The sequence below is a fragment of the Nocardioides eburneiflavus genome (assembly GCF_004785795.1).
GTDB lineage: Bacteria > Actinomycetota > Actinomycetes > Propionibacteriales > Nocardioidaceae > Nocardioides > Nocardioides eburneiflavus.
The window spans coordinates 3508566-3623908 of sequence record NZ_SRRO01000001.1; the positions used below are offsets into that span (position 1 = coordinate 3508566).

At 70.2% G+C, this 115343-nt stretch carries 95 protein-coding genes and 1 other annotated feature (2 of these 96 cut by a window edge); of the genes, 50 read left to right on the plus strand and 45 right to left on the minus strand.

The window, feature by feature from the left end:
* A protein-coding gene (locus tag EXE59_RS16490; RefSeq protein ID WP_135839875.1) for an MFS transporter crosses the window boundary here: on the plus strand, positions 1-1030 show its 3' portion. 428 nt of this gene lie to the left of the window's left edge; only the last 1030 of its 1458 coding nucleotides appear in the window; its start codon lies off the left edge, out of view; it ends in the stop codon at positions 1028-1030.
* Between the two features lie 344 nt (positions 1031-1374).
* Here EXE59_RS16490 and EXE59_RS16500 read toward each other — a convergent pair whose 3' ends face one another.
* From EXE59_RS16500 to EXE59_RS16515, 5 genes are read right to left on the minus strand one after another with little or no spacing between them, the layout of a single operon-like run.
* A complete protein-coding gene (locus EXE59_RS16500; protein WP_210429043.1) occupies positions 1375-2349 on the minus strand; it encodes an SDR family oxidoreductase in 975 nt (324 codons plus the stop codon).
* Positions 2346-3056, minus strand: coding sequence for a DUF4386 family protein (locus EXE59_RS16505; RefSeq protein ID WP_135839876.1), 711 nt, complete (start codon positions 3054-3056; stop codon positions 2346-2348). Before EXE59_RS16505 ends, EXE59_RS16500 begins: the two co-directional genes overlap by 4 nt.
* A 43-nt stretch (positions 3057-3099) precedes the next feature.
* Entirely contained in the window at positions 3100-4041 is a 942-nt protein-coding gene (locus EXE59_RS16510) for an NAD-dependent epimerase/dehydratase family protein (protein ID WP_168218555.1), read from the minus strand.
* Positions 4038-4688: a hypothetical protein gene (locus EXE59_RS23850; protein WP_168218556.1), complete on the minus strand. Its 651-nt coding sequence runs from the start codon at positions 4686-4688 to the stop codon at positions 4038-4040. The genes EXE59_RS16510 and EXE59_RS23850 overlap by 4 nt, the downstream gene beginning before the upstream one ends.
* Positions 4685-5053 carry a hypothetical protein gene (locus tag EXE59_RS16515; protein ID WP_210429044.1) on the minus strand — a complete coding sequence of 123 codons (369 nt, stop codon included), beginning with the start codon at positions 5051-5053 and terminating at the stop codon, positions 4685-4687. The genes EXE59_RS23850 and EXE59_RS16515 overlap by 4 nt, the downstream gene beginning before the upstream one ends.
* A 132-nt stretch (positions 5054-5185) precedes the next feature.
* Between EXE59_RS16515 and EXE59_RS16520 the strand changes: the two genes are divergently transcribed.
* The gene (locus tag EXE59_RS16520; RefSeq protein ID WP_135839878.1) at positions 5186-8203 is read left to right on the plus strand and encodes an AfsR/SARP family transcriptional regulator; all 3018 of its coding nucleotides are present in this window, start codon (positions 5186-5188) and stop codon (positions 8201-8203) included.
* 133 nt (positions 8204-8336) lie between these two features.
* Positions 8337-8708, plus strand: coding sequence for a response regulator (locus tag EXE59_RS16525; RefSeq protein ID WP_246056842.1), 372 nt, complete (start codon positions 8337-8339; stop codon positions 8706-8708).
* Here the strand turns inward: EXE59_RS16525 and EXE59_RS23855 are convergent.
* The 3 genes from EXE59_RS23855 to EXE59_RS16540 form a co-directional block, all read right to left on the minus strand.
* Complete coding sequence (locus EXE59_RS23855; RefSeq protein WP_168218557.1) at positions 8642-10735, minus strand: sensor histidine kinase; 2094 nt, start codon at positions 10733-10735, stop codon at positions 8642-8644. The genes EXE59_RS16525 and EXE59_RS23855 overlap by 67 nt on opposite strands.
* 1 nt (position 10736) lies before the next feature.
* Positions 10737-12059 carry a sensor histidine kinase gene (locus EXE59_RS16535; protein WP_135839879.1) on the minus strand — a complete coding sequence of 441 codons (1323 nt, stop codon included), beginning with the start codon at positions 12057-12059 and terminating at the stop codon, positions 10737-10739.
* Positions 12060-12149: 90 nt separating this feature from the next.
* A complete protein-coding gene (locus EXE59_RS16540) occupies positions 12150-12812 on the minus strand; it encodes a response regulator transcription factor (RefSeq protein ID WP_135839880.1) in 663 nt (220 codons plus the stop codon).
* 136 nt (positions 12813-12948) lie between these two features.
* Here EXE59_RS16540 and EXE59_RS16545 point away from each other — a divergent pair, with 136 nt between their 5' ends.
* From EXE59_RS16545 to EXE59_RS16560, 4 genes are read left to right on the plus strand one after another with little or no spacing between them, the layout of a single operon-like run.
* Complete coding sequence (locus EXE59_RS16545; RefSeq protein WP_135839881.1) at positions 12949-15159, plus strand: MMPL family transporter; 2211 nt, start codon at positions 12949-12951, stop codon at positions 15157-15159.
* Positions 15156-16052 carry an ABC transporter ATP-binding protein gene (locus EXE59_RS16550; protein ID WP_135839882.1) on the plus strand — a complete coding sequence of 299 codons (897 nt, stop codon included), beginning with the start codon at positions 15156-15158 and terminating at the stop codon, positions 16050-16052. Before EXE59_RS16545 ends, EXE59_RS16550 begins: the two co-directional genes overlap by 4 nt.
* Complete coding sequence (locus EXE59_RS16555) at positions 16049-16852, plus strand: ABC transporter permease (protein ID WP_135839883.1); 804 nt, start codon at positions 16049-16051, stop codon at positions 16850-16852. Before EXE59_RS16550 ends, EXE59_RS16555 begins: the two co-directional genes overlap by 4 nt.
* Before the next feature lie 54 nt (positions 16853-16906).
* Positions 16907-17914, plus strand: a complete 1008-nt coding sequence (locus EXE59_RS16560; RefSeq protein WP_246056843.1) for an NAD(P)-dependent alcohol dehydrogenase — start codon at positions 16907-16909, stop codon at positions 17912-17914.
* A 265-nt stretch (positions 17915-18179) separates the two neighbouring features.
* Here EXE59_RS16560 and EXE59_RS16565 read toward each other — a convergent pair whose 3' ends face one another.
* The 7 genes from EXE59_RS16565 to EXE59_RS16595 all read right to left on the minus strand — a co-directional run bounded on the left by EXE59_RS16565 (position 18180) and on the right by EXE59_RS16595 (position 25987).
* Positions 18180-19403 (minus strand): tyrosine-type recombinase/integrase, encoded by a 1224-nt coding sequence (locus EXE59_RS16565; protein WP_135839884.1) that lies wholly within the window; start codon positions 19401-19403, stop codon positions 18180-18182.
* A gap of 31 nt (positions 19404-19434) precedes the next feature.
* On the minus strand, positions 19435-19593 hold the full coding sequence (locus tag EXE59_RS16570) for a helix-turn-helix transcriptional regulator (protein ID WP_210429045.1): 159 nt from the start codon (positions 19591-19593) through the stop codon (positions 19435-19437).
* Between the two features lie 508 nt (positions 19594-20101).
* Positions 20102-21342 (minus strand): IS3 family transposase gene (locus tag EXE59_RS16575; protein WP_135838094.1). Its coding sequence is split into 2 segments (ribosomal slippage): positions 20102-21060 and positions 21060-21342, totalling 1242 coding nucleotides; the frame shifts between segments, so codons are not numbered across the junction.
* Positions 20933-21061 (minus strand) — a sequence feature (AL1L pseudoknot). Its footprint overlaps the gene before it by 129 nt.
* A gap of 48 nt (positions 21343-21390) precedes the next feature.
* Complete coding sequence (locus EXE59_RS16580; protein WP_210429046.1) at positions 21391-22578, minus strand: restriction endonuclease; 1188 nt, start codon at positions 22576-22578, stop codon at positions 21391-21393.
* A 203-nt stretch (positions 22579-22781) separates the two neighbouring features.
* Complete coding sequence (locus EXE59_RS16585; protein WP_135839886.1) at positions 22782-25139, minus strand: hypothetical protein; 2358 nt, start codon at positions 25137-25139, stop codon at positions 22782-22784.
* Between the two features lie 282 nt (positions 25140-25421).
* On the minus strand, positions 25422-25625 hold the full coding sequence (locus EXE59_RS16590; protein WP_135839887.1) for a hypothetical protein: 204 nt from the start codon (positions 25623-25625) through the stop codon (positions 25422-25424).
* Positions 25626-25657: 32 nt separating this feature from the next.
* Complete coding sequence (locus tag EXE59_RS16595) at positions 25658-25987, minus strand: hypothetical protein (RefSeq protein WP_135839888.1); 330 nt, start codon at positions 25985-25987, stop codon at positions 25658-25660.
* A gap of 241 nt (positions 25988-26228) precedes the next feature.
* Here EXE59_RS16595 and EXE59_RS16600 point away from each other — a divergent pair, with 241 nt between their 5' ends.
* From EXE59_RS16600 to EXE59_RS16610, 3 genes are all read left to right on the plus strand, one after another.
* On the plus strand, positions 26229-26954 hold the full coding sequence (locus EXE59_RS16600; RefSeq protein ID WP_135839889.1) for a hypothetical protein: 726 nt from the start codon (positions 26229-26231) through the stop codon (positions 26952-26954).
* Between the two features lie 376 nt (positions 26955-27330).
* On the plus strand, positions 27331-27585 hold the full coding sequence (locus tag EXE59_RS16605) for a restriction endonuclease (RefSeq protein ID WP_135839890.1): 255 nt from the start codon (positions 27331-27333) through the stop codon (positions 27583-27585).
* Between the two features lie 443 nt (positions 27586-28028).
* Positions 28029-28520, plus strand: coding sequence for a hypothetical protein (locus tag EXE59_RS16610; protein ID WP_135839891.1), 492 nt, complete (start codon positions 28029-28031; stop codon positions 28518-28520).
* Positions 28521-28586: 66 nt separating this feature from the next.
* Here EXE59_RS16610 and EXE59_RS23860 read toward each other — a convergent pair whose 3' ends face one another.
* Complete coding sequence (locus EXE59_RS23860; RefSeq protein ID WP_168218558.1) at positions 28587-28748, minus strand: hypothetical protein; 162 nt, start codon at positions 28746-28748, stop codon at positions 28587-28589.
* Positions 28749-29014: 266 nt separating this feature from the next.
* Positions 29015-29545, minus strand: a complete 531-nt coding sequence (locus EXE59_RS16615) for a hypothetical protein (RefSeq protein WP_135839892.1) — start codon at positions 29543-29545, stop codon at positions 29015-29017.
* Between the two features lie 217 nt (positions 29546-29762).
* Between EXE59_RS16615 and EXE59_RS16620 the strand changes: the two genes are divergently transcribed.
* Both EXE59_RS16620 and EXE59_RS16625 read left to right on the plus strand, forming a co-directional pair.
* The gene (locus EXE59_RS16620) at positions 29763-30308 is read left to right on the plus strand and encodes a hypothetical protein (RefSeq protein WP_135839893.1); all 546 of its coding nucleotides are present in this window, start codon (positions 29763-29765) and stop codon (positions 30306-30308) included.
* 607 nt (positions 30309-30915) lie between these two features.
* Positions 30916-31125: a hypothetical protein gene (locus EXE59_RS16625; RefSeq protein ID WP_135839894.1), complete on the plus strand. Its 210-nt coding sequence runs from the start codon at positions 30916-30918 to the stop codon at positions 31123-31125.
* A gap of 67 nt (positions 31126-31192) precedes the next feature.
* Here EXE59_RS16625 and EXE59_RS16630 read toward each other — a convergent pair whose 3' ends face one another.
* From EXE59_RS16630 to EXE59_RS16640, 4 genes are all read right to left on the minus strand, one after another.
* Positions 31193-31540, minus strand: a complete 348-nt coding sequence (locus EXE59_RS16630) for a hypothetical protein (RefSeq protein ID WP_135839895.1) — start codon at positions 31538-31540, stop codon at positions 31193-31195.
* A gap of 28 nt (positions 31541-31568) precedes the next feature.
* Positions 31569-31745: a hypothetical protein gene (locus EXE59_RS23865; RefSeq protein WP_168218559.1), complete on the minus strand. Its 177-nt coding sequence runs from the start codon at positions 31743-31745 to the stop codon at positions 31569-31571.
* 2 nt (positions 31746-31747) lie between these two features.
* Positions 31748-32047, minus strand: a complete 300-nt coding sequence (locus EXE59_RS16635; protein ID WP_135839896.1) for a hypothetical protein — start codon at positions 32045-32047, stop codon at positions 31748-31750.
* A 704-nt stretch (positions 32048-32751) separates the two neighbouring features.
* The gene (locus EXE59_RS16640; RefSeq protein WP_135839897.1) at positions 32752-33087 is read right to left on the minus strand and encodes a hypothetical protein; all 336 of its coding nucleotides are present in this window, start codon (positions 33085-33087) and stop codon (positions 32752-32754) included.
* 323 nt (positions 33088-33410) lie between these two features.
* Here EXE59_RS16640 and EXE59_RS16645 point away from each other — a divergent pair, with 323 nt between their 5' ends.
* The 9 genes from EXE59_RS16645 to EXE59_RS16680 all read left to right on the plus strand — a co-directional run bounded on the left by EXE59_RS16645 (position 33411) and on the right by EXE59_RS16680 (position 45419).
* Positions 33411-34586, plus strand: coding sequence for an XRE family transcriptional regulator (locus EXE59_RS16645; protein ID WP_135839898.1), 1176 nt, complete (start codon positions 33411-33413; stop codon positions 34584-34586).
* A 2-nt stretch (positions 34587-34588) separates the two neighbouring features.
* Positions 34589-35086: a DUF4411 family protein gene (locus EXE59_RS16650; RefSeq protein WP_135839899.1), complete on the plus strand. Its 498-nt coding sequence runs from the start codon at positions 34589-34591 to the stop codon at positions 35084-35086.
* A gap of 279 nt (positions 35087-35365) precedes the next feature.
* Positions 35366-36307 carry a hypothetical protein gene (locus EXE59_RS16655; protein ID WP_135839900.1) on the plus strand — a complete coding sequence of 314 codons (942 nt, stop codon included), beginning with the start codon at positions 35366-35368 and terminating at the stop codon, positions 36305-36307.
* Positions 36304-36435, plus strand: a complete 132-nt coding sequence (locus tag EXE59_RS24875; protein ID WP_281280325.1) for a hypothetical protein — start codon at positions 36304-36306, stop codon at positions 36433-36435. The genes EXE59_RS16655 and EXE59_RS24875 overlap by 4 nt, the downstream gene beginning before the upstream one ends.
* A 399-nt stretch (positions 36436-36834) precedes the next feature.
* Positions 36835-38463, plus strand: a complete 1629-nt coding sequence (locus tag EXE59_RS16660) for an Eco57I restriction-modification methylase domain-containing protein (RefSeq protein ID WP_135839901.1) — start codon at positions 36835-36837, stop codon at positions 38461-38463.
* Between the two features lies 1 nt (position 38464).
* Positions 38465-39448 carry a hypothetical protein gene (locus EXE59_RS16665; protein ID WP_135839902.1) on the plus strand — a complete coding sequence of 328 codons (984 nt, stop codon included), beginning with the start codon at positions 38465-38467 and terminating at the stop codon, positions 39446-39448.
* Between the two features lie 918 nt (positions 39449-40366).
* Positions 40367-41608, plus strand: a complete 1242-nt coding sequence (locus EXE59_RS16670; protein ID WP_135839903.1) for an IS256 family transposase — start codon at positions 40367-40369, stop codon at positions 41606-41608.
* Between the two features lie 1207 nt (positions 41609-42815).
* Positions 42816-44501 carry a CorA family divalent cation transporter gene (locus tag EXE59_RS16675; protein ID WP_135839904.1) on the plus strand — a complete coding sequence of 562 codons (1686 nt, stop codon included), beginning with the start codon at positions 42816-42818 and terminating at the stop codon, positions 44499-44501.
* 135 nt (positions 44502-44636) lie between these two features.
* The gene (locus EXE59_RS16680; protein WP_135839905.1) at positions 44637-45419 is read left to right on the plus strand and encodes a restriction endonuclease; all 783 of its coding nucleotides are present in this window, start codon (positions 44637-44639) and stop codon (positions 45417-45419) included.
* A 273-nt stretch (positions 45420-45692) separates the two neighbouring features.
* Here the strand turns inward: EXE59_RS16680 and glnA are convergent, their stop codons facing one another.
* A complete protein-coding gene (gene glnA / locus EXE59_RS16685; protein WP_135839906.1) occupies positions 45693-47114 on the minus strand; it encodes a type I glutamate--ammonia ligase in 1422 nt (473 codons plus the stop codon).
* Between the two features lie 183 nt (positions 47115-47297).
* Between glnA and EXE59_RS16690 the strand changes: the two genes are divergently transcribed.
* Entirely contained in the window at positions 47298-47681 is a 384-nt protein-coding gene (locus tag EXE59_RS16690; RefSeq protein ID WP_135839907.1) for an RDD family protein, read from the plus strand.
* Between the two features lie 3 nt (positions 47682-47684).
* On the opposite strand, the gene EXE59_RS16695 is transcribed toward EXE59_RS16690, so the two are convergent.
* The 5 genes from EXE59_RS16695 to lipB form a co-directional block, all read right to left on the minus strand.
* Positions 47685-48392, minus strand: coding sequence for a DUF4191 domain-containing protein (locus EXE59_RS16695; RefSeq protein WP_135839908.1), 708 nt, complete (start codon positions 48390-48392; stop codon positions 47685-47687).
* Positions 48393-48466: 74 nt separating this feature from the next.
* Positions 48467-49408, minus strand: a complete 942-nt coding sequence (gene lipA / locus EXE59_RS16700) for a lipoyl synthase (protein ID WP_129453703.1) — start codon at positions 49406-49408, stop codon at positions 48467-48469.
* A gap of 54 nt (positions 49409-49462) precedes the next feature.
* Positions 49463-50443 (minus strand): hypothetical protein, encoded by a 981-nt coding sequence (locus EXE59_RS16705; protein WP_135839909.1) that lies wholly within the window; start codon positions 50441-50443, stop codon positions 49463-49465.
* Complete coding sequence (locus EXE59_RS16710; RefSeq protein WP_135839910.1) at positions 50440-51393, minus strand: ABC transporter ATP-binding protein; 954 nt, start codon at positions 51391-51393, stop codon at positions 50440-50442. The genes EXE59_RS16705 and EXE59_RS16710 overlap by 4 nt, the downstream gene beginning before the upstream one ends.
* An 89-nt stretch (positions 51394-51482) precedes the next feature.
* Complete coding sequence (gene lipB, locus EXE59_RS16715) at positions 51483-52235, minus strand: lipoyl(octanoyl) transferase LipB (RefSeq protein ID WP_135839911.1); 753 nt, start codon at positions 52233-52235, stop codon at positions 51483-51485.
* Between the two features lie 90 nt (positions 52236-52325).
* On the opposite strand from lipB, the gene EXE59_RS16720 reads away from it, so the two are divergent.
* The gene (locus tag EXE59_RS16720) at positions 52326-52913 is read left to right on the plus strand and encodes a hypothetical protein (RefSeq protein ID WP_135839912.1); all 588 of its coding nucleotides are present in this window, start codon (positions 52326-52328) and stop codon (positions 52911-52913) included.
* On the opposite strand, the gene EXE59_RS16725 is transcribed toward EXE59_RS16720, so the two are convergent.
* The 4 genes from EXE59_RS16725 to lpdA all read right to left on the minus strand — a co-directional run bounded on the left by EXE59_RS16725 (position 52859) and on the right by lpdA (position 61004).
* Positions 52859-53749 carry a TIGR01777 family oxidoreductase gene (locus tag EXE59_RS16725; RefSeq protein ID WP_135839913.1) on the minus strand — a complete coding sequence of 297 codons (891 nt, stop codon included), beginning with the start codon at positions 53747-53749 and terminating at the stop codon, positions 52859-52861. The genes EXE59_RS16720 and EXE59_RS16725 overlap by 55 nt on opposite strands.
* Positions 53750-53804: 55 nt before the next feature.
* Positions 53805-57314: an ATP-binding cassette domain-containing protein gene (locus EXE59_RS16730; protein WP_246056845.1), complete on the minus strand. Its 3510-nt coding sequence runs from the start codon at positions 57312-57314 to the stop codon at positions 53805-53807.
* Positions 57315-57686: 372 nt separating this feature from the next.
* A complete protein-coding gene (gene sucB, locus EXE59_RS16735; protein WP_135839915.1) occupies positions 57687-59597 on the minus strand; it encodes a 2-oxoglutarate dehydrogenase, E2 component, dihydrolipoamide succinyltransferase in 1911 nt (636 codons plus the stop codon).
* A gap of 30 nt (positions 59598-59627) precedes the next feature.
* Positions 59628-61004 (minus strand): dihydrolipoyl dehydrogenase, encoded by a 1377-nt coding sequence (lpdA, locus tag EXE59_RS16740; RefSeq protein WP_135839916.1) that lies wholly within the window; start codon positions 61002-61004, stop codon positions 59628-59630.
* A gap of 177 nt (positions 61005-61181) precedes the next feature.
* Between lpdA and EXE59_RS16745 the strand changes: the two genes are divergently transcribed.
* Entirely contained in the window at positions 61182-61541 is a 360-nt protein-coding gene (locus tag EXE59_RS16745; protein WP_135839917.1) for a hypothetical protein, read from the plus strand.
* A gap of 5 nt (positions 61542-61546) precedes the next feature.
* Here the strand turns inward: EXE59_RS16745 and EXE59_RS16750 are convergent, their stop codons facing one another.
* Positions 61547-63055, minus strand: coding sequence for a leucyl aminopeptidase (locus tag EXE59_RS16750; protein ID WP_135839918.1), 1509 nt, complete (start codon positions 63053-63055; stop codon positions 61547-61549).
* A gap of 66 nt (positions 63056-63121) precedes the next feature.
* Between EXE59_RS16750 and gcvT the strand changes: the two genes are divergently transcribed.
* The 5 genes from gcvT (at position 63122) to EXE59_RS16775 (ending at position 67162) form a co-directional block, all read left to right on the plus strand.
* A complete protein-coding gene (gene gcvT / locus EXE59_RS16755) occupies positions 63122-64237 on the plus strand; it encodes a glycine cleavage system aminomethyltransferase GcvT (protein ID WP_135839919.1) in 1116 nt (371 codons plus the stop codon).
* A 1-nt stretch (position 64238) separates the two neighbouring features.
* Positions 64239-64490 carry a hypothetical protein gene (locus EXE59_RS16760; RefSeq protein ID WP_135839920.1) on the plus strand — a complete coding sequence of 84 codons (252 nt, stop codon included), beginning with the start codon at positions 64239-64241 and terminating at the stop codon, positions 64488-64490.
* 54 nt (positions 64491-64544) lie between these two features.
* Positions 64545-65405 (plus strand): hypothetical protein, encoded by an 861-nt coding sequence (locus tag EXE59_RS16765; RefSeq protein WP_135839921.1) that lies wholly within the window; start codon positions 64545-64547, stop codon positions 65403-65405.
* A gap of 378 nt (positions 65406-65783) precedes the next feature.
* Positions 65784-66626 (plus strand): hypothetical protein, encoded by an 843-nt coding sequence (locus EXE59_RS16770; RefSeq protein WP_135839922.1) that lies wholly within the window; start codon positions 65784-65786, stop codon positions 66624-66626.
* An 89-nt stretch (positions 66627-66715) separates the two neighbouring features.
* Positions 66716-67162 carry a hypothetical protein gene (locus tag EXE59_RS16775; protein WP_135839923.1) on the plus strand — a complete coding sequence of 149 codons (447 nt, stop codon included), beginning with the start codon at positions 66716-66718 and terminating at the stop codon, positions 67160-67162.
* A gap of 581 nt (positions 67163-67743) precedes the next feature.
* Here EXE59_RS16775 and EXE59_RS16780 read toward each other — a convergent pair.
* A complete protein-coding gene (locus EXE59_RS16780; RefSeq protein ID WP_135839924.1) occupies positions 67744-69141 on the minus strand; it encodes an HNH endonuclease signature motif containing protein in 1398 nt (465 codons plus the stop codon).
* 172 nt (positions 69142-69313) lie between these two features.
* On the opposite strand from EXE59_RS16780, the gene EXE59_RS23870 reads away from it, so the two are divergent.
* Both EXE59_RS23870 and EXE59_RS16790 read left to right on the plus strand, forming a co-directional pair.
* On the plus strand, positions 69314-70081 hold the full coding sequence (locus EXE59_RS23870) for a class I SAM-dependent methyltransferase (RefSeq protein WP_168218560.1): 768 nt from the start codon (positions 69314-69316) through the stop codon (positions 70079-70081).
* Positions 70082-70090: 9 nt separating this feature from the next.
* On the plus strand, positions 70091-70900 hold the full coding sequence (locus tag EXE59_RS16790) for a thymidylate synthase (protein WP_135839926.1): 810 nt from the start codon (positions 70091-70093) through the stop codon (positions 70898-70900).
* Between the two features lie 8 nt (positions 70901-70908).
* Here the strand turns inward: EXE59_RS16790 and EXE59_RS24880 are convergent, their stop codons facing one another.
* The gene (locus EXE59_RS24880) at positions 70909-71043 is read right to left on the minus strand and encodes a hypothetical protein (RefSeq protein ID WP_281280326.1); all 135 of its coding nucleotides are present in this window, start codon (positions 71041-71043) and stop codon (positions 70909-70911) included.
* Positions 71044-71140: 97 nt separating this feature from the next.
* Between EXE59_RS24880 and EXE59_RS16795 the strand changes: the two genes are divergently transcribed.
* From EXE59_RS16795 to EXE59_RS16805, 3 genes are all read left to right on the plus strand, one after another.
* Positions 71141-71635 (plus strand): dihydrofolate reductase, encoded by a 495-nt coding sequence (locus EXE59_RS16795; RefSeq protein ID WP_135839927.1) that lies wholly within the window; start codon positions 71141-71143, stop codon positions 71633-71635.
* The gene (locus EXE59_RS16800) at positions 71632-71979 is read left to right on the plus strand and encodes a GntR family transcriptional regulator (protein ID WP_135839928.1); all 348 of its coding nucleotides are present in this window, start codon (positions 71632-71634) and stop codon (positions 71977-71979) included. The genes EXE59_RS16795 and EXE59_RS16800 overlap by 4 nt, the downstream gene beginning before the upstream one ends.
* Positions 71980-72193: 214 nt before the next feature.
* Positions 72194-72604, plus strand: a complete 411-nt coding sequence (locus EXE59_RS16805) for an NUDIX hydrolase (RefSeq protein ID WP_135839929.1) — start codon at positions 72194-72196, stop codon at positions 72602-72604.
* A gap of 55 nt (positions 72605-72659) precedes the next feature.
* Here the strand turns inward: EXE59_RS16805 and EXE59_RS16810 are convergent, their stop codons facing one another.
* Positions 72660-73460: a nucleotidyltransferase domain-containing protein gene (locus EXE59_RS16810; protein ID WP_168218561.1), complete on the minus strand. Its 801-nt coding sequence runs from the start codon at positions 73458-73460 to the stop codon at positions 72660-72662.
* A gap of 11 nt (positions 73461-73471) precedes the next feature.
* Positions 73472-73816: a TfoX/Sxy family protein gene (locus tag EXE59_RS16815; protein ID WP_135839931.1), complete on the minus strand. Its 345-nt coding sequence runs from the start codon at positions 73814-73816 to the stop codon at positions 73472-73474.
* Between the two features lie 84 nt (positions 73817-73900).
* On the opposite strand from EXE59_RS16815, the gene dapA reads away from it, so the two are divergent.
* The 3 genes from dapA to EXE59_RS16830 all read left to right on the plus strand — a co-directional run bounded on the left by dapA (position 73901) and on the right by EXE59_RS16830 (position 78388).
* A complete protein-coding gene (gene dapA, locus EXE59_RS16820; RefSeq protein WP_135839932.1) occupies positions 73901-74821 on the plus strand; it encodes a 4-hydroxy-tetrahydrodipicolinate synthase in 921 nt (306 codons plus the stop codon).
* 29 nt (positions 74822-74850) lie between these two features.
* A complete protein-coding gene (locus EXE59_RS16825) occupies positions 74851-76536 on the plus strand; it encodes a ribonuclease J (RefSeq protein ID WP_135839933.1) in 1686 nt (561 codons plus the stop codon).
* 67 nt (positions 76537-76603) lie between these two features.
* Positions 76604-78388 carry an ATP-binding protein gene (locus EXE59_RS16830; RefSeq protein ID WP_135839934.1) on the plus strand — a complete coding sequence of 595 codons (1785 nt, stop codon included), beginning with the start codon at positions 76604-76606 and terminating at the stop codon, positions 78386-78388.
* Here the strand turns inward: EXE59_RS16830 and cydD are convergent.
* Genes cydD through EXE59_RS16845 form a run of 3 tightly spaced genes read right to left on the minus strand, consistent with a single transcriptional unit; the run spans position 78348 to position 84219 of the window.
* Positions 78348-81707 (minus strand): thiol reductant ABC exporter subunit CydD, encoded by a 3360-nt coding sequence (gene cydD / locus EXE59_RS16835; protein WP_135839935.1) that lies wholly within the window; start codon positions 81705-81707, stop codon positions 78348-78350. The two genes, EXE59_RS16830 and cydD, sit on opposite strands and share 41 nt — an antisense overlap.
* The gene (gene cydB / locus EXE59_RS16840) at positions 81704-82723 is read right to left on the minus strand and encodes a cytochrome d ubiquinol oxidase subunit II (protein WP_135839936.1); all 1020 of its coding nucleotides are present in this window, start codon (positions 82721-82723) and stop codon (positions 81704-81706) included. Before cydB ends, cydD begins: the two co-directional genes overlap by 4 nt.
* 50 nt (positions 82724-82773) lie before the next feature.
* Positions 82774-84219, minus strand: a complete 1446-nt coding sequence (locus EXE59_RS16845; RefSeq protein ID WP_135839937.1) for a cytochrome ubiquinol oxidase subunit I — start codon at positions 84217-84219, stop codon at positions 82774-82776.
* Between the two features lie 111 nt (positions 84220-84330).
* Here EXE59_RS16845 and EXE59_RS16850 point away from each other — a divergent pair, with 111 nt between their 5' ends.
* Positions 84331-84693, plus strand: a complete 363-nt coding sequence (locus tag EXE59_RS16850) for a BlaI/MecI/CopY family transcriptional regulator (RefSeq protein ID WP_135839938.1) — start codon at positions 84331-84333, stop codon at positions 84691-84693.
* 20 nt (positions 84694-84713) lie between these two features.
* Entirely contained in the window at positions 84714-85583 is an 870-nt protein-coding gene (locus EXE59_RS16855) for a M56 family metallopeptidase (protein WP_135839939.1), read from the plus strand.
* A gap of 96 nt (positions 85584-85679) precedes the next feature.
* On the opposite strand, the gene EXE59_RS16860 is transcribed toward EXE59_RS16855, so the two are convergent.
* On the minus strand, positions 85680-88928 hold the full coding sequence (locus EXE59_RS16860) for a M4 family metallopeptidase (protein ID WP_168218562.1): 3249 nt from the start codon (positions 88926-88928) through the stop codon (positions 85680-85682).
* A gap of 219 nt (positions 88929-89147) precedes the next feature.
* Between EXE59_RS16860 and EXE59_RS16865 the strand changes: the two genes are divergently transcribed.
* From EXE59_RS16865 to EXE59_RS16875, 3 genes are read left to right on the plus strand one after another with little or no spacing between them, the layout of a single operon-like run.
* Positions 89148-91790, plus strand: a complete 2643-nt coding sequence (locus EXE59_RS16865) for an FtsK/SpoIIIE family DNA translocase (protein ID WP_210429047.1) — start codon at positions 89148-89150, stop codon at positions 91788-91790.
* Entirely contained in the window at positions 91790-93439 is a 1650-nt protein-coding gene (locus EXE59_RS16870; protein ID WP_135839942.1) for a helix-turn-helix domain-containing protein, read from the plus strand. Before EXE59_RS16865 ends, EXE59_RS16870 begins: the two co-directional genes overlap by 1 nt.
* Positions 93440-93458: 19 nt before the next feature.
* A complete protein-coding gene (locus tag EXE59_RS16875; protein ID WP_168218563.1) occupies positions 93459-94541 on the plus strand; it encodes a serine hydrolase domain-containing protein in 1083 nt (360 codons plus the stop codon).
* 87 nt (positions 94542-94628) lie between these two features.
* Here EXE59_RS16875 and EXE59_RS16880 read toward each other — a convergent pair whose 3' ends face one another.
* Both EXE59_RS16880 and EXE59_RS16885 read right to left on the minus strand, forming a co-directional pair.
* A complete protein-coding gene (locus EXE59_RS16880) occupies positions 94629-95822 on the minus strand; it encodes an HNH endonuclease signature motif containing protein (RefSeq protein WP_135839944.1) in 1194 nt (397 codons plus the stop codon).
* 51 nt (positions 95823-95873) lie between these two features.
* Entirely contained in the window at positions 95874-96920 is a 1047-nt protein-coding gene (locus EXE59_RS16885; protein ID WP_135839945.1) for an IS30 family transposase, read from the minus strand.
* Between the two features lie 452 nt (positions 96921-97372).
* Here EXE59_RS16885 and rimO point away from each other — a divergent pair, with 452 nt between their 5' ends.
* The 4 genes from rimO to EXE59_RS16905 all read left to right on the plus strand — a co-directional run bounded on the left by rimO (position 97373) and on the right by EXE59_RS16905 (position 105729).
* Positions 97373-98836, plus strand: coding sequence for a 30S ribosomal protein S12 methylthiotransferase RimO (gene rimO, locus EXE59_RS16890; RefSeq protein ID WP_210429215.1), 1464 nt, complete (start codon positions 97373-97375; stop codon positions 98834-98836).
* Positions 98833-99447, plus strand: a complete 615-nt coding sequence (pgsA, locus tag EXE59_RS16895; RefSeq protein ID WP_135839947.1) for a CDP-diacylglycerol--glycerol-3-phosphate 3-phosphatidyltransferase — start codon at positions 98833-98835, stop codon at positions 99445-99447. Before rimO ends, pgsA begins: the two co-directional genes overlap by 4 nt.
* A 196-nt stretch (positions 99448-99643) precedes the next feature.
* On the plus strand, positions 99644-102514 hold the full coding sequence (locus tag EXE59_RS24210) for a bifunctional metallophosphatase/5'-nucleotidase (protein WP_246057078.1): 2871 nt from the start codon (positions 99644-99646) through the stop codon (positions 102512-102514).
* A gap of 86 nt (positions 102515-102600) precedes the next feature.
* Positions 102601-105729: an ExeM/NucH family extracellular endonuclease gene (locus EXE59_RS16905; protein WP_135839948.1), complete on the plus strand. Its 3129-nt coding sequence runs from the start codon at positions 102601-102603 to the stop codon at positions 105727-105729.
* Positions 105730-105785: 56 nt separating this feature from the next.
* Here EXE59_RS16905 and EXE59_RS16910 read toward each other — a convergent pair whose 3' ends face one another.
* Positions 105786-107552 (minus strand): glycoside hydrolase family 15 protein, encoded by a 1767-nt coding sequence (locus tag EXE59_RS16910; protein WP_135839949.1) that lies wholly within the window; start codon positions 107550-107552, stop codon positions 105786-105788.
* An 18-nt stretch (positions 107553-107570) separates the two neighbouring features.
* On the opposite strand from EXE59_RS16910, the gene EXE59_RS16915 reads away from it, so the two are divergent.
* Together EXE59_RS16915 and EXE59_RS16920 are read left to right on the plus strand one after the other, a co-directional pair.
* Positions 107571-108083, plus strand: coding sequence for a CinA family protein (locus EXE59_RS16915; RefSeq protein ID WP_135839950.1), 513 nt, complete (start codon positions 107571-107573; stop codon positions 108081-108083).
* A 57-nt stretch (positions 108084-108140) separates the two neighbouring features.
* Complete coding sequence (locus EXE59_RS16920; RefSeq protein WP_135839951.1) at positions 108141-108452, plus strand: helix-turn-helix domain-containing protein; 312 nt, start codon at positions 108141-108143, stop codon at positions 108450-108452.
* Positions 108453-108461: 9 nt separating this feature from the next.
* On the opposite strand, the gene EXE59_RS16925 is transcribed toward EXE59_RS16920, so the two are convergent.
* Together EXE59_RS16925 and EXE59_RS16930 are read right to left on the minus strand one after the other, a co-directional pair.
* On the minus strand, positions 108462-109253 hold the full coding sequence (locus tag EXE59_RS16925; protein WP_135839952.1) for a DNA-formamidopyrimidine glycosylase family protein: 792 nt from the start codon (positions 109251-109253) through the stop codon (positions 108462-108464).
* Positions 109246-113790 carry an ATP-dependent helicase gene (locus EXE59_RS16930; protein WP_135839953.1) on the minus strand — a complete coding sequence of 1515 codons (4545 nt, stop codon included), beginning with the start codon at positions 113788-113790 and terminating at the stop codon, positions 109246-109248. Before EXE59_RS16930 ends, EXE59_RS16925 begins: the two co-directional genes overlap by 8 nt.
* Before the next feature lie 160 nt (positions 113791-113950).
* On the opposite strand from EXE59_RS16930, the gene EXE59_RS23875 reads away from it, so the two are divergent.
* Together EXE59_RS23875 and EXE59_RS16935 are read left to right on the plus strand one after the other, a co-directional pair.
* Positions 113951-114172 carry a hypothetical protein gene (locus tag EXE59_RS23875; protein WP_168218564.1) on the plus strand — a complete coding sequence of 74 codons (222 nt, stop codon included), beginning with the start codon at positions 113951-113953 and terminating at the stop codon, positions 114170-114172.
* A 313-nt stretch (positions 114173-114485) separates the two neighbouring features.
* Positions 114486-115343: the 5' portion of a carboxypeptidase-like regulatory domain-containing protein gene (locus tag EXE59_RS16935; protein WP_168218565.1), read on the plus strand. 204 nt of this gene lie beyond the right edge of the window; the window shows 858 of its 1062 coding nt (coding positions 1-858); the start codon lies at positions 114486-114488; the stop codon falls past the right edge of the window.

Sequence of the window (115343 nt, forward strand, 5' to 3'; positions counted from 1 at the left end):
GCTCGCTACATTCCCCGCCGAGCAGCGCGCCCGCGCGATGGGCGCCTGGGGCGCCGCCTCCACCCTCGGCGGAGCAACCGGGGTCGTCACGGGCGGCCTGCTCGCCGGCAACCTCGGCTGGCGCGCCGTGTTCCTCGTGACCGTCCCCGTCTCGCTCGCCGCTGTCGCGCTCGCGCGCCGCGTGCTCGCGCCTGACACAGCCACCGGCCGACGGTCCTTGGACTGGGTCGGTGCCGCCCTCGCGACTGGCGCGGTCATCATGCTCGTGCACGGTGCCGTGGACGCCAGAGACCACGCCTGGACGTCACCACGCGTCCTGGGTCTTCTCATCGCGTCCGTGGTCCTCGCGGCGGCGTTCGTCGTCGCGGAACGCCGGGTGGACGACCCGCTGGTGCCACTCGAGGTGTTCGGCTCCCGCATGACCCGCCGCGGCGTGGCCCTGGCTCTACTCGGCGGGTCGACCAGAGCATCCAGCTTCGTCCTCATCGCCTTGTACTTCCAGCAGGGTCTCGCCATGTCGCCCCAACAGGCAGGCATTGCGATGGTCCCCACCTCCCTGGCCGGGTTCGCGGTCTCACTCGGCGCCCTCCCGCGCGCGGTGAAGACCTTCGGGCCATTGCGCACCCTCGTGCTCGGCCTCGTCCTCCTCGCTGGCGGTCAGCTGTGGCTCGCGTACGCGCCGCAGGGCTCCGGGTACGTGCTCGCCGTACTCCCCGGCCTCCTGATGGTCGCGACCGGTGTCGCGCTCAGCTTCACCCCGACCACCATGGTGCTGGCTGCCGCGATGCCCCCGACCCACACCGGGCTCGCGTCCGGACTCGCGTCGGCGTCGATGCAGGTCGGCGGGGCTCTCGGCACCGCCGCGTTCATCGTCATCGGAGCCTCGGCCGGCCAACAGGCCACCGGCATCCTCGACGGCTCCGGGTTCACCGCAGCCTTCACCGCGGGCGCCGTCGTCGCGCTGACCACCGCCGCACTGGGATGGCGCACCTGGCGTGGCACGGCCCGTGACGAGACGGGTGCGCTGTGATGCGGGCCCGACACCTCCTTGCGGCGACGCTCCGCACCCGGCTGTTCATCGCACTCCCGCGCCCCGCCCCCGGTGGCCTCGGCCAGGCGGGCCGCCCCGAGTCACCAACCCAGAGTCATGTCGCGTCGCCTCCTCGAATTCTGCGTTCCCGCAGGTCAGAAGGGGCGTGGCGACGTCACGCCGGAAGTGGGTGGTCGTCCAGTAGTCGCTGACTAGGTGTCCGTGCGGGGGAATCTGGGGGAACGGCGGTCGTGCGGCGCACGGGCAATTCACGTCAGTCTGTCCTCCAACGCGGAGACCGCACTCTCCTCTTCATGAGTGAGGCCACGGTAAGGGCGCACGTGTCACGGACCCTGACGAACGTCGGGGTCAGCAATCGCGTGCAGGTCGCGATCCTCGTCCACGACGCTTCCCAAGGCCGTAGCAGTGAGTTCCGAGCCTGACTGGAGTGCCGTCGGTGGCAGGCGCACCAGCTCCTCGCACGTCTGCCAGAGGCGACGAGCCACGGCCCGGTCATGGCTCCGGGGCGAGGACTTCTTCGGTTTGCCGCGAGCGAAGAAGAGTCCCGTCGTCGTCTCGACGGAGGGGTCGGCGGCGAGAAGGACGGATGTGCGCGCACCTTGGTCGGGCCGTTGCATGAGCGGGTGGGCGAACGGGACCAGCAGCCGTTGGCTCCGACCCGGGTCTGACGCGCCGAAGCCGGTGCTGACGACCCCTGGGTGCAAGGCGTTGGCGGTCACACCAGTCCCTGCGGTGCGTCTCGCCAGCTCGTAGGTGAAGAGGACGTTGGCGAGCTTCGACTGGTTGTAGGCGCGGGCTCCGGAGTACCGGCGCTCGCCTTGGAGGTCGTCGAAGTCGATACGGCCGAGGGCCTGGGCGTTCGAGGCCACCGTGACCACCCGGGCTGGCGCGGTGGAGGTGAGACGCTCGATGAGCAGGTGGGTCAGCAGGAACGGCGCCAGCTGGTTCACGGCGAAGGTGCGCTCCAGCCCGTCGACGGTGGTGTGACGGGTGTTCCAGTAGCCGCCGACGTTGTTGACCAGGACGTCCAGGCGGGGCAGCGCTGCCAGCACGTCGGCTGCGACTCGACGAACCTCCGACTGGGACGAGAGGTCCGCGACAAAGGCGTGGACGTCCGTCCCACCAGCGGCACGGATCTCGCGGGCCGCGTTCGTCGTACGCCCGGCGCCGCGCCCGATGATGGACACGGAGGCCCCCATCTCGGCGAGGCGGAGCGCTGTGGCCTTCCCGATCCCGCCGCTGCCCCCGGTGATGAGGACGGACTTGCCCGTCATCGGCCCGCCCGCCGTGCTGGTCATGCCGACACTCGCTGGTCGTGATGGCGCACGGATGGGCGCTGGACGCCGTACGTGCGCACCAGCAGCCAGCTGACGAGGAGCAGCCAGGCACACCAGACGACGTACCCGGCGAAGTTGGTGAGGCTCGCTGCCGACACGACGGGAACAGCGACGCCGGTCGCGATGAGCGCCGCGGCGGTGTAGCCGGCAGCCGCGGCCCATCGGGGCAGGACCCTGCCACGCAGCGCGCGGACGACGAGGACCGTGAAGATCGCCGTCAGCGCGTAGCCGATCGTCTCTCCGAGGACCTTGCCGAGAAGGGTGTGCCACAGCTCGAAACGAGCCTCTGCGTCGTCTCGGGCGGCAGGGTCGAGCGCATCGCTGGCGATGCCCGGTACGAGTGTGACCCAGCGTTGCAGTCCGATGACCTGGACCGTGGCGGCGCCGATTCCGAGGATGGCGATCCATCGGCCCAACCGTCCGCCGGCGAGGCGATCGAGTGCGACACCGGCGGGCGCCATCAGCGCGGCGCTGACGACGAGGACGAAGAACCACGTGGTGACGGAGGTCTGGTTCTCGCGGAAGAGCGCCAGCACGTCGCTGGTGGGCTCCTCCAGGATCTGGGGGTACTCGAAGACGATGCCGAGGACGGTGAACCCGGCGATAGCCAGGAGCGACGCCAGGGCGAGGGACGCGGCGGCGACACGGGCTTGGGTGGTGGTGGTCATCAGGTGCTCCTTGCGGTGAAGGTGGGACGGGGTCGATCGGGGATCAGCCGGTGGGGGCGAGGGCGTCCTCGCGGTACCAGGCGAGGGTGGCGGCCAGGCCGTCGTGGAGGGGCGTCGCGCCGCCGAACCGCGCGCGGTACTTCGCGTCGTCGACCACCCACCTGTCGGTGAACTGGTAGAGCGTGTGCTGGTACTCGCGCATGATCGGCTTGACCAGACCGAAAGCAGCCAGGGTGAGCCGACCTGCGGTGAAGGTGCGGGGACGGTGCCCCGTCAACGCGAAGATGTGGTCGATGAGCGCGGTCGTGGTCTGCGCGGGTGCGACGGGCAGGTGCCAGATCTGGCCCGTGACGTCCGCGGCGGTGGCCAGGTTGACGAGTGCAGCGGCGACGTCGGGGGTGTAGGAGTAGCTGTGCAGCTGTCGTGGGTCGCCCATCACCTGCGCCGTGCGGCCGGCGAGGGCGGGCCCGAACACCGATTCGCCGAGCGCGGAGTGCGTCGTGCCGGGGCCGAAGTAGTCCGAGGCGCGACCGATGACGATCTCCGCGTGCCCCCTCGCGTGAGCCAGGAGGAGCTCCTCGGTCATCGTGGCGCGGGTGGCGGACTTGTCCGACGTGGGCGCCGGTGCCATGGTCTCGACGAGGTCTCGCCCGTGGGGCGGCCCGTAGGCGTAGAGGTTGTCCAGGACGACCAGGCGGGCCCCGGCAGACGCTGCCCCAGCCAGCACGCCGTGCTGGAGCGGGGGGAACTGTTCGCTCCACCGGTCGTAGCTCGGCGCGTTCAGGCAGAAGTAGACGACGTCGGCCCCGCTGCAGACGCGCTCGGTGAAGTTGGAGTCGCTGGCGTCACCTGCGACGACGCGAGCACCCGGAAGGTCACCTGTGCCGGTGCGGTTCACGGCGACCACGTCGTGCCCGTCACGGACGAGGTGCTCCACGACGTGGCGGCCCACCTGGCCGGTCCCGAACACGACCTGGCGGCTCATGACGCGCTCCCGACAAGACGTGCTGCGCTCCGACGGGCCGCGGAGTCGCGACGGGTGAGCACCAGCGGGAGGGGCAACGTCACGAGTGCGACCACGATGGCGCCGCTCGAGCCGAAGATGTAGAAGTGCTTGTCCACGGAGCTGCCGATGACCGCCTCGGACACGAGCCAGCCGAGTGCCCAGGCTCCTGAAAGGACGATCGGCCAGGTCAGTGCCACAGATCCGACGCGGCGGATCAGCAGCGCGCTCTGGGCGGCCCCGACGCACAGGCCCGTCACCGCGCCCAGCACGATCAGGGAGGTGGTGTCGGTCGCGTAGGTGGTGACGGCCGCTCCGAGCGCGGTCCCGGCCGCCAGTCCGACAGCGGTGCTCAGCACCCAGGGAACCGCGCCACGGCGAGAGAACCCCAAGGCCCATGCCTGGGCCAGGCCCAGGACGGCTCCGGTGAGGGCTCCCCCAGCGAGCGCCGTGGGGGTGGAGTCCAGCGGGCCGACGATCAGGAAGGCGAGGTAACCGCCGACGGGGTAGCCGAGGAAGGTCACGAGCCAGCGCCTGATCGTGCGCCGTGACGGGTGCGGGGCCGCGCGGCGAGAGTCAGGTCCGAGCGTGCCGCTCGCGGAATGGGGGGTGGCAGGTGTGGTGGTCATGGCGTCGTGTCCTCCGGGGTGGTGATGGCTGGGTCTCGGTCTGGGGCCTGCGAGGGAGGGCGCCCTGCGATCCAGGACGCCAGCAGGTTGTCGGGGTACTCGCTGAGGTGGTCGCGCACGAGTGCGTCGAGGCGGTCGGTCTCGCCACGCAGGTGGGCGCGGGCGAGGGCGACGAGCTGGCGGTCCCGGCTGGTGGTCGCGGTTGTCTCGGCCTTGTCGAGGAGCTCGGGTCGCCGGCTCAGCAGCGCCGCGGCCACCAGCAGACTCGGCGAGGTCGACGTCTCGGAGGTCCCGATGACCTGTGAGGCGGCGGTCGGGTCACCACCGATGAGGCGGTGCAGCAGGACGAGTGTCGGATCGGGCATGGGGGAACCTTGCGCCGCCCCGCTGACGACCGGCTGACGGGCGCAGGGGTGGGCCGTCAGCACAGACGTCAGCGCCGCACGACGTCTAGTCCTCGCGGCGCAGGAATGGGTTGAGGGGCCTACTGTCGAAGCATGCTGACAGTCGCCCTGCTGGGCGCGGTCGAGGTTCGCGACAATGGGTCGATCCTGACCGTCCCAGCAGGCCGGACCACCGAGCTGCTCGTCAGGCTGGCCCTGGCGCCAGGGGTCCGCGTGCGCACCGATGAGCTGCTGGAGGACTTGTGGGGCGGAGCGGCGGCGAGCCGAAACACCCTGCAGTCCAAGGTGTCGCAGCTGCGACGTGCCCTCGGCTCGGCGGACCTCGTCCGCGGCACCGGCGACGGCTACCTCCTTGCGGTCGAGCCGCACCAGGTGGACGTCGGGCGCGCCATCGCGCTCGCTGCCGAGGCGAGCGCCGCCCTCGAGCGCGGCGCATCCGCCGAGGCAGCGGCGAGGGCACTCGAGGGCCTGTCGCTCTTCCGCGGCGACGTCCTCATGGAGTGTGGTGACTGGGCAGCTCCGTACCGGGTCCAGCTGGAGGAGGTGCGACTGACTCTCGTCGAGGTCGCGATGACTTCGCGCACCGATCTCGGGGCTGGGGGAGAGCTCATCGGTGAGCTGGAGGCGCTCGTCACCCAGCATCCGTTGCGAGAACGGCTCTGGGCGTCACTGATCACCGCGCTCTACCGCTCAGGGCGGCAGGCGGAAGCGCTCACCGCCTACGCGCGGGTACGCACGCTCCTGGTCGAGGAGCTTGGCGTGGAGCCCGGGCCGGAGCTGCGAGACCTCGAGGCACAGGTGCTCCGCCAAGGAGCGCTCGTGTCGAATCCTCGTCCTCACGACGCGCTGGTCCGTCCCGGCAACCTTCCGGAGCGGGCTGCCGAGCTGATCGGCCGCGACGGCGACGTCGCGCAGGTGATGCAGTCCATGGACGACCACCGTCTGGTGACCCTGGTGGGCACCGCGGGCATCGGCAAGACCGCGTGTGCACTCGCAGCTGCTCAGCGTCGTCATCTTCCCGGGGGCGTGTGGCTCATCCGGCTGGAAAGCCTGGATGGCAGTGCTGATCTGAGGAATGTCGTCGCCGGCCACCTGCACGTGTCCGGAGGTGAGGCAGCCCTGCTGGAACGGCTCAGCGGCGCCCAGACCCTGCTGCTGCTCGACAACTGCGAGCACGTGGTCGAGGCCGTGGCAGGCCTGGTGACGTGGCTGCAGGCCACGGTTCCGTCCGTACGGTTCCTGCTGACGAGCCAGGTGCCACTTCGGGTGGACGGCGAGTCGGTGCACCACCTGGCTCCGCTCGAGCCGGCCGACGCCGTGACCCTGTTTGCCACGCGTGCCAAGGCGTTGCGGCCCCGCTTCGCCCTCGACGACCGCACTACCGATCTGGTGGGAGACATCTGCCGATCCCTCGACGGACTGCCCCTGGCGATCGAGCTGGCAGCGGGGCGCGCGCGGTCCATGTCGGTCCCTGACATCGCGCGGCGTCTGGACGACCGTTTCACCTTGCTGCGCGACCCCAGCAGCACGGACGCCGAACGTCGGCGGGCCCTCGCCGGCGCCATCGGATGGAGCTACGACCTGCTCTTCCCCGACGACCAGCGGGGGCTGTGGGCGCTGTCCTGCTTCGCTGGTGGTGCGACCTTGGACGCGATCGAACACGTCCTCCTCGCACTCGGCGTGCCCCCTGCCGCGACGGTGGACGTCATCACGCGTCTCGTCGACCGTTCCCTGGTCGAGGTGGACACCGCCGTCGGCGGCGACGTGCGCTACCGACTGCTCGACAGCATCGCCACCTTCGCCGGCGCTCGCCTCGAGGACAGCGGTGGAACCTTGCTCGCGCGGGCAGCCCACGCGGCCTGGTACGCCGACATGTCACGGTGGTGCCAGCAGCGCGTCCGGACCGCGGAGCAACCCATGTGCCTGCGCCTCGCTCGAGCCGAACGGGACAACCTCGACGCAGCCCTCGCGTGGTGCAACGGGCACGACCCGGCGCTGGGAGCCGAGATCGCCACCCGCATGGGATGGACGTGGGTGGTGATGGGCGAGGGCGCCGCCGGCGCAGCGCGGCTCCGCAAGGCGAACAGCGTCCAGGCCGAGCCCCGCCACCGTCTCGAGGCCCACCTGCTGGCCGGCTGGCTCGAGGCGTCGGCCGGTGACGTGACGCTCGCCGAGCAGGACCTCGCGGCGGCTCGTCGCCTCGCCGTCGAGCTCGCCGACGCGGGGGCCGAAGCTGATGTCGATCGGCACGAAGCGTTCCTCGCGCTGCAACAGGGTCGACCCGATCTCGCGGCAACCCTGGCGGATCGCAGCATCGAGGCCCATCAGCAGGCAGGGCAGCGCTGGGAGGAAGCGGCGAGCCGGGTGCTCGACGCCTATGCGGCCCTGATGCAGGGCGACACCTCGACGGCTGCGCGAGAGGCCGCAGGCGCTGCAGAGATCCTGACTCCGATCGACGACGCCTGGGGGTTGGTGCACGCCCAAGGCCTGCTGGCCGGGGTTGCCCAGGCGGAGGGCCGGCTCGAGGACGCGGTGCACTCGCTTCGCGAGGCCGCTGAGAAGTCGCGCCTGCTGGGGTTCCCGGGCCAGGCGGCCCTGCACCTGGCGAACCTGGGCGACGTCGAGCGCCACCTGGGGAATGACCGACGCGCTGCCCGTACCCTGCGTCGTGCGATCGGCCTGGCCCTGGCGGGTGGGGATGGCCGGCTGGCGGCAACCGCCCGACTTCGCCTGGCCCAGCTGCTACGAGCGGAGGGGGACGCGGTCGCGGCGATCGACCTGCTCGAGCGAAACGTCGAGTGGTACGCCCACGCGGGCGGCGGTGATGGAGCGTTGCTGAGCAGGTGCCTTCTCGCTGCGGAGACCCGCGACGAGCCGACGCTCGCCTCCGTCCTTGACCAGGCCCGGCGAATGCAGGACGTAGCTGTGCAGGTCCACGCTCTGGACGCACAGGCCCGCCACGCGGCCTTGGACGCCCGATCGATCCATGCCCACAGCCTTCTCGAGCAGGCGGACGCCGCTGCCGCCCGGGCTCCGACCGGGGTTCCCGAGCGCGAACGTCACGACAAGCGCCAAGCGTTGTTGCTCCTCGCCGCGGTGGGTGCTGGCTGAGGTGGGGATGGTCGAAGCGCTAGGGCCGGGAGTCGCCGAATGAGCGGTAGGGGCTGAGCACCGCACTCGTGCGGCTCACCCCCTCCTGCCCAGCAGCCGTACGCCATCAGACTCGAGGCGAGGAGGTGGTGGGGTGACTGTCGTGAGCGTGCTGATCGTCGACGACCAGGTGCCGTTCCTCCGCGCCATGAGCGCGGTGATCGAGGAGACCGACGGGTTCCGGGTCGTGGGGCGGGGCGCCTCGGGCGAGGAGGCGATCGGGGCGGCGGGCGCGTTGCTCCCCGACCTCGTGCTGATGGACGTGAACCTCCCGGGCATCGACGGGCTCGAGGCCACGAGGCGTCTACGGCTCTGCACCCCGGCTCCAGTGGTCCTGCTGCTCTCGACGTACGACGAGGACGCGGGCGCGCGCTTCATCGCTGAGTGCGGGGCGGCGGCCTACATCACCAAGTCAGCCTTCGGCCCTGACCGACTGCGGGAGGCCTGGACGGCAGCAACTGCCTGAGGTGAGCCCGGGAACCACACCTCGAGAGAGGTGAGTCCGGCCTCGCTCACCAAGGAAAGCGTCCCTCCGGCAGCCTCGACCCGATCACGGATCTGGCTGAGCGGCAGCTGGCCACCATCGCCGCCGCTCACAACCACGACCAGCGCGTCGTCGACGACTGAGAGGACGACGCGTACCGGGTCGCCCAGGTCGCGCGTCGCCTCCGCGACGCAGAAGTACGCGGCCGCCTCCACCCTGGAATCGAAGCGCCGGCCGTCAACGTGCTCGTCGACCACGAGACGGCGTGAGCCGCCGGACCTCGCGAAGAGGGACTGAAGGGCGGTGGGGAGCCCGGAACGAGCGAGCTGGGCGGGAAACACGCCGCGGGTGATCTCGCGCAGCGACTCCAGCGCTGCGTTAAGCGCACCGACCATCGGGTCGAGCGAGGGACCGAGGGCCGACACATCCGGATCCGTGCCCCGGCCGTCGACCACTGAGAGCTGTCGCAGGCGCTCGGGTAGCGGCTGCAGGTGGGGAAGGACCTGACCGGCGATGGCTCGCTCGAGACGGCTCCGCTCGGCATCACCGGCGTTAATCAGCCGACGGCGCGAGTCGCTCAGCTCGTGGGTGCGCACGCCCAGCTGATCCACCTGACCCGACAGCTCGACCGTGAGTCGCGCGTTGCGGAACGCCAGTCCTGCCTGGTCGGCCAGCTCCGCCAGCAGTTGGTGGTCACGGCGACGCAACGGGTGCCCGGTCGGCATCCTCACTGTGATGCTGCCGAGGCGTTCCCCGAGATATGTGACCGGCAGCTCCAGCCCGGGAGGTTCCCGGTCAGCCGGTGGGCCGGGCGGCCAGCTCGCCGTCCGGTCGGCGCCGGCGGCGACGTGCAGTACCACCGCTGTCTCGGTGGCATTGACCGCACGTGCCGCGGCCTCGGCCACCGACGGCAGCAGACTCGAGGGGTCGGGGCTGCTGCCGAGGCGCCGACTGAAGTCGGTGAGCGCTTCGTACGGCGCGGCCGCCGTGCCGAACGCCAGCCGGTCTGCGACACGGACGACCCAGCTCCGCAGCGGCTGGAAGGCCAGCGCCACGACGGCCGTGGCGAGCAGGGACGGCCAGAAGTCGTTGGTGGCGTCCATCGCGAGGCCGACGGTGACGACGACGAGCACGTAGCCGGCAGCGACGAGCACGGTGGCCAGGGCCAGGACGACGGCGCGGTTGACGATCAAGTCGATCTCCAGCAGCCGGTGGCGCAGCACCGCCACCGCGACGCACAGCGGTACGGCCACCTGCGCCACCCGCAGTGGAAGCGCCGCTGCCCATGTCCCCTCGACACCGGTCAGCCGCGGCACCGCCAGGATCACGCCCACACCGAGCGCGAGCAGCACGGCAGCCGAGGCGATCCACAGCAGTTGGCGGCGTACGTCGTCGCGCGAGCGTCGCAGCCGCACCACCAGAGAGACTGTCGAGGCGATGAGCCCGACCGCGACCAGCATCCATCCGAGTGTGAGAAGGGGCGCGGTGATGGCTCGGGTGCTGTCCCGCTGCCCGTAGACGAAGTCCCCGGGTGGAGTGGTCAAGGTTCCCAGCGTGTGCAGCGCGACCCCGGAGCCGGTGACCCACACGGCCCAGCGCCACCGGCGAGAGGGCAGGCGCCCATCCGGTGCGAGGAGGAACACCAGTACCAGCGCGGCGAAAGCGGGCCAGCCGAGGAGCGGCGCCGCCCACAACGCCAGGTGGCCCGAGGCGTCGCGGCCGGGGGCGTCGCTGCCGAGCGCCCAGATGCCGTAGGCGTCCGCGGCCAGGGTGAGGGACAGCAGGCTGGCCGCACACAGGAGCCAGCCGATGGGGTGTGCGGGATGGCGCCGGACGATGAGCGCACCCATCAGGGCACACCCCAGGCCGGCCAAAGGAGCCAGCGGCCACCCGTGCTCGGCCCACGTGGCTTCGTTCCACAGGGAGCGGTGCGCGGCGGTGAAGACGGTGTCCAGGACGGTCGCGACCGTCACGAGGCCCAGCACCGCCCAGGCGATCGCCGCGCGCACGTCAGGCCGCCCGACCGTCGAGCAAGGCAGTGATGGTGGTGCCCTTACCCGGTAGCGACGTCACTGTCAGCATTCCGCCGACCGCGTCCAACCGGTCACGCATGTTGGCCAGCCCCGCCCCGGCCCCCTGCCCGCCGGAGGGGGAGAAGCCTCCACCGTCGTCGATCACCACGAGCCGTGACAAGCCGGCGTCTTCGCTGAGACGCACCTCGAGCGTGCTGGCCCCGGAGTGCTTCGCCGCGTTCTGCACGGCCTCCATGCAGCAGAAGTACAGCGCTGCCTCGACCGTGGCCGGGAGCCGCCCCACACCGTCGGCGGCGATCGTGACCGGTATCGCGCTGGTGGTCACCGCGGCCCGCAGCGCCGCCACCAGGCCCTGCTCGGACAGCAGGCTCGGGTAGATCCCGCGCGAGAGCGAGGAAAGCGTCTCGATCGCGGCCGTGGCAGCGTCGACCTGCAGCCCGAGGAGCGCGGCAGCACGCACCGGCGACCTGCTCGAGACCGTCTGCGCCAGCCGCAGGTTGACCGTGAGTGCCACCAGGTGCTGCTGCGCTCCGTCGTGGAGGTCTCGCTCCAATCGCTGCCGTTCGGCGTCCTGGGTCTCGATGAGCCGGCGTCGCGATGCCTTCAGCTCCTCGGCCCGCTCCACCAGCTCGCTGCGCCTGGCCGCGAGGTCGGCCTGGACCCCCACGTGTCGCAGCACCAGCCCGGCTCGGTCCGCCAGAGCGGTGAACAGCCGCTCCTCGATCGGAGCGAGCAGGAGGCCAGGGCGCTCCTGGAGGCGAAGGACGCCCAGGGGCTCCCCGCCGTGCGTGACTGCCAGGGCGCGGAGCCTTGGCGCGGCAGCATCCCGGGCCCCCGGCAGGAGGGCGGGTGGTGTCTGGCTGGCCCCGGCGTCCACCGGCCAGGTGGCGGCCAGCGTCAGCCGGTCGGACACCGACACCCACACCTGGGCCCACTGGGCGCCGGTCCCCTCGGCGAGCAGCCGAGCCATCCGGGCCGGCAGGTCGTCGGTGGAGTCCCCCTCGGGCATGCCCTCGGAGAACCGACTGAGGACCTCGTACGGCGCCGCGGCCCGATCGCCGAGGAGTCGCGATGCCCACCGGTCGGCGACGGCTTGCATGTGGGCGAAGGACAACGCCACCGTCGCCGTGGCCAGGACGGACAGGGCGACGCTCGGCGAGTCGGTGCGGCCGATGATGGCCCCGCCTCCCCGGACGACCACCACGTAGACACCGGCCACGAAGACGGCCATGCCGATCCACACCAGCCCCCGGCGCAGGACGCGGCTGTGCAGCCGCCCCGTCGCGCGTCGGATCCTCATCCTGTGAGTGTGCGCCTCATGCGCGTGATGCGACAGGACACCGGCCGAACCCCTGGGGGTGGGGCTGCCCGCACCCCGCGCCGGCCGGGCTTAACCGCCCCGGGCCTCGACGTAGGCGAGGACGGCCATGACTCGGCGGTTGGTCTCCCGCTCGTCGACCAGCCCGAGCTTCTGGAAGACCGAGCCGATGTGCTTCTCCACGGCCCGATCGCTCATGAACAGCGTCTTGGCGATCGTCGCGTTGTTGCGCCCGGTTGCCATTACAGCCAGCACCTCCCGCTCGCGATCCGTCAGCCCGAGCAGCGGACCTTCACCTGCTCCGCGGGCCAGCAGCGCCTCGACGACCAGCGGGTCGAGGGCCGACCCGCCGCGGGCGACGGCGGTGAGGGCGCGGACGAGCTCGTCCAGGTCGCTGACCCGCTCCTTGAGCAGGTAGCCCATGCCGGCGACGCCTTCGGACAGCAGGGCGAAGGCGTAGTCCTCCTCCACGTACTGGGACAGGACCACGACCCCGGTGCCCGGGTGCTCGGAGCGGATCCGCTTGGCCGCCACGATGCCCTCGTCGGTGTGGGTCGGCGGCATCCGGATGTCGGTGAGCACGGCGTCGGGGGAGTGGGCGGCCACCGAGGCGTGCAACAGCTCAGGGTCGGCCACGACGTCAACAAGGTCTACGCCGTCGGCCTCGACCAGCAGTGCCGCGACGCCCTCGCGGACGAGGTAGTTGTCGTCGGCGAAGACGACCCGCAAGGCCATGCCTCCGACTCTAGTCGTGGTGGCGCCCCTCGATCGGGGTGCTGGCCCCTGCAGTCCTGCTGCCAGCCCCATCCTCACCGGCGAGCCGCGTCCCTAGCGTCGAGGTATCTCGATCTTTCGACCTGAGGAGCCCGACATGTTGGTCAATCTCGCTGACTGGTGCTTCAGGCACCGTCGCGTCGTCGTCATCACGTGGCTGGGCGCGCTGGTCGCGTCCTTCCTCCTCGCCGGTGCCCTGGGCGGCGAGTTCCGGCAGGACTACCTCCAACCCGGCTCGGAGTCGCGGGCGGCCGCCAAAGCACTGGAGAAGACCTTCCCGCAGCGCTCGGGTGACACCGTCCAGGTCGTGCTGCACGCCGAACAGGGAGTGACGTCGTCCCAGGTGCGCGACCGGGCCGAGGCGCTGTTCGCCGAGGTGGCCCGCCACGACGACGTCGTCGGCGTCGCCAGCCCGTTCGCACCGGGCGGCGCCGCCCAGATCTCCGACGACGGCACGACGGCGTACGCCGACGTCGCACTCGTCACGACCGTCAACGAGTACACGCCGGCGCGGGCTGCGGTCCTGGTCGATCCCATCCTCGAGGCAGCCGACGACGGCCTACAGGTGGAGGTCGGCGGCCCGGTGGCTGCCCTCTCGCAGACGGCACCCGTCGGCTCGGAGGTGGTCGGGCTGGTCGCGGCCGCCATCATCCTGCTCTTCACCTTCGGCTCCGCCGTGGCCATGGGACTACCGCTGGTGACCGCACTGTTCGGGCTCGGAGTCGCGATGGCACTCGGCGAAGTCCTGCGAAGGGTCGTCGACGTACCGGACTGGGCTCCCGCGACAGCGGCGATGGTCGGCGTCGGCGTGGGCATCGACTACGCCCTGCTCATCGTCACCCGCTACCGCACCAGTCTCGCGGCGGGCCAAGACCCGCAGCGCGCCACGTCCACCGCCATCGCGACCGCCGGCCGCGCGGTCCTGTTCGCCGGGACCACCGTCATCGTCTCGATGCTGGGCATCCTGCTGATGGGGCAGCCCGCGATGAACGGGTTCGCCTTCACCGTGGTCCTCGCCGTCCTGGTCACCGTCGCGGCGTCCCTGACCTTGCTGCCAGCCATGCTCGGCTTCACCGGTCACCGCATCGAACGCCTGCACGTCCCGTTCGTGAGCAAGCACGTCCGTCCCTACGACGCCTCCCAGTGGTTCCGGTGGAGCCGCTTCATCCAGCGCCGCCCCTGGCTTCCCGCGATCGGCGGACTGGCCGTGCTCCTCGCGCTGACTGCACCGTTCCTCGGCATCCGGTTCGGCTTCCCCGACGCCGCGAACGACGCGCCCACCTCCACCACCCGCCAAGCGTACGACCTCCTGGCAGAAGGGTTCGGACCCGGCTTCTCGGCACCCATGGTCCTCACCGTGCAAGGTGCACCCGGTGACCTCCACGTCGCTGCTGACCGGCTCGGAGCCTCGCTGGGCCAGGTCGACGGGGTGGCGCACGTCGCTCCCGCGATCGTGAACGAGACCGGGGACACCGCAGTGCTCACCGTCACCTCGACCACGTCACCCCAGGACGCCGCCACCGAGGAGCTCGTCGACCTGCTACGCGACGACGCCATCCCCACGGCGACGGCCGACACGGGTCTGACGGTCCACGTCGGCGGCATGATCGCCGCCAACGTCGACTCCACGCGGGGGACCGCCGACCGGCTGCCGTACTTCTTCGGCGGCGTGCTGCTGATGTCCTTCCTGCTGCTGATGATGGTGTTCCGCTCCGTCCTGGTCCCCCTGAAGGCCGTGCTCATGAACCTGCTGGCGACCGGCGCGGCGTTCGGTGTACTGGCCCTGGCCACCGGTGGCGGGCCGCTCGGAGACCTGGTCGGCATCCCCGAGGCGACTCCAGTCCCCATCCAGCTGCCGATCGGCATCTTCGCGATCCTGTTCGGCCTCTCCATGGACTACGAGGTGTTCCTGCTCTCGCGCATCAAGGAGGAGTACGACCGCACCGGCGACAACGCCCTCGCCGTCGCGGACGGCCTCACCAAGTCGGCCCGCGTCATCACGGCCAGCGCCGCTGTCATGGTGACCGTCTTCTTCTCCTTCGCGCTGGGCGAGTCCGTGCTCACGAAGATGTTCGGTCTGGGCCTGGGGGTCGCGGTCCTGATCGACGCGACCCTCGTCCGGATGGTGCTGGTGCCTGCGACGATGGAGCTGCTCGGCGACCGCAACTGGTGGCTGCCGACCTGGCTCGATCGCCTGTTGCCCCACATCGACGCAGAGGGCCGAGACGTCACAGACGACCAGAGCTCGACGCCCGACCAAGGGCTGGCGCCCGTTTCGGTGACTGTTGGCAGCGGTGCCCACTCATGATCACCGTCGACGGCGTCACCAAGAACTACCAGGACTTCACCGCGGTCGACGACGTCAGCTTCACCGCCCAGCCAGGCCGGGTCACGGGATTCCTCGGTCCCAACGGGGCCGGCAAGTCCACCACCATGCGGATCATGGTCGGGCTCACCCGCGCCACCGCCGGCACCGCCACGATCGGTGGCCGCCACTACGTCGACCTGCCCAACCCGGGCCTCGAGGTCGGTGTGCTGCTCGACGCCTCGGCCCAGCACGCCGGTCGCACCGGCCGCGAGATCCTGACCATCGCCCAGCTGTACATGGGCCTGCCGCGCGGCCGCGTCGAGGAGATGCTCGAGGTCGTCAGCCTCACTCCCAGCGAGGCGTCCAGGCGGGTCGGCAACTACTCCCTGGGGATGCGCCAGCGACTGGGCATCGCCGCCGCCCTCCTCGGCGATCCCCAGGTGCTGATCCTCGACGAGCCGGCCAACGGCCTGGACCCGGCGGGCATCCGCTGGATGCGTGACCTGCTCCGCGGCTACGCCGACCGAGGAGGCACCGTCCTGCTGTCCTCCCACCTGCTCCACGAGATCGAGGTCATCGCCGACGACATCGTGATGATCGGGAACGGCCGAGTCGTCTCCCAGGGCACCAAGACCGAGCTGCTGCACGCCGCCGGGACGGTCGTCCGGGGGGCCGACCCCGGCCTGCTCCGACATGCGCTCACCGAGCTCGGCATCACCACCACCACCTCCCCCGACGGCGCCCTGCACACCGACGCAGACCCCGCGCTGGTCGGAAAGGTGGCGCTGGAGGCCGGCGTCGCCCTGACCGAGCTGCGTGCCGAGGACGCCGGACTCGAGGACATGTTCCTCGAGCTCACCGCCACCTCCCAACGAGAAGGAGCAAGGACATGAGCGCCACCGCGACCGAGACCATCCGCCGGACGACCCCAGCGCGCCACCGGCAGTCGCTGGTCGCGGTGACGCAGGTCGAGCTCCGCAAGATGTTCAACACCCGCTCCGGTTTCTGGCTGATCGCCAGCATCGCCATCTCCGCTGTCCTGGCGACCGGCGGCGTCATCCTGTGGGCCGCGGACGACCGGCTGACCTACTCCACCTTCGCCACTGCCATCCGGTTCCCGGTGGTGGTCATCCTGCCGCTGATCGCGATCCTCTCGGTCACCAGCGAGTGGAGCCAACGCACCGGGCTGACGACGTTCACCCTGGTTCCGCACCGCAGCCGGATCATCGCGGCCAAAGCCGTCTCCTCGATCCTCATCGCGATCGCCGCCATGGTGCTCACCTTCGCCGTCGGCGCACTCGGCAACCTGACGAGCGCCGCTGTGACCGGCACCGCCCTGGTGTGGGACGTGACCGGGACCCAGTGCCTCTACTACGTCCTCGGCATGATCCTGAGCCTGCTGACCGGCTTCATGCTGGGTGTCCTCATCCGGTCGTCGACCGGGGCCATCGTGGCCTATTTCGTCCTCACCTTCGTGCTGCCGACCATCTTCGGCCTGCTCGCGGATAACCAGCAGTGGTTCCACGACCTGCGGCCGTGGGTCGACATCCAGTTCGCCCAGAGCGGACTCTTCGTCTTCGACGAGGCACTGACGGGCGAGCAGTGGGCCAACATCGCCGTCACCGGACTGAGCTGGCTGCTCATCCCCCTTGCGACCGGACTGGGACTCGTGATGCGGGCCGAGGTCAAGTAGGCCAGCCCCGGACGTACTCGACACCTCCCTCGATCCGCCAGGAAAGGCACCGCCATGACCCACACAGAAACCCCCACGACCACCACCACCATGCGGGCGATCGTCCAGGACACGTACGGGCCGGTCGAGGTGCTGCGCCTCGACCGCATCGACCGCCAGCGCATCGACGATGACGAGGTCCTCGTGCAGGTCCGGGCAGCCGGTCTCGACCGGGGAACCTGGCACATGATGACCGGGCAGCCCTACCTCCTCCGCGCTCTCGGCTTCGGGTTCCGTGCACCGAAGAACCGGGTGCCCGGCCTGGACGTCGCCGGCACGGTCGTCGGCATCGGTCCAGCGGTGACCAGGTTCTCGGTCGGTGACGAGGTGTTCGGGATCTCCCGCGGGTCCTTCGCGGAGTACGCCGCCGTGCGGGAGGACAAGCTCTCGCCCAAGCCGCCGAACCTGACGTTCGAGCAGGCGGCCGTTGTGCCGATCTCTGCCGGTACCGCACTACAGGCCCTCACCGACGCCGGCAATGTCCAGGCCGGCCAACGCGTCCTCGTCATCGGCGCCTCCGGCGGAGTCGGAAGCTACGCCGTGCAGCTGGCCAAGGCGTTCGGTGCCGAGGTGACCGGCGTGTGCGGCCCGGCGAAGCTGGAGTTCGTGACCTCCCTCGGCGCTGATCACGTCCTCGACCACACCTCACAGGACTTCGCGGACGGCACGCACGTCTACGACCTCATCCTCGACATCGCCGGCAACGCTGCGCTACGTCGCCTGCGGAGGGCTCTCGCACCGAGCGGGACGCTCGTGATCGTCGGCGGCGAGGATGGCGGGAGGTGGACCGGAGGGTTCGGCCGATCACTGCGAGCTCTGCTCCTCTCGCCCTTCGTGGGTCAGCGGCTGACGATGCTCGCCAGCAAGGAACGAGCCAGCGACCAGAAGAGGCTCACCATCCTCATCGAGGCCGGGAGGGTGGCGCCGCGCATCGACGCCAGCTACCCACTGGGACGCGTCCAAGAAGCGATGCGGTACCTGGAGGCCGGCCACGTGCGAGGCAAGGTCGTCATCACCATCTGAGGCCGCTCGGACCTCGCGGCCGCCGTGGCGAAGTCACACCCATGCTGGGCCGGGGTGACTATGTCGATCACCCGCGGAAGACGTCGAGCCCGGACGCTGCATGCCACATCTATGCCACAAGACAACTGAAAACGTCCCAAGACAACCGAACGTGTCTTGGGACGTTTTCGCACGTCAGGCGCCTATCGACAGGGAAAGCCGCAGGTCAGCGCTGAGCGTGACTCAGATGTCGTAGATTAGTAGGAGTCCAACGCTCCGTCGCAGGTCAGAGGCCCTTTTCACCTTCGACCGAGGACTCCTGTCCAAAATTTGTCCAAGAGGCGGCCTCAAAAGCACCGTCGATGGCAGCCTTCGTGCGCTCGTTCGCGGCGGGCATGAGATGGGCGTATGTCTCCAGCATGTAACCCATGTCGTCGTGCCCGATGTGCTCGGCTACGGCGTTGATGGGTTCGCCGGAGTCCAGGAGGACGGAGACGTAGAAGTGCCTCAGTTGGTGCATCGAGTTGCGGTGTCCGTCGGGCCCGCGGTCGGGGATGTCGAGGACCTTCCGGGCCGGGCGCCACGTGTGCTCGTTGAAGGTGTTCTTGTTGCAGGGGTTGTGCTCGCGGGTCGAGAGGAACAGGCGGGCCGCGTGCGGCTTGCCGCCCGTGTCCTTCCACGGGAGGGTCACGGTCTGGGGCGGGTACTTGGCCATGTGCCGGTTCATCTCGACCTTGACGGACTCGGGCAGGGGCACGTCGCGAGTCTTCTCGCGCTTCGGTGGGCCGAAGGCGAGTGAGCCGTCCTCCAGGATGAGCAGGACTTGGCGGCGAATGCGGACGGTGCCCTTCAGCCAGTCGACGTCGTCGGGTGACAGGCCAAAGCACTCGCCCTGCCGGAGACCGAGCCCGGCAGCCAGGACGACGGCGAGGCGATATCGCTCGTTGATGGTCTCCGCCATGCCGGTGACCCACTCGTGCTTCCAGGGCACGATGCGGGTCTTGACGATGGGCGCGGTGTGCAGCGTCCGCTTGGCGAGGGGGTTCTTGGCGATGAGGCCACCCTCGACAGCGGAGAGCATCACGGAGTTCATGACCGTCCAGATGCCGCGCTGGGTGGTCGGGGCCAGGTGGGCGATGCCCTCTAGCCAGTCGAGGACGGCGTCGTCGTCGATGCGGTCGAGAGTGAGGTGCTCGAAGTACGGGGTGACGTGGTTGCGCAGCCGGGCGGCGTTGGCGTGCCGGGTGTTGGCGGCGCCCTTCTTGGCCCGGCGCCGGACCCACTCGGCGGCGTAGTCGGCGAACACTACGCGGCCGCGCTTGGGGTCGATGTACGAACCACGGGCCATGTCGGCCTCAACGGTGGCGCGGAACTGGCTGGCGTGCGCCTTCTTCTCGAACGACTTGGACTTCTGCTTGCCGGACGGGTCGGTCCACATAACGACCCACGCGCTCTTGCCGAGGGTGCCGTCCTTCTTCTTCCGGCCCGGCTTCTTGTGTACGGATGCCACGGTGTGCTCCTGGGGAGGTAGGAGGGTGGTCTCAGGCCGCGCGCTGCGCGAGCCAGGAGCGGACGTCGTCGAGGTCGTAGCGCCAGCCGACGCCGACCTTGAAGCCGCGTGGTGCGGTGCCCTTCTCGCGCCACTTCTCAATGGTGCGGACAGGCACATTGAGGTACGAGGCGAGTTCTTCGGTGGACATGAGGGGGAGGGGCGAGCGCGAGCTCTTGCGTGGGTTCATGTTCGACAGGTGTGCGGGCGTCGGGAGAACTCTCCCCACGCCGACAGTGAATGACGATCGGGGCCGCCGCGCGACGCCTCCCCGACGCTGCGCAACGACCCCGATCAATCGAGCGGAGACCCGGCTCAATAGTGCGAGCGACGGCTCGACATCAGACAGGTGTGCGACTCTCACGACTTCTCTCTCCGTTTCGCCGACTTCTTTCTCGGCACGTACGCGGGCTTGATCGTGGACCCGAGGAACGGGTTGTCGCTGCTGGCGCGCCGACCGTCGGTAAAGATCGGGTGAGCCCCGCGGGTGACCGACCAAGGACGCCGACGGGGCTCCGCAGCGGTATCGAACTGCTCCGTGAGGCGCCGTGACTCATTAAGATCGGAGAAGTGAGGGAACAGCCCGCCGATTAGTTCGTGAGGTCCCGCGCGCACCTGTTTGAACCGCCCCGGAGTTTCCGGAGGCTGGGTTTGGTGGCTCAGCCGGTCGGCGTGAGCTGGTTTCTTGCAGCGTAGTGAAGTTCTTCGGCCTCGACCGGGGTCAGGTCGTCGATGGCCTCGTGCGGGCGCTCGTTGTTGAAGAAGTCGACCCAGTTGAGGGTCTCGAGCTCGACGTGCTCGACACCGCGCCAAGGTCCTTCGGGACGGATCAGCTCAGCCTTGTAGAGCCCGATCTGAGACTCGGCGAGCGCGTTATCGTAGGCATCGCCGACCGATCCGACAGAAGGGTCGACGCCCTCGTCAACGAGCCGTTCGGTGAACGCGAAACTGACGTACTGCGACCCGGCATCGGTGTGATGGACCAACCCCGACAGGTCGGTGATGCCGGCCTGCTGGCGAGTCCAGATCGCGTGCTCGAGAGTGTCGAGGACCAGGTCGGTCGTCATCCTCGTCGCTGCCCGCCAGCCCACGATGCGGCGGGAGAACACGTCGAAGATGAATGCGACGTAGACGGTGCCGGACCAGGTCGCGACGTAGGTGAAGTCAGCAACCCACAGCTGGTTCGGACGCGCAGCCCAGAACTGCCGGTCCACACGATCCAGGGGACGGTCGGCCGCGGGATCGGCGATGGTGGTGCGGACCTTCTTCAACCGTCGTGCGCCCTCCCAGCCCTGCTGGCGGTACAGCCGCTCGATCGTGCACCTGGCCACGTCGTGACCCTGCCGGCGTAGGTGGAGCCACATCTTGCGTGACCCGAACCGCGCCAGCAGCCGTTGCCGGCCCCTCTCGGCCGCGATCACCGCGACGATCTCGGCGTCACGCCGAGCACGTCGCGAGGGCCGTCTAACCCTGGCGTCGTAGTAGGTCGACGGGGCGATCTTGATCCCGTGCTCGGCGAGCACACGACAGATCGGCTCGATCCCGTAGTCGGCCCTGTGGGTGTCGATGAAGTCGATCAATACCTGTTGGGGCGGTCGAGCTCCGCCGCGAAGAAAGCCGAGGCGCTCTTCAAGATCTCGTTCGCCCGCCGCAGCTCGGCGTTCTCCCGCTTCAGCGCCTTGATCTCAGCCAGCTCCTCGCTGGTCTTCCCGGCCCGGACACCACCATCGATCTCGGCCTGCCTGACCCACTTGCGCACCGACTCGGTCGAGGTGATCCCGAGCTTCGCCGCGATCGACCTGATCGCAGCCGCCTCGTGCGGATAGTCCACACGCGACTCCAACACCATCCGCACCGCGCGCTCACGCAACTCGGGCGGGTACTTCGAGGGACGTGCCATGAGAGTGATCCTTCCAACGAATCAGCTCTCCGGACATCCCGGGGCGGTTCAGTTTGCAGGCTCGATGGATCCGTCCACGCCAAATTCGAGGCAAGCAATACCCGCTAGGTCGGCCCACTCAAGCGCTTGAGCGGTGTATCCCGCCAAGGAAAAGACCAGTGCCTTCTTCCCCTCCAACGAGGCGACCCCGGCGATCGCTTGAACTACAGGTCGCCCTGTAGCGATACCTTCCATCTTGACTTGCGCGATCGCTTCGGCCGAGACGACATCGACACCGCCGTCGGCGCCAGGAGGTGTGGGGATTGCGTCGGGGAACCCTAGGTAGCGCATGTACTCCGATGCGTACTGCTCCGCGTCAGCAAACGTCTTGATGAGTCGGCGTCGTGGTTCGGCCCTGTCGGTCCCGTGCCGAACGCCTTGTGGACTCGGCGCCATCCCAGCGAGGAGGCGTTCTGCGAACCCGCGTTTTGGATAGTCTCCGTCCTCGTTCACCCATGGCGAGGGGATTACGCCGGGGGGCAGACCGTGACGATGCGCCCTCTGAAGAAACGACATGGCTGCGTCCGAGTCAAGGAGATGCTCGCCTGAGATGTCTAGCGCCGTAAGAAGGAACCGGCAAACCGAGTCCGAGCAGACAGACTTGGCCAGCGACGGGTGGTAATCGCCCACTCGAAGCGGACCTACATCCGGGACACCATGAACTAGCCGATAGTCAAAGAAGAAGGTTCCGGAGCCGCTGCCGAGGGCGCCGACCTCCACGACCGCCCACATCTGTCTAGGCACACTTCTCAACTCATGCTGAAGGTGTAGTACCTCCCCGCTACGGAGGACGAACTCGAAGTCGACGTACGGCTCCACCCGTGGGGGACAGTAACCGCGTAGAAGGAGCAATCGGGTACCTGCTTCGACGTCCCGGTCTTCGGCTTCTTCGTCGTCCGGGTTCAACCGACCGGTCAGACCGTACCTATCGAGGCGGTCCATGTTGCGAACAGCCGCCTGCCGTGCGCGCAGGAGATCGTCACTTTCATCGTCGCGCACCTCGCGCACGGCTTGTGGAGCGTTCAACACGTAGTCTCCGACGTCAACGCCCGGAGTATGCCCCGCGAGGTAAGCAGACTGTAGTCCTGCTGAACTTAGCGCTCGCATTGCTGGGGTGTCCGGCCTCGGCACGGAGGGTCCTTCCCAAGGCGCGAAGAAATCTTCGTCTGGCTTCAGGCGGACGTAGGTGAGGCTCATTTCTATGTTTTCCCGTTTTAGACAGTCGACGGCGCGCCAAACCCTACGGGGGGATCAGTAGGTAAGGACGAGGTTTGAGCCAATCACCTCGCCCGGAATGCGGGCGATGGAAGTACGCAAGACAGCCGTGGGGAAACCGGTGCGCGCCAGGTCCTCAGACCCGTGCACCACCCCCGATATCTAGGTTGAGGCGCCGCGTCGCGTCATGACAGACGGCACGACAGGACGTCCGAATCCTGCCAACCCTGCGAGGCGCGTGCCGCGGAAAGGTCGTGCGTCTCGCGGTACTGAGCCTTCGTCCAGCCAGCCGCCTTGGCCCGGTGGGCGTCATTGGCGCGTGCAAGTCTCGCGGGGTCAGCGGACGGGTCGGCGTAGAACGCCGCATCTCGCAGCAACGCTGCAAGGCTGTCGACGTTGATCTGTAACTCCTCCGCCATCTGTAGACGCGAGTAGCCCTGCTTGCGCAGGGCCAATGCCTTGGCAGCCCGAGCAAGCCGACTCGCTCTGGCTTCCGCGTTGGACATGGCCGACGTTTGTGCACGGAGTTGTGAGGTCTCGCTCGGGGAGGCGGCTGGCTGCCTAGGCGTCGTTTTCCTGATCATCTGCGGCGAGTACTGCCACGACGGCGCCCCCTCCGGCAGCCACTTCCCGAAGACATCGGGTAGCCGGGCGAGGTCTGCCTCCACTATTTCCACGAGTGGGATGCCCTTTACGAAAGCGAGTCGAGTCTTTGTCTCCATCTTGGTCGCGTAGGCAGGGTTCTCCGGGAGCCCCCAAAGTTCTACGAGGGTGCCGTCGTCTAACCGCCAGTCCGCGCGCAATCGAGTTCGAGGGTTGTGGACTGGGTGGCGTGGGTAGAGGGGCTCTCGTGTGTGCGAGATCTTGTGCATGTGCAGAAAGTCGTCGACAACCTTCTCCCGCAGCGAGAAGCAGACGTGCCCGTCACGAGCGGGGAGGATGGTGCCTCGCGCCATCCGGACGCCGTCGTCGGCGAGCCCTGCTTCGACAAGGAGGAGCGTCCACGGATGCTCGCCGCGTCGAATTGCGGTCCGGCACAGGAGGAGCCAGTCTACGGCGTCCGCGTCCACGGGACTGCCCGGATCAATGTGTAGAGCGTTCAGTTGCGTTTCCAGCAGCGGTTCGCCAGCAAACTCTAGGTCGCCGATCACCCTAAGTGCCTCCGCCGCTGCTCGGCGCGAGACCGACAGCCCGTTGCGAGCACGTCGCAAGCAGGCGACACAATAGGCAAGCGCGTCTGTGCAGATCGGCGTACGGAACTCGCGGGTCGGCAGGCCGCAAAGCCGACACCGCGCATCTCGTTGCGTGAAGGCTGAGCCAGGAAGCAGTTGTTCGCGCTCCGGCACGTGTTCTGCATAGATTGCTCGGTACGGACTCGTGTCAACCCAGTCATCGATGCCGGACCACGTGTCGTAATTCAGTTCGTCACGTGCCATGTCGGGCAAGAGGGACTGGGCGTGGGGCAGCAGGTGCCAGCCGTTCTTCGGCGGCAGGTGTGCTGAAGTCACCTCGACAGGCACGATGTCCTCCGGCAGCGCGGTCGTGGACAACTCCCAGGGAAACGGGGCCTGCTGGACGTCGGACACGGTGAGACCGAGCCGCGTCAGGTACCCGCGGATGATCCGTTCAAGTCCCATGTCTTCAAGCCACAAGACGCTGTCGCGGAGGTTCAGTCGAGCGCAGAGCAGTCGCCATCGCTCGGAGGGTGAGAGTTTGAAGCGGCCGTAATGATCTAGGGGCCGCCGGGCATACACGTTCAGGCTGCCAACGCGCCATTCGCCCGTGAGATTCACCGCTTTCCCGCCACCGCCCCGGACCTCCACACCCAGGTTGGCCAGATGCGTCGCAATGCGGGGGCGCAGTCGCTCGTCGGCCAGCAACAAGATGCCGTCCCGCCATGAGCCAAGCAGATCACTTTTGCGACTTCGGACGTGCAGTTGCATGGGGGACGCGACCGTTGGGGGCGACGCTGCCACGGAGACAGCGGCGATCGGTGCGGGCGCATTCTCGAACTGACGGATCTCGGCGAGCACATCCTTGGTCAACTGCACTCTCGGCAACACCAGGGTGCTCATACGCGGTGGTGGGGGAGCCGCATCCAAGAGTTGGCGAATGGCCGTCGTGAGCCGTCGGATGTTGGCGGGCAGGGCCAGCATCAGGCGGCCGCCTTTGGACGGCAGCCAGAGAGCCCAGGCGTGGATCTCGTGATCAGAGTGTCGAGCCAGTTCTCCGGCACCCGCCTCATGCCAGTCTCGGATATCGAAGTGCGCGATCCATCCAAGGTTCCTGTCGTCGGGTCCTCCACCGAAGTCGCGAGGCGCTGCAACCTGAATCGCGAGGGGGCTTAGATGGTTGTCCCATCTTGGAACCAGCCGGACAGGCACGTAATGCCCGTTTCGGGCCTGTCGGTCGGCGGCGGGGCCGACCACTTTGTCGAGGTAACGCTCCAAGAAGCCCCGCCGGACGCCGTAGTCCGAGAGGTGGGTTCCCCGCTCACCCCAGGCAGCGTTGTCAGCCTTTACAACCACCGGGGGCAGTTCCACGTGTCCGTCCCCGAGCACCGGCTTCCACGTGTCCCAATCGGTTATCGGCGTAGGCGGACGTAGCCGGGAGTCACTTGGAATCACGGAAACATTCTCGTCGTCGAGACATCTGCCTCGTGGCGAAACACGGTAACGGCGCCCTCTGGCTGTGTTCGAGACAGACAGGAACAGGTGAGCCCCTGCCGCGCGACCGACCAGGGACGCAAACAGGGGCTCCGCAGCGGTATCGGACCGCTGCGCGACGATGAGGTGTGCGGGAGGCCGGAGAAGTCTTCCCAGCAGTCAGTCAACGGGGGCAACGGGGGCCTGCTCGGCCTTGTCCCGGCGTCCTCGCTCCCACGCCTCCCGGTACGCTTCGGCCACCCGAGTCTCGTGAGTCTCGGCGAAGTACTCCCGCCGATCAGCGTCGCGGCGGTAAGCGTCTTGATAGCCCTCGTTGTAGGCACCAGCCTTGAGGCGCGTCATGCGACCGTCGTCCTCCATCATGGACTCATTGTCGCAGCCCCGGCGATACCCGGTCACGGCCAGTAGTCGTCGTCGAGCGGACCGGGTTCGTGCTGCCCAGCGATGCCGATTTGAAGCGCTTCTCTCGCCCAGTGGTTCGTGGCCAGCAGGTCCCCCGCCTCTCGCGCCGCCTCGCGGAACTGATCGCAGCCGTCCGCGTGCGCGTTCAGCGCCTCCGGAAAGGTGGCGTGCGGGCTGAAGAGTCCGACCGAGTCGGTGACCTGATATCCCAACACCTCGCCGCCGGAGCCGATCCGAGACGTGCGAACCCAGTTGGTCTCCCACGCACTCGTCACGATGACGGTGACATGCACCGTGACGTCCGGTTCAGCGAAGGGGTCCATGTCGACCAAAGTGTGCGGCGGGGCGTTCTTACCTCCTCACCGGGCAAGTTGAGGCAGGCACGCGGGTCGACGGGGCTAAGGTTTCTGCGGATATGGCCCGCGGGGCACTTCATGATGCTGCGCGGTTCGACCAATCGGTCCTACACACGGGAGAAACGATGACTGGGGTGGCCCCGAGTGGTCGAGGCTTTGTCAGTTCTATGGAGACCCGTCGCCTACGGGCGAGTTTCTGTGCTGGGTCGTGGAGTTCTCATCCGACTCGAACGAAGACGGCTGGACCTACGCGGACATGATGCTGAAGTCCGCTGCGCGACGGGCCGGCGTTGATTTGGGTTACTCAGCGGATGAACTCGATATCGAGTTCTCGCAAGACGGATGGACGCGGACCACCCTGCCCGAGGGTCACGTTCTGGTGTGCTGTACCGAGCAGGTGTCCGCCAGTCCGTGGCACCGCGTGCTCCGCAAGCCCACCGAAGACGAACTGAGCAAGTGGGCGGGCGCAGCGGACGCTGTGTCGTCAGATGAAGGTGAAGTCATCGACGGGACTGACATATCGGAGTCATACGATCCCTTCGCCTTGGTCACTGAGGACGGCCAGGAGCGGACCGTGCTCACGCGCGCCCACATAGAGAAGCGACGACGCGCGATGGCGGCTGACGCGCTCTTCATGTCGGGAACCAGCGCCATCGTGAGCAACCTTCTCCACGACCTGGAGGTGCCTGGAGAAGAGCCAGTGGTCAGTCACGATCACAGGTACCTGCAACTCTCAGAGATGCAGGCACGCGCGCTCGTCAAGGTCGCTTGGCGCTCGCTCCCGAAGTGCTTGGCGGTGGAGGGTCACGAATCTAGAGACGACAATGAGGACGAGTACTGCTCGATGCCTGGAGCCGTATGCGACGTGTGCCGCAGCGAAGCGAGGTCGTTGCCGGAGTGGCACCCCACCGCTGGGGGCACTGGCTTCTGGTAATTAACACCCCGCCAATCCCACTGGCACGTCGCCCTCCGGACGACGCCGTGCGGCGGGTGACAGTTGGTGCGATTGAAGGAGGTGAGCACCGGTGCGTCGAAGGTCCTGACCGAGGAAGAGATCGAGGCGTCGATCCGCTCCGCGATCGGTGCGCAGGCCACCTCGGGTGTAACCGCAACCGTGGACCCGGATGCGGCGGTCCTCGCGAACGGGGGGGGCACTGCGCGGACAAGTATCCTTCGACGAGCAATCGCGCGGGCGCCTCGGGCCTTCGCTAAAGAACGTTATAGGTCCACGGGCCACTTGTGGCATAAAACGGCGGTGGACCAGCGACTCGACCTCCCGCCAGTGGGAAGTCCGCGCGACACCACGAGTCGTGGCAAGGCTCCGCCGCGGCTGGGTCGGCATATTCGTAACCACCGGTGTCTTCTCAAAGCAGGCGCAGGTTGAAGTCATCGACGACCAGTACCCGCTCGTGCTGGTGCCGGGTCTGAAACTTGCCCGCGAAGTCATCCGCATGGCCGAGTTGTCCTTCGAGGGCGACGTGGGCGCGCTTCTCGACACGATCGTCGACTCATACGAGGGGGAGGTCACTAGCCGACGGCCTGAGGAGATCCTGTCGCAGGCCTAATGCCTCCAATCCCTCGATGCCGGACAGCCACGTCGAAGCGAGGAGGAGTTCTCATCCGGAGGGCGCGATCTGCCCCAGCGGGCGCATGTCGAAGCATGTGTCCGACGATGGACCAGTGGCTGGAGGTGTGGTGCTCTAACCTCAACCTCGTGGCGCGTCGTAGACCGGGCGAGTGCAGGTTATGCGGGAAGCACGCTGACGTTCTCGAAGAAGAGGACATCTTTCCAACGTGGGCGCGGAACGAGTTGCGATCTGCACTCGCGGAGTCCCCGGTGGACGGCCAGTGGCCCCCGCGAGTGGTGCTTCGAGCATGCGCGGACTGCAATCGAGGCCTAGGGCGAGAGTTCGAGGACCCAGCCGCACCGGTTTTGAAACCTTTGGCCCGGGGCGAGTCGAGGACGCTGGATCGCGCGGAGATGGAGGTGGTTGCTGGATGGTCCTGGATGAAGGACATCGAGTACATCCTGGGTCGACCCGTCCTCTGGACGCAGCGCGAAGGACAAACGGCGCTGACCGACGCGAGTCTCGCCTACTGGCGAGGCAGGCTCGCCGAGTTGCGCGCAACGCGCAAGCCTCCTGAGGGCTATGTCGTGCGCCTGGCGATCCTCGGTTCGCCACAAGAGGGCGCGGCGTATGAACCTTTCGCCCCTGATGGATGGAGCCAGGACAGCGCGTACTTGACCAGCCTGAACGGGATAGGCCTACTCATCATCCAGGGCATTCACACAACCCCCGCTAACGCGATCCAGTTCGTCGAGGCTACGCGGAACGACCTGCGAGCAACGTCGGTGTGGCCGCCTCTTCAGCGGACGGTGACGGTGGGACCGACGACCGTCCCGCTCGACCACAGCTATCTCTGGCGCGACGAGCACAGTTTCCACCCAGAGAGCGGGCTGGGTGGCGGTTGGCGCATTCGGGTGCCTCGCGGGACCTGAGGCTCCACCTACCGGGGACACCTACCGCAGCCGCTCGACACTCCATCTGGGCGTGCTCGCGGGTGTTCACGGGACCCTCTCCGCCAAGATGATGGCATTGCGGGATAGCCAGAACTGGCCGTCCTTGCCCAGTACGTACGGCCCGGTGCAGGTCGTCAGCGCGATGCGACCCCGGCCGTTCGGATCCAGGAGGGTCGGCGGCAACTGGTGGCGCGGGTGCTTGGTCACGCGAGTGACCTTGTAGACGGTCGTCCCGCCCTTCCACACGACCTCGATGGTGGCGCCCTTCTTCAGGTGCTCGGCGACGTAGAGAGGGCCTACGTACGCCTCTGCGTACGTCGCGGTGTCAGGCGAGAACAGCGAGCCGCGCGCGGCGCCGGGACACGGTGTTCCAACCGACCTTGCCGCCCGCGGGCACAATCACCTGACCGTGCCGACCGGCATGCAGGTTCCAGGTGTGCGTATACGCGGAGGAGTCTCCCCACCCATGCAGGTCAGTGGTCGCCGGAGACGCGCATGTGAGGCGACTCCCTGAACCACCAGTTCCGGGCGGCCATGTCAGCCGCCGCCTCGCCGAACTGTGCGGCCAGGTTGGCGTGTCCGACGAGCGCCTCGGGGAAGGAATCGTAGGGCTCGAACGTGCCGACGGAGTCAGTGACGCGGTAGCCGAGGACCTCGCCGCGGGCGCCTACCCGCGACGTGGTGACCCCGTCGGTCTCCCACGCGCTGGTCACGATCTCGGTCACGTGCACGGTAACGGCGTCGTCGGCGAAGGGGTCCGTGTCAGGCAGGTGTGCGGCCGCGGGATGTCGTCTTCCCGCGACAACAGTCGAATAGTTCACCCGGTCTGAGGTGATGAAGGGCGAGCCGCCGACTTCAACCTTCGCGACGTGACAGAGAGCAAGCCGTTCGGCTACGACGCCCACTTCCAAGTCCTCGTCGAAGGCGTCCGCGCCGCCGTAAATGGCACTCAGTTCCACCGCGAAGAGAGCCTGCATCGTTGGGGTCTCACCGTCGAGCAGCACGAGGCGTGTACTGGGACGAGAACTAGCCCGAACGCACGAAACGCCCCGGCTGACGCATGAACGCGGTCTGCACGTTCATCGTCATGGTGTCGCCGAGCAGCCGGGTGTGCATGTCGGCGGTCGCCTCGAAGCGGTACTCGCTGAGTGCCCGTGACGCGAGTGATGGTCGGGCGTGTCAGAGTCGCCGGGGAAGTAGGAGGGCGCGAGGATGTGCGCCATGGATGCGGCCTGGATCGGTGTGATCGGTGGCGCGGTGGGCGCGGCGGGCTCGCTCGCGGGTTCAGTGGCGACGCAACTCATCGCGTCGAGGAACGCGAAGACGTTGAAGGCGACGGACCGCGAGGCGCTGCTCCAAGACCGCTGGTGGGAGGAGAAGCGCGGTGTCTACATGAACTTCGTCGAGACGGTCACGAAGGCTCACGCCGCGTTCATCAACCTGAAATTGATGGCGCCTGAGCGCAGGCACCAGTCGCAAGAGGTCGACGACCTGCTCCTCGCCTTCGAGAACATCCTCGAACTGATGCCGCGACTGTCGATGCTCGGAAGTACGTACATCCGTTCCGCTGCCCAGGCGCAGACGAAGCGCATCCTCGCGACGGTTGAGTGGGCGGGTGATTCCTCGAAGCCCGACCCCGATGACGACGGGTCGGCCTTGGAGTACGTGCTATGGCAGGCTAGGCAGGACCTCGGCGTCGGTGACGACGGTGCGCCCGACTGGGAGCGCAAGGCTCGCGAGGAGCAGTGGGGGCTCCATCTGGAGTAGCCCGTCAGCGGGCAGCGCTGGGTCGATCGGGGTGCGGCTGGTGCTTAGCGCCGGTGGTGGCGCAGTGGTCGCTGATGGCGGCCAGTCGCTCGCGCATCTTCATGACCGTCATGTCTTCGCGGCGTCGGTGACGGCGACGAGTCCGCCCTTCGGGCGCCGAGGACTTGACGTTCAAAGGTGCGCAGCCGCTGGCGGTCTTCGTATCCCCCCGGGTTGGCACCCTTGCCGGGTCCGGTCGGGGCCTTCGCGGGTCCCATTAAGTTGAGCCGCAGCGAGTGGGGTGCAGCGTGGGTGCTGGATCAGCGGCACGGGCCTCGGCGAGAGTCGGAGTCGGGTACCCGGGCGTGCCCAGTCAAGGAGAGGACCTTGCCCTCGAAGGGGCGGCACCGCTCGCACATCGGCCTCGATGAGCGCGACCGCGCGGGTGCCCGGGGTGCTGACCAGGGAGGAGCCTCCCAGTTCGGCGGTGTCGTCTTCGGTCAGTGCGGGCTTGGGCGCGACGGCGTCTCACCTCGCTTCGCGTGTCGGGGTCGCAGTGCCTGGCTGCTCGCCTCTTACGCGGAGGGGACGGGAACAGCGCCGCAGTGGGTTCGATAGCGTTCGGCCCATGAGTCGTTTTGCGATCGTTCAGGGCAGCAGAAACCGCAAGGCGACGTTCCGCTTGAAGGACGGAACGACTGTGGAGGGCACCATCACTGGTGTCCCCAAGGAAGGCAGCAACGTCGTGGAGTTGCTGCTCCAAGACGGGCTCCTGTGGCTCGACCTGGAGCAGGTGGTGTTCGTCTTCCTCACGCACGGGGAGTTGGAGAAGGTCTGAGCGCAGGGCGTCGACGGCCCGGGTCAGAAAGTGACCTCTGGCTGGTCAACTCTTGACTTCCCGCAGGTCAGTGCAGTGAGTGCGCGCGCGTCGGCGGATTGGAACGTCTCGTGGTCAGACGCGGAGGATGCGCTGGCGGTCGCTCGCGCGATGACGCCGCCCTTGGCGAGCCGCGGCAGTCGTCGCCGACGGAGCAGATGCAGCAAGCGACGATGCAGTCCTCGTAGTGAACCTTCGCGCGCAGCAGGCTGACGTCGGCATTTAGCGAGCCGATGGTGTGATCGTCGACCCCGCCTATGCGCTCCATGCGGGCGTTCTTCTCGCGCAGGTCAGCGACCTCAGCGCGCAGCGAGAGGAGTTCGTCGCGCTCATCCTCAGTGACGACGTAGCAGGTGATGGTTTCGATGTTCAGCATGTGCGGCTACTGGCTGGGACTAGGTGGGTCAGTGCCGGTTGAGGTGCCGGTGTACGGCGTCGCGGACGATGTCCTCGCTGCGTGCGTCGACAACGACGGCCTCGGCGAGAGCGTGCGTCATGGCGGTGCGGCGCGGCGCCTTCTTCTGGGTGGGAGCCGCGAGAGTCTGTCGGTCGGCCAGGACGGCCGGGGTGGGCGTCGACATGATCAGACCTCATCGTGGGTCTCGGTGTCGTCGAGGTAGACCTCGGAGGTTGAAGCGGGCGGGTAGGACGGAGTGATGGCGAGGCGCACGCCCTGTGCGAGCCACATGTAGTCCAGGCGGCCGGGTCCGGCCTCGGTAACGACGTGGCCAACGGTCGTGTCGTCGACGGTGCGCAAGATGTTCGCGCCCTCGCGCATCCCGGCGTTGCCGATGGCGGCGAGTTCCGCGGTGGGGCCGGTCAGCATCCGCCACTGCGTCGTGGTCTCAATCGCCGGCTCGGTGATGGGGACGGTCTCGGTCATGCTTGCTCCTGGCTGGGAGACGCCCCGACCCGAGTGGTGGGGACAAGACAGAATCCCCGCCCGGTGCAGCCACGTGACAGGCGCATCAAGGTCCCTGAACCAGGGGGACCGCAGGCGGGGGAAGAAGGGGAGGCGGGGCCATGAACCCGATTGAGGCAGGCTCCGCGTCGATCTCATTGTCTAACGACTGCAGGCGGCCGACCTACTTCAGGAAAAGGTCTGCGACGTCGTTACGGTCCCTGGGGCCGGCGGTAGCCGCGGCGTGGAGCAGGGTCACGTCGAGTCCTTCGAGGCCATAGAGGGGGGCCTGCGGCCCAAGGTTCGGCGCGGTGTCGCGCTGCTCTACGGCATACGTAGGCGGTGTCCTCAGTGGTCCTCAATGACGTGCTTTCTGGGTATGTCCTTTCCTCAGCCTTTCTGAACTGCTTGCGGTCTCTGGCTTGTGTGCCTCTGGGTGTTGCTTTTCGCTGGCTTGACGATGACGACGCTGCGGCCCGCTCCGACCCGCCGACCTCGCGACAGACCTACCCCTCAAATGAAGACATAAGGCCGGGGGTGCGCGAAGACGCTCAGACGGGGGATACGCGCCCTCGTTTCAGGGCGTTTCGACAGGATTTCTCAGCGCAATTCCGATGGGTTGTCCGTCGTCCTCGACGTTGCTGATCCAGCAACGATGCCGTGCAGTTCTGGCGAGAAGACCTTGCTCAGCGACGGGTGCGAGTCGACCGCGGGACGACCCGATACGCGAAGTAGACCATCTCGGGGGAGAGGTAGCCGGGCTGCTCTCGGAGCACCTCGATGGGACGTCGACCCTCCAGGTAGGAGGACGGGCTCATAACCATCAAGGCCAGCACCTCATCGTCCCACCCGGCGCCGGAGAGCAGATACCCCAGTTCGCCGTACGCGGTGTCCTCGCCGGAGCGAAGGGCCTGCATCTCGTCTTCAGTCGGCACGAACCCGAGCGCCTCAGCCTCGGCCCGAAGTTCGGCATGCAGAGCAGCCTGAGCGCGTGCGCCGGAGGTGAGGTCGTCGGAGGTCATCCCGTCATCATCCCGCACAGAACACGGTCGGCACGGCGACGCTCGCCGGTCCTGATGACCGCCGCGAGGTGAGCCTTAGCCTGTTCCCTCTGAGATACACGGCAGCAACCCGACCTGACGGAGGAGACCCACTCTTGGGCCGCCTGTGCTCGCAGGATGGCTGCCTCCCTGCCAGTGAGCCCATCGGCCGAATAGGCACGGTAGCGATCGCACCTACTCGTCGCATCCGCTCGTTCAAAAGGGGACCGAACCGGCAGCGACACGCGACGGGCGGGGTTGGTTAATGCGCGGACAAGTAGGCCACGCATCACCAGACTGGCCGCATGGGTTCTGTCAAGGCGCTCGTCGAGCCTGAACTGCTGACCTGGGCTCGCCGGACTGCCAACCTTGAGCCGCTGGCAGCCGCGCGCAAGATGAAAGTGCCCGAGGGGCGCGTGGAGGAGTGGGAGTCGGGCGACCGTGCTCCGACCATCGCCGAACTGCGTCGCGCGGGCGAGGTATACAACCGACCGCTCGGGGTGTTCTTCCTTGCGGAACCGCCGCAGGGGTTCGAAACCCTGCGCGACTTCCGTCGTCTCGCGCTGGGCGTCGCGGGCGAGTGGTCGGCTGCGCTCCACGCTGAGTACCGCCGTGCCCACGACCAGCGTGACGCGCTGTTGGAGATCGCCGAACTCGACGACCAGTCGCATTCCCACGCGTGGCGGCTGACCATTCCGGATGACGACGTCGTCATCGCCCGCATGGCACGCGACCTGCTGGAGGAGGTCGCGCCACTCTCGCCTCCTACCCCAGCGGCAGATGAGTACGCGCACGTCGCTTACTGGACTGCTGCACTCGAAGAGGCAGGTGTCCTGGTCATGCACACGGCTGGTGGCCGGGTCAGCACCGATGAGATGCGTGCCTTCTCGCTCTATTTCGATGACATCCCAGTCATCGTCCTGAACGGCGCCGACTTCCCGCGCGGGCGTCTCTTCTCGCTGCTCCACGAGTACGCCCACCTGCTCCTCCACACGGCGGGACTGTGCGACACCCGCACCGACCAACGCGCCACCACCGAGAATCGCTGGGTCGAGGCCCGCTGCAACGCACTCGCCGCAGAGATCCTCATGCCGACTGCCGACCTGCTCAACTGTGCTCTCGTCACCGGACACCCGACGGGGGAGCGGTGGACGCTCGACGAACTCATTGACGCTGCACGACCGTTCGGAGTTAGCGCCGAGTCGTTCCTACGGCGACTCGTCACCCTGGGCCGCGTTCCGCTCGTGCAGTACACAGATTTCCGCGACACCTACCGCAGTGACGGCGTCGAGCGGCCCAAGCCCGGCGGCGGCAACTTCTACGTCAATAAGGCCCGCGACCTCGGCAAGGGCTACGTCCGCACCGTGTCGAGCGCCCACGGTCGCGCCCTCATCGACAGCACCACCGCAGCCACCTACCTCGGTGTCAGGGTCGACCAAATCGCCGACCTCGCAGCCCGCGCCAGGCTGACCGGGACCTGACCTTGGCCGACGACACGCCCAGCCTCTTCGAGACCTACTCGTTCGACACCAGCGCGATCATCAACGGGCGCCGCGACATCTTCAAGCCCACCACCTTCGGTCCCATCTGGGACGCCATCGAGGACATGATTCGGGCAGGACAGGTCCAGGCCGTGGACGAAGTGAAGCGCGAACTCAAACGCAAGTCCGACGAGGCCAACGCATGGGCGAAGCGCTGCTCGAACATGTTCGTCCCGCTCTCACGCGAGATTCAAATCTCCACCCGCGAGATCCTCGCGGCGCATCCCCGCCTGCTCGGGCAGGGCGGTGGCCCCCGGAACGGAGCCGACCCGTTCGTCATCGCGTTAGCCCACGCACGGGGCGGCACCGTCGTCACCCAAGAGACGCCACGCAACATCAACAAGCCGCGCATTCCTGATGTGTGCATCGCTATGGGCATCCCGTGGGTGACGTTGCCCGACTTCGTCGACGCCCAAGGCTGGACCCTGCGACTGGGGTGATTGCGGCGCACTCGCACCGCATCGCCACGGGGCCGCAAGACGGGTTGGACGCCACGCCCTCAGATCCCGGATCCGGGTCCAGATCTCGTCCCCCTGAGAAGCCCCTGCGCGCGAATCCACCTCTACCTAGGCCTACCAGTTGTCTCGCATGTCTCGCAGATGTCTCGCACTGGGTCTCTCAAGGTTCCGTACGAAACCAGAACTCACTGTCCGGGAGTCGTCGAATCGACTGGCGGCACGCGCTGTATCCACCAGCGGAATCGGCGTACGGTCGCAGACATGTCCTCGAAGTCATCCGCCGCCTCCGCTGGTACCTCTGCCGGCGCCAGCGAGCCGGCGCCCAGCGCAGCCACCTCCTCGCGCTCGGAGCCCGCAGTTGACCCGGAGAAGGTCGCGTCCCCCGATCTCGCCCGAGAGGACATGGTGCGCTACACCGGCCGGGGTTACACCACCATCCGCCACGTCTTCGTGCAGAAGCACAGCGGCACCGACCGCTCCTCCACGCTTGCGCGGCTCCTCCGCAACAAGAAGCGGCGTGCGCTGATCCTCTACTTGATGCTCCTCACCCTGTGGGACCCCAAGCGCGAGCCGCTTCGCTCGGAGGTATGGCTGAGACTCCTCGACGTAGCAGGAGGCAGCCTGACCTGGTCGCCGTCCAGTCTGTCGGAGGCGTGGACCCACCTCGTCGACATGGAACTCATCGAGCGCAAGCGCGTGAAGCGGATGGCCCACCTCGTGCCTCGACGCGAGGACGCCCGCAAGGCCTACGGGCGCCCCGACGGCAAGAAGCGCATCGACCGCTACTTCCAACTCCCCGGCTCCTTCTGGACCGAGAAGTGGTTCGACAAGTTGTCGATGCCAGCCCTGTGCATGCTCCTCATCATCCTCAAGGAGACCAACGACGACAACGCTGAGATCCACCTCACCCACGAGCAGGTCGAGGAGTGGTACGGCATCTCGGCGTCGTCGGCGGCGACCGGCTTCGCAGAACTAGAAGACGTCGGACTGGTGACGATCCGCCGCGACCAGATCGAGGCCGGGCTGTCCCTCAACGGCTACACGTGGCACCTCTACTACCGCCTCAACGACGACTTCAGCACTACGGCGCGCGCGCAGGCTCGTGACGATGCGATGAAGGGCGGCAAGGCGCGAGCCGCCGCGAGAGGGCGGCCACCAAGGGCGGGGTCAAGCGGACCACCGACAAGAAGCCTCGCACCGTGAAGCCCCGCACAGGGAAGGCCGGCGCTGGGATGGCACGCGCGACGAAGAAGACGAGCGCCAGCAAGACGAGCGCCCCGCGGAGCGGCAAGAAGCCCGTCAAGAAGTCGACGACGACCGAGAGGGGGTGAGAAGTGCAGATCATCCGACCTGGGCCCAGCCTGAGCCCCGACGCATGGAGGACAGTTCGGGCCGCCATCCATGGATGGGGCCCGACCCTGCGATTCGTCACGATCATCGCGGCTGCCACCGCGTGCCTGATCGCTGTCCTAGTTGTACTCCCATTCTAACCAAGCGCCAGGGGTCGGTCTAGATGAATCTGGACCGACCCCTCGTGCGACGTCTTCACCGGTGGGCCCGTGTTGCCGGTCGGCTTGCCGGCGGGCATCTCACTGACCCTTCGTGTTGCTGCGTGCGCGAAACTCTCTCCACAGCCGACTCGAACACAGCGAGCGGTCTGTTCGATTCGTGTTCGGAGTTCCTCGCGAGTCCATCGTCTGACGGCTCGGACGGTAGGGCAGGATTGGCTCATGCTTCCCGGGGACTCCGCTGACCTTCGCAAGGCACGGGGAGCGTTCTTCACCCCTCCGGCAGTCGCCCGCTTCATCAACTCCTGGGCGATCCGCGACGCCGGCGACGCGGTGCTCGAACCGTCATGCGGAGAGGCCGTCTTCCTACACGAGGTACCCCGCACCCACACCGGCCGAGTGGTTGGTGTCGAGATCCACTCCGGGTCCGCCCAGGAGGCCGAGCGAACCCTCAACCGTGAGGGCATCGAGGCCGTCGTCCACAACGTCGACTTCTTCGCCCACGACGAGTTCGGCGCCTACGACGTCGCCGTTGGAAACCCGCCCTACGTCCGCTACCAGGGCTGGACCGGGGAGGCCCGCAGCAAGAGCCGGGAGGCCGCCCTAAGGGCCGGGGTGAACCTCACGGCGCTGGCGTCCTCCTGGGCCGCGTTCACCGTCCACTCGGCCCTGCACCTGCGCGCTGGCGGCCGCCTCGGGCTCGTCCTCCCCGCCGAGTTGCTCACCGTCAACTACGCGGCCCCGGTGCGCCGCTTCCTGCTCGAACACTTCGCCGACGTGACGCTGGTCCTTTTCGAGGAGCGCGTGTTCCCCGGCGTCGACGTTGACGCGGTCCTCCTGCTCGCCGATGGCTACGACCCGGCCGGACGCAAGGGCACCGACCGCATGAGCGTGCACCAGGTGCGCGACGCCGCAGGGCTCACCGACCTCGCCGAGGCACACCGCTGGACGCCTCCCGCGCGGGGCGGCCGCTGGTCCGCTGGTCTCCTCTCGGCCGATGGTCTCGACGCGTTCTTGAAGGCCACGGAGGGCCGCGGGTTCGACACGCTCGGATGCTGGGGCGAGACGACGCTCGGCATGGTCACGGGCAACAACAAGTACTTCGCCCTCAGCCCGTCCAAGGTCGCCGAACTGGGCCTCGCCGACTCCGACGTCATCCGCCTCTCACCGCCCGGCTCCCGCCACCTCCGCGGCCTCTCGTTGACTCGTGACGCGCTCGACCGGCTCGGCCAGGAGGGGCAGTCCACGATGCTGTTCCGGCCCGTGGACGAGCCGTCCAAGGCTGCCGAGTCGTACATCGCCAGCGGCGAGGACCTCGACGTCCACCTGGCCTACAAGTGCCGCGTGCGACCCGACTGGTGGCGCGTACCGTACCTCCGACCGGCCGACCTCTTCCTCACCTACATGAACGCCGACACCCCGCGCCTGTCGACCAACCGAGCGCGGGCCCACCACCTCAACTCGGTGCACGGCATCTACCTCCACCCGGACCGTCGCGAAGACGGCATGAGCCTCCTGCCCGTCGCGTCCCTCAACTCCGTCACGCTGCTCGGCGCCGAGGTCGTAGGACGCGCGTACGGGGGTGGCATGCTGAAGATCGAACCTCGCGAGGCGGACGTACTTCCGGTGCCGTCGGCGACGCTCGTAGGCAGGCACCGTGAAGCCCTGACGGCACTCCGGCCGGCCGTGACCTCACTCCTGCGCTCCGGGCATCTCCTGGACGCTGTGGCGGCCGTCAACGACGTCCTCCTGGTCAAGGGGCTGCGGATGTCGAAGCGGTCGCTGGCCGCTGTTCGTGACGAGCACGCGGGCCTGACCGCCCGCCGAGTTGCACGTGGAAAGGGCAACTGACGTGGCCTCGAAGGACGAGACCAAGAAGGCGCTTGCGTGGCCTCTGTTCGACGCGCTCGTAAGAGACGCGCCGATGCGGCACCTGAACCCGTGGGAGAAGGGGAAGTTCGTCCCCGACTTCGAGACGTTGGAGCGTCTGCTGGGTGTTCCGCTGCTGCTTGAAGCGAAGACCACCTCAGGCGTCCCGGCCTTGGCGCTCGACGTGTGGGTCGCCTACGAACTGCGCCGCGCGGGGCTCGACCCGGACGCCGTCTGGCCGCGTGAAGAGCCGCCGCGGGTGGTCTCCAGCGACATCCTGAAGTTCGTCGACACGCAGTACAAGAAGACGACGAAGGAGATCCGCGAGCGCATGGCGAAGGGCGGCAACACCTTCGGCGGGACGCTCGGCGCATCGGCCAACCTGCTCGGCAAGAACTACTTGAAGCAGGTCGACGTCATCATGAGTCACTGGTCCACCGGGCCGGAGATCATGATCTCGACCAAGCGCATGGACTCCTCCTTCGGGAAGAACGCCGCCAACCGTGTCGAGGAGTCGTACGGCGACGCGAAGAACCTTCGTCTGCGGCACCCCCAGGCGGCATGCGGGTTCGTCTACGGCCTGCGCTCCACGTGCTGGGACGAGACGCCGGACAAGGCCGCGTGGCTGGTCGACCTGCTCGGCAAGTTGGGCCGCGAGGACGACGCCTACCACGCGTGCGCCCTGGTCGTGCCGCAGTACGGCGGTGAGGTGACTGAGGAGGACGTTGACGAGGAGGCACCCGTCGGCGACGTGGTCGTGCCTGAAGCCGACCCGGAACTTGAACTCGAACTTGACGAGGTGCGAGCGCAACTCGATGCGCTGCCGATCGTGAGGCTGAAGCACGATGTCGTTCCTCATGAGGTGAGCCCGGCTCGCTTCTTCGAGATCATGTTGACCAAGACTCTCGACAACACTCCGGTCAACTTCCACGCGGGAGCGCGGGCACTGCGCGACGCCGGCCGCTGAGGACCCAGATTTGCCTTTGCGTTCTATGTCCGACGTTCTACGGGGACTTCGACCAGCACGATGTGACATCCCGGCGCTCGGACGGTTCTTGGGACGTGAGAGGCCGGCTGCGTGGCCGAAGGTACGGCCGTTACCCACGAGCGACGCTGCGCAAGGGGCAGAGCCGCGGTAGGCGCATACCCCCTATCGCATTGACTGCGCACGCGCCGCAGTCCCCATGGCCATCCGGAAGCACTTCCCCGTCCACCTGGGCGTCCATCGCGTGGGCGGCGCGGTCTCGTGTCGCGAAGCCTGAGATCTCGGTCGCCCAGACGATGCCTCGAACCGGATGACTGAGAGTCAGGGCGGTCCGCGGCTCGCCTGCACCATCGAGGCGGTGCGTGGCAAAACACTGAAGGGGCCCTATCCGGCTAGGGCGGAGGTAGTCGAGTAGCACCTCCAGGACACCCTCTACGGAGGGACCGTCGGCGTGCATGAAGTTGGTGCGATGGGGTGAGTGTGAACCGGTCATACCCTCCCTATGCCAGCAAGCGACGATGAGCGACCCCGAGCGCGGTCGGGGATGAACGCCTGCCGCATGTCGTGTTCGTTGCCTGGCTCTAGGACCCATCCGCCGGTAGCAGAACCGAAAGTGGCCGCGCGGCGAGCCGCGTGCACGGGTTGTGGGCCCGTCGAGGGGGTTCCGGCCACTTGCGATCTTGGAAGTGGCCGGACCCGTTGAAGCGTTTTCGCAGGTCAGAGGCTTGCGGCGCCACGATTTCGGCCTTGCGGCCACTTTCCACTTCGCCTAACAGGGATATAAGTTGAGTCCAGCAGAGTGGTGTATGACGTGGTGACGGCCCTGGCATAGACGCTGGCGCGGTCACCGCGTGATTCTTCGAGGAATCTCCTACAACCCACTCGAAGAGAGGCACAGCGATGACCGCTGGTCCCAGTATCGACCCCGCCGACTTTCTGAACGAGCACCTGGCACAGGCCAGCCCTGACTTGCTCCGCGAGCTGATGCAGGGCTTCATCAACACGTTGCTCTCCGCCGATGCCGACAGCGTCTGCGGTGCCTCCTACGGCGCCCGTGACCCCGAGCGGTCCAACCGCCGCAACGGCTATCGGCACCGCGACCTCGACACCCGGATCGGCACCCTCGACGTCGCGATCCCCAAGCTGCGGGAGGGTTCCTACTTCCCCGAGTGGCTCCTCGAGCGACGCCGCCGCGCCGAAGCAGCCCTGACGTCGGTGGTCGCGACCTGCTACCTGCTCGGCGTCTCGACCCGGCGGATGGATCGACTGGTGCAGTCCTTGGGCATCACCGGGCTGTCGAAGTCCCAGGTCAGTGTGATGGCCCGGGATCTCGACGAGCTGGTCCGCGACTTCCGCGAACGCCCCCTCGACGCCGGCCCGTACACGTTCGTGGCCGCCGACGCGCTGACGATGAAGGTCCGCGAAGGTGGCCGGGTCATCAAGATCGCGGTCATGGTCGCCACCGGCGTCAACGCCGACGGGTTCCGCGAGATCCTCGGCGTCGCGACCTCGACCGCGGAGTCCGGTGCCGGCTGGAACTCCTTCTTCAAGGACCTCGTTGCCCGTGGCCTGTCCGGGGTCGCTCTGGTCACCAGCGACGCCCACGCCGGGCTGGTCGACGCCATCGGGGCGACCCTGCCTGGGGCGTCGTGGCAGCGGTGCCGTACCCACTACACCGCGAACCTGATGTCGATCTGTCCCAAACACGCCTGGGGCGGGGTGAAGGCGATGCTGCATTCGGTGTTCGACCAGATCGACACCGACGCCGTCCACGCCCAGTACGACAAGCTCCTCGACAACACCACGCAGCTGCCCGAGGTCCACGCCCACCTCGACGCCCACCGCGACGACGTGCTCGCGTTCACCGCGTTCCCGAAGGCCGTGTGGCGCCAGATCTGGTCCAACAACCCCAACGAGCGCCTCAACCGCGAGATCCGTCGCCGTACCGACGTCGTCGGGATCTTCCCCGACCGAGGCTCGATCATCCGGCTCGTTGGAGCCGTGCTGGCCGAGCAGAACGACGAATGGGCCGACGGACGCCGCTACCTCGGACTCGACGTCCTGGCCAAGAGCCGCCTCACCCTCATCACCACCGAGCCCGAAGAGGAGGACGCCATCACCGCCGGCGCGATCAGCGCCTGACCACCATCAACGACGAATCACCGTCGTACACCACGCCAAGGGACTTGACCGGGATATATATAGAGAGGTCGTAGAGAGAGTTCTGAGGAGAAGAGGTTCCGAGGGAGCCGTACCGTATCTATCTATCTATAGAGGAAAGTGGTCTCTACCTACCTACTACTACCCCGGAAACCGCCTCTGACCTGCAGAAACGCTGCGACCACTTTAGTGGCCACTTCTGAACGAAAGTGGCCGCAAGGCCAGTGTTGAGCGTAGCCGCGGTGCTGACAGAGACCACTTACGCCTTCAGAAGTGGCCGCGGCGGGACGCGCGCCCGCTGTTCTGCTACCGACGTCACCGTCGTCTGGGCGCTCATGACGGGTCTCCGGCGAAGGGCCGGCCGGTGGCTTGACACGACAGCGACCAGCGCGCTGGCGTGAACACGCGGCACCTCAACTCAGACCCAAGCGCAAGCATCGTGTCTCCGCAACGGTCAACGCCGCCCGAACCCTGATGACCCCGGTGCCGATGATCTCGATGCAGGCTCCGCGGAGACCAGAAGCCAGACGTCTAGGAACCAACGCCGCCACGTCGGGTGGTGGTAGCGCGTGCGGGGTGTTGACACCGTTTGCCTTCGCGCGATGCGTCGCAACTGTCCGGCGGCGCGGATGACGTTGCCGCCGTGGACATCGATGAGGTCGCGGATGTGGTCCTCGATGACCTCGGCGCACGAGGCACCGCGGAGAGGAAATCGCCCGTGGAGGCGTCGATCTGCTCCTCCCCAGCGAGCCGGTGCCGTCATGAGGTCGGGGCAGGGCGCGCAGGCAGCGCTCTGCGAGGAGTTCTGGCAGCGCATCGAGTCAGAGTGGGAGGTGCTCAACGCCGCCGCCTTGGAGTCGCGGACCGGGCTCAGCGGGCGATCCATGCAGCATCCGGGGACTGGGTGTCGAGCGGCCGTACGGCCTGATCTACCCGGCGTTCCAACTCATCGAGGCCGACGATGGCACGAGTTGGGTCGCTCCCGCGTGGATCGAGCTGCCGGACGTCGCCGAGTGGGAAGACCCCCTCGGTGCTCCTCTGGAGTGCTTCGGGGAGCGGCTGGCTTTAAGGTCGAACTCCGGTCGATGAGATCCGGGCCCACCCGAGGGTGTGACTGACGTGCTTCGGGTTGCCGTCGACCTCGTCGAACCGCTCATGAGGCCCAACGATTCGACGTACCGTTCGGTCAGTGCGCCTCGCTTCAACCAATAAGGTCTCTCTCCTGCTCCTTGCGCTCGCCCTAGCCGCGGTACTTCTCCACCGCGATGCGGTCAGTTCGACCAGCGCGGGAGGCCTGGCGTTCTTCTTCTTCTTCGCCTTTCGCGGCCCATCAGGTGGGCTGGTTCCCGAATCCTGGATCGTTGGGCGGTTCACGGTGGGGGATACCCCGGTCCTTGTGGCTCTCGCTCCGGAGGACTCGGTGGGGCACGCTCCCGAAGGGTGGCAGCCCGTCATTGCTGTCGTTGATGAGCACGGCCGTGAGGCCTGGACTCTGATGGCCAGTAAGACGTCCGGAGTCGGCTTGACTCGCGCAACCCAGGTCTTCGGAGCGCTTGACAATCCAGCCGAGGTGGACGGCGTACCCATCGCAGACCTGGTGCGCCATCGCGCGTTGCGTATCGACGAGGCGAGTGCGCCGACAGCCTTGGACGTGAAAGACCCCAACCTGCAGGCGCTCTTCGGTGTGGCCGTGATCAGCAATGACCCAGAGCAGGCATCCAACCGACCACGTTGGGTGCGGGACGTCATCGACGCACACCAGCCGCCAGAGCAAGACCAGCCCAAGGGACCGGCGGGCAACAAGCCGTCCCGTGAGGCCCTCCTCACGCTCGACACGAGTCTGGGCGCAATGAACCTGACCACGTATCAGGCGCGGGAGGGAACGGTGCTGGCTGTTGAGTTCACCGACTCTGGCCGCAATGGCTTGCCTGCTGACATCATCGCAGTCCTATGTCACGCCAATACCCGCGATTTCCTGCCGAGGGTGTCAGAAATCGAGGAGGGGACGCAGCAGCGCGAGAGCGCGATCCTGGACAATCTCGTCGCAGTTGGACGGGTAGAGGACAAGGACCGCGAGACGTTCATGGAGCAGGTCAAGAAGCAGCGGGATGACCTCGGGGGCATCGAGAAGACTGCTCGTGCAAGCGCCACAATGGTCAAATTGTTGCGGCAGGCGGCCGTGACGAGTGCCGAGGACGAGCGGATCCAGTCCATCACTCGCAGCCTCCACGCCGCCGCCGACGATTTTCGGGACCAGTCGCGTGGCCTTGTTCAGTTGGCTGCGCCGCTGGCTGCGGAGTGGCGTGGACGGCAGGACTACTTGGAAGCCGAGACTGCGCGCAAGCGCTCCGAAGGCGTCATTCTGTTCGCCACCATCGTCGCGATCATCATCGGTATCCCGGCGTTGGTCGCAGGCTTCTTCGGCGCTGCGGTGAAACCGCTGGCGAAGGAGTCGCCAGTTCGGTTCTCGGACCTCCTCGCGGCGGCAGCCGTCGTGTCCTTTGCTTCCGCCGCATTCGCGGAGGCCGCCCTCCACCGGACCAAACGACGGCACTGGCCACTCGTGCTGGCGCTGAGGGTCACCCTTTGCGCCTCCGCTCCCGCCGTCGCGTGGGCGTCGCTCTACAAGTGGCAAGGGTTCTCCGGTGTGCTCGACGAAGGGGCGCACCGGTGGATTGTCGGCGCTCTCATTGGCGTTGCAGTGGCCTCGCTGATCCTCGCGACTTGGTACGACGGGAGGGGCGGCGGTGGGGCCGAGCGGTCCGCTCGCGGCTGGGTGCGCCAATGGGGCGTCAGGGCGACAAGGTGGGTCGGGCTGCGCGGAGAAGCCGCCGATCTCAGGTCATCTAGTTCAGAACGGCAGGCAGCGGATTGACAGCGGCGCGAATCGTGTCGAACTCCTGATCGGCGGTCAGACCATCTCCGCACGCCCGCACCACCTGATGCCAGTGCCGTCGCAGCGTTTCGGCCCGAACAGCCGTAGAACCCTCACGGCTGGCACGCTGACTCCGTGAATCCACCAATCGAAGATGCGCCCCCAGCCACCTGGCAGGATCTGGAGAAAATGGTCGCGCGCATCCTGCGCGAGTGCGGCTACGAGGTCGATGTGCAGAAGTACGTCGAGTTGGCACGCGGCGATGTCAACGTCGATGTCTGGGCCGACGATCACGCCGAGCCGCCGAACATCCTTGCCATCGAGTGCAAACACTGGAACCGGCCAGTGAGCAAGGACGTCGTTCACGGGTTCCGCACCGTGGTTGGCGACAGCGGCGCCAACACTGGGCTGCTTGTGTCATCAGCCGGCTTCCAATCGGGAGCCAAGGAGGCCGCCGCCTACTCAAACGTCCGACTGCTGACCTGGAACGACTTCCAGCAGATGTACGCCCTCCGTTGGTTCAGGTCCTTCATGTCGCCAACCATCGCCGAAGAGACCGATGCACTCCACGAATACACTGAGCCGATCAACAATCGCGTGTTCAGGAAGGCCGATGCGCTGCCTGCTGAGCGACAGGCAGCCTTTGCTGCATTGCGGGATGTGTACATGCCGCTCATGGTGACCAACTTTGCGTTGCATCCGGTGGTGGTGGATAGCAAGTTATCCCCGGTCAAGGCTGAACTGCCGAGGCTTCCGCTTCGGGACGTAGTCCAGAAGCCTGAGGGCCGCGCCCTTCTGGATGCACTTCCGGACGAAGTGTTGGATGCAACGGCGTTACGACCTCTGATGGAGCGGCTGATACACCACTCGCGCAGTGCCATTGCCGAGTTCGACGCGATCTTCGGGGAGCGGGCGTAGTCCGAAGTTCCGGAGGCCGCACGCGCCAAGCGCAGCCGTGAGTCGGGCGACTTTCGTCGCGGCGCGTCGCGGACGTCGTAGCCCCTGTGTGTCGCACCGCCGCAGAATGACAAACGCCCACGCACCGACCCGAGGACGCTCCGATCTCGTTGTCCAAGAATTTTCCAATGGACTGGTGAGTAACGGTGCGTAGCGGCGAGTGGTGGTGCGTGAGCGTTTTCGCAGGTGAGAGACCTGTGAGTGATGTTCCCGCAGGTCAGTCAACCGCTCCAGTTAGATGTCGTAGTAGAGCTCGAACTCGTGCGGGTGCGGCCGCAGCTGGACCGGGGCGATCTCCTGGGTCCGCTTGAAGTGGATCCAGGTCTCGATCAGGTCGTCGGTGAAGACACCGCCGGCGGTCAGGTACTCGTGGTCGGCCTCGAGCGCGTCGAGCACGGCGTTGAGGCTGGTCGGCACCTGGTCGATCTCGGCCATCTCGTCCGGCGGCAGCTCGTAGATGTCCTTGTCGATCGGGGCGGCGGGCTCCGTCTTGTTCTGGACACCGTCGAGGCCGGCCAGCATGAGGGCGGCGAAGGCGAGGTAGGGGTTCGCCGACGGGTCGGGGAAGCGGGTCTCGACGCGCTTGGCCTTGGGGTTGGCGCCCGTGATCGGGATGCGGACCGAGGCGGAGCGGTTGCGCGAGGAGTAGACCAGCGAGATCGGAGCCTCGAAGCCAGGCACCAGGCGGTGGTAGGAGTTCACCGTCGGGTTGGTGAACGCCAGCAGCGACGGCGCGTGCTCGAGGATGCCGCCGATGTACCAGCGGGCGGTGTCGGACAGCCCGGCGTACCCGGTCTCGTCGAAGAACAGCGGCTCGCCGTCCTTCCACAGCGACTGGTGCACGTGCATGCCCGAGCCGTTGTCGCCGAAGATCGGCTTCGGCATGAAGGTGACCGACTTGCCCTGCTCCCAGGCGGTGTTCTTGATGAGGTACTTGAACTTCATCACGTCGTCCGCGGCCTTGAGCAGCGTGTCGAAGCGGTAGTTGATCTCCGCCTGGCCGGCGGTGCCGACCTCGTGGTGCGCGCGCTCGACGTGCAGGCCGCACGACTCAAGGTTCTTGACCATGTCGGCGCGCAGGTCGCTGTAGTGGTCGTAGGGCTCGACGGGGAAGTAGCCGCCCTTGAGGCGGGTCTTGTAGCCCTTGTTCTCCTCGCCCTCCTTGCCGGAGTTCCACCAGCCCTCGACGGAGTCGATGTGGTAGTAGCCCTCGTTGACGCCCGTCGAGTAGCGGACGTTGTCGAAGATGTAGAACTCGGCCTCGGGAGCGAAGTAGGCCGTGTCCGCGATGCCGGTCGAGTCGAGGTAGGCCAGCGCCTTGCGGGCGATGTTGCGCGGGTCGCGGCTGTAGGCCTCACCCGTGATCGGGTCGTGGATGAAGAAGTTGACGTTCAGCGTCTTGGACTTGCGGAACGGGTCGAGGTACGCCGTGGTCGGGTCCGGGAAGAGGGACATGTCGGACTCGTTGATGGCCTGGAAGCCGCGGATCGAGGACCCGTCGAAGCCGAGGCCGTCGTCGAAGACGCTCTGGTCGAAGGAGGACGCCGGGACCGTGAAGTGCTGCATCACGCCCGGCAGGTCGCAGAAGCGGACGTCGATCATCTCGACGCCCTCGTCCTTGATGAACTTCAGGAGCTCATCGGAGTTGTTGAACATTCGGTTCTTCCTCCTTGACGGCGGCGCGCGCGCGTCGAGTTGCAGCGTTCGGGAACGGAGCCTCGTTGCACCGTGGCCGTCACGCTAGGCGGGGGCAGTTTCTAGACCGTATCCCGATTGTTTCGGGCGTGTTACAGGTGACCGGCGGATGAGCCCGCTCCAACGGCCTCCTAGGCTGGGCGCGTGACGAGCGCTGTAACACCCGGGTCGCACACCGCATCCTGGGGCCGCCGCATCCTGGCCCTCTTCGTCGACTGGGTGGCCTGCCTTGCCGTCGTGGAGGGGCTCGTCGCGGTCGGCGTGCTCGCCGGCAATCCCAACGGTCTCGGCACCTTGGCGCTCTTCGTCGTGGAGTCGGCGCTGTTCACCGCCGTGGCCGGCGGCTCGTTCGGCAAGCTCGCCACCCGGCTCCGGGTCGTCCGGCACGGCGGGCCCGGCGAGCCGGTGTCGCTGCTGCGGGCGCTCGTACGCTCCGTGCTGGTCGCGCTGCTCCTCCCGCCGTTGCTGACCTTCGACGGTCGCGGGCTGCACGACGTGGCCGCGGGGACGCGGAGCGTGGCGCTGTAGCCGTCAGCGGCCGCGCTGCTGCGAGCGCATGCCCTTCATCGACGTCGGGATCGGGCCCTTGGGCAGCGGCAGCTTGCCGCGCTGCGCGTCGAGCGCCTTGAGTCGCTGGAGGATGTCGGTCATCTCGGCGGGCTTCACGTTGCGGCCGAGCTTCTGCACGTGGCGCACCAGCTTGGGCAGCGGCACCTCGCCGTCACCGCGGCCGCACACGACCTCGTGGATCGGCACCTCGTAGGCCACGCGCTCGTGCTTCTTGCGCTCGGTGGCGAGCAGCTGCTTGACCCGCGACGGGCTCGAGCCCTCACCGACCAGGACGATGCCGGGCGGGCCGACGACGCGGTGCACCACGTCCTGCTGCTTGGTGAACCCGACGACCGGGTCGACCTTCCAGCCGCGGCGCAGCATCTGCAGGGCACCCGCGGCCGCGGCGGGCTGGCCCTCCATCTGGGTGTACGCCGCACGCTGGGCACGGCGACCGAACACCAGGAGCGCGCACAGCAGGCCGATCATCAGGGCGCCGACCACCGAGATGATCCAGCCGAGGAGGCCGTCGCCGGGCAGCACCCACATCAGGGCGAAGCCCAGGGCCGCGCCGAGCATGAAGACGCCCATCACGATGAGGCCGATGCGCGGGTCGCTGCGCTTGGCCATCTGGTAGGTCTGCATGATCTGCCCGCGGCGCGAGCTGGGCGTGGAGGCGGGGGTCGACATGAGGTGGCCTTGTCCGGTCAGGGGTTCAACAGATGCTTCGACGGGTGCTTCGATGAGGTGGAGCGTGGGGCAGGTCAGGCGGTCGCGGCGGCGCGCGCGTCCATGGCCTGACCGTACAGCCGGCCGGCGCGGTAGGACGAGCGGACCAGGGGTCCGGACAGGGCGCCGGCGAAGCCGATCTCGTCGGCCTCGGCCTTGAGCTCGACGAACTCCTCGGGCTTGACCCACCGCTCGACGGGGTGGTGGCGCGGGGAGGGGCGCAGGTACTGGGTGATGGTGATCAGCTCGCAGCCGGCCTCGTGGAGGTCGCGCAGCGCCTGGGAGACCTCCTCACGGGTCTCGCCCATGCCGAGGATCAGGTTGGACTTCGTCACCAGCCCGAAGTCACGGGCCTGCGTGATCACGTCGAGGGAGCGGTCGTAGCGGAACGCCGGACGGATCCGCTTGAAGATCCGCGGCACCGTCTCCACGTTGTGCGCGAGCACCTCGGGGCGGGACTCGAAGACCTCGGCGAGGAGGTCGGGCTTGCCGTTGAAGTCGGGGATGAGGTTCTCGACGCCGGTGCCGGGGTTGAGGTCGTGGATCGCGCGGACCGTCTCGGCATAGAGCCAGGCCCCGCCGTCGGGCAGGTCGTCGCGGGCGACGCCGGTGATGGTGGCGTACTTGAGCTCCATGCGCTGCACGGACTCCGCCACGCGACGCGGCTCGTCGCGGTCGAGCGGCTGCGGCTTGCCGGTGTCGATCTGGCAGAAGTCGCAGCGACGGGTGCACTGGTCGCCGCCGATGAGGAAGGTGGCCTCGCGGTCCTCCCAGCACTCGAAGATGTTGGGGCAGCCGGCGGACTGGCAGACGGTGTGGAGGCCCTCGGACTTCACGAGGTTCTGCAGCGCGGTGTACTCGGGGCCCATCTTGGCCTTGGTCTTGATCCACTCCGGCTTGCGTTCGATCGGCGTCTCCGCGTTGCGGATCTCCAGGCGGAGGAGCTTGCGTCCTTCGGGAGCGGGAGCGGTCGTCACGCCCGCCACTCTACGACGGCGTGTCGGGCTCCCCAACTCGCCCACCGGTCGTGGTCAGGGCACGTCGCGACGCTGGGTCGACCACAGCGACAGCCCCACCGCCGCGACGACGAGCACCCCGAGGACGATCCCGCCGTCGAGGGCGGGCAGGACCCGCTCACAGCTCCCGGTCACCGACCCGTCGGCGAGCTGGGTGCAGGCGGACGGGTCGTAGTAGGAGAAGCCCCCGAGCACGAAGGCGAGGAAGTTGGTGGGCAGCAGCCAGCGGGCCGCGCCGTCGCCGAGGATCGCGACGACCACCAGCGACCCTGCGATGGCGACCCCGAACATCAGCGACAAGGTCGCCACTGTGCTGCGGAAGAGCATCGTGAGCGCGTAGCCCAGGAGACCGCCCACCCCGATGGCGACGACTCCACGTGCCTGCGTCTGCCAGATGGTGCTCCAGGCCCCCGGCGCCGCCGCGACGTCCCGGCTCGAGGCGAGCAGGGCCGCCGCGCCCCAGAAGAACGCCAGCACGGCCGTGCCGACCAGGACGCCGGTCAGCAGCACGGCGCCACCCTTGGCCGCCCACAGACGCAGCCGTCGCGGCTCGAACAGCAGCTGGTTGCTCATCGAGCCGGTGTTCCAGTCGTGCCCGGCGTACGTCGTGCCGATCAGCATCAGCAGGCCGGTGAGGATGGTGACGACAGCAGCGCCGACGTCGGTGCGCAGCGTGGAGAGCTCCAGCTCGCTGCGGTAGAGGTAGTTCTCGTAGCGGGGAGTGATGGTCTCCGCGCAGTCGGTCGCGACACCGTCCGGCCCGAGGTAGATCTCAGGGTCGGCCTCGCAGGCAGCGACCTCCTGGGCCACCCAGGGCTGACCGGCGTCCTGGGCTGCCATCTCCTTCGCCTGGGCGATGTCCGCGTCGCTGATGGGACGTGTCTCCCAGGCGTACCCGGCGAGCAGGACGAGGGGCAGGGCGACGCACGCGACGAGGAGCACGACGACCGCGCGCCGCCAGCGCAGCCGGGTGAGCTCGACCCGCAACAGCCTCATCGGACCTCCTCCAGCGCCGGTGTGACGCCCATCCGGTCGCCGTCGGTGAGCTCGAGGAAGATCGTCTCGAGGTCGGCGCGGACCGGGGTCAGCTCCGACAGGTAGAGGCCGGCCCCGGCGAGGAGCCGCGTGATCGCGTCCCCGGTCTCGTCCGTCACGACGTCCAGCGCCGCAGCGCCTTGGGACACGGTCATCCCGGCCGCCTCCAGGGTCGACCGCGCCGCGGCCGGGTCACCGACGCGCAGCCGGTAGGACGTACGGCCGAGCAGGTCCTCGACCCTCCCCGACGTCAGCATCCGGCCGTTGCCGATGATGGTCGCGCTGGTGCACACCTGCTGCACCTCGGCGAGGATGTGCGAGCTCAGCAGCACCGTCACACCGGCGTCGCCCAGGTCGCGGATCAGCTCGCGGATCTCGCGGATCCCGGCGGGGTCGAGGCCGTTGGTCGGCTCGTCGAGGATCAGCAGGTCGGGCGACTTGAGCAGCGTGGCGGCGATGGCGAGGCGCTGCTTCATCCCGAGCGAGTAGGACTTGTAGCGGTCGTCGGCCCGCTCGCCCAGCCCGACCCGCGCCAGAGCCTCGTCGACGGCGTCCCGCCCGGCCCCGACGGAGCCGGCGAGCAGGAGCAGGTTCTGCCGGGCGGAGAACGTGGGGGAGAACTTGGGCGACTCCACCACCGCGCCGACGCGACCGATCACGTCGGCCAGCCGCTGCGGCACGGGGGTGCCGAAGAGTGACATGGTGCCGGCGGTGGGCCGGGCGAGCCCGAGGAGCATGCGGATCGTCGTCGTCTTCCCCGACCCGTTCGGCCCCAGGAACCCGTGCACGCCGCCGCGAGGCACCGCCAGGTCCAGGTCGGCCACCGCGACGCGGGTGCCCCGCCTGCCGGTGAACTCCTTGCGCAGCCCACTGGTCTCGATCACCAGCTCGTCACTGGTACTGCCCGCCATGACGTCCCCTCCCGGCGTCGACCTGACGCCTCCCCGTTGGGTGAGGACTCTGGCAGGCGCAGTCCCGGGGTGTCCGGTCGGCGCGCCGGTCAGGCGCCGGGGCGGACCAGCTCGATGCGCGGTCCGCGGCCCGGCTCGGGGCGCGGCTCGTAGTCCGGGGTGGCCTCGTAGGGCTGCCAGGCGAGGTACGCCGTGAGGTGGCGTCGCACGCTCGGCAGCACGTCGGCGACGGTGACGTCGCGACCCAGCTCCTGTGACAGCGACGTGACGCCGGCGTCGGCGATGCCGCACGGCACGAACCGGTCGTACCAGCCGAGGTCGACGTCGCAGTTGAGGGCGAAGCCGTGCATGGTGACGCCTCGGCTGACGCGGATGCCGATCGCGGCGACCTTGCGCTCCGGAGCGCGCTGGTCCTCCCGCAGCCACACGCCGCTGCGGCCGGGGATGCGGGCCGTGGTGACGCCGAAGTCGGTGCACACCGCGATCAGGGCCTCCTCGACCCGGCGTACGTAGTCGACGACCTTGACGTGGTCGGGGAGGCGCACGATCGGGTAGCCGACGAGCTGGCCGGGGCCGTGGAAGGTGATCTTGCCGCCGCGGTCGACGTCGATCACGTCAGCGCCGCCCGGGTCGAGCGGTCGCTCGTGCGGGTCGGTGCGCTTGCCGGCGGTGAAGACCGGCGGGTGCTCGAGCAGCAGCACGGTGTCGGGCCGCTCGTCCGCGACGACCTCCGCGTGCACCCGTCGCTGGACGTCCCACGCGGCCAGGTAGTCCACGGCGTCGGCGCCGAGCCCGGCGACCTCGAAGTCCAGCGGGCGCGGCACGGCCTGGTCGGGAGACATGATCCGAGCGTACGCCGCCGCCTCCGCGCTGCGGACGGGTGCCTGTGGATGACGCCTGCGGCGATCGCGCGGATCGGCCACGCTGTGGCGATGGACCCGCGACGCCTGCTCCCCGTCCTCACCGCCGTCGCCTGCGCCCTCGTCGTGGCCACGCTCGTCGTCGGCCACGGCAGGCCGGACGACACCGGGCGAGCGGTCGTGCCGCCACGTGACGCGCCCGCCACCGCGCCCGCCACCGGCTCGCCCGCCGCACCGACTCCGGGTCCGGCCGCCGTCCTCGCGGCCTGGGACGAGCGCCGCGCGGCCGCGTGGGCACGAGGCGACGCAGAGGCCCTGGCAGACCTGTACGCCGCAGGATCGCGCAGCGGTGCGGCCGACGTACGCCTGCTGCGGGCGTACGCCCGGCGCGGGCTGCGGGTCGAGGGCCTGACGACGCAGGTGCTCGCCCTCCGCGTGGTCGAGCGGACGCCGCGACGGCTGGCGCTGGTCGTCACCGACCGCCTCGTCGGCGGGTCCGCGGTCGGCGGCGCGGCGCCGGTCGCGCTGCCGGTCGACCGTGCGTCGACCCGGCGGGTCGTGCTGGTGAGCCGGCGGGGGAGGTGGGTGGTGGCGGAGGCGCGCGATCAGGACAGCGCGGCGGCGAGCACCTCGCGCACGTCCTCGTCCTCGAAGTCGTAGCCGGCACGCTCCAGGGCGGCGGGCCGCACGTTGACCGAGTTGAGCAGCTCGGGCGCCATCTGCCCGGCCGCCAGCCGCAGCACCGGCGCCGGCGCGGCCAGGAAGGAGGGCCGGCGGAGCGCGTGGGCGAGCGTGTCGGTGAACTCACGGTTGGTGGGCGTGACGGGGCAGCACAGGTTGAACACCCCCGACACGTCGTGGGACTCGGCCAGGTAGGTGGCGGCCCCGACCCAGTCGCGGAGGGAGATGATCGGGAAGTACTGCTCGCCGCTCGACAGGCGCGCGGCCATGCCGGACTTGAACAACCCCCGCAGCAGTCGCAGGGTCAACGACGCGCGGTCCAGCACCGGAGCCGTGCGCAGCACGCAGACCCGGGCCCCGGCGTCGAGAGCGGGCTGGGCCGCGGCCTGCCACTCGCGGGTGACCCTGGTGAGCAGGCCGTCGCCCAGGCTGTCCGACTCCTCGGTCAACGGGTCGGCTCCGTGGTCGCCGTAGAAGGACGTGCCGTTGTTGGCCAGGAACGCCGGCGGCCTCTCGCTGGCAGCCACTGCCTCGGCCAGCACGCGGGTCGTCACGACCCGACTCTCCATGAGCTCGCGGCGGTAGCGAGCGGAGTGCGGGTTGCCGAACAAGGGCGATCCCGCGAGGTTGACGACCACGTCCGCGCCGCCGACCAGCGCCTCGTCGAGCACACCCGCGTACGGGTCCCACTCGGACTCCGTCGGGCATTGAGCCTCACGCCGGACCAACGCCACCACTTCGTGCCCGTGCACTCGCAGGTGGTCGGACAGGTGGGTGCCGAGGAACCCCGAGGCACCAGCGATGACGACGCGCATGCCACCCACCCAACCATGCGACCAAAGGCGGCGGCAGCGGTTCGCGGTGTCAGGGTCAACCGGCCAGGTGGGCCCAGCGGAGGGACAGCTCGTGCCACGGACCCTCGTCGACCACCCGGCCGGAGTCGAGCACCACGACGCGGTCGGCCTGGGCGAGCGCAGCAGCCTTGCTGGTGGCGCCGATGACGGCGGTGCCGCGTGCCCGCAGGGCCTGCCACAGCTCGACCTCGGTGGCCGCGTCGAGGGCCGAGGAGACGTCGTCGGCGAGCAGCACGTCGGCCTCGGTCGCCAGCGCACGCGCGAGCGCGAGCCGCTGCACCTGGCCGCCGGAGAGGCGTACGCCGCGGTGGCCGACGAGCGCGTCGGGGCCGCCGGCCTCCGACACGTCGCGTCCCATGCGGGCGGCATCGATGGCCGGCATGACCGACCGGTCGCCGTGGTCGAGCGCGACGTTGCCGGAGAAGGTGCCTGACAGCACCCGCGGCACCTGGGCGACGTGGGCCACCCGCCCGGGGCGGAGCGTGGTCTGCGGGTCGTCGATGCGACGGTCGTTCCAGCGGATCTCGCCGGTGCTGCCCACGAGGCCGGCCAGTGCCCCGAGCAGGCTGGACTTGCCGGAGCCGACCTGGCCGAGGAGCAGGACCAGCTCGCCGGCCCGCACGTCGAGGTCGACACCCTGGACGCCGAGGGTGCCGTCGTCGTGGACGGCGTCGAGCCCGCGCACCGAGAGGGTGCGCAGCGGGTCGCGGTGCGGTGCGGGCGGCTCGGGGCCGGTGCCGTGCACGAGGTCCACGCCGGGAGGCAGGTCCATCAGGTCGCCACCGCCGGCCAGCTCGCTGGTGGCGTTCATCCACGCGCGGGTGCCGGGGGCCTCGGTCACCACGGACCCGGCGACGCGGCCGAACCAGTCGAAGCCGCTCACCGCGTTGGCGACGAGCAGCGCGGTGGCGAGCTCCCAGCGGCCGGTCAGGAGACCGCCCCAGGCGGCGACGACGCCGCACTGGACCATCACGACCGGTACGCCGTCGAGCAGGGCCTGCACCCGGTGCTCGCGCACGGCGGCGTCGACACGGCCGCCGTCGACGTCGCGCAGGTGGCGGTGGACGTGCGGCGTCGCCGCGGCGAGCTTGACCGTGCGTACGGACTCCAGGGCAGAGACGAGGGACCGGCCGAACGTGGCACGCGCCGTCGAGGCGGCCGCCGCGGAGCGTCCGGCCGCGCGGCGCCCCAGCGTGGACGCCAGCGCCGAGGCCACCATGACGGTCAGCAGGACCGCGCCGGCCACCCAGGTCTGGGCGATGAGCGCGGTCACCAGCGCGACGAGGAGACCGTTGACGAAGTCGACCCAGCGGTCGGTGTAGCGGGCGAGCCGGTCGGCGTCCATCGCGCGGGCCACGACCTCGCCGGGAGGCGTACGGACCAGGCGGCGCTGGGCGGTCTGCCCGTGCAGGACCGCTGCGCGGACCCGCAGCATGACCTCGACCCACCAGTGGGGGTAGGCGCGGAAGGCCTGGGCCAGCAGGTACGGACCCGCCACCAGGGACGCCACCAGTCCGACCAGCAGGAGCCCCGGTCGCCCGCCGTCCTGGAGGTCGGTCACGACGAGTCCCCACACCCAGCCGGTCACGGCACCGAAGGCGCCGGTCAGGGAGGCGAGCAGGAAGAGCAGCGCGCCGAACAGGCCCCACTGGGGCTGGATGCTGATGGTGTGGAGCACCTGGCGTGCCAGGCTCGGCGTCGGTGCCAGCTCGGGCGGCGCCGGGGGAGTGGTGCTGCGGCGCACGGACCCGATCGAGGAGTCGTCGTGGTGGTGCTCCTCGACGACGGCCTCGTGGGCGGCCGCGGCCAGCAGGTCGCGGAACGGTCCGTCCTCGACCGCCAGGCGACCGCGTGGACCCTGCTGGACCACGCGTCCCGACTCGAGCACCGCGACCTGCTCGGCGCGCTCGGTCGTCGAGAGGCGGTGGGCGACCAGGATGCCGGTGCGTCCGGAGATCAGCCGGTCGGCGGCGCGCACCACGCGCGCCTCGGTCACCGGGTCCATCCGGGCGGTGGCCTCGTCGAGGACGACCACGCTCACGTCGCGCACCAGCAGGCGGGCGAAGGCGACGAGCTGCTCCTCACCGGCCGAGAGGCTGGTGCCGCCGGGCCCGAGGACGGTGTCGAGGCCCTCGGGCAGGCCGGCCACCCAGTCGGTCAGGCCCAGCTCGGCGACGGCCGCCTCGACGATGCTGCGCGGCACGTCGTCGAAGAGGGTGATGTTGTCGGCGAGGGTGCCGGCGAGGACCTCGGTGCGCTGGGTGACCACGCCGACCGCGGAGCGCAGCGCCTGCAGGTCGAGGTCGCGCACGTCGACGCCGCCGAGGAACACGGTGCCGCTCGGCGGCTCGACCGCCCGCGAGAGCAGCGAGGCCAGTGTGGACTTGCCGGAGCCGGTGCGGCCGACGAGGGCGCAGGTGTGCCCTGCGGCGAGCAGCAGGTCGACGTCGCGCAGGGCGAAGGTGCCGGTGCCGTAGCTGAACTCGAGGTGGCGGAACTCCACGTCGAGCGGGCCGCCGGGCACCGGCAGGCCACCGGTGGGCTCGGCAGGCGAGGCGAGCATCCCTCGCAGCCGCAGCACCGCGCCGAACCCCTCCTGGAGGTCGGGCAGGTGTCGGGCCAGCATGTCGACGCCGCCGACGAACATCGTGGTGACCAGGAAGAGGGTCACCAGGCGGGCCGTCGTCAGGTCGCCGGACAGGACCAGCGCGACTCCGACGACGCCGACGGCCGCGAGCGCACCGTGCAGGAGCCCGCCGCTGCGCCGGGTGATGCGGACCTCGACGGCGAGGACCGCGTCGAGGGTGCGGTGCACCACGGACGCGAGGTGGGCGTTGCGGCGCAGGACGTGGGCCTGGCCGAGCGAAGTGCGCAGGTCGTCGCGCGCGGCGACACCCTCCTCGGTGGAGGCGGCGTGGTCGGTCCAGGCGGCCTCCTCCACCACCTTGCGTTGCGCGACCTGTGGGAGGAGGCGGCGGATGGAGAGGAACGTGACGACGGCGGTCAGCGGGAAGAGGAACGCGGCCGGCCACCACGTCAGCGACGCGACCACCCAGAGCGGACCCGAGGCGAGGAAGGTGCGCGCGGCCTGCCACACGCCCCACCGCATCAGCTGGCCGACCTCCCAGGTGTCGTCGTCGATGCGGTCGAGGACCTCGCCGACGGCCTGCTCGGAGAGCGCGGAGAGCGGCTGTGCCATCGCGGCGTCGAGCAGGTCGGAGCGCAGCTGGCCCTCCGCGCGGTCGCAGATCGTGGCCCACACGGTCTTGGCGACGGTGTCGATGACCGCGCCGCCCACCACGCAGAGCGCCAGCAGGACCAGCAGCGCCTGCGTCGGGTCCTCGGCGAGCCGGCCGGCGACCATCGAGCCGAGGGAGGCAGCGACGGCACCGAGCAGCGACATCGAGAAGCAGACGTAGGTCAGCGGACGGCGTACGCGGTGCCAGTCGACGGGCACGCGGCCGGCCGGCAGGCCGTCGGTCGGGGACGTGGTCGCCGGTGCCGTGTGGGTCTGGATCTCGGTCACGGTCACAAGCACAGGACGTTACGTGGCGGGACCGACATCGCGCGCCCGATTTATCGTCCACAGGCCCCGCCCCGCTCCGCGATAGTCCGCTGCGAACGGCCGGTCCCGAGGCGGGTGCGAGCGGCTGTTCGCAGCGGACTACCGGGTGAGGGGGGCGGGAAGCCTGTGGACACGGCTGGCCTGGACGTACGCCGACGCCCCGCCCGCACGTGGCGGACGGGGCGTCGTGGGAGCCGGGCTCCGGTGTGCGCGGCGGGTGCGCTCAGCAGGTTTCGAGACGACCGGTGCACCCGGCTCGCAGGCTCGCCGGGGTGCCGGTCCCTCAACCTCTTCGGCCCACGTCGCCCGACGCTTCGCTCCGGGCGACTGACCTCAGACCTCGAACTGGCCGGCCTCGAGGCGCTTCTTGACCTCCTGGAGGAAACGACCGGCGTCGGCGCCGTCGACCAGGCGGTGGTCGTAGGTCAGCGACAGGTGGACCATGTGGCGCACCGCGATCGTCTCGCCCAGGTTGGGGTCGTCGATCACGACGGGCCGCTTGACGACCGCACCGGGACCGAGGATCGCGACCTGCGGCTTGTTGATGATCGGCGTGTCGAACAGCGCCCCGAAGCTGCCCAGGTTGGTGATCGTGAAGGTGCCACCGGACAGCTCGTCGGGGGTGATCTTGTTGGTGCGGGTGCGCTCGGCCACGTCCGCGATCTTCTTGGCCAGGCCGGCGATCGAGAGGTCACCGGCCTCCTTGACGACCGGGGTCAGCAGGCCCTTCTCGGTGTCCACGGCGAACGCGATGTTCTCGCGGTCGAAGTAGGTCACCTCGCCCTTGTCGGTGTCGATCGCGGCGTTGAGCTTGGGGTGCAGCTTGAGCGAGTCGATGGCGGCCTTGGCGAAGAAGGGCAGGTAGGTGAGCTTCACGCCCTCTCGTGCCTGGAAGTCGGCCTTCGACGCCTCGCGCAGGCGGGCGATCGCGGTGACGTCGACCTCCATGACCTGCGTCAGCTGGGCGGCCTCCTGCAGCGACTCGACCATGCGCGAGGCGATGACCTTGCGCAGGCGCGAGAGCGGCTCGGTGGTGCCGCGCAGCGGCGACGGCGAGGCCGACGACGGAGCAGCAGCGGCCGGGGGAGCCCCGGCAGCGGCGGGTGCAGCTGCCGGTGCGGCGGCGGGCGCGGACGCTGCCTCCTTGGCGGCCGCGGCCGCGTCGAGGACGTCCTGCTTGCGGATGCGGCCACCCACGCCGGTGCCCTGCAGCGAGCCGAGGTCCACCCCGTGCTGGTCGGCCATCTTGCGCACCAGCGGCGTGACGTACGCCGTCTGGTCGCGGCCACCCTCGGAGCCGCCGTCGGCAGCGGGCGCCTGCGGCGACGGGGCCGGGGCCTCCTGCTTCGGCTCCTCCCCCTTCGGGGCCTCCTTGGCCTCCGGCTCAGGCTCGGGCTCAGGCTCAGGCTCAGGCTCAGGCTCAGGCTCAGGCTCGGGCTCGGGCTCGGGCTCGGGCTCGGGCTCGGGCTCGGGCTCGGGCTCGGGCTCGGGCTCGGACTTCTCCTCGGCCTGTGCGGGGGCGGCGTCGCCGGACCCGATGATGGCCAGCTCGGCGCCGACCTCGACGGTCTCGTCCTCCTCGGCCTTGATCTCCAGCAGGGTGCCGGCGACGGGGGAGGGGATCTCGGTGTCGACCTTGTCGGTGGAGACCTCCAGCAGCGGCTCGTCGACCGCGACCTCGTCGCCGACCTGCTTGAGCCAGCGGGTGACGGTGCCCTCGGTGACGGACTCGCCCAGCGCGGGCAGCGTCACCGGCGTACCGGAACCGCCGCCCGATCCGCCCGAGCCGCCCGAGCCGGACTGGCCGGACGAGGCCTCCTCGGCGGCGGGCTCGGACTGCGCCGGGGCGTCGTCCTTCTCGGACTCGGGGGTCTCGTCGCCGGCCGGGACCTCGCCGGTCTCCTCGGCGACCTGCTCCTCCTGCTCGGCCTTCTTCTCCGACTCCTCCTCGTCGGCCGGCTGGGCCTCGGGCTCGGCGGAGCCGGAGGCGTCACCGGAGGACTCACCCTCCTCGCCGACCACGGCCAGGACCGCGCCCACCTCGACGGTGTCGTCCTCGTTTGCCTTGATCTCGAGCAGCGTCCCCGCGACCGGGGACGGGATCTCGGTGTCGACCTTGTCGGTGGAGACCTCCAGCAGCGGCTCGTCGACGGCAACCGTGTCACCGACCTGCTTCAGCCAGCGGGTGACGGTGCCCTCGGTGACGGACTCGCCGAGTGCGGGGAGGGTGACTTCGGAGGCCAATGTGGTTCCTTCGCTCGCGTTGGTTGGGTGTCAGGAGTGTGCGTGGAGAGGCTTGCCGGCGAGTGCCAGGTGGGCCTCGCCGAGCGCTTCGTTCTGGGTGGGGTGGGCGTGCACGAGCGGCGCGACGTCGTCGGCGTGTGCCTCCCAGTTGTAGATCAGCTGCGCCTCGCCGATGAGCTCGCCGACCCGATCGCCCACCATGTGGACGCCGAGGACCGGCCCGTCGACGAGGCCGACGAGCTTGACGAAGCCCTGGGTCTGGAGGATCTGGCTCTTGCCGTTGCCGCCGAGGTCGTAGGTGATGGTGGTGACCGCGTCGCCGTGCAGCTCACGCGCGGCCGCCTCGTCGAGGCCGACGGACGCGATCTCGGGGTGGGAGTAGGTCACCCGCGGGATGCCCGACTCGTCGATCGGCCGCGGGTCGAGGCCGGCGATCTCCTCGGCCACGAAGATGCCCTGCTGGAAGCCGCGGTGGGCGAGCTGGAGCCCGGGCACGATGTCGCCCACGGCGTACACGCCCTCGACGTTGGTGCGGCAGCGGTCGTCGGTGAGGACGAAGCCGCGGTCCATCTCGACGCCCTGCTCGGCATAGCCGAGACCGTCGGTGGACGGTCCGCGGCCGACGGCGACGAGGAGCACCTCGGCCTCGACCACGTCGCCACCCTCGACGGTCACCGCGACGCCGGTGTCGGTGGTCTTCACGCTCTGGAAGGGCGTGCCGGTGAGGAAGGAGATCTTCCGCTTGCGGAACGCGCGCTCGAGGGCCTTCGACGACGCCTCGTCCTCGGCGGCGACGAGGCGCGGGAGGGCCTCGATGATCGTCACGTCGGCGCCGAACGACTTCCACACGCTGGCGAACTCACAGCCGATGACGCCGCCGCCGAGCACGATGGCCGACGCCGGCACGCGGTCGAGGCGGAGCGCGTGCTCGGAGGTGATGACCTTCTCGCCGTCGACCTCGAGGCCGGGCAGCGACCTGCTGTAGGAGCCAGAGGCGAGCACCACGGCCTTGCCGGTGTACGCCGTGCCGTCGACCGTGACCTCGTGCGGGCCGGTGAGGACGCCGGCGCCCTCGATGACGGTGATGCCGCGGGACCTGATCAGCCCGGTGAGGCCCTTGAAGAGCCGGTCGACGACCTTGTCCTTGTAGGCGTTGACGCCGGCCATGTCGATGCCGTCGAGGGAGGCGCTCACGCCGAACTGCGCGGCCTCGCGGGCCGAGTCGGCGACCTCCGCGGCGTGGAGCAGTGCCTTGGTCGGGATGCAGCCCACGTGGAGGCAGGTGCCGCCGAGGTTGCCCTTCTCGACCAGGCCGACGCTCAGCCCCAGCTGGGCCGCTCGCAGGGCGCAGGCGTACCCGCCCGAACCAGCCCCGAGTACGAGGACGTCGAACTCTCCGTCCGTCACTGATTCCCTCCAGATGCTCGACTCGCCCGACGATCACGGGCGCGTCCATCTTTGCACCAAACGTGTGCCTGTCCACACCGGGTCGGGTGTGCCGATCCCGAGCCGATCCCGGCCGATCCCGGGCCGAACTGTTCCGACGACGGGCGCGATGGGGATCGTCTGGGCAGAATGTGCGTCATGGGCATGTTCGACCGATTCCGTCGCAAGGGGCGCACCAGTGCTCCGGCGCGGGACGCCACCCGCACCGGCTCCACGCGCGTGCGCGCCTCAGACGGTGAGGACGTGCGCCACCTGGAGAACTTCGTGAGGACGCGACAGGGGGTCGAGGGGTTCGTCGAGCCACGCACCGCCGTCAGCGACGTGACGATCCTGCTCGTCGCCCACGACGGGGAGTGGACGCGCCGCCGGGTGCCGAGCGTGAAGTGGGCGCACGACTTCGCCAACCGTCACCGCGTGCCGTCCTACGACGCCGCGGTCGTGGGCGTGCCGCAGCGGATGCGCGACTACAACCGGCGCAAGAAGGCCGAGGGGATCTAGCCCGGTCAGGCGCTCGCGGCCAGCGACCGGGCGTACGCCACCAGTGTGGTGACGCCGAACCCGGTGGCGCCCGACGGGACGTGGCCGTACGGGCTGCCGAGGTTCATCTCCTTGCCGGCGATGTCGAGGTGCGCCCACGGCAGGCCGCCGGTGAACTCGCGCAGGAACGCCGCGGCGTAGAGGCCGCCGCCCCAGCGGACCCAGTCGTGCTGGAGCAGGTCGGCGACCTTGGAGCTGGTGATGCGCTCCTTCATCTCCTCGGGGATCGGCATCCGCCAGTGCTGCTCGCCGGCAGCCGCGCCGGCCGCGAGGACCGCGGGCACCTGGTCGTCGGTGCCCATCACGGCGCCGACCTTGTCGCCGAGGGCGAGCTGCATGTGGCCGGTGAGGGTGGCGATGTCGACGACGACGTCGGGCTCCTCGACCACGGCCAGCGAGAGCGCGTCGCCGAGCAGCATCCGGCCCTCCGCGTCGGTGTTGGCGATCTCGACGGTGGTGCCGTCGTGCATCGTGATCACGTCGCCGGGGCGGGTCGAGGTGGCCGAGACCATGTTCTCGGCCATCGGTGCGAAGGCGGTGACCCGGACCGGCAGGCCGAGCCGCGCGATCGCGAGGGTCGCGGCGACGACGCTGGCGGCGCCGGCCATGTCGCCCTTCATGTTGGTCATGCTGGAGGACGGCTTGATGGTGAGCCCGCCGGAGTCGAAGGTGACGCCCTTGCCGACCAGCGCGAGGTGGCTGACGGCGTCCTCGGGGGCCCAGGTCAGCTTGACCAGCCGCGAGGGCGCGGCCGACGAGTCGCCGACGCTGAGGATGCCGCCACAGCCCATCTCGGCGAGCTGCTCGTGGTCGAAGACCTCGAGCTTCACCTTGGGGGCGCCGCGGCCCTTGGTGACCTCCTTGTGCGCGGCGGTCACCAGGTCGGCCAGCAGCGGGGGAGTGCAGTCGCGGGGAGGGGTGTTGACCCAGTCGCGGGTGAGCGCCACGGCGTCGGCGAGGACCTCTGCCTCCTCGAGGGCGGCGACGGCCTCGGCCTTGCGGGCGATCGAGCTGAGCACGACCACGTCGGTCGGCTCGATGGTCTCGGGCTTCGTCGACTTGTACGCCGTGAAGGTGTAGCCGCCGAGGCGGTGGCCCTCGACGACCGCGGCGACCAGCTCCGGGGTCTCACCCGGCAGGGCGAGCGCGACCGACGCGGCGTTGGGGACGCTGCGGGCCGCGACGCCCGCGGCGCGGCGTACGGCGATCGCGTCGGTCGGGTCCTCGCCGAGGCCGACGAAGACCAGCAGGGGCGCGTTGACCTCGTCGCGAGTGGGCGTCCTGACCGCCTCGCCGGCCTTGCCGGTGACGCCCAGGGTGGACAGGAACGGACGCAGCCGGCGGCCGTAGGCGGCGCTGACGTCCTCGGCCGCGTCGCACAGGCGCGGCCCCTTCGGGCCGGCGACCACTCCCACGACGACCGCGTCGGCTCGGGTCTTGGCGGGGCTGGCGCTGCGCACGGAGTAGGTGGTCACCCGGGCATGCTAGGGGAGTCCCGAGGGGAGTCAGGACGCGAGGCATGCTGCGGTAGGTTGCGCCACATGGCCGGATCTCTGAAGCAGTCGCCCCTCCACGACCGTCACGAGGCCCTCGGTGCGAAGTACGCCGAGTTCGGCGGATGGTCGATGCCGCTGGAGTATGCGACCGGTGTCGTCAAGGAGCACACGGCCGTGCGGGAGTCCGTCGGGATCTTCGACGTCAGCCACCTGGGCAAGGCGCTGGTGTCGGGGCCGGGGGCCGTCGACCTCGTCAACTCGACCCTGTCCAACGACCTCGCCAAGATCGGTCCGGGCAAGGCCCAGTACACCCTGTGCCTCGACGAGTCGGGCGGCATCGTCGACGACCTCATCGCCTACTGGCACGACGACGAGCACGTGCTGCTGATCCCCAACGCCGCCAACACCGCGGAGGTCGTACGCCGCCTGCAGGCCGCCGCCCCGGACGGCGTGAAGGTGGTCGACCACCACGACGACTACGCCGTGCTCGCGGTGCAGGGCACCCGCTCCGACGAGGTGCTCGACAAGGTGGGCCTGCCGACCGGCCACGAGTACATGTCGTTCGTCGAGGCCGACCTGGAGGTCGGCGAGGACACCGTCGGCGTCGTGGTGTGCCGTACGGGCTACACCGGCGAGCGCGGCTACGAGCTCGTCGTGGCCAACCACGCCGCCGGCGAGCTGTGGGACCGGCTGATGGCGGCGGGCGAGGAGTGGGGCATCACTGCGTGCGGCCTCGGCGCGCGCGACACGCTGCGCACCGAGATGGGCTACCCGCTCCACGGACAGGACATCACCCTCGACACCAACCCGGTCGAGGCCGGCCTGTCGTGGGCGGTCGGCTGGAAGAAGGACGCGTTCTGGGGTCGCGAGGCGGTGCTGCGCATCAAGGAGGAGGGTCCCCGGCGGCGGCTGCGCGGGCTGGTCGCCGTGGGGCGCGGCATCCCGCGCCCCGGCATGAGCGTCACGCTCACCCACGACGTACCCCTGGCCGACATCACCTCCGGCACCTTCTCGCCGACGCTCAAGAAGGGCATCGGGCTCGCTCTGGTCCCGACGATGGTCGCCGAGGACGCGCAGGTCGGTGTCGACGTGCGCGGGCGCCGCGAGATCTTCCAGCTGGTCAAGCCGCCCTTCGTCGACCCCTCGGTGAAGGAGTCCTGACGTGCTCCCCGGGCAGCCCCCGACCTTCCGCCAGCCGTCGGTCTCCGAGCGGCCGTGGTGGTGGCGCCTCGAGGACGCCGCCGGCGAGCCGGTCGAGGTCGCCGGTCACTCCGACCAGCGCTTCGCCACGCAGGGCGACGCGGAGTCGTGGGTGGGCGAGATCTGGGCAGAGCTCGCCGAGCACGGCGTCGCCGCCGTGACGCTGTTCGACCACGACCGCCAGGTCTACGGCCCGATGTCGCTCAGCGCCTGAGGTCATCCGGCACCCGCGGCTGCTCCGAAGGACGGGTCGAGGGAGGCGGTGCAGGTGGCGGAGCAGTCCGACTTCGCGCGCTACGTCGACGCGCGCTGGCCCGACCTGGTGGGCGGGCTCGAGGACGAGGGTGTCTCTCCCGACGAGGCGCGCCTCGCCGTGGCCGAGGTGCTGCTGGCCGGCCGTCGCGGCTGGGACCGGCGCGTCCGTGAGGAGCAGGTCGACGTCGTGATCTGGGCCGAGGTGCGTGAGCGGGCCGGGCTGCCTGCGCGACCGGGGGACCCCGTGCCGCACGCCGTACGCCCCCGCGACCCGCGCGACGTGCCGGAGGCGTGGCTCGCCCGGGCCGAGGGGCTGCGCGCGGCCCGGCGGCGCCGGGGAGTGAGGCGCGGCATCGTCGGCGCGCTGGTCGTCTCGGTGCTGGCGGCCGGCTGGGCCTGGTGGGCGGCACAGCCGTCGCCGCCCGACGTGCGAGAGGAGGCGAACCCGCTGCCGGTGGCCTGGTACGCCGAGGGTGAGCTGCACCTCGAGGACGTGGTCGTCGAGCTGCCTCGCGTGGACGCCTTCGTCGTCGACGGCTCCGGCGCCGTGGTCCGGCTGCGCTCCGGTGAGGTCGTGCGGGTGGGTGCCGGGGGCGACGTCGAGCCCACCGACGAGGCGCCCGCCGGCCTCGACACCACGCCGAGCCCGCCGCCTGTGTCGGGGCTGGGGAGGTACGACGTGCTGGTGCAGAGCGTGCCGCTCGCCGACGGCGGCTGGGCCCACCTCATCGACTCCTCGCGTCGCGACGGCGCCCAGGACGCGGTCCGGCAGTCGGAGTCCGGCCGCCGTGCCGTACTGGTCTGTCGCACGGTGTCGTCGTGCGACGAGCCGGTGACGGTCGTGGTCGGTGCGGGCACCATCCGGTTGCGGTGATCCTCAGGGCCACGAAGGGTCATCCGCGCAGGTGGTGCGAGCACCGGTCAGGGTGAGTAGACCAGGTGGGGGCGCGCGGATCTAGCCGCAGATGGTGCGCGGCTCTGCCGATGTCAGGAACTGACGCGCACGCTGGGGAAGCCATTGGCATGCTCGATGCTCGAGCCAAAACCGCAGAACGGATGCCCTCCATACGTGCCCTCGTTGGCAAGCAACGGCCACTGTGCTCCAGCACCATTTCTTGTCGTACGCCGAGCGTGTCGATCGGGCTCCCCGAACCAGCACCGTGCAAGCATCCGGCTTCCTGCATATCAAACAGATGAAAGGTTCAACAATGGGGCACTTGCGCAAGCCATGATGCGTTCATCGGCAGTCGTCGTGATCGCAGTCACGCTGGCAGTTCCAGGAGGTTCCGCGAACGCCGTTTCGTACCAGTCGTCCGTTTCCGGATCATGCGAAGCCTTCGGGGGCTCGCTGGACGAGACGTGCCTTACCGCGGTGTCGGTAAGCAGCATTCCCATCGACCCTGCGGCACTCAGCGATCAGGACTTCGTTGCCTTGGCGTCGAACGCGGTGACGCATGCCGTGCGAGATGGCGATGCCTCTACAGCTGAGGACTTCGTAAGCGACGCCTCTGGCGATCTGTCGGATGCTGAGATTGACCAGATTGAGGGCGCTCTGGACAGAGCCGAGACCTCGCCCAAGAAAAGCCCTAGGACCCCGGTCATCCGCTCAAAGTCTAGGGCGCTACTGAAGGACGTTGGTGACCCGCAGTATCAAACGACCTACGCCCAGTACTGGCACGTGAAGTCGAATGGGGCGAGCGTCCTCATCTCGACGACCACGGTGCAGTTCTGGCACTACGTCAACACCAACCCCGCAGACTTCGGCGATAAGGCTCTCAGCCTGCATCTGACGCGGTCCTCTGGTCAGGACACCTACTACAGGAATGTCGTGTGCAAGCTTCGCCGCTCGGACACCTTCGCCGACAACGACGTCATGACCTGGAACAAGTGTCCCAATCCGGACTTCAACGGCGTGAACGACTACGACATGTACCGTGAAGATCGGGACTACTACGGCAACTGGGGCGATAAGTACTACAACAAGGTTTGGTTCGACATCAACCCGGCTGGCAGCACCTACCCAGCTCGCCGTGTAGATGCGTCGGGCCCCAAGTGGAAGAACCCTGACGGAGGTGGCGCACCGCGGTGGCTGTGACGCATCTGGAACTCCTCTCTGCTCTAACTCGGGCACCCGAGGCTGTCTCGCTTCGAGGGATTTGTCGCGAGTACCGACCAGGAACTGTGGTGACCCAGGCAGTACACGTTCGAGGTGACCTCTTGCGCGTGGAGGAACCCCCGGGAGAACCGGAGACGATCATCGGGACGTCGCACGTCTGGCATCGCGATCGGGAGACGGGCGCAGCGGTGATCAAGGAGCGACGTCCCGATGGGACCAATCCATACACCGCACCTCGGATTCTGGTGCGGTATCCGAGCGAGTTCTGGCAAGAACGACTAGAGGAAGACCGCGGCATCCTGTCCAGCGTTGCCAGAACAGTCGCGCATGGGCGAGACGCGCTGTCATTTGAACAGCGCGGACAACAGGGTGACGCATTCCAGATCACCGTGGACACTGCGACCGGCGTGTGGCTAGAAGCGCTGCACGATCGTCAGCCTTGGCTGCTTTGGGACTGGGTTCACTTCGAACCTGTCGAGGATTCGAAGTTCGAGATCGCCACTGAGGACTATTAAGTCAGTGAGTTCGCTGCTCCACGCCTAGGCTCGTGACGGCGGCCCGATGGAGTCTGGTCGCCGTCACGGACAGCCCGCATCCTCGCGCGCCCGTTTACTGCATGTACCTTGGCGCCTGCCTGCCCGGGCATGACGCTCAATCGTGCGGTCGATTAGCTCATGATTTCTGCGACTATCGCTGCTCAGCATGCCCCCTAGGTTCGCAAGCATGAAACGCCAGCCAGCGTGCTTCAGACGATTGAAGTTCCGTCTCCACCACCAACCCCGGTGCCCGAAGCGCGAATGCCCACCGCATATTGGCGTAGCGCCAAGACGTACACACTGAGCCCAGTGGCAGGGGTGACCGCGTCATGCGGCGCATCGGCGATCGGTTGAAACGGTTGGGACTGCTCGCCAGCCACGTCGAGACTGCCGAGGTACGCCAAGCCCTAACGCCATGAAACTACCGGCTGCAGCATGCGCTGGGCGAGGGCGCCGTCCAAGCCGAACGATCGAACCCAACGACCGGATCTGCCGCGATGAGTGCCATCGAGCGCGCCAACGGCCCCGCTGCCCAGTGGGTGGCGGGGTGCGGAGCGGGGTCATCGTCGGCGCGGTCGCGGGATGCCCGGCGGATCGGGTGGGTCGAGATCGGTGGTGCCGGTGTGGTCGCGCCGGTGGTGACGGCCGTGGGGTGAGGTCCACACGAACACCCCGGGCGAGGTCGTCTCGTACCGCCAGGCTGAGTGGGTCTTGAGTCGGTGGTGGAACCGGCACAGGCAGGCGAGGTTGTCGGTGCTGGTGGGGCCGGGTTGGGGTCTGCCTTCGGTCTCGGCGTCGTGGTCGTACGGGATGACATGGTCGACATCGCAGCCACGGGCGGGGCGGCTGCAGTGTGGGAACACGCAGGTGCGATCGCGGAGCCGGACCTGCTCGCGGATCCGGTCTGGTACCTCGTAGCCCTGCGCGGTCAGCTGGGCGTTGAGGTCGATGGCGGGCTCGACGGTCACCTTCGTGCGGCTGTCGGCGCACCATGCACGGACCTGGTCGAGCAGCACGAGCCGCTGGCCGCTCTCCATGCGCCCGGTGAGCCCGAAGACCGTGGTGTCGCCGGACAGGGACGCGTCGAAGTGGGCGTGGATGACGACCTCGCGTGCGGCGGGGAGGTCCTCGATGTCGGTGCCGGGCGCGGCGAGGTCGAGCGCGGTCTGTGTCCGGGCGAGGTCGCCGAGGGCCTTGGCCCGCCGGACGTCCAGGGACTCGGTAGAGCCGAGGGCGGCACGGGTGGCGGCACGGTGGGCGACGGCGCGGTCGAGGTCAAGGGCATCGGCGAGGTCGACCTCGGCCTCGATCCGCATCGTGCCGGCGTAGTGCACGTCCTCGGTGTTCACGGTGACGTGGCGCGGGTCGACCGCGAGGTAGCCGTCCTCCGGGTCCTGCGTCGGGTCGGCGACGGCGAGGTCGTAGCGCTTGATCGCCTCCGCCACGACCCGGTCGAGCTGCGCGACACCGATCCGTCCGGCGACGGCGGCGACCTGGGCGTCGACGAACCCCGCCGCCTCGGCGGTGAGCGCGGGTGAGGAGTGGATGGTGGTGTCCGCGACCGCCCGGGCCCGCCAGGCCGGCACCGCACCTGCGTGGACCTGCTCCCACAGCCGCGGCAGGCGGTGGCGCAGCTCGAGGGCGTGGCCGATGAGCTTCTTCGCCGCCGTCGACGTGATCCCGAGGACGGTGCCGAGCTCGGCGCAACAGAACTCCGCCACCAACGGGGCACCCTCACCGGCGATGGGCTCCTCGTGCTGCGACCCGGGCACCGTGAACGACGCTGCCGTGTGGATCGACTCGGGCGGGTGCAGGTCGGCCCAGCGGGCGGCGAGGACCAGCTGGTCGGCCGCGGCCCGGTCCTCGGCGGCCTTGCGCTCACGGATCGCGGACAGCACATCGGAGGCCGAGAGGTCGTCTGCGACCCCTCGTGCCCCGGCTGCCCGTCCGTCGATCATGTGTTCGATCCTAGGGGAGCCCACCGACAACGCCCATCGGCCTGAGCGACGGCTGTGGACGGGTTCGTGGTGGGTCTCGATACGCCGCTCGTCCCTCGCGGGCTCCTCGACCAGCGAGGAACGCGGGGTGGTTTGGAGGCTCGCCGCACCCGAGCCCGTAGGGTCGCGCCTCGTGGCGGAGGCGTTGTGGACGGGTGTGGCGCGGGCGTACGCGCGGAGCTTCGCCGGGTTGTGCGCAGGCGCGATCCCGACCTTGGTCGATGGCCTGCCGAGCGGCAGCCGGCTGCTCGACGTGGGGTGCGGCACGGGTGCGCTCGTGCAGGCGGCCCGGCGGGCCGGACACGAGGCGCTGGGCGTCGAGCCGGATCCCGAGATGGCGGACCTGGCCGGTGACGCGCTCGATGACGACGTCGTCGTGGGCGGCCTCCCCGACCTGCCGCACGCCGACGACGGCTTCGACGTGGTGACCGCCAACTTCGTGCTCAACCACGTCGACGACCCGAGGGCCGCGGCGCGGGAGCTCGCCCGCGTCGGCGCGCCGGGCGGCGTCGTGCGCGCCTCGATCTGGGGCAGCACCCCGCCACCGCAGGCCGAGATGTGGAGCTCCCTCCTCGACACGGCGGGCGCCGTTCGCCCGTCGCCGTCGCGGCTGCCGGCCGATCGCGACTTCGAGCGCTCGCCGCATGGGCTCGCCGGGATCCTGGGCGAGGCCGGCCTGGCCGTGACGCACGCGGGCACCACGTCGTGGACGTGGCGGGTCGCGCCCGCCGACCTGTGGGCCGGACTCACCTCGGTCGGCAACTTCGGCGTCCTGTGGCGTGCCCAGTCCGCGGACGTGCAGGCCCGCCTGCGGACGGCGTACGACGGCCTCCGGACCGGGGACGACTTCGCCTTCGACGTCGAGTGCGTCGTCGCCGAGGCGCGGGTCCCGAGGTCGTAGAGTCGTCCCGTGCGCGCCTACCTCGACCTGCTCCAGCGGATCCTCGACGAGGGCGTGGAGAAGACCGACCGCACCGGGACCGGGACGCTGAGCGTCTTCGGCCACCAGATGCGCTTCGACCTGTCCGAGGGCTTCCCCCTCGTGACGACCAAGAAGGTCCACACGCGCTCGGTGTTCGGCGAGCTGTTGTGGTTCCTGCGCGGCGACACCAACGTCAAGTGGCTCCAGGACCGCGGCATCACGATCTGGGACGAGTGGGCCGACGACGACGGCGACCTCGGTCCGGTCTACGGCCACCAGTGGCGCTCGTGGCCGACGCCGGACGGCCGCCACGTCGACCAGGTCGCCCGGCTCGTCGAGGGCATCCGCACCAACCCCGACTCGCGGCGCCACATCGTCTCGGCATGGAACGTCGCCGACGTCGACGACATGGCCCTGCCGCCGTGCCACACGCTCTTCCAGTTCTACGTCGCCCCTTCGGGGACCGGTCCGGGCCGGCTCTCCTGCCAGCTCTACCAACGCTCGGCCGACACCTTCCTCGGCGTGCCGTTCAACATCGCGTCCTACGCGCTGCTGACGCACATGGTCGCCCAGGTGACCGGGCTCGAGGTGGGAGACTTCGTGCACACGATGGGTGACGCGCACCTCTACCTCAACCACGTCGACCAGGCCCGGCTCCAGCTCACCCGCGACCCGCGGCCGCTGCCGCGCCTGGTGCTCGACCCCGCCGTCACCGAGATCGACGGCTTCGACCTCGAGCACATCGCCGTCGAGGGCTACGACCCCCACCCGGGCATCAAGGCGCCCATCGCTGTCTGAGCCGTGGTCTAGCGACGCTCGAGGGCCTGGCTGACGGCCTTCGCGACGTCGGCCACGATCCGGGTGTGCCACCTCTCGTGGGCGACGAGGTCCGCCACGAGGGCGTGGCAGTCAGGGCAGGTCGTGCTGTCGGTGGTGCTCATGGGAGCCTCCAGGTGTCGGATGTCTGCCTTCCACCGTGACACGGCCGGGGCGCGGGCAACAGGGGCGGAAGGTCCTGACCTCAGTAGGGTCGGTCCCGTGACCCGTCCCGACCAGCGCGTGGTGCTCGTCGCCGCCCACGCCCGCAACCGCGTCATCGGCAACGGCCCCGACATCCCCTGGCGGCTCCCCGGTGAGCAGGCGCAGTTCAAGGAGCTCACCTGGGGCCACACGCTGCTGATGGGGCGCACCACCTTCGAGTCGATCGGCCGCCCGCTGCCCGGGCGTACGACCATCGTCCTCACCCGCCACGTCGGCTGGACCCACGAGGGCGTGCTGGTCGCGCACACCGTCGAGGACGCGCTCGAGCTCGCGGCGCGCCAGCCCGGTGACCTGATGGTGGCGGGCGGTGGCGAGGTCTACGCCGCGCTGCTGCCGTACGCCACCCACCAGGTGCTGACCGAGGTCGACCTCGAGCCGGAGGGCGACGTGCACTACCCCCAGTTCCCCGCGGGGGAGTGGGTCGAGACCGCGCGCGAGAGCTTCGACGGGTACGAACGCGTCTGGCTCGAGCGGATGGATCCCGCGGCGTGAGGCTCACCCTCGACCGCAGCTCGGACGTACCCCCGTTCGTGCAGGTCCGCGACGGGCTCCGCGAGCAGATCGAGGCGGGATACCTCGAGCCCGGGTACCGGCTGCCGCCCGTACGCACGCTCGCCGACGCTCTCGGCCTCGCCGCCAACACCGTCGCTCGCGCCTACAAGGAGCTCGAGGTGCTCGGGGTCGTCGAGACGCGCGGCCGGGCGGGCACCTTCGTCTCCGGCCACGGCGTCTCCCGGTCGCTGCGCGAGGCTGCCGCGTCGTACGCCGCCACGGTGCGGTCCCTCGGCGTCACCGACGCCGACGCGCTCGAGGCCGTACGCCGGGCGCTGGGCTGAGGGGTTCGGCGCGGGAATGAACCCGACCCCGCCGCCGTTGTGACGGTCAGCTGATTCCGCATCATGCCCCCGGGCCTCACCACTCGCCGCCACGAGCGGCCGTTCGCCGAGAGGCGGCTGACGGGTCAGCGAGCAGCATCGCGCAGCCACCCGCCGGGTAAGCCCCGGTCAGGGTGGCTGCGTGCTGTCTGGCGCTCCCTGAGATGCTCGGACCATGCAGACCCCCGACGACAGGCACATCGTGGTCGCGGCGGTCGCCCTGGTCCGTGACGGGCACGTGCTGACGGTCCGCAAGCGCGGCACCGAGCGCTTCATGCTCGTCGGCGGCAAGCTCGAGCCGGGGGAGAGCGCACGCGACGCGGCGCTGCGGGAGACGTACGAGGAGGTCGGCCTGCGGATCGCGGCGGCCACGCTGCTCGGCGAGTTCCACTCCGCGGCAGCCAACGAGCCGGGCCACACGCTCCACTCGACGGTGTTCTGGGTGGAGTCGCACGACGAGCCCGTCGCGTCCGCCGAGATCGCCGAGGTCCGCTGGACCCCGCTGCGCGACCACCCTGACGACCTCGCACCGATGCTCGAGCACCACGTGCTCCCGGTGATCGTCGAGTCCCTCGCCAACCGCTGAACCGGTGGTGCTGTCCGGGGACGACTCGTTCGGTGCGCCCCGTGTTCCGGGTGCGCTAGCTCCCGGGGCGGTCGAAGATCGCCAGCTCGGCACCCCAGCCGGCGACCGTGTCGGTGGCGCGCGTGTGCCCGCGCACCGCGTCGTACGCCGTGCACGCGGCGCGGACGCGCGCGAAGGTCTCGCGCACGGCGGACGCGTCGCCGACCAGGGTGCGCTGCACCAGCGCGAGCAGCTCGTCGGCTGGCCAGCCGTCGAGTGGGTGGGTGCGCAGCTCCCAGGCCAGGTATTTGTTGTAGGGCCGCACCCGCCCGGCCATCGTGAAGACCACGTCGAGCAGCCACGGCACCGACTCGGCGGCGTCGAGCCGCGCCTCGAGGGCTCGTCCGTCGCGGTCGCTCTTGAGCGCGCGGTAGGCGAAGTTCACCCAGCCGTCGAGCCGGTCGTGCTCGACCAGCACCGTGTCGGCCTCCTCGGGCGGCACCGTCGCCTGGCGGCGCACGGCGGCCGCCAGCTCGCCGCCCGTGCGGTCGAGCAGCACCGGCGCCCACGCGTAGGACCAGCGGGACCACCAGTGCTCGGTGCCGAAGGGCGGGACGGTCGTGAGCTCGGACCAGGAGTCGACGATCTCGTCGACCTCGGGTGACTTGTCGGTCGAGCGCCCCGAGGCGGCCTCGTCGGCGAGCACGACCACCACGTCGAGGTCGGAGCGCTCGGTGGCGAGCCCGCGGGCGGCCGAGCCGCTGAGCACGAGTCCGAGCAGGTCGTCGCGGTGCTCGGCGTCGTTGCGCTCGGCCAGCGACACGATCGTCTCCCGCTGACGGGAGGTGAGCCAGGCGGGGAGGTCGAGATCGGGCACGGTTCTCCTGATCAGGGCGACGGCGGCTTGGGAGGCAGGGTGCGGACGAACCGCACCCCGCGGTGGACCCACTGCCCGAGCTCGTCGTCGTCGGCCACGGCCGCGATGTCCACCAGCAGCCACCCTGCCATCGGACGCCCGCGCATCTCCATCGGTTTGATGGCCTCGCCGTCGGCCCACGCCTCGCAGTCCGCCGGGTCGGCGCGCACCATCAGGGCGCCGCTGCTCGCCGCGGCGACCGCCATGTGGCCCCCGACCAGGTAGCCCAGCCCACCGAACATCTTCTTCGACGTGACCCCCGGCTCGCCCTCGAGCAGGTCGGAGATCCGTCGCGCCAGCACCTCGTCGTAGGCCATGGCGCCCAGTATGGGCCGGGCCGCCGACACCGTGCGTGGCTCGCCGCCGTCACCCGGGGGCGGTGGGGGCGATAACCTTCGCCCATGAGCGAGACGAGCGAAGCGAGCACGCCCACGAGCTCCGACCTCCCGTTCGGCCGCCTGCTCACCGCGATGGCCACCGCGTTCCACGAGGACGGCAGCGTCGACCTCGAGGGCACGGCCCGGATCGCGGTGCACCTGGTGGACCACGGCAGCGACGGCGTCGTCGTCAGCGGCACCACCGGCGAGAGCCCGACGACCTCCGTCGCCGAGGACGGCGAGATCCTCCGCGCCGTCCAGGACGCGGTCGGCCACCGTGCCACCGTCATCGCCGGCGTCGGCACCAACGCCACCGCGCACTCGGTCGAGCTGGCCCGCCAGGCCGAGAAGGTCGGTGTCGACGGCGTGCTGGTCGTCTCGCCCTACTACAACAAGCCCGGTCAGGTGGGACTCCAGCACCACTTCAGCTCCGTGGCCGAGGCCACCGACCTGCCGGTGATGCTCTACGACGTCCCCGGGCGCACCGCGAGCCTCATCGAGCTCGAGACCTACGAGGCGATGCGGCGCTACGACCACGTCACGTCGGTCAAGGAGGCCTCCGGTCTGCTGGCCCGCACGGCCCAGCTGGTCGACCTGGGCTACGCGGTCTACTCCGGCGACGACGTCAACACCCTCGGCTACCTCGCCTACGGCGGCGTCGGGCTGGTGTCGGTCGTCGCGCACGCCGCCGGCGACCAGCTGGCCGCCATGATCGGCGCCTGGGTCGACGGCGACCTCGCCGAGGCCCTGCGGATCCACACGTCGCTGCTGCCGGCGTTCGACGCCGTGATGGGCGTCCCCAACTACGGAGCCACCACCGCCAAGGCAGCCCTCGAGCTGCTCGGCGTGCTCGACAACCGCCGCGTCCGCGGCCCGCTCGTCGCACTCGACGAGGACGAGGTCGCGGCGCTCCGCACCGGGCTGGCCGCGGCCGGCCTCATCTGACCTCCCGACAACCGAACCCGAGGAATCCCTTGAGCCATCCCCACCCCGACCTGAGCGCGCCCGCCCCCCTCCCGGCCGGAGGCCTCCGGGTCATCCCGCTTGGTGGGCTGGGCGAGGTCGGTCGCAACATGACCGTCTTCGAGTACGACGGCCGGCTGCTGATCGTCGACTGCGGCGTGCTGTTCCCCGAGGACCACCACCCGGGCGTCGACCTGATCCTGCCCGACTTCGACCCGATCCGGGACCGCCTCGACGCGGTCGAGGCACTGGTGCTGACGCACGGCCACGAGGACCACATCGGCGCGACGCCGTACCTCCTGCGCGAGCGCGGCGACATCCCGCTCGTCGGCTCCAAGCTGACCCTGGCCCTGCTCGGGTCCAAGTTGCGCGAGCACCGGCTCAAGGAGACCGCCCAGTACGAGGTCGCCGAGGGCCAGACGATCACCTTCGGGCCGTTCGTGCTCGAGTTCGTGGCCGTCAACCACTCCATCCCCGACGCCCTCGCCGTCGTGATCCGCACGGGTGCCGGCGTGGTCCTGCACACCGGCGACTTCAAGATGGACCAGCTGCCCCTCGACGGCCGGATCACCGACCTCAACGAGTTCGCGCGCCTCGGGGACGAGGGTGTCGACCTGTTCCTCACCGACTCCACCAACGCCGAGGTGCCCGGCTTCACGACGTCGGAGAAGGACATCGCACCGGTGCTCGACCGCGTCTTCTCCAAGAGCGAGAAGCGGATCATCGTCGCCTGCTTCGCCTCCCACGTGCACCGCGTCCAGCAGGTGCTCGACGCCGCCGTGGCCCACGGCCGGAAGGTCGGCTACGTCGGCCGCTCCATGGTCCGCAACATGGCCATCGCGCAGGAGCTGGGCTACCTCACCGTCCCGCCGGGGGTGATGGTGGAGGCCAAGGAGCTCGCCGACCTGCCGCCCCACAAGCAGGTGCTGATCTCGACCGGCTCCCAGGGCGAGCCACTGGCCGCGCTGAGCCGCATGTCGCAGAACAACCACCACTTCGTGCACCTCGAGGAGGGCGACACCGTCGTCCTGGCCAGCTCGCTCATCCCCGGCAACGAGAACGCCGTCTACCGGGTGATCAACGGCCTGTCGCGCCTCGGCGCCAACGTGGTGCACAAGGGCAACTCGCTCGTCCACGTCTCCGGCCACGCGAGCGCCGGCGAGCTGCTCTACTGCTACAACATCGTCAAGCCGCGCAACGTGATGCCGGTGCACGGCGAGATCCGCCACATGCGCGCCAACGCCGACCTGGCCCGGGCCACCGGGGTCGAGAACGTCGTCCTCGCCGAGGACGGCGTCGTCGTCGACCTCGTCGACGGCGTCGCGAAGGTCGTCGGCAAGGTCGACGTCGGCTACGTCTTCGTCGACGGCACCACCATCGGCGACATCAGCGAGGCCTCGATGAAGGACCGCCGGATCCTGGGCGAGGAGGGCTTCCTGTCGGTGATCGTGGTGGTCGACTCCGTGACCGGCAAGGTCGTGTCCGGTCCGGAGATCCACGCCCGCGGGTTCGCCGAGGACGAGACCACCTTCGACGAGATCAAGCAGCCGATCATCGATGCGCTCGACGCCTCGATCGCCGACGGCGCCACCGACAGCTACCAGCTGCAGCAGGTCGTACGACGTGTCGTCGGCCGCTGGGTCAACCGTGCCCACCGCCGTCGTCCGATGATCATTCCTGTGGTGATCGAGGCCTGACGGCCCTAGCATCGAGCGACGGCGCCGTCGTGGGGGCTCGTCACGGGTTGGGGGTGGGGAGGTGGACATGCCGCGCAACCAGGGCGCGTTGAGCCGGCTGGCCGAGCTGATGCGCCGCGTCAACTCCTCCACCGACACCGAGGTGATCCTCGAGGAGATCGCGCACGGCGTGGTGGACGTCCTCGGCTACGGGGTCGCGGCCATCGCCCGTCTCGAGGGCGACGTGCTGGTCATGACGCACGTCGCCGGCCCGCCCGACGTCGTGGCCCAGATCCTGCACCGCCGCACGCCCGCCGAGCAGATCCTCGACGAGTTCCGCGAGGCCGACAAGTGGGGCATCCTTCGGTTCGTCCCGGCCGGGCGGATGTCCGCCGAGCGGCTGGAGGCGGCCTGGATCCCGGAGTTCGAGGCCAGCCAGGACCCCGACGCGTGGCACCCCGAGCACGCGCTCTACGCCCCGCTCTACTCCGCCGCCGGCGAGCTGCTGGGCAACATGGCGGTGGACCTGCCCGCCGACGGCAAGGTGCCCGACGAGGCGGACCGTGAGCTGCTGGAGATGTTCGCCGTCCAGGCCGGCGTGGCCCTGTCCAACGCGCGTGAGCGCGAGCGGCTCACAGACCGGGTCCGCCTCGACCGGATGCTCACCACCGTGGCCGGCGCGTCGACCGCGGCGCAGAACCTCTCGCAGGCCCTGACGACCGCCGTGTCGGCCGTCGCGGACTCGCTGGGCACCGTCCAGACCGTGGTGCGCACCTTCCCCTCCGACGCACAGGGCAGCCAGCTCGGCGTCGGCACGCCCTTCGCCTTCACCCCCCAGCAGGACGTGCCCGAGATCCGTGAGGACCTCGCGCAGCTCCCCGACCTGCCGGTGCTGATCGAGCTGGGCGTCGACGACCCCGGCTCCGCGCGCCTCCCGCGGAGTGCCGCACGCATGCAGCAGCTGATGCGGGGGATGCGCGTGGACCGCGCCCTGGTGTGCCCGCTGGTGTCGCAGGACGACCTCGTCGGCTACCTCGTGCTCGGCTTCGCGCGCCACGCCCGGCCGGTCACGCCGTCAGAGGCCGACGCCGTGCTCGAGGTCGGGCGCCTGCTCGCCCAGACAGTCCGGGCGTCGCGGGTGCTGGAGACCGAGCAGCGGCTGGTGCAGGAGCTGCGCGAGCTCGCCCGCTATCGCAGCGAGCTGATCGCGACGATCTCCCACGAGCTCAAGACCCCGCTCACCGCGATCCTCGGCCACGCCGAGCTGATCGCCGACCGGCACCCCGACCTGACCTCGGTCGACGCGATCATCCGCAACGCCGGCCGGCTCAACAACCTGGTCGCCAACCTGCTCCACTACTCCCGGATCCAGGGGCGGCGCGAGACCGTCCGCCGCGCCGTGGACCTCTCCGAGCTGTGCGAGGCCAGCGTGGACCTGCTCAGCATCCGGGCCAAGCAGGCCGGGGTCGTGCTGCGGTTCGACCCGCCCGGACCGGCGCCCGTCATCGTCTTCGGCGACCCGGAGGAGCTCGCCCGCGTCATCGACAACATGGTCGACAACGCCGTGAAGTACACCCCCGAGGACGGGACGGTGACCGTGACGATGACGGTCGCGGACGACGAGGTCAGTGTCGAGGTCACCGACACCGGGCTGGGCATCTCGCAGGCCGACCAGCAGCACGTGTTCTCCGCGTTCCACCGCTCGACCAACCCCAACGCGCTCTCGGTGCCCGGCACCGGTCTCGGGCTGCCGATCGCCCAGCGCATCGCCGAGTCGCACGGCGGCACGCTGTCGGTGACCTCCGAGCTGGGCTGGGGGAGCACCTTCCGCTTCACCCTCCCGTTGCGCTCCCCACGAGAGTCGGGCGGCTGACGCCTGCCCGTCCCGGCACGTCGTCGAGACGCACCACCCGGTCCATGGCGCCGAGCCCGACGGTGCCGTGGGTGATCCACACGATCGAGCGCCCCGACCGGGTCGCGGCACCGAGCAGCTGATCGGCCACGACCCGCGCAGTGGGTCCGTCGAGGTGCGCTGTCGGCTCATCGAGCACGAGCACCGGCGGGTCGGCCAGGAGCGAGCGGGCCAGCGCGAGGCGCGCCCGTTCGCCGCCGGACACCTCGCGCCGGCCGTCGCCGACGTGGGTGTGCATGCCCTCCGGCAGCGCGTCGACCCACGGGCCGAGGCACGCGCGGTCGAGCACCGCGCGCACGTCGTCGTCGGACGCGCCGGGTCGCGCGAGCCGGACGTTCTCGGCGACGCTGGAGGCGAACACGTGCGGGTCGTCGTCGACCAGGCCGACCCGGCGGCGTACGTCGTCGAGCGTGAGCCGGCGCAGGTCGGTGCCGCCGAGCAGCACCACGCCGGTGACCGGGTCGATGAACCTCACCAGCGTCGCGGCGAGGGTGGACTTCCCCGACCCGGACGGCCCGGTCACGCCCACGTGCTCGCCGGGGCGCAGGCCGAGGTGGTCCAGCGTGAGCACGGGGTGACCGTCCCAGCCGAGGCCGACGCGGTCCATCGTGACGTCGTACGCCCTGGGCGCCGGGTCGGCGACGGCGGGGTCGGTGACCGCGGGCTCGGTGGCGGCGAGCCGGCCGAGCCGCTCGCGGGCGGCACGCGCGCGTACGGCCAGGGCGCCGGCGTCGGCCAGGGGGCCCGTGACGTCGGCGAGCGCGAGGGGGACGAGCAGCAGCAGGGCCAGACGCGCGGGGGACGTGCTCGCCGGGTCGACCAGCGCGGCGACGGCCACGACGCCGAGGCCGGCCGCGGCGCTGCTGAGCGCGGTGGCGGCGGCGACCGTCCGCGTCGAGCGGCGTACGGCGCGGGCCAGCTCGCCCGACTCCGAGCGCACCGCGGCGAGTGCCCGCCCCGTCGCGCCCCACTGCTCGAGCTCACGGGCGCCGTGGGCGACCTCCTCGACGCGGGTGCCGAGCGCGGCCCGGTGCGCGAGCACCCGTGGCTCGGCCGCCGCCGTGCCGTGCCGGGCGAGGGCGAAGGCGAGGCCGCCGGTGGTGGCGACCGCCAGCACGACCAGTCCCGCGACCGGGGCGACGAGCCCGGTGAGGAGCGCGGCTCCCGCGCCCACCAGTGCGGCGCCGGTGAGTGGCTGGCGCACCCGCAGGCGCTCGTCGAGGAGCGCGTCCACGTCGTCGACGACGCGCGTCAGCAGGTCGCCGCGCCGCGGGCCGAGCCGGCCCGGGACGAGCGGTACCAGGTCGGCGAAGACCCGCGCGCGGCGCTCGGCGAGCTCGCGCAGCACGACGTCGTGGCTCAGCACCCGCTCCACGTGGCGCAGCACCGGCCGGGCCAGGCCGAAGAGGCGTACGCCGACGATGGCGACCATCAGGTGCAGCACGGGCGGCTGCTCGCTGGCGCGCGTGATCAGCCAGCCGGCGGTGGCGGTGAGGGCCACCCCTGAGGCCGTGGAGAGGGCGCCGAGGAGCGTGGCCGTCCGCAGGCCCCAGCGGGGGCGGTCGTCCGCGGGCTCGGCGAGGTCCGCCCGGGCCGCGGCGGGGTGGCGGCGGGTCGCAGGTGGCGCGGTGGATGGCGTGCGAACTGCCGCCACCTGCGGCCGAGGCGGGAGGGCGAGGTCGCGCGAGAGGTCGACGACCCGGTCAGCGGCCACCAGCACGGCGGGCCGGTGGGCCACCACGACGACGAGGCTGCGGCGGGCGAGACGGGACAGGGTGTCCAGGACCACGCGCTCGGTCTCCTCGTCGAGGTGCGCGCTCGGTTCGTCGAGCAGCACGACGGGCCGCTCGGCCAGGACGACCCGGGCGAGGCCGACGCGGGCCCGCTGGCCGGCCGAGAGCCCGGCACCGTCCTCGCCGAGCGGCGTGGCCAGCCGGTCGGGGAGGGCGCGTACGACGTCGCCGAGGTCGACGGCCTCCAGTGCTGCCCAGACCTCGTCGTCGCCCGCCCCGGGCCGGCCGAGACGGACGTTGGCGCCGATGGTGTCGGCGAGCAGCCAGGGCCGCTGCGGTGCCCACGCGACCCGGGAACGCCACCACGTGGGGTCGACCGCGGTGAGCGGGGTCCCGCCGACGACGACGTCGCCGGCCAGGGGAGCCAGCTCGCCGCGCAGGGTGGCGAGCAGGGTCGACTTCCCGCAGCCGGACGCCCCGGCCACCGCGACCAGTCCGCGGGCCGGGAGCTCGAGGTCGAGCGGCCCGGTGAGGGGGCGCTCGTGCCCGATCTCCAGGCCGCGCAGCGCCAGCGCGGGGGAGGGCGGCTGCACCGACCCGGGGGCGTCGGCCGACGCGCGGGCGAGCACGGCGTCGGCGTCGGCGAGGGCGGCGGTGCCCTCGGCCGCCGCGTGGAACTCTGCACCCACGCGCCGCAGCGGCCAGTACGCCTCGGGCGCGAGCAGCAGCACGGTCAGCGCGACCTCGAAGCCGACCGAACCGGACGCCAGCCGCAGGCCGACCGTGACGGCGACGAGCGCGACCGACATGGTGGCCACCAGCTCGAGCACGGACGACGAGGCGAACGCGACCTTGAGGGAGTCGACGGTGGCCCGGCGGTAGCGGTGGGTGACCGCCCGGATGGTCTCGACCTGGGCCTCGGCGCGGCGGTGGGCCACCAACGTCGGCAGCCCGCGCACCACGTCGAGGAAGTGGCCCGACAGCGTCTCGAGCGCACGCCACTGGGTCCGGGCCCGGTCACGCGTGGTGAGCCCGACGAGGACGGCGAACACCGGCACCAGGGGCAGGGTCAGCGCGACCACGAGCCCCGACAGCGGGTCGAGCCAGGTGATCGCGGCCAGCGTCACGACCGGCAGGACCGCGGCCGGGACGAGGGCCGGGAGGTAGCGGGTGACGTACGGCTCGACGCCGGCCACGCCGCGGGTGGCGAGCACGGTCAGGCGGTCCGGGTCGGGCCCGCCGGGGCGGCGCGCGGCGTCGAGGAGCCGGTCGCGGAGGGCGCCGGAGACCTCGCCGGCCGCGCGCGCCGCTGCGCGCTGGCCGACGTACGCCGCGGCCGTCCGCAGCAGCACGAGTGCGCCGAACGCCCAGGCCGCCGTCTCCCAGCCCCCGGCCGGCGCGGTGACCGCGGCGACCACGAGTGCGCCGAGGGCGAAGGCCTGTGCCACCGTGGCCAGCCCGCCGGTGACGCCGCTCGCCACGACGAGGGCGAGCGACCCGCGGGCAGGCCGCAGGTGGGCCAGGACGGCCGGGTCGAGGGGCCTCACCTCGAGGCGTCCGCGAGGTCGGCCGTCGGGATGTGGTGCACCGAGATCCGCTTGCGGAACACCCAGTAGGTCCAGGCCTGGTAGCCCAGCACGATGGGCGTGAAGACCACCGCGACCCACGTCATCACCTTCAGCGTGTACGCCGTGGCGGCCGCGTTGGTGGTGGTGAGCGAGTACGCCGGGTCGGTGGTCGACGGCATCACGTCGGGGAACAGCGCCAGGAAGAGGCCGACGACGGCGAGCCCGATCGTGGCGAACGTGCCGACGAAGGCCAAGCCCTCGCGTCCGGCGCGGGCGGCGACGAGCCCGCCGACCAGGGCCAGGGCCGCGACCGCGAAGACGACGGCGGTGAGTGCGGTGCCGGTCCTGACCTGTGTCCAGACGAGGAACACGACCGCCAGCACGGCGGCGACCGCGCCGATCCGCACGGCGAGGTCCCGGGCGCGGTGGCGGATGTCGCCGTCGGTCTTCAGGGCGACGAACATCGCTCCGTGCGCGGCGAACAGCGTCAGGGTGACGAGGCCGCCGAGCAGGCCGAAGGGGTTGAGCAGCGTGAACAGGGTGCCGGTGAACTCCTTGTCGGCGTCGATCGGCACGCCCGCGACGATGTTGGCGAACGCGACGCCCCACAGCAGGGCCGGCACGACCGAGCCGACGATGATCGCGAGGTCCCAGCGCGCCTTCCACTCGGCCTCGTCGCGCTTGTGCCGGTACTCGAAGGACAGTCCGCGCACGATCAGGGCGACCAGGATCAGCAGCAGCGGGAGGTAGAACCCGCTGAACAGCGTCGCGTACCACTCGGGGAAGGCGGCGAAGGTCGCGCCGCCGGCCACGAGCACCCACACCTCGTTGCCGTCCCACACGGGTCCGATCGTGTTGATCATGACGCGGCGCTCGGTCTCGTCGCGCGCGAGGACGGGCAGCAGCATCCCGACCCCGAAGTCGAAGCCCTCGAGGCAGAAGTAGCCGACCCACAGCACGGCGATCAGGGCGAACCAGACGGTGGTCAGTTCCATGTGTCTTCTCCGGGTCTCTCGCTGGACTCTGGCTGAAATCCGGGTGGCGGTCAGTAGGCGAACGTGAGCGGGCGGTCGTCGTCGGCCCCGCCGACGGGCACGTCCGGCGGCTCCACGAACGGGTCGGCGCCCTTGCGGATGTAGGTCACGAGCAGCTTGATCTCGACGACGGCGAGTAGGGCGTACAGCGAGGTGAGCACGACCAGCGACGTGGCCGCCTCGAAGGTGCTGACACCGGGGGAGACCCCGGACTCGGTCGTCATCAGGCCGAACACGACCCACGGCTGGCGACCCATCTCGGTGAAGATCCAGCCCCACGAGGACGCCAGCGTGGTGGCGACCGGGAGGCTCAGGCCCAGCGCGCCGAGCCAGCGGACGCCCGGCGTACGGCCCCCGCGGGTCAGCCACAGGATCAGGGCGGCGCCGGCGGCGGCGAAGAAGCCGAGGCCCATCATGAAGCGGAACGACCAGTAGGTCACCGGGATGACCGGGGTGTAGTCGCCCTCGGTGAACGCCTTCGCGGTGGGGTCCTGGCCGTAGGTCTCGACGTACTCCTCGCGCAGCGGGTTGATCCCCTCGACCTTCCCGTCGAACGACCCGGTCCCGAGGAACGACAGCAGGCAGGGGACCGTGACGGCGAACTTCTCCTCCGTGCCGTCGGGCGTGCCGATGGTGAAGACCGAGAACGGTGCGCAGCTGTCGCTGGTCTCGTAGAGGCCCTCGGCGGCGGCCATCTTCATCGGCTGCACCTCGGTCATCACCTTGCCCTGGAGGTCGCCGGTCACCCCGACGCCGATCCCGGCGAGGAGGGTGATGGCCGCGCCGATGCGGATGGCGCGGTGGTACATCGGGCGATCGGCCTCGTGCTTCCTCTTCATGTAGAGGTACGCCGCGACGCCGAGCAGGAAGGTGCCGGCCGTCATGTACGCCGCGAGGATGACGTGCGGGAACGTCACGAGCTGGACCTTGTTGAACATCACCGCCCAGAAGTCGACGAGCTCCGCGCGGTCGGTGTCGGGGTTGAACCGGTAGCCGACGGGGTGCTGCATCCAGGAGTTGGCGGCCAGGATGAACCACGACGACGCCAGCGTGCCGAGGTGCACCAGCCACATGCAGCCGGCGTGCAGGCCGCGGGGGAGCTTGTCCCACCCGAAGATCCACAGGCCGAGGAACGTCGACTCGAGGAAGAACGCGAGCAGGCCCTCGACCGCGAGCGGGGCGCCGAAGACGTCGCCGACGAAGCGCGAGTAGTCCGACCAGTTCATCCCGAACTGGAACTCCTGCACGATGCCGGTCACCACGCCGATGGCGAAGTTGATGAGGAAGAGCTTGGCGAAGAACTTGGTCAGGCGGAGGTAGTCCTCCTTGCCGGTGCGCACCCACGCGGTCTCGAGGCCCGCGATGACCGCCGTGAGCCCGATCGTCAGCGGCACGAACAGGAAGTGGTAGACGGTGATGATCCCGAACTGCCAGCGGGCGATGTCGAGGACGTCCATGGGCACACCCTTGCGTTGGTCTGGCGCCGCGGCGCGCACTATTACGACAGATTGTAGTAGATACTACGTCGTGTCGTAGTTCCGGGCACAGGGACCCTAGACTCCTGTCCCATGAGTCCAAGGTCCCGGATGGGAGAGCTCGAGCAGGCCGTCCTGGATGCCCTGTGGGACGGCGCAGACGCGTCCAGCGGGCGTGAGGTACATGCCCGCCTGGTCGGTCGCGACCTCGCCTACACGACCGTGATGACCGTGCTGGACCGCCTCGTCGCCAAGGACCTCGTGGTGCGCGAGCGCGACGGGCGGGCCTTCCGCTACGCGCCGCGGCTCAGCCGCGCCGCGATGACCGCCGAGCTGATGCGCGAGGCGCTGGAGTCGACCGGTGCCGACCGCGACCAGGCCCTCGTCTCCTTCGTGGGCGAGGCGAGCGCCGAGGACCTCGCGGCCCTGCGCCGCGCCCTCGCCGACCTCACCTGACCGGGCCGGGGACCGCGCGCGTGCCGACCCCCGTCGTGCTGGGAGCGCTGGCCGTGGTGCTCGCCGGGCCGCTGCCGTGGGCCCTGTCGCGCTGGCGGAGCCTGAGGCGTACGCCGTCCGCGGCGATGCTGCTGTGGCAGAGCACGGCACTGGCCGCGGTCCTCGCGGCGCTGGGGGCTGGGCTGTCGCTGGCCACCGACCGCCTGTGGGTGGCGCCCGTCGCCGCGGGTGACGTCGTCGTCGCCGGCCTCGCGGGCCTGGTCACGGTCGTCGTCGCCGCGCGCCTGCTGCTCAGCGGCCACCGCACCGGCATCGCCTTGCGCCGGATGCGCCGCGCGCACCGCGAGCGGGTCGACCTGGTGGCGCGCACGACCGGCGGGGTGTCGGTGCTCGAGCACGACCTCCCGGTGGCCTACTGCGTGCCGGGGATGACGGGCTCGCGGATCGTGGTGTCGCGGTCGACGCTCGCACGGCTGTCCGCCGACGAGCTGGCCGCGGTCCTCGAGCACGAGCGCTCGCACCTGCGGGCACGCCACGACCTGGTCCTGGAGGCCTTCGCCGTGCTGCACCGCGCGTTCCCCCGCGGCGTCGCCAGCGGGTCGGCGCGTCGGGAGGTGGAGGTGCTGGTCGAGGTGCTGGCCGACCGGGCCGCGTGCCGCACCGGCGAGCGACGCGCGCTCCTCTCGGCGCTGCTCACGCTCGCCGGCTCGCCGGCGCCGCACGGGACGCTGGGCTCGTCCGGCTCGCTCGCAGCGCGCGTGGAGGTGCTGCGCGACCGACGTCCCCACCGCGTCCAGGCGGTGCTGGTGCTGCTGCTCGCCGCCGCGGTGCTCGCGCTCCCGACGGCGCTGGTGGTGCTGCCGTGGCTGACGGGTCTCGACGCACGCTGACGGCCCCGGCCCGGCTGCGGCGCCACGGCCGAGAGGCCCCGGCGGATGTCTCCGCCGGGGCCTCCCGGTGCGGTGCTGGTGCTGCTCGGCGTGCGGTCAGGACCGGCGTACGACCCTGAACCTCACCTTGTCCCTGCTCGCCTCGACGGTGTCGGAACCCAGGTAGCGGGCGACGAGCCTGTGCTTGCCCACCGTGAGGTTCTTCGTCACCTTGAGCACGATCCGGCCGTCGTCGAGGCGCTTGGTCCGGACGAGCTTGCCGTCGATGCGGACCTTGACGCGACCGGTCGGGGTCACCCCGTCCGCCGTGACCTTGACGATCACCTTGAAGTCCTGCTTGAAGCGGGGCTTCGCGGGCTTGACCTTGGCCTTGGTCTCCGAGTCCACCGACCCCGGGGTGGGCGGGGTGGTGGGCGGCGTGCCGGCCTGGCAGACCTGCACCTTCACGTTGTCGACGTACCAGCCGTCGACGCCGTTGCAACCGTCACGCCCCATGTCGAAGCGGAACTTGACGCTCGCGCCCGGGGACGCGACCTTGGCCAGGTCGATGACCGTGGTGCCCCACGAGCCGTCGAGCTGGCCGCCGTCGGTGCCGGTCCACGCCGGCTCGCCGCCCATCGGGCCCGCTCCTGCGTCGAGCTCCCCGCCCGGTGCGTTGAAGAGGTAGGCGCCCTCCGGCACGAGGGTGAACGCGCCGCCGTTGACGCTGGCCTTCACGTTGCCCCCGTCCCAGGTCGCCTCGGTGGCGACGTAGTGGTCGAACGACATCCGCGGCGAGATGCTGCCGGTCGGCACGGTGATGCTCGGGGTGATCAACCCGTTGCGGCTCGTGATGTCGCCAGCGCCGCCGGAGCAGGTGCCGATGACCGGGTCCGGACCGTACGCGACGCCGCCGGCACGCTCGGGAGCGTCCGTCGAGGCCTCCCAGGCGATGCCCGTGGCTTGCGGGAAGCCCAGCTCCTCGTCCTGCGTCCAGCCGGTCAGGCCGTCCTCGAAGTCCTCGGAGAACACGGTCGTCGTGGTCGTGCCCGGGCCGCAGCTGAGCGAGGGCGCACCCTGCTCGAGGAGCGGCTCCCAGGCGCACTGCGCGGCCGGGTCGGTCCGCAGCTCGGTCTCGGCGATGACGTCCTCGAGCATCGCGCAGTCGTCGGCGGTCATCCCGCCCTCGACCAGCTCGGGCTCGGTGACGCCGCCGTCGGAACCGTCGGGGTCCTGCGGGTCGCCCAGGGTGACCTGCTCGAAGCTGACGCCCGTGAGGGCGGCGCACGAGGCCTCGAGGCCGTCGGCGAGGTCCGGGAAGTAGGACGTCGGGGTCAGGTAGTTGATCTGGGTGTGCCAGAACAGCCACGCGGCCTTGTCCAGCCCGATGCCGGTGCCCTGCCCGTCCATGCCGTCCACCAGGAGCGCGAACGTGCGGTTGACCACCCCGGAGTTGGAGTGCACGCCGCCGGCGTCGTCCTCGGTGCAGTGGTACTCCTCGTCCGAGACCTTGCCCGGGTCGCCGTAGCAGGTGGGGCTCCACATGTCGCGGATCGCGCCACCGAAGGCCGGGTCGGACTCGCCCGAGAGCCACCGGTAGGACTCGTCGGTCTCGGCCGGGACCGCAGCGATCTCGATCCCCACCGGGGTCGGGTCGGCGGCCTTGAAGCGAGCGCCGTCCTCGAGCGTCACCATCACGCCGTAGATCTCGGCGCTGCCGCTCATGGAGATCGGGGCACGCCCCGAGACGCTGTCGCCGACGACGATGCCCTCGGCGCCTGCCGCTTCGGCGTTGGCGGCCTTGACCGCGAAGGTGCAGGTCCCACGGTCGACGTAGACCCAGCTGCCGTCGATCTCGCCGCCGTTGGTGAAGGGCTGGCAGCCGTTGGTCGGCGAGGTGTCGGGCGTGCCGTCCGGCGCCGTGCCGGTGGCCGGGTCGTCACCGACGACGACCGACGCGGTGACGGGCGTCTGGCCGAAGACCGGACCGAAGGACGCAGGAGCGGCGGTGCAGTCACCGGCGGCGCCCGCCGGCGAGGTGATCTCCATCGTGATGCCGGAGCGGGTGTAGTCCGAGCACAGTCCCGGTGTGCGGTAGACCGTGTCCGCGGGCGTCTCGCCACCCTCGTTCTGGCGGTCGTTGAGCATGTCGACGGTCTCGCCCCAGATGTCGGAGTACGCCTCGTTCATCGCGCCGGCCTGCCACTGGTAGATGAGGCCGGAGGTCGACTCGGTGTAGGCGTGGCCCCACTCGTGGGCGACGGTGTCGTCACCGGTGACGCCGTTGCAGTAGTTGGTCGAGTAGCCGTTCCAGTTGGCGTTCGGGCAGCTGATGCGCGGGTCGTTGTTGACCACACGCATCTTCCCGCCGTTGCCGTCCCACGAGTTGTAGCCGAACGTGTTGCGGAACATCCAGTAGGACTCGCTGGTGCCGAGCACCTCGTTCTGCTGGTCCTCGTTGAGGGTGCCCGGGAAGGCGTCGCCCTCGGTGTAGACCGGCTCGTCGAGCCCACCCACGAAGTCGTCGTCGGGGTCGTCGGGCGTGCCGTTGTCGTCGACGTACGCCTCGTAGAGCTCGCGGTCGAGCGCGTGGGCCATCATCGACCAGCGGTTCAGCGCCTTGCCGGTGTCGGCGTCGAGGATCAGCGTCTCGCGCACCGAGGACTTGTTCCAGACCTCCACGGCCCACGCCAGGCGAGCCTCGCCGTCGATGCCGCGCGGGCTGCCGGTGCGGTAGATGGTGAGCTCGGCGTCGCGGACGGTGAGGCCGTTGCGGTAGCCGGCAGGGCCACCGTCCTCGTGGCCGGAGGGCTTCGCCTTCACGGCCGTGAGCGCCCGGTCGGCCGCCTGTGACTTCGAGAGGCCCGGGGTGACGTCGAGGGAGAGGTCCGGGGCGACGAAGCCGTTCACCGAGGTCAGGTCGCCCTGGCGGTCGACGTGGGCCTTGAGCTCGCCGGCGAAGACCGGGACGCCCTTGTAGGACTGGGAGAAGGTGATCGACCAGCCCGCCCGGTCGGCGTGCACCTCGCTGCGCCGCAGCTCGTCGGCGCGCGCGCCGAACGCGGCACCGTGCTGCGACACGTAGGCGCCGGCCTTCTGGATCGCGCCCTGGCGGCCGTCGGCCGCGACACCGGGCAGGAGGTCGCCCTTGGCGCCCTCGGCCCGGACGAAGCCGACCTCGCCGGTCGCCGGGTGCGCGCGTACTGCCACCGCTCCCGAGGCGGCGTCGCGGATCTTGGCGATCGCCGAGCGATCTGCGTTGGGTGCGGGTGCCGCGGAGGCTCCGAGCACCGGTGGGGCCGCCAGTCCGGCGGCGATGAGAGCGAGGCCCAGGGTGATGCCCTGCCCCCGATTGACATGCTTCACGAAATTACCTCTCGCTCCGCACTCAGGTCCGTCCCGAGTGGACTGGGTCACCTTAAGGACGGATTCCGTGTCGAAGGAAGGCTCTCCGGACAACTTGTCGCGCGCGACCCGAACCCGCGCGAGGTTTTGTGCCCGTTGGGGTGAGGTGGGCACCGGCGGGCCACGACACGCACTCGTGTGGTCCCTGTGACTGGTGTGACGTGGCCGTAGGGTCGGACCATGGCGACCCGTACGTCTTCCCCGCCGGGTTCGCGGAGCTCGAGCACGTCTGGAACCAAGCGCACCACCAAGGGTTCGAGCACCCGATCACGGAGTACCAGCACCAAGCGTCCGGCCCCGCGCTCCTCAGCGAAGGGCAGGGGCCGGTCCAGCGCTGCCTCGCGCCGCCCCGCTCCGCGTGCGGTGCGCAACGGCCCCGGCCCGGTCTCGCGCACCTTCGGTGCGCTCGGCCGCGCGCTGGCAGCGGTCTGGCTCGGCATCGCCCACGCGGTCGGGGCGGTCGCCCGCTCGATCGGGCAGTCGGCCCGCGACCTCGACCCCGAGCACCGCCGCGACGGTGTCGGCCTGTTCCTCTTCGGCCTCGCGATGGTCGCCGCCGCCGCCGTGTGGTGGCAGCTGCCGGGCGGGGTGATGGACTTCGCGCGGTCGCTCACGTCGGGCGCCGTCGGCAAGGTCGGCTGGTTCGTCCCGCTGTTCCTGGTCTACGCCGGGTGGCGCACCCTGCGCGACCCCGAGCGCAACGGCCCCGCCGGCCGCCAGGTGATCGGCTGGAGCGCCTTCACGCTCGGACTGCTCGGCATCGTCCACATCGCCAACGGCAACCCCCAGCCCGTGCTCGGCGACGCCACCAACCTCCAGGAGGCCGGGGGAGCGGTCGGCTACGTCACCTCGAGCCTGCTGCTCGACCTGATGCAGACCCCGTACGTCGTGGTGCCGCTGCTGGCCCTGCTGGCGATCTTCGGCGTCCTCATCATCACCGCGACCCCCGTCTACCAGATCCCGGCGAGGCTGGCCGCGCTGCGCGACAAGGCGCTGGGCCGTACGCCCGCCGAGGACGCGGCGCCCGACGACGAGCCGACGAAGCCTGTGCGCACGCGCCGCCGCTCGATGCTCGACGACGAGGTCGACCCGGAGATGGGCGACCCGGCCTACGACAGCCCGGTCCTCTCCGACCGCGAGCTCCGCAAGCGCCGCAAGAAGGGCGCGGAGCCGCAGGAGGACTACGGCATCGACCTGTTCGCCGACCCGGTCGACGAGTCCGCCGACGCGCCCACCGCCGTCACCCCGGCCGTGGCCGCCGCGGTCCCGGGCGGCAAGGACGACACCGGTCCGGTCGAGCCGCCGCCGCACACGCCGCTGCCGGCCCGCGTCGAGCAGCTCGCGCTGTCCGGCGACATCGCCTACTCCCTGCCCGACAACTCCGCGCTCAAGCCGGGCTCGCCCCACAAGGCCCGCTCCAAGGCCAGCGACGCGGTCGTCGAGCGGCTGATGCAGGTGATGGAGGAGTTCGGCATCGACGCCACGGTCACCGGCTACACCCGCGGCCCGACGGTCACCCGCTACGAGGTCGAGCTCGGCCCCGCGGTCAAGGTGGAGAAGGTCACCGCGCTGTCGAAGAACATCGCCTACGCCGTCGCGTCCGCCGACGTCCGCATCCTCAGCCCGATCCCCGGCAAGTCGGCGATCGGCATCGAGATCCCCAACACCGACAAGGAGATCGTCTCCCTCGGCGACGTGCTCCGGTCCACCACGGCCCGCTCGGACCACCACCCGATGGTGGCCGGCCTCGGCAAGGACGTCGAGGGCGGTTTCGTCGTCGCCAACATGGCGAAGATGCCGCACCTGCTGGTCGCCGGTGCGACCGGCTCCGGCAAGTCGAGCTTCATCAACTCGCTGATCACCTCGATCCTCATGCGCTCCACGCCCGACGAGGTGCGGATGATCATGGTCGACCCCAAGCGGGTCGAGCTGAACGCCTACGAGGGCGTGCCGCACCTCATCACCCCGATCATCACCAACCCCAAGAAGGCCGCCGAGGCGCTGGCGTGGGTCGTGCGCGAGATGGACATGCGCTACGACGACCTCGCCAACTTCGGCTTCCGCCACATCGACGACTTCAACAAGGCCGTACGAGCCGGGAAGGTCGAGGTCCCTGCGGGCAGCGAGCGCACGCTGACGCCGTACCCCTACCTCCTCGTCATCGTCGACGAGCTCGCCGACCTGATGATGGTCGCCCCGCGCGACGTCGAGGACTCGGTCGTCCGCATCACCCAGCTGGCCCGGGCGGCCGGCATCCACCTGGTGCTCGCCACGCAGCGCCCCTCGGTCGACGTCGTCACCGGCCTCATCAAGGCCAACGTGCCGTCGCGCCTCGCGTTCGCGACGAGCTCGCTCGGCGACAGCCGCGTCATCCTCGACCAGCCAGGCGCCGAGAAGCTGGTCGGCCAGGGTGACGGCCTCTTCCTGCCGATGGGCGCGTCCAAGCCCGTGCGCGTGCAGGGGTCGTGGGTCACCGAGGCCGAGATCCACCAGGTCGTCAAGCACTGCAAGGACCAGCTCGAGCCGACCTACGTCGAGGACGTGACGGCTCCGAAGGAGTCCAAGCGCGAGCTCGACGACGACATCGGTGACGACATGGAGCTGGTGGTGCAGGCCATCGAGCTCATCGTCTCCACGCAGTTCGGCTCGACGTCGATGCTGCAGCGCAAGCTGCGCGTCGGCTTCGCCAAGGCCGGACGCCTGATGGACATCCTCGAGAGCCGCGGGGTCGTGGGACCCAGCGAGGGCTCGAAGGCGCGTGACGTCCTGGTCAAGCCGGACGAGCTGGACTCCGTGATCGCCACGTTGGAGGGGGGAGCCTGATGAGTACGGTCCTGAACGAGAACGAGGTCTTCGACGACGACTCCACGGGCCCGGTGCCCGCGGTCGTCCCGGACCACGTGGAGGTACGCCGCCACGCCGGTGTCGCGGCCGGGGTCGGGCTGACCGCCTCCGCCGTCGCCATCGCCTACCTGGGCCGCGCCACGCAGTCCGGGTCCGCCCTCGACTGGGCGTTCGTCGCGGTGATGGGGCTGCTCGGGGCGTACTGGCTCGTCGGTCTCGTCGACGCGCGCACCCCTCTGCTCGTCGCGGACGCCCAGGGCATCCGGATCCGCCTCGGCCGCACGTGGCGCGGGCTGCCGTGGACGGCGGTGCACCACGTCGAGCACATGCCGCGCCAGGGCCTGCTGCGCGACGGCCGCCTCGTCGTCGTGCCGCACAACCTCGAGCTGATCGAGGCGGAGCTCACCGGTGCCGGCAAGCGCCACACGAGCCTCTCGCGGCTCCTGCACGGCGCGCCGCTCGCGGTCCCGCTGGGCCTGTCGACGCGGGTCGTCGGCGCCGACGGTGACCTGACCGACGCGCTGGGCCGGGTTGCCCGCGACGCGAGCCAGATCGTCGTGCTCGAGCCCGAGCCCGGGTCGGCCGAGGACCGCTCCGGGGACGCGCTCGAGGAGGTCGACGCGGAGGGGGCCGACACCGAGCAGGCCGTCGCCGACAAGGCCGCGGCACCCCTGGTCGCGAGCCCCACCCCGGTCGCGCTGCGCGAGCCGGGTGCGGGCCGGCGCTCCGAGGTCCGCCGCGACGTCGTCGAGGACACCTCGGACGAGCCGGCGGGCCGTGAGCTGCACCGGCCCGGCCGGGTCAGCCTCGTCGAGGAGACCCAGTCCTGGGGCGACCGCGTACGTGCCATCGCCCGCCCCGGTGAGGCGGTCGAGCCGCTCGTGCTCGACGACTTCGAGGTCGAGCCCGCCGAGGACCCGGTCATCGGGCCGGAGCTCGCCGCAGCCCGTACGCGCCTGGGGCTCACGGTCGACCAGCTGGCCGACCGCACGCGGATCCGTCCCCACGTCATCGAGGCCGTCGAGGTCGACGACTTCGAGCCCTGCGGCGGCGACTTCTACGCCCGCGGACACCTGCGCACGCTCGCGCGGGTGCTCGGCATCGACGTCGCGCCGCTCCTGGCGACGTACGACGAGCGCTACGCGCACGCCCCGATCAACCCGCGCCGGGTCTTCGAGGCCGAGCTCGCCACCGGCGTCAACGGCTCCATCCGCAGCACGCGCGGCGGCCCGAACTGGTCGGTGCTCGTGGCCGTGGTCATGGCGCTCGTCCTCGCCTGGTCGATCGCCCGGCTGGTCATGGACACCCCGCCCGAGCTGCGCGGCGCCACGCCCGTGCTCAACGGCTCGGGTGGTCCGCAGGGCGCCGGCACCGCGCCGCTCGCCGACGCGGTCCCGGTCGTGGTCACCGCCGCGACCGGCGGTGCCAAGGTCGTCGTGCGCGACGGCGCGGGCGAGGTCGTCTTCAAGGGCAGCCTCGCCGTGGGCCAGACCCGCGAGCTCGACGCGTCGCCGCCCGTCCGCGTGCATTCCACTGACGGCGCCGTGACGGTGTCGATCGCCGGGGGAGCGGCACGGCCGGTCGGCGAGCCCGGTGTCGCGGGCCAGGGGACCTTCGTCGCCGACTGACGCGAGACCCACCAGCGTCGTGACCGCGTCCGCGGATCCCGCCTCGGTGCTCGACGCGCTCGTCGCGTCGGGCCGCGACCCGGGCTGTGCGGTCGCGGTGGTGCGCGACGGGTCGGTGGACGTGGACCACACGGCAGGCACCACTGACGGTCGTCGGGAGTGGACGTCGGACACCTTGGTGATGACCTACTCGGTCGCGAAGCCGTTCGCGGCGCTGGCGGTGCTCGACGTCGTGGCCGAGGGCGCGCTCGGGCTGGACGACGCGGTCACGACGGTGTGGCCGGAGTACGGCGTCGCGGGCAAGTCCGGCACGACCCTCCGGCACTTGCTCTCTCACCAGGCTGGCCTCCCGACGTTCGGCCCGGAGGCCGCCGGCGTGGCGTACGACGACCGCGAGACGCTCGTGGCGCTGCTCGCGCGGTCCGCTCCCGTGCACCGACCCGGTGCCGGCGTGGCCGAGCACGCCCTGACGTACGGCCACCTGCTGGACGAGGTGGTCCGCCGCGCGACGGGTGAGGACCTGGCCGCCCGGTTCGCTCGCATCTGCGCCGCCGCGGGCTGGGACCTCCACCTCCGGCTGGAGGTGGCCGACCTCGGCCGGGTCGCGACGGTGACAGAGCTGTCGCCGGGCTGGCGGCTGGACTACGAGCGCGACCCGCGGTGGGGGCCCGCCCTGGGGCGGCCGCCAGGGATGCTCGATCCCGCGGTGGTCAACTCCGCCCGCTTCCGGCGGGCGTCCTTCCCGGCGATCGCACTGCACGCGTCGGCCATCGCGCTCGCGCACTTCTACGACGACGTACGCCGGCCCGACGGGTGGGTGGCGCACCGGCTCGGTCACGAGACCTGGAGCGCCTGCCTCGAACCTGCCGCTACCGGGCACGACCTGGTGCTCGACCGCGAGGTGGTGTGGACGCTCGGCTTCCAGCGCGACGAGGAGGACGGGCGACTCGAGATCGGCATGGGTGGCGCGGGTGGGTGCTCGGCCTGGACCGAGCCGAACGCCCGCTACGGCGCGGCCTTCGTCAGCCGCGGCCTGGGCGGGCACGACCGGGGCGAGGACGTGTGGAGGAGCATCAGGAGCGCGTACGCGCCGAGGCCCTGAACACGGCCGGTGTCGGCGGCCCGCCGCGCGGAGCGGCACGCAGGTCCTGCGCGCATCCATGCCGGTTTGGACGCGCCAGTGGCCCTGTCAGCGGGTGGCTGGCGGGGTGTGGGGCGGGGTCATGGTCGGCGGGGTCGTGGGACCTGCTGCCGACCGCTGGCCGAGGACGCGCGCTGGCGCCGGTGTTGGTCGAGGAGGGCGGCGGGTGTGGCTCGCTGGTCGAGGAGGGCGTGCTGGCGCCGTCACGAGACCCGGTGGCTGTGGCCGGTCGAGCTGGTCTGGCTCGAGCTCGGTGGTGCCGGTGTGGTCGCGGCGGTAGCGCTGCCCATGGGGGCTGGTCCACTCGAACACGCCCGGCTCGGTCATGGTGTAGTGCCAGGCGGAGTGGGTCTTGAGGCGGTGGTGGAACCGGCACAACGCGGCCAGGTTGCTCGTCGCCGTCGGCCCCGGCTGGGCTCTGCCCTCGGCGTGGGCGTCGTGGTCGAACGCGATGATGTGGTCGATGTCGCAGCGCCTGGCGGGGCGGGTGCACCAGCCGAACACGCAGGTCCGGTCCCGCAGCACGATCTGCTCGCGGATGCGGGCGGGGATCTCGTAGCCCTGGGCGGTGAGCTCGGCGTTGAGGTCGATGACCGGCTTCACGCTCACCTCGGTGTGGGTGTCGGCGCACCACGACCGGATCTGGTCGAGCAGCACGAGGCGCTGGTGGTTCTCCATGCGTCCGGTGGGTCCGAAGACGGTGGTGTCGCCGGAGAGCGAGGCGTCGAAGTGGGCGTGGATGATCACCTGCCGCGCTGCCGGCAGGGACGGCTGGTCGTCGGCCACGGCGTCGGCGTCGGCGTCGGTGTCTGTGTCTGTGTCGGTGTCGGTGGTGGCGGTGCGAGCGGCATCGTCTCGGCCCGTGACGTCGTGTCCTGCGAGGTCGGGTCCTCCGAGGTCGAGTCGTGCGAGGTCGAGAGCGGTCTGGGTGCGGGCGAGGTCGCCGAGGGCCTTCGCCCGCCGCGCGTCGATCGGCAGCTCGGATCCCAAGGCCTTCTGGACCTCAGCACCGTGGGCGACGGCGCGGTCGAGGTCGAGGGCATCGGCGAGGTCGACCTCGGCCTCGATCCGCATGGTGCCGGCGTAGTGCACGTCCTCGGTGTTCACGGTGACGTGGCGGGGGTCGACGGCGAGGTAGCCGTCCTCGGGATCGTCGGTGGGGTCGGCGGTGGCGAGGTCGTAGCGCTTGATCGCCTCGGCGACGAGCCGGTCGAGCTGCGCGGGCCCGATGCGCCCGGCCACGGCCGCGACCTGCGCGTCGATGAACCCGGCCGCCTCACGCGTCCCGCGAATTCAAACGGCTGATGCAACGAGCCTCTGATTGAGCGCCTGGCCCGGAGTCTGCCACTCGAGTGTCTTGCGGGGGCGGGTGTTCAGCTTCAGGGCCACCCGGTCGCACTCGGCCATGGTGAGGTGACGCAGGTCGGCGCCCTTGGGCCAGTACTGGCGCAGCAGGCCGTTGGTGTTCTCGTTGGTGCCCCGCTGCCATGGCGACTGGGGGTCGCAGAAGTAGATCGGGATCCCAGACTCGATGCTGAACTTGGCGTGCTGAGCCATCTCGGATCCACGGTCCCAGGTGATCGACTTCCGCAGCTCCAACGGCAGGGTCGCGATCATCTCGTTCAACGTCCACCGGGCCTGGTCGGCGCGGTGTTGGCCTGGCAGCGGCGCGAGGAGCACGAACCTCGAGGACCGCTCGACCAGCGTGAGTACCGCCCCCTTGCCGACACCACCGAGCAGCAGATCGCCCTCCCAATGTCCGGGCACGGCCCGATCGTCCGCCTCAGCGGGTCGCTGTGAGATCCGGATGTCATCGGTGATCCCCAGCGTGACCCGCTTCGCGCCGCCGGTCTGGGCCTTGCGGCGCTGCCGGCGGGTGCGCAGGTGCGCGGTCAACTCACGCTTGAGCTCGCCCTTGGTCTGGACGAACAGCGACTGGTAGATCGTCTCGTGCGACACCCGCATCCTCAGATCGCGTGGGAACAACACCGGCAGCATCGCCGCGATCTGCTCAGGCGACCAGTCGTCGCGTAGCAGCCCCCACACCTTCTCCCGCAACGGCGCGTGGTCCAGGCGCCGCGCCTTGGGCCGGCGCGCCTTCCTCGCTGCCTCACGCTGGGACCACTTCGCGGAGTACTTCACCCGATACCCAGCACCACGCCCCCGCGCGGTGCGAGCACGTGGCGACCTGGTCCCGAACGACCCCGCACGCCGCAACTCCCTCGAGATCGTCGAGGGATGCTTGCCCACCAACGCCGCAATCGTGGCCTGTGGCAGGCCCGCCATGTACGCCCGCTCTATCACCAACCGCTGATCCGCGGTCAACCTCACTCCCGGCACGCGCCGCAACCTCTCACTCCACGATCGAGTTGCAACAACCGGTTGAGTTCGCGTGCCTGTGGACGGTTGCTGGCCGACCTCATTCGGGGACGGGTTTCGACACGGTCGCTGCGCGACCTGCTCAACCAGCGGGCCGGCTGCGCGACCTGCTCAACCATCGGCCCGGCTGCGCGACCTGCTCAACCATCGGCCCGGCTGCGCGACCTGCTCAACCAGCGGTCCGGCTGCGCGACCTGCTCAACCAGCGGTCCGGCTGCGCGACCTGCTCAACCAGCGGCCCTGCTGGGCGTTGTGTTTCGAGGCTCGCTACGCGGCCCACCCGGGCTGCGAGGACGCCGGTGAGGCGCCTCACCGCGTTGCCGGTGCGGGTCCACGCGGCCCGAACCGGCATACTCACGCATGCGATGACAACGACTGAGACCGAGACCCCCACCGTCGAGGCGGCCGCTCCGCTGCAGGTCGCGGTGGTCACCCTCGGGTGCGCCCGCAACGAGGTCGACTCCGAGGAGCTCGCCGGTCGGCTCGAGGCGGGCGGCTTCGTCCTCGTCGACGACGCGGAGGACGCCGACACGGTCGTGGTCAACACCTGCGGGTTCGTCGAGGCCGCCAAGAAGGACTCGGTGGACACCCTGCTCGAGGCCGCGGACCTCAAGGCCTCGGCCGGCCACGGCGGCAGGGCTCAGGCTGTCGTCGCGGTCGGCTGCCTGGCCGAGCGCTACGGCAAGGACCTCGCCGAGTCGCTGCCGGAGGCCGACGCGGTGCTCGGCTTCGACGACTACCCCGACATCGCGTCCAAGCTCCGTGCCATCGTCGGCGGTGAGACCCACCACCCGCACACGCCGTCCGACCGGCGTCGCCTGCTCCCGATCTCGCCGGTCGAGCGCGACGCCTCCACGGTCTCCGTCCCCGGCCACGACGTACGCGCGGACGCCAGCGAGATCGGTGAGGGTGCGCCCGCGACAGGTCCTCGGGCCGTACGCCGCCGGCTCGACGCCGGCCCCATGGCGCCGCTCAAGCTGGCCAGCGGCTGCGACCGGCGCTGCTCCTTCTGCGCGATCCCGAGCTTCCGCGGGTCCTTCGTCAGCCGTCGGCCGAGCGACGTGCTCCAGGAAGGGCAGTGGCTGGCCACTCAGGGCGTCAAGGAGCTGTTCCTCGTCAGCGAGAACTCCACCTCCTACGGCAAGGACCTCGGCGACCTGCGCCTCCTCGAGACGCTGCTGCCCGAGCTGGCCGGCATCGACGGCATCGAGCGCGTACGGGTGTCCTACCTCCAGCCCGCCGAGACCCGCCCCGGCCTGATCGAGGCCATCGCCTCGACGCCCGGTGTCGTGCCCTACTTCGACCTGTCCTTCCAGCACGCCAGCGGCCCGGTGCTGCGCCGGATGCGCCGCTTCGGCGACCCGGAGAGCTTCCTCGGGCTCCTCGAGCAGATCCGGTCGCTCGCCCCGCTGGCCGGCGTACGCTCCAACGTCATCGTCGGCTTCCCCGGCGAGACCGAGGACGACCTGCAGACCCTCTGCGACTTCCTCGAGGCCGCGCGGATGGACGTCACCGGCGTGTTCGGCTACTCCGACGAGGACGGCACGGAGGCCGCGGGCTTCGCCGACGACCTCAAGCTGGACGAGGACGAGATCCGCGCGCGCACCGAGCACGTGACCACGCTCGTCGAGGAGCTCAACGCCCAGCGGGCGGAGGAGCGCATCGGCGAGCGGGTCGTCGTGCTGGTGGAGTCGGTCGACGACGAGGAGGGCGAGCTCGTGGTCGAGGGTCGCGCGGCCCACCAGGGCCCGGAGGTCGACGGCACGACGCTCCTGACCGGTACGACGGGCGCGCGGGTCGGCGACCTGCTCGCCGCCACCGTCACCGGGACGGACGGGGTCGACCTGGTTGCACGAGTGGACGGAGACCGAGCATGACGACCGAGCAGCGGGTGTCGAACTTCAACATCGCCAACGTGCTCACCGTGCTGCGCATCGCCATGGTGCCGCTCTTCGGCTGGGCCCTCCTGCACGACGGCGGCGACTCGGCGACCTGGCGGTGGATCGCGTTCGCGATCTTCGCCGTCGCGATGATCACCGACAAGATCGACGGCGACCTGGCTCGCAAGCACAACCTGATCACGGACTTCGGCAAGATCGCCGACCCGATCGCCGACAAGGCGATCACCGGCATGGCCTTCATCGGCCTGTCGGTCGTCGGGGACATCTGGTGGTGGGTGACGATCGTCGTGCTGGTGCGCGAGTGGAGCGTGACGCTGCTACGGCTGTCGATCCTCAAGGACGTCGTCATCGCGGCCGCGCAGAGCGGGAAGATCAAGACCGTGCTCCAGGCGCTCGCCCTGGCCGGCCTGACCTGGCCGCTCCCGCACGGCGACGCACACGGCGGTGCGTTCGACTTCTGGCCCGGCCCGCTCGGCGAGGTGCTCTTCTACGTCAGCCAGCTCATGCTCGCCGCGGCCGTGGCGATGACGATGTGGTCGGGCTGGGAGTTCTTCCGCGACGTACGCACGCAGCGCCGGAAGTCCTGACGCGGCAAGGGCAAATCCTGCTCAAGATCCGGTTCACTTTTCAGCCGCGAACCGTTCGGGAAATGCATCCCCAAGTGGGGTTCTGGGGCGGGAAGTCAGGGTTACAGTGACCCGGCTCACCCACCCTTCGAAAGGTCTTCCTGTGTCAGCATCCCGACCCGGGCGCCGGTTCTCCCTGGCAGCCGTCGTGACAGGAATGCTTGCTGCGCCGCTTGCCGTGGTGACCACGGCCGCGCCCGCACAAGCCGCTCCCGTCGACATCCAGATCCTGGCGACCAACGACTTCCACGGTCGCCTCCTGCCCAACACATCCTTCGGTGCCCAGGAAGCGGGCGCTGCGCAGTTCGCGGGTGCGGTCAAGCAGCTCGAGTCGGACTACCCCGGCTCGACGGTCTTCACCGCCGCAGGCGACCTCATCGGAGCATCCACGTTCGAGTCATTCATCCAGCGCGACAAGCCGACGATCGACTCGCTCAACATCGCCGGCCTCGACGTCTCGGCCGCGGGCAACCACGAGTTCGACGCGGGCTACGACGACCTCGTCGACCGTGTGATGGCTCCCTACGACGCGACCACCAACCCCGAGGGTGGAGCCGAGTGGCAGTACATCGCCGCCAACGTACGCGACGCTGCGGCGCCGACCGAGTACGCACTGCCCGACGTCACCGCGAACACCCCCGACCCCGCTGACGTCTCCGACGGCGGCACGTGGATGACCACGATGAACGGCGTCAACGTGGGTTTCGTGGGCGCTGTCACCGAGGACCTGCCGTCCCTGGTCAGCCCGGCAGGCATCGCCGAGATCGACGTGACCGACATCGTCGACGAGGTCAACGCCGGCGCCGACGCGCTCAAGGCGGACGGTGCCGACATCGTCGTCATGCTCGTCCACGAGGGTGCGACGTCGACCAACATCGCCGCGCTGGACGACGGCTCCGCCTTCGCCCAGATCGTCAACGGCGTCGACGGCGACGTCAGCGCGATCGTCTCGGGCCACACCCACCTGGCCTACAACCACTTCTTCGAGGGCCGTCCGGTCGTCTCTGCAGGTCAGTACGGGACGAACCTCAACAAGCTGGTCTTCAGCGTCGACCCGGTCGCCGACACCGTCGCGCTCGTGAGCCAGGAGGTCGTCCAGGCCAACACCGTCACGATCGAGGACACCGACGCGATCGCGGCTCGTGACGCTGCCGCGGACGTCGTCCAGGACGCGGTGGACGTCGCGGACGAGCTCGGCGCCCAGGAGCTCGGCGAGATCGCCGGTCCGTTCACGCGGGCGCGGCTCTCCAACGGAAACGAGAACCGTGGTGGCGAGTCCACCCTCGGAAACATGGTCGCCGAGGTGCAGCGCTGGGCCACCGGTCCGGAGTCGTCCGGGACGGCCCAGATCGCCTTCATGAACCCGGGTGGCCTGCGCGAGGACATGCTGGGCAACGCCGAGGACGGCTATCCCGCCCCCCTCACCTACAAGCAGGCGGCTGTCGTTCAGCCGTTCGCCAACACGCTGGTGACGATGGACATGACGGGTGCGCAGCTCAAGACGCTGCTCGAGCAGCAGTGGCAGCGTGACGGGAACGGCAACGTCCCGTCGCGCCCGTTCCTGCGCCTCGGCACGTCCGAGGGCTTCTTCTCGACCTACGACGCGACCCGGCCCGAGGGCGACCGCATCACCGGGATGTGGCTGGATGGCACGGCGATCGAGCCGGGCACCACCTACTCGGTGACGGCCAACTCCTTCCTGGCTGCCGGGGGCGACAACTTCCGCGCGTTCAACCTGGCCACCAACAAGCGGGACTCGGGCCGCGTGGACCTTCAGGCCATGGTCGACTACATGGCGGCGAACTCGCCCGTCGAGGGCGACCCGACCCAGCACTTCGTGGGTCTGAGCTTCCCGCCGGAGGCGCCGTCGGTCTACCACCCGGGCGAGCACGTCCGCTTCGACGTGAGCTCGTGGTCGTTCACCGCTCCCGGTGACCCGCGTGACGAGACCGTCGCGGTCCTGATGGACGGCGAGGAGATCGACACCCTCCCGGTGGACAACTCGCTGGGCACCACGACCAACGACCAGTACGGCAAGATCGTCGGCGACGTCGTGATCCCGGTGGGTACCCCTCCCGGCACGCACACGCTGGAGATCGTCGGCACCACGACCGGGACCTCGCTCGAGCTCCCCGACGTGGAGACGGACCGTGCCCCGATCAAGTCGGACGCGAGCGTGCAGGTCGTCGCCACCCCGGCGACGATCCCCGCGCAGACCGGCACCACTGTCCTCGACGTCACCGTCGCCACCTCGGGCCAGAAGGCCACCGGCCTGGTCGCGGCGATGCTCGACGGCAAGGTCGTGGGCGGCGCCGAGCTCGTCGACGGCAAGGCCTCCCTGCCCGTCGGCCCGTTCGACACGGCCGGCGACAAGCTGATCGAGGTCCGCTACTACGGCGACGAGGGCACCAAGGCGGCGACCGGCCAGGTCACCGTCACGGTGACGCCCGCGCCGGTCGTCGTGAAGGCGACCCCGACGCTCACGGCGACGGTCTCGCCCGACCGCGTGAAGGTCAACAAGGAGGGCGCGACCGTTTCCCTCACGGTCAGCAAGGCCTCCGGCATCCCCACCGGCGCGGTCATCGCGACCGTCGGCGGCAAGGTCGTCGGTGCCGGCGAGCTGGCCGCGGGCAAGGCCGACATCGCCCTCCAGCCGTTCGAGGAGGTCGGCACGCAGGCGGTCGTCCTGGAGTACTTCGGCGACGACAGCACGAAGGCCGGGTCGACCACGGTCCAGGTCGAGGTGACCAAGGCGCGCCCGAAGCTGAAGGTGCGCGGCCCCAAGCGGGTCGAGCGCGGCGACAAGGGCGTCTTCACCGTCGTCGCAGACGCGGCTGGCCACACGCCCTCCGGCAAGGTCACGGTGAAGGTCGCGGGCAAGAAGGTCACCAAGAAGCTGAAGCAGGGTCAGGCGACGTTCCGCATCGCCATGACCGAGCTCGGCAGGAACAAGGTGGTCGTGAAGTACCGCGGTGACGAGCTCACGACCTCGAAGAAGAAGGTCCTTCGCGTCACCGTGACGCGCTGAGCCACTCACCACACCGAACGGGAAGGGGCCCGGCCACTCGTCGGGCCCCTTTCCGCCCCCTCGCACACACTCCTCAGGAGCAGTCCATGCACTCTTCCGCGTTCGTACGACGCGCGGCCGGCGGCCTCGGCCTCGGCCTCCTCACGGCAAGCCTGGTAGGCCTGCCGAGCACCGCCCACGCCAACCCCGACGGTGACGACCTGGTCATCAGCGAGGTCTACGGCGCTGGCGGCAACGGCACCGGAGCCAGCCGGAACGCCGACTTCATCGAGCTCTACAACCCCACCGACGCCCCGATCAGCGTGAGCGGCATGTCCGTCCAGTACCGGAGCACGAGTGGCACCTCGGTCGGTGTCTCGAACATCACCGCCCTCAGCGGCTCGGTGCCGGCCAACGGACACTTCCTGGTGGGCGCCGCCCCCGGCGCTGACACGGCGCGGCCCGGTCTCCCGACCCCCGACGTCGCGGGGAACATCGCGATGGGCGGCGCGTCCGGACAGGTCCTCCTCGTCGACGGGACTGCCCCCAGCACGGTTGGCACCGGCGACCTCGCCGGCAACCCGGACCTGGTCGACATGGTCGGCTACGGCTCGGCAGGCTCGTACGAGACCGCCCCCACCGGGGTCACGCTCGCCAACACGACGTCTGCCCAGCGCTCGGCCACCGGCGCGGACACCGACCACAACGCCAACGACTTCTCCGAGGCCGTGCCCACGCCCACCAACGCCGCGGGCCAGACCGAGCCTCCTGTCGCTCCTCCGCCGGCAGACCCGGTCGAGGTGAGCATCGCCGAGATCCAGGGCACCGGCACGGTCAGCCCCCTCGAGGGCGACCCGGTGATCACGGAGGGCGTCGTCACCGCCGCCTACAGCACCGGTGGCTACAACGGCTTCTACATCCAGACGGGTGGTGAGGACACCACGCTGGGGGCCTCTGACGGCATCTTCGTCTACGAGCCCGGGTTCCCGGCCACGATCGAGGTGGGTGACTCGGTCGAGGTCGAGGGAGAGGTCGTCGAGTTCGGCTCGGGGTCGAACACCCTGACCGAGATCGACGCGACCGAGATCACCGAGCTGACGACGGCCCTTCCGACCGTCGTTCCCAACACCGAGCTGCCCGGCACCGACTGCGCGCTGCCCGGCACGGACTGCCCGAGTGCAGCCGAGCTGGACGTCCTTCGCGAGGAGTTCGAGGGGGAGGCCTTCCTGCCCACCGCTCCGATGACTGTCACCGACGCGTACGACTTCGGTGTCACGTCGTCGAGCTTCTTCGGTGAGATCGGCATCGCAGCCGGGTCCGACATCCCGCTCGTGACGCCCACCGAGGTGGTCGACGCCCAGGACACCGCCGGCATCGCCGCTCGGACGGCCTACAACGAGGCGCACCGCGTCGTGCTCGACGACGGCTCCTCGGCCACCTACTGGAACACCAGCAACACCGCCGGCGCCCAGGACCAGCCGGTCCCGTGGCTCACCGCGGACCACACGGTGCGCGTCGGTGCGGCCGTCACCTTCGACGAGCCCGTCATCCTCGACTACCGCTTCGGGTGGAAGCTCCAGCCGCAGCGCCAGGTCGTCGGCGAGCCCACCGGGCTCGTGACCTTCGAGCAGGACCGCCCCGCAGCACCGGCCCCGGTCGGCGGCGACCTCAAGCTCGCGACCTTCAACGTCCTGAACTACTTCACCACGTTCGGCAGCGACGTGCCCGGGTGCACGGCGTTCGTCGACCGGGACGACAACCCGATCGCCACCCGCAGCTGCACCGCCTCCAATGGCCCGCGCGGCGCGTGGAACCAGGTCAGCTTCGAGCGTCAGCAGACGAAGATCGTGAACGCGATCAACGCCATGGACGCCGACATCGTCACGCTCCAGGAGCTCGAGAACTCGCTGAGCGTCGACGGGACCGACCGAGACGAGGCCGGCAAGGCGCTGGTCGCCGCGCTCAACGCCGACGCCGGCACGGTGCGCTGGTCCTTCGTCCCGTCGCCTGCGGAGGTCCCGGCCAGCGAGGACGTCATCCGCAACGGGTTCATCTACGACCCGTCCTCTGTCTCGCTCGTCGGCGACAGCCAGATCTACGACGTCCCGGCGTTCGACAACGCCCGTGACCCGTTCGCCCAGGTCTTCAAGCCCAAGGGCGGCACGGTCGACCAGGCCTTCGCCGTGATCGTCAACCACTTCAAGTCCAAGGGCTCCGGCTTCGACGATGGCACCGGCCAGGGCAACGCCAACCCCGACCGCATAGCGCAGGCGACGGCGCTGACCGAGTTCGCCAGCGACTTCGCGGCCTCGCGTGGCACCGACAAGGTGTTCCTGGCCGGCGACTTCAACGCCTACTCGATGGAGGACCCGGTCCAGGTCATCACCGGTGCCGGCTACACGGCGCTGGAGTCGACCGACGACCCGGACGAGGAGACCTACAGCTTCGCCGGCACGTCCGGGTCGCTCGACCACGTGTTCGCCAACGCCGCGGCGAAGGCGATGGTCACCGGCGTGGACGTGTGGGAGATCAACGCCAACGAGTCGGTCTACTACCAGTACAGCCGCTACAACTACGTCGGGACCGACCTCTACAGCCCCGACGTGTTCGCGAGCTCGGACCACAACCCCGAGCTGGTGGGGATCAAGGTCCCGACGACGCCGGAGCCGACCCCGTACGCCGTCGAGGCGAAGGTGACCCCGCAGGTCGTCGTGGTGGACCGCACCGAGGCGACCGTCAACGCGAAGGTCACGCGCGGCTCCACGGCACCCGCAGCGGGCGCCATCGAGGTCCGTGAGGGGGGCGTCCTCCTCGCGTCCGGGCCCGTGAACGGTGGGGCCGCCAACGTCAAGCTGCCGGCCTTCACGACCACCGGGGACCACACCCTGACCGTGCGGTACGTCGACGGGACCTCGGTCCTCGCCGAGCAGACGGTCGTCGTCACGGTCCTCCGTGCCGCGTCCGACATCCGGGTCCTGCGGGCCAAGGCCGTGCAGGGCAAGAAGGGCGTGCTGAAGGTCGCGGTGCGCGACTCCGACCTCGGCGCAGCCGACGGTCGGGTCCGGATCAAGGCGGCCGGCAAGTGGCGCAACGTGCGACTCGAGGACGGGCGGGCGAAGGTGAAGCTGCCCGCGTTCGCCAAGCCGGGCACCAAGCGGATCGTCGTCGCGTACGCCGGCTCGTCCAGCGTGGAGGGCGACCGGCAGGTCGTGAAGCTGCGCGTGAAGCGCCGCTGACCCTCGCGAGCACCGGCGGCCCGGTTCCCCTTCAGGGGGCCGGGCCGTCGTCCTGCTCAGCGCAGGGCGAGGGCCGCCTGCACCAAGGCCAGGTGGCTGAAGGCCTGAGGGAAGTTGCCGGCCATCCGCCCGTGCACCGCGTCGTACTCCTCCGACAGCAGGCCGACGTCGTTGGCCAGACCGCACAGCCGGTCCATCAGGGCCGTCGCCTCATCGCGGCGCCCGGCCGCCGCGAGTGCCGACACCAGCCAGAACGAGCACGCCAGGAACGGGTGCTCGTCGCCGGAGAGTCCGTCGACCCCGGTCTCCGTGCGATAGCGCAGCAGGAGACCGTCGGAGTCGAGGTCGGCCAGGACGGCCTCGATCGTGCCGAGCACGCGCGGGTCGTCGCCGGGCAGGAACCCGACGAGCGGAATCGTGAGCAGCGAGGCGTCGACCGCCGTCGTGTCGTAGTGCTGCGTGAAGGTCCCGCGCTCCTCGTCGAAGCCCTTGTCGAGGATCTCCTCGCGCACCCGGTCGCGCAGGTCGCGCCAGCGCTCGACCGGTCCGTCGAGGCCGTGCTGCTCGACGGCGGCGACCGCCCGGTCGAACGCGACCCACACCATCACCCGGGAGTGGGTGAAGTGCCGCTGGGGCCCGCGGATCTCCCACAGGCCGTTGTCGGGCTCGTCCCAGCGGTCGGCGAGCTCGTCGACGAGCGCGCGCTGCAGCGCCCACGAGTTGTGCGTCTCGTCCAGCCCCGCGGCCCGGGCCAGGTCGAGGGCGATCATCACCTCGCCGAGCACGTCGTTCTGCCGCTGCGACACCGCGCCGTTGCCGATGCGCACGGGCCGGCTGCCGGCGTACCCGGGCAGGTGCGGCACCTCCCGCTCGGGCAGCTGGCGACCGCCGTCCACGGTGTACATGATCTGCAGGTCCGCAGGGTCCCCGGCGACCGCCCGCAGCAGCCACCCGCGCCACTCCAGCGCCTCCTCGGCGTAGCCGGCGCCGAGCAAGGACTCGAGGGTGAGCGCGGCGTCTCGCAGCCAGCAGAAGCGGTAGTCCCAGTTCCGCTCGCCGCCGAAGTCCTCCGGCAGCGACGTCGTGGGCGCAGCGACGATGCCGCCGGTCTCGGCGTGCGTCATCAGCAGCAGGGTGAGCAGGCTGCGCCGCACCAGGTCCGCGTGGGGCACGTCCTCGGGCGCGCGCTCGGACCAGGCACGCTGCCGGTCGGTCGTCGCGTCGATGCGCCCGTCGAAGCACAGCGGCACGGGCACGTCGCGCCACGAGCGGACCCATGTCATCGAGAACGTCGCCTCCTCGCCGGCCGCCAGGTCGAACTCCTCGGTGTGGTGGCCGTGTCGGCCGTGCGGCAGGTGCGGACCCCGGAGCACGAACTTGTCCGGCCCCGCGACCGCGACGACCACCTCGTCGCCGTCCGCGTGCTCGCGGCTCACCCAGGGGCGCACCCGCCCGTAGTCGGTGCGCACCACCCAGTCGTGCCGGATGCGCACGGTCCCGCGGGTGCAGGTGAGGCGGCGCACGACGTCCGCGCGGCCGTCGCCGGTCGGCATCACGTCGAGCAGCACCACCTCGCCGTCGGCGGTGGTGAAGGTCGTCTCGAGCAACGCGGTGCCGTCGACGTACCTGCGTCGCGTCGCCACCACCTCATCGGCCGGGGCGAGGAGCCACCGCCCGTGCTCCTCGGTGCCGAGCAGGGCGGCGAAGCAGGCGGGGGAGTCGAAGCGGGGCAGGCACAACCAGTCGATCGACCCGTCCCTCCCGACCAGGGCTGCCGTGCCGCGGTCGCCGATCAGCGCGTAGTCCTCGATGGGGAGTGCCATGCGGCTAGTGTCGCGGACATGTGGTCAGGAGGTGTGGCCGAGCAGGTCCTCGAGGCGCTGGCCGGGCGCGGAGAGACGCTGGCGAGCGCCGAGTCGTTGACCGGCGGCCTCCTCGCGGCCCGGCTCACCGACGTGCCGGGAGCGTCCCGCAGCTTTGTCGGCGGGGTGGTGTCGTACGCCACCCGCGTCAAGGTCGCGCTGCTCGACGTGCCGGACGCGGTCGTGCAGCGCCATGGCGTCGTCTCGCAGGAGTGCGCGGTGGCCATGGCACAGGGCGTACGCACCCGGCTCGGCGCCACGTGGGGGCTCGCGACGACCGGCGTCGCGGGTCCGGACGAGCAGGACGGACACCCGGTCGGCACCGTCTGGATCGCGGTCGCCGGACCGTCGGGCGTGGCGGCCCGGCTGCTGGCGCTGACGGGGGACCGGCTCGCGATCCGGCAGGCGACGTGCGACGCCGTGCTGGCAGACCTGGCGGCCCGACTGGGCGATGTCGAGGTCTTCGCGCGGGAAGAAGGAGCCCTCGGGTAGCGTTGGGCCAGACGGCTTCCCCTCGCAACGGATCTCCCGAGAGTAAGGACCTCGCGCATGGTGCTCTTCCGACGACTGCTCGGTGACGTGCTGCGCAGCGCGCGGATGCAGCGCGGGATGACCCTCCGCGAGCTCTCGGCCGAGGCGCGGGTGAGCCTGGGCTACATCTCCGAGATCGAGCGCGGCCAGAAGGAAGCCTCCTCCGAGCTGCTCGCGTCGCTGTGCCAGGCGATGGACCTGCCGCTGTCCGACGTGCTGCGCGACGTCGCCGACGCGGTGGCCCTCGAGGAGGCCGCGATGGAGATCGTGGCGAGCACGCCGATCACGGCGGCGCGGCCGTCGGGCGACGTCGTCGCCTCGGCCGCCTGACGTCCGTCGTCACCGCTCCGGCTGGCAGCTGGGGCACCAGTACGCCGCGCGCTCGCGCCCCGGGTCGCCGAGCATCGTGACCGCGACCGGGGTCCGGCACCGCCGGCACGGCGACGTGTCACGGCGGTAGACCCACATGCGCTCGCGCTCGCGCAGGTCGCCGGTGGTCGACTGGATCGCGCGCTCCTTGTTGACGTCGAGCATCTGCCTGCCGCGTCGCACCAGCCGAGGGAGCTGGTCGACCGTCGAGACCGGGCTGGCGGGGTTGACGCCCATCGTGAAGCACAGCTCGGCCATGTACATGTTGCCGATGCCCGCGAGGTTGCGCTGGTCGAGCAGCGCCTGCCCGATCGGACGGTCCGGCTGGGCGCGGAGGTTGGCCAGGGCGCGGTCCTCGTCCCAGTCCGGTCCGAGCAGGTCGGGGCCGAGGTGGGCGACCAGGTCGGCCTCGTGCTCGCGCGGCACGAGCTCGACGACGCCGAGCTGGAAGCCGACCGCCTTGCGTCCCTCGATGCCGAGCACGAGGCGGGCCTGGGTGTCGGGACGTCGCCACCTCTCGCCCTCGGGGTAGACGTGCCACGAGCCCTCCATCTTGAGGTGCGTGTGGATCGTCCAGGCGCGGTCGTGGTCGATACGGGTGAGGATGTGCTTGCCGCGGGAGAGCGAGCGGATGACCGTGCCCTCGCGGAGGTCGACCGTGGCGAGGGCGGGCACCCGGAAGTCGGTGAGCGTGAGGCGGTGGCCCGTCAGCGCGCGGTCGAGCTTGGCTGCTGCTCGGTAGACGGTGTCGCCCTCAGGCACGCAACCTCAGTCCCTTCGGTGTCGCCACGAAGCCGGCCGCGGTGAGCGCGAGCCGGATCGGGCTCTCGCCGCCGCTGCCGATCAGCGCGTGGCCGTCCGCCTTCTCCACCGTCAGCCGGCCCAGGGCGCCGCGGCGCGCGGCGTCGGCGAGCGCGGCCATGGCCGGCGTCAGCACGTCCACGTCCTCGCTCCAGGTGAGCAGGGTGCGTCCGCCGCGCTCGACGTAGACCGTCAGCGCACCGTCGACCAGCACGACGAGGGCACCGGCCTTGCGCCCGGGTCGGTGGCCCGAACGCTCGGGGTCGCCGGCGTCGGGCCACGGCAGCGCGGCGCCGAAGGCGTTGGCGGGGTCGGTGGCGGCGAGCGCCACCACGGACGGCTTGGTGCCGGGCCTGCCGCTCTCGGGCTCGGCGAAGGTGCGGAGCCGGTCGATGGCGCCGGCGCTGCCGAACTGCGCGGCGCCGAGGCCCTCGATGAAGTAGCCGCGCCGGCAGCGGCCGGTGTCCTCGAAGGCGCTGAGCACCTTGTAGACCCCGGCGAAGCCGCCGGCGACGCGCTCGCTGACGACGGCGCCCCGGGTGACGACACCGTGCCGCTCGAGGAGGTGCTCGGCGCGGGCGTGGGCGCGCCGGGTCGGGTCGCCGTCGCGCTCGGGCAGGAGCGCCCAGCGCCCGGCGGTCTCGGGTGGCCCGGTGCGGACGGGCATCCGGCCCCCGGTCGTGCGGCCGAGCCGTGGAGGCGTACGCCGGGTGCGGTGCGAAGGCGTGCCGCTGCGCACCAGCGCCCGCAGCGGCGCGAGGGTGTCGTTGGTGACGAGGCCCTGCCAGACCAGCTCCCACAGGGCCGAGCTGAGCTCGGCGTCGCTGGTGGCGCCGACCCGGTCGGCGAGCTGGCGGAAGAACCACGCACCGCCCGGGTCGAGCGCGTCGAGGACGGCTCGCTGGAGACCGTCGGGCTCGTCGCCCTCGACCTCGGGGAGCGTGAGGTGGGCCTGGTCGGCGAGGTGGAGGCTGACCCAGCCGTCGCTGCCCGGCAACGGGGCGTGGCCGGTCCAGATGACCTCCCCCGAGGCCGTGAGCTCGTCGAGCATCGAGGGCTCGTAGTCGCGGACGCGGGCGGCGAGCACGAGCGGCTCGAGCGCGCTGGCCGGGACCGGGCAGCCGGCGAGCTGGTCGATCGCGGCGATGACGCCGTCGAGGCCGCGCAGGGACCCGCCGACGCGTTGCCACGCGGGCAGGAAGCGGGCGACGGCGTCGTGGCTGACGGGCTCGATCTCCTGGCGCAGCCGGGCGAGCGAGCGGCGGCGCAGCTTGCGGAGCACCTCGGCGTCGCACCACTCGGTGCCGGAGCCGGACGGCCGGAACTCGCCGTCGAGGACGCGGCCCCGGTGGGCGAGCCGCTGGAGGGTCTGGCGGGCGACGGCCTCGCCGAGCCCGAGCCGGGTGGCGACCTCGGCGGTCGTGAACGGCCCGTGGCTGCGCGCGAAGCGGGAGACCAGGTCGCCGAGGGGGTCCTCGGGCAGCTGGAGGAAGGCGTCGGGCGTGCCGACGGGGACGGGGACGCCGAGCCCGTCGCGCAGTCGCCCGATGTCCTCGATGGCGGTCCAGCGGTCGTCCCCGGCCATGCGTACGGGGGCGACGCGCCGATCGAGGGAGGCCAGCCAGCCCTCGACGTCGGCGCCGTCCACGGACCGTGCGCGGATCTCCTCGACCGAGAGCGGCCCGACCAGGCGCAGCAGGTCGGCGACGGCCTCGGCGTTGCGGGCGCGGCGGTCGGGGGCGAGCCACTGGAGCTCGGCCTCGACCTCGGTGAGCACCTCGGGGTCGAGCAGCTCGCGCAGCTCGGCGCGACCGAGGAGCTCGGCGAGCAGGCCCTGGTCGAGCGACAGCGCGGCGGCACGGCGCTCGGCGATGGGGGAGTCGCCCTCGTAGACGAACTGCGCGACGTAGCCGAAGAGCAGGCTCCGGGCGAACGGGCTCGGCTGGGTGGTGGCGACGTCGACGACGGTGACCTCGCGGCGCTGCACACGCCCGAGCAGGGCGACGAGCGCGGGCAGGTCGTAGACGTCCTGGAGGCACTCGCGCACCGCCTCGAGCACGATGGGGAAGGCGGGGTACTGGGACGCGACCTCGAGGAGCTGGGCGCTGCGCTGGCGCTGCTGCCACAGCGGACTGCGGCGCCCGGGGTCGCGCCGGGGGAGCAGCAGGGCGCGGGCGGCGCACTCGCGGAACCGGCTGGCGAACAGTGCGGACCCGCCGACCTCCTGGGTGACGAGCTGCTCGATCTCCTCGGGCTCGAAGACGATGACCTCGCCGGTCGGGGGCTCGGCGTCGGTGTCGGGGATGCGGATGACGATGCCGTCGTCGGAGGCGACCGCCTGCCCGTCGACGTCGAAGCGCTCGCGCAGGCGGGCGTTGATGGCCAGCGCCCAGGGTGCGTGGACCGGCGTGCCGTAGGGGGAGTGGACGACCAGTCGCCAGTCACCGAGCTCGTCGCGGAACCGCTCGACGACGACCTGGGTGTCGTTGGGCACGACCTGGGTGGCCTCGCGCTGCTCGCCGAGGTAGGTGACGAGGTTGGTGGCGGCGTACTCGTCGAGCCCGCGCTCCCTGACCCGGGCGACGGCCTCGTGCGGGGACGTGCTCGCCAGCTCGCGGGTGAACGCCCCGACCGCGGCGCCGAGCTCGGCGGGACGCCCGAGGGAGTCGCCCTTCCAGAACGGCAGGCGGCCGGGGATGCCGGGTGCGGGGGTGACGAGCACCCGGTCGTGGGTGATGTCCTCGATGCGCCAGCTGGTCGCGCCGAGGGCGAACACGTCGCCCACGCGTGACTCGTAGACCATCTCCTCGTCGAGCTCGCCGACGCGGCTTGCCTTCTCGCCGACCAGGAAGACGCCGAAGAGCCCACGGTCGGGGATCGTGCCGCCGCTGGTCACCGCGAGCCGCTGGGCACCCGGTCGTCCGGTGAGGGTGCCGGTCACCCGGTCCCACACGATGCGGGGGCGAAGCTCGGCGAACTCGTCGCTCGGGTAGCGGCCGCTCAGCAGGTCGAGGGTGGCGTCGTAGGCGGAGCGGGGGAGCTGGGTGTAGGAGGCGGCGCGGGTGACGAGGGAGAAGAGCTCGTCGACGTCCCACTCCTCCATGGCGAGCGCGGCGACGACCTGCTGTGCCAGGACGTCGAGCGGGTTGGCGGGGATCGACATCTTCTCGATGGCGCCGGAGCGCATACGCTCGACCGAGACGGCCGTCTGCGCGAGGTCGCCGCGGTGCTTGGGGAACAGGACGCCCCGGCTCACCTCGCCGACCTGGTGGCCGGCGCGACCGACGCGCTGGAGGGCGCTGGCGACGCTGGGCGGCGACTCGATCTGGATGACGAGGTCGACTGAGCCCATGTCGATGCCGAGCTCGAGGCTGCTGGTGGCGACGACGCAGGGGAGCCGCCCCCGCTTGAGGTCGTCCTCGATCATCGCCCGCTGCTCCTTGGACACCGAGCCGTGGTGGGCCTTGGCGATGGTGGCCTCGGCGCCCGAGCTCTGCCCGGACTGCGCCATGATCACCGCCGGTTGAGCAGCCGAGGGACGAGGCGTGTCGAAACCAGGGTCGCCTTCCCCGCCCTCGCCCGTGGCCCGCTCCGTCGCGATCTCGTTGAGCCGGGCGGTCAGCCGCTCGGCGAGGCGGCGGGAGTTGGCGAAGACGATGGTCGAGCGGTGCTGCTCGACGAGGTCGACGACGTGCTCCTCGACGTGGGGCCAGATGCTCGTCGCCCGGCCGGGGTCGCCGGACTCCTCGTCGTACTCCCCGGGCATGGTCATGTCCTCGACGGGCACGACCACGCGCAGGTCCCACTCCTTGGTGCTGGGCGGGGCGACGACCTCGACTGGCTGCGTGCCGCCGAGGAACCGTGCGACCTCCTCGAGGGGGCGTACGGTCGCGCTGAGGCCGATGCGCTGGGCCGGCTGGTCGAGCAGGTGGTCGAGCCGCTCCAGGCTGATGCCGAGGTGGGCGCCGCGCTTGGTGCCGGCGACGGCGTGCACCTCGTCGACGATCACGGTGTCGACGCCGCGCAGCGTCTCGCGCGCCTGGCTGGTGAGCATGAGGAAGAGCGACTCGGGCGTGGTGATGAGGATGTCGGGTGGCGTGGTGCCGAGCTTGCGCCGGTCGGCCGGGCTCGTGTCACCCGAGCGGAGCCCGACGGTCACGTCGGGGACGGCGGCCTCGAGCCGCTCGGCGGTGTTGCGGATGCCGGTGAGCGGGGCGCGCAGGTTGCGCTCGACGTCGACACCGAGCGCCTTGAGCGGCGAGATGTAGAGGACGCGGGTGCGCCGGGACCTGTCGTCGGGCCGCGCGGTGCTCAGCAGCCGGTCGATGGCGTGGAGGAAGGCGCTCAGCGTCTTGCCGCTGCCGGTGGGTGCGACGACGAGCGCGTTCTTGCGGGCGGCGATGGCGTCCCACGCGCCCTCCTGCGCCGGGGTGGGACTCGCGAACGACGCCTCGAACCACGCACGCGTGGGCGCGCTGAAGCGGTCGAGGGCGGTCATGCCCTGCAGTCTGTCACCCGCCACCGACACCGGCCCCGCCCCGAAGGCGGGCCCCGGTGCGCGGGAGTCGTCGTGAGGGACGCTCGCGACGCCACCCTATTTCGGGCATGTTTGCTGCGGGATGAGCGCATTGGCGGTGATCTGCCGCCATCGTGTACCGATGACGGCGGTGACGCTCGACGACGCAGCCACGGTGATCCGTGAGCTCGGTCGCGCGGCCGATGCCTTCGCGCTGCGGGCCGGGGAGCAGGAGGCCTGCCGGGACCGGGCGCGGCCCGGGTCCGCCGTGCAGCACCACCACGCACACTCGGCCACCCTCTGGCGACAGGCGGAGCAGGTCCTCAGGGCCCGCATCGGTGAGCTCGCGGCAGGGCCGCGCTAGGGACAGGACCGGCTCGCCTCCAGCGACCGGGCGACGGGGCAGCGGTACTGACCAGAGAGGGGTCCCGGGCCGCTGGTCAGATACGACCAGCGGACACCACCCGATCGTGTCCTCGACTGGCCCAGACGCACGCAGACGCCTGCCGCACGGGCCAGGACTGGTCTGGTCCGGTCTTCAACCATCGGTCAACGCGAGCGGAACACCATGCTCGGTACGGACACAGAGGGTCCGTTCGTGCTCGGACGAACCGTCCCGGGAGCCACCGTCGTACTCACGCATCGCGCCGCGATGCGACGCAGTCTTCGGAGGGATCATGAACAGGTACAAGAAGGTGGCGGGAGGCATTCTTGCCCTCACCGTGGCAACGACGTCCACCACACTTCTCGCCGGGCCCGCGGAGGCTGCTCCGCCCAGCCGCATCAAGGGCGTCGTCACGGCCGACGGGGTGCCTCTGCCGAACGTGGAGGTGACGACGTGGGCCCTGGTTGCTGGTGCCTGGGTCAGCATGGACAGCGACGTCACGGGCCTCGACGGCAAGTACAACGTCGGCAAGCTCGATGACGGTGCCTACCGTGTGCGGTTCGACGACCTCACCGGTGCCTACGCGACGGAGTTCCACCTCGACGCGTCCCGGATCGAGGACGCCGAGGACGTGCAGCTGGTCGACGGGAGTGGCATGCAGACCCTGCCTGACCCGGACCTCCAGAGCGCTGCCCACGTCCTCGGCACGGTGACCGGCGGCGACGGCAAGGCCATCAGCGGCGCCGAGGTCACCGCGTACGTCGTGCAGGGAGCCGCATGGGCCTCGTTCCGGACGGTGCTCACCGGCGCCGACGGCACCTACGACCTGGGCGGGCTGCCCGGCGGCGACTACACGCTCGGCTTCCGCGACCCCGTGTCGGGTGTCACCGAGTACTGGAACGACAAGGAGGCGCTCGGCGATGCGGGCACGGTGACGGTCCCCACCAGCGAGCGCCACGACGCGCAGCTGGCCACCCCGATCGCTGCTCCTGACCCGGACCTCGTCCCCGTGCCGGTACCCACCCCGGTGACCGCCACGGACTCGCCGACCACCGCGGCTCCGACCACGGCGCCCACCGCTGGCGTCACCGTGTTGAAGAAGCCGCGCATCAGGGGGTACGCCAAGGTCGGTCAGCGCCTGCGAGTGACG

What these genes read in the sequence shown, in the direction of transcription:
- EXE59_RS16930 (WP_135839953.1), bottom strand. Translation starts at nt 113,790, where the DNA reads ATGACCGCCCTCGACCGCTTCAGCGCGCCCACGCGTGCGTGGTTCGAG.
- EXE59_RS16510 (WP_168218555.1), bottom strand. Translation starts at nt 4,041, where the DNA reads ATGAGCCGCCAGGTCGTGTTCGGGACCGGCCAGGTGGGCCGCCACGTC.
- EXE59_RS16540 (WP_135839880.1), bottom strand. Translation starts at nt 12,812, where the DNA reads ATGGCCTTGCGGGTCGTCTTCGCCGACGACAACTACCTCGTCCGCGAG.
- EXE59_RS16635 (WP_135839896.1), bottom strand. Translation starts at nt 32,047, where the DNA reads ATGACCGAGACCGTCCCCATCACCGAGCCGGCGATTGAGACCACGACG.
- EXE59_RS16745 (WP_135839917.1), top strand. Translation starts at nt 61,182, where the DNA reads ATGGGCATGTTCGACCGATTCCGTCGCAAGGGGCGCACCAGTGCTCCG.
- EXE59_RS16580 (WP_210429046.1), bottom strand. Translation starts at nt 22,578, where the DNA reads ATGAGCCTCACCTACGTCCGCCTGAAGCCAGACGAAGATTTCTTCGCG.
- EXE59_RS16830 (WP_135839934.1), top strand. Translation starts at nt 76,604, where the DNA reads ATGCCGCGCAACCAGGGCGCGTTGAGCCGGCTGGCCGAGCTGATGCGC.
- EXE59_RS16910 (WP_135839949.1), bottom strand. Translation starts at nt 107,552, where the DNA reads ATGGCACTCCCCATCGAGGACTACGCGCTGATCGGCGACCGCGGCACG.
- gcvT (WP_135839919.1), top strand. Translation starts at nt 63,122, where the DNA reads ATGGCCGGATCTCTGAAGCAGTCGCCCCTCCACGACCGTCACGAGGCC.
- EXE59_RS16720 (WP_135839912.1), top strand. Translation starts at nt 52,326, where the DNA reads ATGGACCCGCGACGCCTGCTCCCCGTCCTCACCGCCGTCGCCTGCGCC.
- EXE59_RS24880 (WP_281280326.1), bottom strand. Translation starts at nt 71,043, where the DNA reads ATGAGCACCACCGACAGCACGACCTGCCCTGACTGCCACGCCCTCGTG.
- EXE59_RS16640 (WP_135839897.1), bottom strand. Translation starts at nt 33,087, where the DNA reads ATGACCTCCGACGACCTCACCTCCGGCGCACGCGCTCAGGCTGCTCTG.
- EXE59_RS16845 (WP_135839937.1), bottom strand. Translation starts at nt 84,219, where the DNA reads ATGGACGTCCTCGACATCGCCCGCTGGCAGTTCGGGATCATCACCGTC.
- EXE59_RS16905 (WP_135839948.1), top strand. Translation starts at nt 102,601, where the DNA reads ATGCACTCTTCCGCGTTCGTACGACGCGCGGCCGGCGGCCTCGGCCTC.
- EXE59_RS16915 (WP_135839950.1), top strand. Translation starts at nt 107,571, where the DNA reads ATGTGGTCAGGAGGTGTGGCCGAGCAGGTCCTCGAGGCGCTGGCCGGG.
- EXE59_RS16620 (WP_135839893.1), top strand. Translation starts at nt 29,763, where the DNA reads ATGGATGCGGCCTGGATCGGTGTGATCGGTGGCGCGGTGGGCGCGGCG.
- EXE59_RS16670 (WP_135839903.1), top strand. Translation starts at nt 40,367, where the DNA reads ATGACCGCTGGTCCCAGTATCGACCCCGCCGACTTTCTGAACGAGCAC.
- EXE59_RS16515 (WP_210429044.1), bottom strand. Translation starts at nt 5,053, where the DNA reads ATGCCCGATCCGACACTCGTCCTGCTGCACCGCCTCATCGGTGGTGAC.
- cydB (WP_135839936.1), bottom strand. Translation starts at nt 82,723, where the DNA reads ATGGAACTGACCACCGTCTGGTTCGCCCTGATCGCCGTGCTGTGGGTC.
- EXE59_RS16645 (WP_135839898.1), top strand. Translation starts at nt 33,411, where the DNA reads ATGGGTTCTGTCAAGGCGCTCGTCGAGCCTGAACTGCTGACCTGGGCT.
- EXE59_RS16710 (WP_135839910.1), bottom strand. Translation starts at nt 51,393, where the DNA reads ATGGCGGGCAGTACCAGTGACGAGCTGGTGATCGAGACCAGTGGGCTG.
- EXE59_RS23850 (WP_168218556.1), bottom strand. Translation starts at nt 4,688, where the DNA reads ATGACCACCACACCTGCCACCCCCCATTCCGCGAGCGGCACGCTCGGA.
- EXE59_RS16570 (WP_210429045.1), bottom strand. Translation starts at nt 19,593, where the DNA reads ATGTCCACCGAAGAACTCGCCTCGTACCTCAATGTGCCTGTCCGCACC.
- dapA (WP_135839932.1), top strand. Translation starts at nt 73,901, where the DNA reads ATGAGCGAGACGAGCGAAGCGAGCACGCCCACGAGCTCCGACCTCCCG.
- EXE59_RS16555 (WP_135839883.1), top strand. Translation starts at nt 16,049, where the DNA reads ATGAGCGCCACCGCGACCGAGACCATCCGCCGGACGACCCCAGCGCGC.
- EXE59_RS16695 (WP_135839908.1), bottom strand. Translation starts at nt 48,392, where the DNA reads ATGTCGACCCCCGCCTCCACGCCCAGCTCGCGCCGCGGGCAGATCATG.
- EXE59_RS16850 (WP_135839938.1), top strand. Translation starts at nt 84,331, where the DNA reads ATGAGTCCAAGGTCCCGGATGGGAGAGCTCGAGCAGGCCGTCCTGGAT.
- EXE59_RS24210 (WP_246057078.1), top strand. Translation starts at nt 99,644, where the DNA reads ATGCTTGCTGCGCCGCTTGCCGTGGTGACCACGGCCGCGCCCGCACAA.
- EXE59_RS16725 (WP_135839913.1), bottom strand. Translation starts at nt 53,749, where the DNA reads ATGCGCGTCGTCATCGCTGGTGCCTCGGGGTTCCTCGGCACCCACCTG.
- EXE59_RS16815 (WP_135839931.1), bottom strand. Translation starts at nt 73,816, where the DNA reads ATGGCCTACGACGAGGTGCTGGCGCGACGGATCTCCGACCTGCTCGAG.
- EXE59_RS16780 (WP_135839924.1), bottom strand. Translation starts at nt 69,141, where the DNA reads ATGATCGACGGACGGGCAGCCGGGGCACGAGGGGTCGCAGACGACCTC.
- EXE59_RS16505 (WP_135839876.1), bottom strand. Translation starts at nt 3,056, where the DNA reads ATGACCACCACCACCCAAGCCCGTGTCGCCGCCGCGTCCCTCGCCCTG.
- EXE59_RS16705 (WP_135839909.1), bottom strand. Translation starts at nt 50,443, where the DNA reads ATGAGGCTGTTGCGGGTCGAGCTCACCCGGCTGCGCTGGCGGCGCGCG.
- lipB (WP_135839911.1), bottom strand. Translation starts at nt 52,235, where the DNA reads ATGTCTCCCGACCAGGCCGTGCCGCGCCCGCTGGACTTCGAGGTCGCC.
- EXE59_RS16550 (WP_135839882.1), top strand. Translation starts at nt 15,156, where the DNA reads ATGATCACCGTCGACGGCGTCACCAAGAACTACCAGGACTTCACCGCG.
- EXE59_RS23875 (WP_168218564.1), top strand. Translation starts at nt 113,951, where the DNA reads ATGACGGCGGTGACGCTCGACGACGCAGCCACGGTGATCCGTGAGCTC.
- EXE59_RS16625 (WP_135839894.1), top strand. Translation starts at nt 30,916, where the DNA reads ATGAGTCGTTTTGCGATCGTTCAGGGCAGCAGAAACCGCAAGGCGACG.
- EXE59_RS16865 (WP_210429047.1), top strand. Translation starts at nt 89,148, where the DNA reads ATGGCGACCCGTACGTCTTCCCCGCCGGGTTCGCGGAGCTCGAGCACG.
- pgsA (WP_135839947.1), top strand. Translation starts at nt 98,833, where the DNA reads ATGACGACCGAGCAGCGGGTGTCGAACTTCAACATCGCCAACGTGCTC.
- EXE59_RS16870 (WP_135839942.1), top strand. Translation starts at nt 91,790, where the DNA reads ATGAGTACGGTCCTGAACGAGAACGAGGTCTTCGACGACGACTCCACG.
- EXE59_RS16920 (WP_135839951.1), top strand. Translation starts at nt 108,141, where the DNA reads ATGGTGCTCTTCCGACGACTGCTCGGTGACGTGCTGCGCAGCGCGCGG.
- EXE59_RS23865 (WP_168218559.1), bottom strand. Translation starts at nt 31,745, where the DNA reads ATGTCGACGCCCACCCCGGCCGTCCTGGCCGACCGACAGACTCTCGCG.
- EXE59_RS16805 (WP_135839929.1), top strand. Translation starts at nt 72,194, where the DNA reads ATGCAGACCCCCGACGACAGGCACATCGTGGTCGCGGCGGTCGCCCTG.
- EXE59_RS16590 (WP_135839887.1), bottom strand. Translation starts at nt 25,625, where the DNA reads ATGATGGAGGACGACGGTCGCATGACGCGCCTCAAGGCTGGTGCCTAC.
- EXE59_RS16595 (WP_135839888.1), bottom strand. Translation starts at nt 25,987, where the DNA reads ATGGACCCCTTCGCTGAACCGGACGTCACGGTGCATGTCACCGTCATC.
- EXE59_RS16655 (WP_135839900.1), top strand. Translation starts at nt 35,366, where the DNA reads ATGTCCTCGAAGTCATCCGCCGCCTCCGCTGGTACCTCTGCCGGCGCC.
- EXE59_RS16535 (WP_135839879.1), bottom strand. Translation starts at nt 12,059, where the DNA reads ATGAGGATCCGACGCGCGACGGGGCGGCTGCACAGCCGCGTCCTGCGC.
- EXE59_RS16545 (WP_135839881.1), top strand. Translation starts at nt 12,949, where the DNA reads ATGTTGGTCAATCTCGCTGACTGGTGCTTCAGGCACCGTCGCGTCGTC.
- EXE59_RS16520 (WP_135839878.1), top strand. Translation starts at nt 5,186, where the DNA reads ATGCTGACAGTCGCCCTGCTGGGCGCGGTCGAGGTTCGCGACAATGGG.
- EXE59_RS16660 (WP_135839901.1), top strand. Translation starts at nt 36,835, where the DNA reads ATGCTTCCCGGGGACTCCGCTGACCTTCGCAAGGCACGGGGAGCGTTC.
- EXE59_RS16560 (WP_246056843.1), top strand. Translation starts at nt 16,907, where the DNA reads ATGACCCACACAGAAACCCCCACGACCACCACCACCATGCGGGCGATC.
- EXE59_RS16500 (WP_210429043.1), bottom strand. Translation starts at nt 2,349, where the DNA reads ATGACCAGCACGGCGGGCGGGCCGATGACGGGCAAGTCCGTCCTCATC.
- glnA (WP_135839906.1), bottom strand. Translation starts at nt 47,114, where the DNA reads ATGTTCAACAACTCCGATGAGCTCCTGAAGTTCATCAAGGACGAGGGC.
- EXE59_RS16610 (WP_135839891.1), top strand. Translation starts at nt 28,029, where the DNA reads ATGAAGGACATCGAGTACATCCTGGGTCGACCCGTCCTCTGGACGCAG.
- EXE59_RS16630 (WP_135839895.1), bottom strand. Translation starts at nt 31,540, where the DNA reads ATGCTGAACATCGAAACCATCACCTGCTACGTCGTCACTGAGGATGAG.